Origin of the sequence: Pseudomonas sp. G5001, assembly GCF_013385475.1 — a bacterium.
GTDB lineage: Bacteria > Pseudomonadota > Gammaproteobacteria > Pseudomonadales > Pseudomonadaceae > Aquipseudomonas.
Genome location: NZ_JACAPZ010000022.1, coordinates 27,824 through 115,114, shown reverse-complemented (window position 1 = coordinate 115,114; position 87,291 = coordinate 27,824). Strand labels below are relative to the sequence as shown.

At 62.0% G+C, this 87,291-nt stretch carries 81 protein-coding genes, 1 pseudogene and 1 riboswitch; of the genes and pseudogenes, 34 read left to right on the top strand and 48 right to left on the bottom strand.

What is annotated here, in order from left to right:
* Window positions 1-38: 38 nt before the first annotated feature.
* From HX805_RS19310 to HX805_RS19285, 6 genes are all read right to left on the bottom strand, one after another.
* Entirely contained in the window at window positions 39-1,157 is a 1,119-nt protein-coding gene (locus HX805_RS19310; protein WP_177117202.1) for a succinylglutamate desuccinylase/aspartoacylase family protein, read from the bottom strand.
* A gap of 145 nt (window positions 1,158-1,302) precedes the next feature.
* A complete protein-coding gene (locus HX805_RS19305) occupies window positions 1,303-2,556 on the bottom strand; it encodes an OprD family porin (protein ID WP_008437109.1) in 1,254 nt (417 codons plus the stop codon).
* Window positions 2,557-2,668: 112 nt separating this feature from the next.
* Window positions 2,669-4,312 carry an ABC transporter ATP-binding protein gene (locus HX805_RS19300; protein ID WP_102369308.1) on the bottom strand — a complete coding sequence of 548 codons (1,644 nt, stop codon included), beginning with the start codon at window positions 4,310-4,312 and terminating at the stop codon, window positions 2,669-2,671.
* Window positions 4,309-5,187 (bottom strand): ABC transporter permease, encoded by an 879-nt coding sequence (locus tag HX805_RS19295; protein ID WP_168197512.1) that lies wholly within the window; start codon window positions 5,185-5,187, stop codon window positions 4,309-4,311. The genes HX805_RS19300 and HX805_RS19295 overlap by 4 nt, the downstream gene beginning before the upstream one ends.
* Window positions 5,184-6,125, bottom strand: a complete 942-nt coding sequence (locus HX805_RS19290) for an ABC transporter permease (protein WP_003208135.1) — start codon at window positions 6,123-6,125, stop codon at window positions 5,184-5,186. The genes HX805_RS19295 and HX805_RS19290 overlap by 4 nt, the downstream gene beginning before the upstream one ends.
* A gap of 2 nt (window positions 6,126-6,127) precedes the next feature.
* The gene (locus HX805_RS19285; RefSeq protein ID WP_177117201.1) at window positions 6,128-7,687 is read right to left on the bottom strand and encodes an ABC transporter substrate-binding protein; all 1,560 of its coding nucleotides are present in this window, start codon (window positions 7,685-7,687) and stop codon (window positions 6,128-6,130) included.
* Window positions 7,688-8,076: 389 nt separating this feature from the next.
* Between HX805_RS19285 and HX805_RS19280 the strand changes: the two genes are divergently transcribed.
* Window positions 8,077-8,991 (top strand): LysR substrate-binding domain-containing protein, encoded by a 915-nt coding sequence (locus HX805_RS19280; protein WP_003208132.1) that lies wholly within the window; start codon window positions 8,077-8,079, stop codon window positions 8,989-8,991.
* A 25-nt stretch (window positions 8,992-9,016) separates the two neighbouring features.
* On the top strand, window positions 9,017-10,447 hold the full coding sequence (locus HX805_RS19275) for a serine hydrolase (RefSeq protein ID WP_177117200.1): 1,431 nt from the start codon (window positions 9,017-9,019) through the stop codon (window positions 10,445-10,447).
* Here HX805_RS19275 and nadE read toward each other — a convergent pair.
* From nadE to HX805_RS19260, 3 genes are read right to left on the bottom strand one after another with little or no spacing between them, the layout of a single operon-like run.
* Window positions 10,427-11,242, bottom strand: a complete 816-nt coding sequence (gene nadE / locus HX805_RS19270; protein ID WP_177117199.1) for an ammonia-dependent NAD(+) synthetase — start codon at window positions 11,240-11,242, stop codon at window positions 10,427-10,429. The genes HX805_RS19275 and nadE overlap by 21 nt on opposite strands.
* A gap of 1 nt (window position 11,243) precedes the next feature.
* Window positions 11,244-12,470 (bottom strand): nicotinate phosphoribosyltransferase, encoded by a 1,227-nt coding sequence (gene pncB, locus HX805_RS19265; RefSeq protein ID WP_003208126.1) that lies wholly within the window; start codon window positions 12,468-12,470, stop codon window positions 11,244-11,246.
* Window positions 12,471-12,480: 10 nt separating this feature from the next.
* On the bottom strand, window positions 12,481-13,128 hold the full coding sequence (locus HX805_RS19260) for a nicotinamidase (RefSeq protein WP_177041680.1): 648 nt from the start codon (window positions 13,126-13,128) through the stop codon (window positions 12,481-12,483).
* A gap of 147 nt (window positions 13,129-13,275) precedes the next feature.
* Here HX805_RS19260 and HX805_RS19255 point away from each other — a divergent pair, with 147 nt between their 5' ends.
* Complete coding sequence (locus HX805_RS19255; RefSeq protein ID WP_177117198.1) at window positions 13,276-13,983, top strand: NUDIX hydrolase; 708 nt, start codon at window positions 13,276-13,278, stop codon at window positions 13,981-13,983.
* Between the two features lie 163 nt (window positions 13,984-14,146).
* Here the strand turns inward: HX805_RS19255 and HX805_RS19250 are convergent, their stop codons facing one another.
* Both HX805_RS19250 and HX805_RS19245 read right to left on the bottom strand, forming a co-directional pair.
* On the bottom strand, window positions 14,147-14,920 hold the full coding sequence (locus HX805_RS19250) for an L-iditol 2-dehydrogenase (RefSeq protein WP_177117197.1): 774 nt from the start codon (window positions 14,918-14,920) through the stop codon (window positions 14,147-14,149).
* Window positions 14,921-14,942: 22 nt separating this feature from the next.
* Window positions 14,943-16,253, bottom strand: a complete 1,311-nt coding sequence (locus tag HX805_RS19245) for a sugar ABC transporter substrate-binding protein (protein WP_177117196.1) — start codon at window positions 16,251-16,253, stop codon at window positions 14,943-14,945.
* A 214-nt stretch (window positions 16,254-16,467) separates the two neighbouring features.
* Here HX805_RS19245 and HX805_RS19240 point away from each other — a divergent pair, with 214 nt between their 5' ends.
* Window positions 16,468-17,415 (top strand): AraC family transcriptional regulator, encoded by a 948-nt coding sequence (locus tag HX805_RS19240; RefSeq protein ID WP_177117195.1) that lies wholly within the window; start codon window positions 16,468-16,470, stop codon window positions 17,413-17,415.
* Here HX805_RS19240 and HX805_RS19235 read toward each other — a convergent pair.
* A complete protein-coding gene (locus HX805_RS19235) occupies window positions 17,385-18,194 on the bottom strand; it encodes an aminoglycoside phosphotransferase family protein (protein ID WP_177117194.1) in 810 nt (269 codons plus the stop codon). The two genes, HX805_RS19240 and HX805_RS19235, sit on opposite strands and share 31 nt — an antisense overlap.
* 224 nt (window positions 18,195-18,418) lie before the next feature.
* On the opposite strand from HX805_RS19235, the gene HX805_RS19230 reads away from it, so the two are divergent.
* Together HX805_RS19230 and HX805_RS19225 are read left to right on the top strand one after the other, a co-directional pair.
* Entirely contained in the window at window positions 18,419-19,375 is a 957-nt protein-coding gene (locus tag HX805_RS19230; RefSeq protein WP_032899590.1) for a nucleoside-specific channel-forming protein Tsx, read from the top strand.
* A gap of 20 nt (window positions 19,376-19,395) precedes the next feature.
* A complete protein-coding gene (locus HX805_RS19225; protein WP_177117193.1) occupies window positions 19,396-20,433 on the top strand; it encodes a purine nucleoside permease in 1,038 nt (345 codons plus the stop codon).
* Between the two features lie 142 nt (window positions 20,434-20,575).
* Here HX805_RS19225 and HX805_RS19220 read toward each other — a convergent pair whose 3' ends face one another.
* From HX805_RS19220 to HX805_RS19210, 3 genes are all read right to left on the bottom strand, one after another.
* Window positions 20,576-21,535, bottom strand: coding sequence for a zinc-binding alcohol dehydrogenase family protein (locus tag HX805_RS19220; RefSeq protein ID WP_102369314.1), 960 nt, complete (start codon window positions 21,533-21,535; stop codon window positions 20,576-20,578).
* Between the two features lie 30 nt (window positions 21,536-21,565).
* The gene (locus HX805_RS19215) at window positions 21,566-21,739 is read right to left on the bottom strand and encodes a DUF1427 family protein (RefSeq protein ID WP_003208108.1); all 174 of its coding nucleotides are present in this window, start codon (window positions 21,737-21,739) and stop codon (window positions 21,566-21,568) included.
* A gap of 89 nt (window positions 21,740-21,828) precedes the next feature.
* Window positions 21,829-22,593 (bottom strand): helix-turn-helix domain-containing protein, encoded by a 765-nt coding sequence (locus HX805_RS19210; protein WP_102369315.1) that lies wholly within the window; start codon window positions 22,591-22,593, stop codon window positions 21,829-21,831.
* A 116-nt stretch (window positions 22,594-22,709) separates the two neighbouring features.
* Here HX805_RS19210 and HX805_RS19205 point away from each other — a divergent pair, with 116 nt between their 5' ends.
* Window positions 22,710-22,952, top strand: coding sequence for a DUF6555 family protein (locus HX805_RS19205; protein WP_017479865.1), 243 nt, complete (start codon window positions 22,710-22,712; stop codon window positions 22,950-22,952).
* 118 nt (window positions 22,953-23,070) lie between these two features.
* Here the strand turns inward: HX805_RS19205 and HX805_RS19200 are convergent, their stop codons facing one another.
* From HX805_RS19200 to HX805_RS19190, 3 genes are all read right to left on the bottom strand, one after another.
* Window positions 23,071-23,241: a metallothionein gene (locus tag HX805_RS19200; RefSeq protein WP_008437063.1), complete on the bottom strand. Its 171-nt coding sequence runs from the start codon at window positions 23,239-23,241 to the stop codon at window positions 23,071-23,073.
* Window positions 23,242-23,333: 92 nt separating this feature from the next.
* Entirely contained in the window at window positions 23,334-23,789 is a 456-nt protein-coding gene (locus tag HX805_RS19195) for a DMT family transporter (protein WP_003208100.1), read from the bottom strand.
* Between the two features lie 4 nt (window positions 23,790-23,793).
* On the bottom strand, window positions 23,794-24,279 hold the full coding sequence (locus HX805_RS19190) for a DMT family transporter (protein ID WP_008437061.1): 486 nt from the start codon (window positions 24,277-24,279) through the stop codon (window positions 23,794-23,796).
* Window positions 24,280-24,397: 118 nt separating this feature from the next.
* Between HX805_RS19190 and HX805_RS19185 the strand changes: the two genes are divergently transcribed.
* The 3 genes from HX805_RS19185 (at window position 24,398) to HX805_RS19175 (ending at window position 26,214) form a co-directional block, all read left to right on the top strand.
* On the top strand, window positions 24,398-25,330 hold the full coding sequence (locus tag HX805_RS19185) for a LysR family transcriptional regulator (RefSeq protein ID WP_102604793.1): 933 nt from the start codon (window positions 24,398-24,400) through the stop codon (window positions 25,328-25,330).
* A 138-nt stretch (window positions 25,331-25,468) separates the two neighbouring features.
* A complete protein-coding gene (locus tag HX805_RS32415; protein WP_256348210.1) occupies window positions 25,469-25,840 on the top strand; it encodes a type II toxin-antitoxin system Phd/YefM family antitoxin in 372 nt (123 codons plus the stop codon).
* On the top strand, window positions 25,837-26,214 hold the full coding sequence (locus tag HX805_RS19175) for a type II toxin-antitoxin system VapC family toxin (protein WP_003208092.1): 378 nt from the start codon (window positions 25,837-25,839) through the stop codon (window positions 26,212-26,214). The genes HX805_RS32415 and HX805_RS19175 overlap by 4 nt, the downstream gene beginning before the upstream one ends.
* A 10-nt stretch (window positions 26,215-26,224) precedes the next feature.
* Here HX805_RS19175 and HX805_RS19170 read toward each other — a convergent pair whose 3' ends face one another.
* Window positions 26,225-27,544, bottom strand: coding sequence for an Nramp family divalent metal transporter (locus HX805_RS19170; protein WP_087694160.1), 1,320 nt, complete (start codon window positions 27,542-27,544; stop codon window positions 26,225-26,227).
* Between the two features lie 41 nt (window positions 27,545-27,585).
* Window positions 27,586-29,139, bottom strand: a complete 1,554-nt coding sequence (locus HX805_RS19165) for a DUF726 domain-containing protein (RefSeq protein ID WP_177117192.1) — start codon at window positions 29,137-29,139, stop codon at window positions 27,586-27,588.
* Window positions 29,140-29,320: 181 nt separating this feature from the next.
* Here HX805_RS19165 and HX805_RS19160 point away from each other — a divergent pair, with 181 nt between their 5' ends.
* The gene (locus HX805_RS19160; protein WP_003208087.1) at window positions 29,321-29,722 is read left to right on the top strand and encodes a RidA family protein; all 402 of its coding nucleotides are present in this window, start codon (window positions 29,321-29,323) and stop codon (window positions 29,720-29,722) included.
* Here HX805_RS19160 and HX805_RS19155 read toward each other — a convergent pair.
* The 3 genes from HX805_RS19155 to HX805_RS19145 form a co-directional block, all read right to left on the bottom strand.
* Window positions 29,712-30,608, bottom strand: coding sequence for a LysR family transcriptional regulator (locus HX805_RS19155; RefSeq protein WP_256579493.1), 897 nt, complete (start codon window positions 30,606-30,608; stop codon window positions 29,712-29,714). The two genes, HX805_RS19160 and HX805_RS19155, sit on opposite strands and share 11 nt — an antisense overlap.
* A gap of 115 nt (window positions 30,609-30,723) precedes the next feature.
* Window positions 30,724-31,029: an XRE family transcriptional regulator gene (locus HX805_RS19150; RefSeq protein ID WP_003208085.1), complete on the bottom strand. Its 306-nt coding sequence runs from the start codon at window positions 31,027-31,029 to the stop codon at window positions 30,724-30,726.
* Window positions 31,022-31,387: a type II toxin-antitoxin system RelE/ParE family toxin gene (locus tag HX805_RS19145; protein ID WP_003208083.1), complete on the bottom strand. Its 366-nt coding sequence runs from the start codon at window positions 31,385-31,387 to the stop codon at window positions 31,022-31,024. Before HX805_RS19145 ends, HX805_RS19150 begins: the two co-directional genes overlap by 8 nt.
* A gap of 359 nt (window positions 31,388-31,746) precedes the next feature.
* Between HX805_RS19145 and HX805_RS19140 the strand changes: the two genes are divergently transcribed.
* Together HX805_RS19140 and HX805_RS19135 are read left to right on the top strand one after the other, a co-directional pair.
* On the top strand, window positions 31,747-33,555 hold the full coding sequence (locus HX805_RS19140) for a monovalent cation:proton antiporter-2 (CPA2) family protein (protein WP_102604789.1): 1,809 nt from the start codon (window positions 31,747-31,749) through the stop codon (window positions 33,553-33,555).
* A gap of 72 nt (window positions 33,556-33,627) precedes the next feature.
* On the top strand, window positions 33,628-34,206 hold the full coding sequence (locus tag HX805_RS19135) for a hypothetical protein (RefSeq protein WP_003208079.1): 579 nt from the start codon (window positions 33,628-33,630) through the stop codon (window positions 34,204-34,206).
* 145 nt (window positions 34,207-34,351) lie between these two features.
* Here the strand turns inward: HX805_RS19135 and HX805_RS19130 are convergent, their stop codons facing one another.
* Genes HX805_RS19130 through HX805_RS19120 form a run of 3 tightly spaced genes read right to left on the bottom strand, consistent with a single transcriptional unit; the run spans window position 34,352 to window position 36,461 of the window.
* Window positions 34,352-35,071 carry an alpha/beta hydrolase gene (locus HX805_RS19130; protein WP_087694209.1) on the bottom strand — a complete coding sequence of 240 codons (720 nt, stop codon included), beginning with the start codon at window positions 35,069-35,071 and terminating at the stop codon, window positions 34,352-34,354.
* Between the two features lie 12 nt (window positions 35,072-35,083).
* Complete coding sequence (gene cobF, locus HX805_RS19125) at window positions 35,084-35,839, bottom strand: precorrin-6A synthase (deacetylating) (protein ID WP_003208076.1); 756 nt, start codon at window positions 35,837-35,839, stop codon at window positions 35,084-35,086.
* Window positions 35,840-35,897: 58 nt separating this feature from the next.
* Window positions 35,898-36,461, bottom strand: coding sequence for a histidine phosphatase family protein (locus HX805_RS19120; protein WP_003208075.1), 564 nt, complete (start codon window positions 36,459-36,461; stop codon window positions 35,898-35,900).
* 27 nt (window positions 36,462-36,488) lie between these two features.
* A riboswitch (cobalamin riboswitch) is annotated at window positions 36,489-36,628 on the top strand.
* Window positions 36,629-36,659: 31 nt separating this feature from the next.
* On the opposite strand from HX805_RS19120, the gene HX805_RS19115 reads away from it, so the two are divergent.
* Window positions 36,660-36,872: a CbtB domain-containing protein gene (locus HX805_RS19115; protein WP_003208073.1), complete on the top strand. Its 213-nt coding sequence runs from the start codon at window positions 36,660-36,662 to the stop codon at window positions 36,870-36,872.
* Window positions 36,873-36,887: 15 nt separating this feature from the next.
* Window positions 36,888-37,616 carry a CbtA family protein gene (locus tag HX805_RS19110; RefSeq protein ID WP_032899583.1) on the top strand — a complete coding sequence of 243 codons (729 nt, stop codon included), beginning with the start codon at window positions 36,888-36,890 and terminating at the stop codon, window positions 37,614-37,616.
* 40 nt (window positions 37,617-37,656) lie between these two features.
* Here the strand turns inward: HX805_RS19110 and HX805_RS19105 are convergent, their stop codons facing one another.
* A complete protein-coding gene (locus HX805_RS19105; protein WP_177117218.1) occupies window positions 37,657-38,211 on the bottom strand; it encodes a DUF4865 family protein in 555 nt (184 codons plus the stop codon).
* Between the two features lie 92 nt (window positions 38,212-38,303).
* On the opposite strand from HX805_RS19105, the gene HX805_RS19100 reads away from it, so the two are divergent.
* Entirely contained in the window at window positions 38,304-39,170 is an 867-nt protein-coding gene (locus HX805_RS19100) for a LysR family transcriptional regulator (protein ID WP_087694167.1), read from the top strand.
* Here the strand turns inward: HX805_RS19100 and HX805_RS19095 are convergent.
* Window positions 39,148-41,241, bottom strand: a complete 2,094-nt coding sequence (locus HX805_RS19095) for an EAL domain-containing protein (RefSeq protein ID WP_177117191.1) — start codon at window positions 41,239-41,241, stop codon at window positions 39,148-39,150. The genes HX805_RS19100 and HX805_RS19095 overlap by 23 nt on opposite strands.
* A gap of 254 nt (window positions 41,242-41,495) precedes the next feature.
* Between HX805_RS19095 and HX805_RS19090 the strand changes: the two genes are divergently transcribed.
* Together HX805_RS19090 and HX805_RS19085 are read left to right on the top strand one after the other, a co-directional pair.
* Entirely contained in the window at window positions 41,496-42,791 is a 1,296-nt protein-coding gene (locus HX805_RS19090; RefSeq protein ID WP_371317081.1) for a serine hydrolase domain-containing protein, read from the top strand.
* 27 nt (window positions 42,792-42,818) lie between these two features.
* On the top strand, window positions 42,819-43,148 hold the full coding sequence (locus HX805_RS19085; RefSeq protein ID WP_177117189.1) for a DUF6388 family protein: 330 nt from the start codon (window positions 42,819-42,821) through the stop codon (window positions 43,146-43,148).
* On the opposite strand, the gene HX805_RS19080 is transcribed toward HX805_RS19085, so the two are convergent.
* From HX805_RS19080 to tssA, 16 genes are read right to left on the bottom strand one after another with little or no spacing between them, the layout of a single operon-like run.
* Window positions 43,145-44,023, bottom strand: a complete 879-nt coding sequence (locus HX805_RS19080; RefSeq protein ID WP_177117188.1) for a serine/threonine-protein kinase — start codon at window positions 44,021-44,023, stop codon at window positions 43,145-43,147. The genes HX805_RS19085 and HX805_RS19080 overlap by 4 nt on opposite strands.
* On the bottom strand, window positions 44,011-44,748 hold the full coding sequence (locus HX805_RS19075) for a PP2C family serine/threonine-protein phosphatase (RefSeq protein WP_087694172.1): 738 nt from the start codon (window positions 44,746-44,748) through the stop codon (window positions 44,011-44,013). Before HX805_RS19075 ends, HX805_RS19080 begins: the two co-directional genes overlap by 13 nt.
* Complete coding sequence (gene tssM, locus HX805_RS19070) at window positions 44,745-48,131, bottom strand: type VI secretion system membrane subunit TssM (protein ID WP_177117187.1); 3,387 nt, start codon at window positions 48,129-48,131, stop codon at window positions 44,745-44,747. Before tssM ends, HX805_RS19075 begins: the two co-directional genes overlap by 4 nt.
* A 15-nt stretch (window positions 48,132-48,146) precedes the next feature.
* Window positions 48,147-49,007: a type IVB secretion system protein IcmH/DotU gene (gene icmH / locus HX805_RS19065; protein WP_177117186.1), complete on the bottom strand. Its 861-nt coding sequence runs from the start codon at window positions 49,005-49,007 to the stop codon at window positions 48,147-48,149.
* 4 nt (window positions 49,008-49,011) lie between these two features.
* A complete protein-coding gene (gene tssK / locus HX805_RS19060; protein ID WP_177117185.1) occupies window positions 49,012-50,340 on the bottom strand; it encodes a type VI secretion system baseplate subunit TssK in 1,329 nt (442 codons plus the stop codon).
* A 1-nt stretch (window position 50,341) separates the two neighbouring features.
* Window positions 50,342-50,824 (bottom strand): type VI secretion system lipoprotein TssJ, encoded by a 483-nt coding sequence (gene tssJ, locus HX805_RS19055; RefSeq protein WP_023658927.1) that lies wholly within the window; start codon window positions 50,822-50,824, stop codon window positions 50,342-50,344.
* 5 nt (window positions 50,825-50,829) lie between these two features.
* Window positions 50,830-52,011 carry a type VI secretion system-associated FHA domain protein TagH gene (gene tagH / locus HX805_RS19050; RefSeq protein WP_177036008.1) on the bottom strand — a complete coding sequence of 394 codons (1,182 nt, stop codon included), beginning with the start codon at window positions 52,009-52,011 and terminating at the stop codon, window positions 50,830-50,832.
* Window positions 52,012-52,029: 18 nt separating this feature from the next.
* Window positions 52,030-52,161 carry a hypothetical protein gene (locus HX805_RS19045; RefSeq protein WP_003208049.1) on the bottom strand — a complete coding sequence of 44 codons (132 nt, stop codon included), beginning with the start codon at window positions 52,159-52,161 and terminating at the stop codon, window positions 52,030-52,032.
* 33 nt (window positions 52,162-52,194) lie between these two features.
* A complete protein-coding gene (locus tag HX805_RS19040) occupies window positions 52,195-53,727 on the bottom strand; it encodes a sigma-54-dependent Fis family transcriptional regulator (protein ID WP_087694178.1) in 1,533 nt (510 codons plus the stop codon).
* Window positions 53,727-56,291, bottom strand: a complete 2,565-nt coding sequence (gene tssH / locus HX805_RS19035) for a type VI secretion system ATPase TssH (RefSeq protein ID WP_177117184.1) — start codon at window positions 56,289-56,291, stop codon at window positions 53,727-53,729. Before tssH ends, HX805_RS19040 begins: the two co-directional genes overlap by 1 nt.
* 12 nt (window positions 56,292-56,303) lie before the next feature.
* The gene (gene tssG / locus HX805_RS19030) at window positions 56,304-57,311 is read right to left on the bottom strand and encodes a type VI secretion system baseplate subunit TssG (RefSeq protein ID WP_177036011.1); all 1,008 of its coding nucleotides are present in this window, start codon (window positions 57,309-57,311) and stop codon (window positions 56,304-56,306) included.
* Window positions 57,275-59,050, bottom strand: a complete 1,776-nt coding sequence (tssF, locus tag HX805_RS19025) for a type VI secretion system baseplate subunit TssF (RefSeq protein WP_177117183.1) — start codon at window positions 59,048-59,050, stop codon at window positions 57,275-57,277. The genes tssG and tssF overlap by 37 nt, the downstream gene beginning before the upstream one ends.
* Window positions 59,040-59,465: a type VI secretion system baseplate subunit TssE gene (gene tssE, locus HX805_RS19020; protein ID WP_177117182.1), complete on the bottom strand. Its 426-nt coding sequence runs from the start codon at window positions 59,463-59,465 to the stop codon at window positions 59,040-59,042. Before tssE ends, tssF begins: the two co-directional genes overlap by 11 nt.
* On the bottom strand, window positions 59,462-60,937 hold the full coding sequence (gene tssC, locus HX805_RS19015) for a type VI secretion system contractile sheath large subunit (protein ID WP_003208039.1): 1,476 nt from the start codon (window positions 60,935-60,937) through the stop codon (window positions 59,462-59,464). Before tssC ends, tssE begins: the two co-directional genes overlap by 4 nt.
* A gap of 28 nt (window positions 60,938-60,965) precedes the next feature.
* Window positions 60,966-61,463, bottom strand: coding sequence for a type VI secretion system contractile sheath small subunit (tssB, locus tag HX805_RS19010; protein WP_003208038.1), 498 nt, complete (start codon window positions 61,461-61,463; stop codon window positions 60,966-60,968).
* A 32-nt stretch (window positions 61,464-61,495) separates the two neighbouring features.
* Entirely contained in the window at window positions 61,496-63,049 is a 1,554-nt protein-coding gene (gene tssA, locus HX805_RS19005; protein WP_102369332.1) for a type VI secretion system protein TssA, read from the bottom strand.
* Between the two features lie 476 nt (window positions 63,050-63,525).
* Here tssA and HX805_RS19000 point away from each other — a divergent pair, with 476 nt between their 5' ends.
* The gene (locus HX805_RS19000) at window positions 63,526-64,041 is read left to right on the top strand and encodes an Hcp family type VI secretion system effector (RefSeq protein ID WP_003208034.1); all 516 of its coding nucleotides are present in this window, start codon (window positions 63,526-63,528) and stop codon (window positions 64,039-64,041) included.
* Window positions 64,042-64,096: 55 nt separating this feature from the next.
* Here the strand turns inward: HX805_RS19000 and HX805_RS18995 are convergent, their stop codons facing one another.
* Window positions 64,097-64,918: an aldo/keto reductase gene (locus HX805_RS18995; RefSeq protein ID WP_003208032.1), complete on the bottom strand. Its 822-nt coding sequence runs from the start codon at window positions 64,916-64,918 to the stop codon at window positions 64,097-64,099.
* A 108-nt stretch (window positions 64,919-65,026) separates the two neighbouring features.
* On the opposite strand from HX805_RS18995, the gene HX805_RS18990 reads away from it, so the two are divergent.
* The 15 genes and pseudogenes from HX805_RS18990 to HX805_RS18920 form a co-directional block, all read left to right on the top strand.
* Window positions 65,027-65,521 (top strand): DUF1543 domain-containing protein, encoded by a 495-nt coding sequence (locus HX805_RS18990; protein WP_008437003.1) that lies wholly within the window; start codon window positions 65,027-65,029, stop codon window positions 65,519-65,521.
* Between the two features lie 104 nt (window positions 65,522-65,625).
* A complete protein-coding gene (locus HX805_RS18985; protein ID WP_177036016.1) occupies window positions 65,626-66,726 on the top strand; it encodes a polyamine ABC transporter substrate-binding protein in 1,101 nt (366 codons plus the stop codon).
* Between the two features lie 25 nt (window positions 66,727-66,751).
* Window positions 66,752-68,170 carry an aminotransferase gene (locus HX805_RS18980; RefSeq protein ID WP_102369334.1) on the top strand — a complete coding sequence of 473 codons (1,419 nt, stop codon included), beginning with the start codon at window positions 66,752-66,754 and terminating at the stop codon, window positions 68,168-68,170.
* Between the two features lie 56 nt (window positions 68,171-68,226).
* Window positions 68,227-69,084, top strand: coding sequence for a response regulator transcription factor (locus tag HX805_RS18975; protein ID WP_177117181.1), 858 nt, complete (start codon window positions 68,227-68,229; stop codon window positions 69,082-69,084).
* A gap of 87 nt (window positions 69,085-69,171) precedes the next feature.
* A complete protein-coding gene (locus HX805_RS18970; RefSeq protein ID WP_003208024.1) occupies window positions 69,172-69,453 on the top strand; it encodes a peptidylprolyl isomerase in 282 nt (93 codons plus the stop codon).
* Between the two features lie 140 nt (window positions 69,454-69,593).
* Window positions 69,594-71,453, top strand: a complete 1,860-nt coding sequence (locus tag HX805_RS18965) for an extracellular solute-binding protein (protein ID WP_177117180.1) — start codon at window positions 69,594-69,596, stop codon at window positions 71,451-71,453.
* Window positions 71,453-72,514, top strand: a complete 1,062-nt coding sequence (locus tag HX805_RS18960) for a microcin C ABC transporter permease YejB (protein ID WP_003208021.1) — start codon at window positions 71,453-71,455, stop codon at window positions 72,512-72,514. Before HX805_RS18965 ends, HX805_RS18960 begins: the two co-directional genes overlap by 1 nt.
* Window positions 72,514-73,536 (top strand): ABC transporter permease, encoded by a 1,023-nt coding sequence (locus HX805_RS18955; protein ID WP_003208019.1) that lies wholly within the window; start codon window positions 72,514-72,516, stop codon window positions 73,534-73,536. The genes HX805_RS18960 and HX805_RS18955 overlap by 1 nt, the downstream gene beginning before the upstream one ends.
* A gap of 11 nt (window positions 73,537-73,547) precedes the next feature.
* The gene (locus HX805_RS18950) at window positions 73,548-75,119 is read left to right on the top strand and encodes an ABC transporter ATP-binding protein (RefSeq protein WP_008436992.1); all 1,572 of its coding nucleotides are present in this window, start codon (window positions 73,548-73,550) and stop codon (window positions 75,117-75,119) included.
* Window positions 75,116-76,513 carry a sigma-54-dependent Fis family transcriptional regulator gene (locus HX805_RS18945; RefSeq protein WP_177117179.1) on the top strand — a complete coding sequence of 466 codons (1,398 nt, stop codon included), beginning with the start codon at window positions 75,116-75,118 and terminating at the stop codon, window positions 76,511-76,513. Before HX805_RS18950 ends, HX805_RS18945 begins: the two co-directional genes overlap by 4 nt.
* Window positions 76,514-76,809: 296 nt before the next feature.
* Window positions 76,810-78,201: a GntP family permease gene (locus tag HX805_RS18940; protein ID WP_177036017.1), complete on the top strand. Its 1,392-nt coding sequence runs from the start codon at window positions 76,810-76,812 to the stop codon at window positions 78,199-78,201.
* A 7-nt stretch (window positions 78,202-78,208) separates the two neighbouring features.
* Window positions 78,209-78,982, top strand: a complete 774-nt coding sequence (locus HX805_RS18935; protein ID WP_008436986.1) for a 3-hydroxybutyrate dehydrogenase — start codon at window positions 78,209-78,211, stop codon at window positions 78,980-78,982.
* Window positions 78,983-79,151: 169 nt separating this feature from the next.
* Complete coding sequence (locus tag HX805_RS18930; RefSeq protein WP_177117178.1) at window positions 79,152-81,110, top strand: acetoacetate--CoA ligase; 1,959 nt, start codon at window positions 79,152-79,154, stop codon at window positions 81,108-81,110.
* 135 nt (window positions 81,111-81,245) lie between these two features.
* Window positions 81,246-83,783 (top strand): PAS domain-containing protein, encoded by a 2,538-nt coding sequence (locus HX805_RS18925; protein ID WP_023658930.1) that lies wholly within the window; start codon window positions 81,246-81,248, stop codon window positions 83,781-83,783.
* A gap of 27 nt (window positions 83,784-83,810) precedes the next feature.
* A pseudogene (locus HX805_RS18920) lies at window positions 83,811-84,101 on the top strand (peptidylprolyl isomerase); the annotation flags it as partial.
* A 116-nt stretch (window positions 84,102-84,217) separates the two neighbouring features.
* On the opposite strand, the gene HX805_RS18915 reads toward HX805_RS18920, so the two are convergent.
* The 3 genes from HX805_RS18915 to HX805_RS18905 form a co-directional block, all read right to left on the bottom strand.
* A complete protein-coding gene (locus HX805_RS18915) occupies window positions 84,218-85,126 on the bottom strand; it encodes a sugar kinase (RefSeq protein ID WP_177080231.1) in 909 nt (302 codons plus the stop codon).
* 129 nt (window positions 85,127-85,255) lie between these two features.
* Window positions 85,256-86,464, bottom strand: coding sequence for an amino acid deaminase (locus tag HX805_RS18910; RefSeq protein ID WP_003208003.1), 1,209 nt, complete (start codon window positions 86,462-86,464; stop codon window positions 85,256-85,258).
* A 9-nt stretch (window positions 86,465-86,473) separates the two neighbouring features.
* Complete coding sequence (locus HX805_RS18905) at window positions 86,474-87,238, bottom strand: IclR family transcriptional regulator (protein ID WP_003208002.1); 765 nt, start codon at window positions 87,236-87,238, stop codon at window positions 86,474-86,476.
* Window positions 87,239-87,291 lie beyond the last annotated feature (53 nt).

Genomic DNA, 87,291 nt, shown 5'->3' with positions numbered 1-87,291 from the left:
CCGCTCCCACATTTTGACCGTATTCCATAGCTGGCAAATCAGGCGCTGAGTAGCTTGCCGCTGCGAATCGGCGTGGCACCGGACACCCGGCCCAGCGGATCCCCCGGCTTCACAAAGCGCACGTCACGGCGCATGTACAACACGCCGGTGTTGTGGCTGCAAACCGTGGTGGCCTGCCCACTGTGGGGATCAACGATATCGAACAACGCCTGCCCGGCCTCGATGCGACTGCCCACCGCCGCCCGGTGTACCAGCACCCCGGCGCACGGCGCATAAAACTGTTCGCTGCCGGCCAACGGCGTCGCCGGGTTACGCAGGGCTGGCAAAGGCCGTGGCGCGCCTTCAACCGCGCCCAGGTGGGTCAGGTAATCAATGATCGCCGTGGCGTCATGTTCTGCCAGTTCATAGGACACATCCCGCTGGCCACGATGCTCGACGGTCACCGCCACGCTGCTGTCCGGAATCGGAAACCGATCGCCAAACCGCTCACGCAGGTTGACCCACAGCAGGTACAGCGCCTCATCGAACGAGTTGGCCTGGGAATCGGTGGCCAGCAACGAGGCTTCAGAGCCGATGTAGCGCGCCAGCGGCTCCACGGTCGCCCACACTGCCTCGCCGGTGTACACATGCATCGCCGCTTCGCGGGAGCAGTGCAGGTCCAGCACGATGTCGGCATCGTGGGCCAGCAGCATCAGGGTGCGTTGCAGCGACTGGAATTCGTCCAGCGGCGCCGCGTCCAGCAGACATTCGCCCCAGGCCTGGCGGATCAGTTGGCGGTTGGCGTCGATGTCCTGGCCCAGCAGGTGCTCGATCTTGTCGGCGATTGCCTGGTACGGCACCGGAAAGCCCCGGTTGTAATTACGCCCGCTGCCCAGTTCGAAACGCCCGCTGGGCGCGCCCATGATGTATTGGCTCAGTCCGGTGGGGTTGGCCACGGCCACCAGCACGATTTGCGCATTCAGCCGGTTGGCATTTTCCAGTTCTACCAGTTGCCGGCGCAGGTGCGCGGCCACCAGCAGCGCCGGGGTTTCGTCGGCATGCAGCGCCGCCTGGATATAGATTTTTCGACTTGCACCCATTGCACCGTAATGCTCACTGTCCACGTGCCTGTGGGTGCCTTGTGTCGCTTGCAGCAAGGGGTGTGATTTAAGTTTCATAAACCGGAAATCTCGATATTCGAGTGATGAACGCTGAAGAAATATTAACGAGCCGGCGTGATCGTCTGTAAGGGCGGCCCACACTATCTTGATCTGGTAATCCGATCAGTGTGGGAGCGGGCAACCCCGCTCCCACAGTGGGTGGTTACCAGAGCGCCAGGGTGTAACCCAGCATCACGCGGTTCTCGTTAACGTCGTTGAAGTAGTTGCCTTTGCTCAGCGCATTGCGCCAGCGCATCGACACGCCCTTGAAGGGCCCGTTCTGCACCACGTAGCCCAGGTCCAGGTCACGCTCCCACTCGCGGCCTTCGCGGTTGAAACCGAGCACTTCAGCCGAATCACCCTTGGCGTACTTGATCCCAAACAACAGGCCGGGCAAGCCGAGATCGGCGAAGTTGTAGTCATAGCGGGCGTGCCAGGCTCGCTCCCTGGTTTGGGTGAAGTTGCTGAACTGGTACTCGGTGAACAGGTAGGTGATGGAGCCGTCCAGGTAGGTAAACGGCGTGGTGCCGTATTGCTGCTGGAAGCCGCCGCCGATGCTGTGCCCGCCGTACTGGTAGGTCAGGCGGCTGCTCAAGGCGCTGTTGTCGACCTTGCCCGCCAGGCCCGCGCCGTCCTTGTCCGACTTGAAGTAGCGCACGTCGGTTTTCAGCGTGCCCGGCCCCAGGCCGAAGTTGTTCTTGAAGCCCACATATTGCTGCTGGTAGATGCTGTCCAGCGCCGCGAAGTGGTAGCTGAGCAAGGTGTTTGGGGTCAGCGAGTAGTCGCCACCGGCAAAGCGAAACTGGTCGCTCAGGGCGGTGCTCTTGTAGACCTTGCTCACCGTAGTCAGCTTCATGTCTTCGTAGTTGGTGGAGTCACGGTCCTTGGCCTGGTCGATCTGCCCGAGGGTGATTTTCAGGTTGCTGATATCGTTGGACACCAGCTGGGTGCCGCTGAAGGACTGCGGAAACAGACGGCTGGTGTTGGGTTGCAGGATCGGAAGGTCCGGCACCAGGTAGCCCACACGCAGCTCGCTTTTGGCGAAGCGGGCCTTGGCGGTCACCCCAAGCTTGGAGTACTCGTCGGAGACATTCTTGTCGCTGTCACGCTGCAGCAAACCGGTACCGGACAGCCCCGGGCTGGAGTCGAGTTTCACCCCCAGCATGCCGGTCAGGTCCAGGCCGAAGCCCACGGTGCCTTCGGTGAAACCGGACTTGATACCGAGGATAAAACCTTGGGCCCACTCGGCGCGCATCGACTGGGAAGCGGCCTCGCGGTAGTCACGGTTGAAGTAGTAGTTCTTCAAGTCCAGCGTACCGCTGCTGTCCTTGATGAAGTCTGCATGGGCCAGTGACGGGACCAGCCCGCTGCTGACAACGCCGACGCCGGTGATGAGTTGAGTCAGGGATTTTTTCATTTTTTTAGCTCCTGGCAGTGGGGTGGGGGTTGGTGTTTTTATTGTTCTTCGGGCATGGCTTCGCCGTTCGCGCAAATCGGCGATTTGCGCGGCGGGTGACGTCAGTCCTGGGTTACAGCGCTAGCGGTACGGGGCCCTGGCGGATGCGGTAGCCACCGTTTTCAAGTTTCTCCAAGGGGCTGGCGGCGGCCAGCAGCTTGCGGGTATAGGGGTGCTGCGGGCGGTCGAAGATCTCGTCGCGGGCACCCATTTCCACCACCCTGCCCTCGCTCATCACCGCCACCCGGTGGGCGATGCGTTCCACCGCCGCCAGGTCGTGGGAGATGAACAGGCAGGCAAAACCGTACTGCGCCTGCAGGCGTTCGAACAGCTCGAGGATCTGCTTCTGGATGGTCATGTCCAACGCCGAGATCGGCTCATCGGCAATCACCAGTCGCGGGTGCCGCACCAGCGCCCGGCCAATGGCCACGCGTTGACGCTGGCCACCGGACAACTGGTGCGGGAAGCGGTCGACAAACTGTTCCGCCAGGCCGATGTCCACCAGGGTTTTCGCCACCCGCTCACGACGCTGCGCGGGCGTCATGCCGGGCACATGGCGCAGGGGTTCGGCGAGGATGTCGCCAATCTTCATGCGCGGGTCGAGGGACGAATACGGGTCCTGGAAAATCATCTGGCATTGCAGGCGATGGTCACGGTTGCCAGCCTTGAGAATGTCCACGCCCTCAAACTCGATGGCACCGGAACACGGGCTGTTCAGGCCGACAATCGCCCGGCCGAGGGTGGTCTTGCCCGAGCCGCTGCCGCCCACCAGCGCCAGGGTTTCCCCCGGGGCGATGGACAGGTTGGCCGCATGCACCACCCGCTTGAACTGGCTGCGGCCCCACAGGCTGCGCGGCCCCGGGTGCTCGATGCACACGTCCTTGACCGTCAGCAACGGCCGGTCCGCCTTGGGCAAGGCTGCCAGGGTGCCGCGCCGCGGCAGGGCCTCGAGCAGTTGCCGGGTGTACTCGGCCTTGGGCGCCAGCAGGATCTGCTCGATGGTGCCCTGCTCCACCGCGCGGCCTTCGCGCATCACCACCACTTTGTCGGCGTAGCGCGCCACCAGCGACAGGTCGTGGCTGATAAACAGGATCGCCGTGCCCTGCTCGCGCGTAAGGTCGAGCATCAGTTTCAACACGTCCAGTTGCGCCAGGCAATCCAGGGCCGTGGTGGGCTCGTCGGCAATCAGCAAGGCCGGGCGCAGCAGCATCACCGAGGCGAGCATGATGCGCTGGCGCATGCCGCCGGAGAACTCGTGGGGAAACGCCGCCAGGCAACGCTCGGCGTCCTTGATGCCGATATGCCCGAGCATCTCCAGGCTGCGCTCGCGGATCTGCGCATCGCTCAGCCTGGTGTGCAGGCGCAGGCCCTCGGCCATTTGCTCGCCGATGCTCATGGACGGGTTGAGGGACACCATGGGTTCTTGGAACACCATGCCGATCTTCGCCCCACGCAACTGGCGCAGTTGCTCAGGCGCAAGGCTGCCCAGGTCATGGCCCTGGAAACGCACCTGGCCGCTGCATTGTGCAAGCGGCGGTGGCAACAGGCCGATGGCGGCGCGGGCGGCCATGGTCTTGCCGCTGCCGGACTCGCCCACCAGCGCCACGATTTCGCCGGGGGCGATGGTGAAGCTCAGGTCGTTGACCGCCAGCGGGCCGTTGGCCCCCACGCGGATTTTCAGCTGGTCGACTGCCAGAAGGATGTCAGTCATGGTCATTTACTCATCCGCGGGTCGAGACGATCGCGCAAGGCATCGCCGCACAGGTTGAACGCCAGCAACGCCATGGCGATGCAGACACCGGGAAACAGCCCCAGCCAGCTGGCCGTGGCGATATACGGCCGGCTGGCGGCGAGCATGTTGCCCCAGGTGGCGGCCGGCGGCGGGACGCCCAGGCCGAGGAAGCTCAGGGAGCTTTCCGCCAGGATCGCCCAGCCGAACATGCTGGTGGCCAGCACGCACACCGGCGCCACGCAGTTCGGCGCGATGTGCCGCAGCATGGTGTACAGCTCGGAGTTACCGATCACCCGCGAGGCTTCGACAAACTCTTTCTCGCGCAACGACAACACCGTGCCGCGCACCACCCGCACCACCGACGGTGTGTAGGCCAGGCTCAAGGCGAACACGATGCCGTACAGGCTCGGGCCGATGATCGCCATCAAGCCCAGGGCCAGCAGGATCCCGGGAAACGCCAGCAACGCATCGTTGACCATCATCAAGCCCCGGTCGACCCAGCCCCGCAGGAACCCGGCCAGCAGGCCCAGTACCGTGCCGGCGGTGATCGCCAGCGTCACCGTCAACACACTCACCCACAGGCTGGTGTGCGCGCCGATCATCAGCCGGCTCAGCACGTCGCGACCGTACTCGTCAGTGCCCAGCCAGTGCGCGGCGGTGGGCGCCTGCAAGCGCGCCAGCAGGTTCAAGGCCAACGGGTCATGGGGCGTCCAGACCAGGCCCAGCAAGGCCATGATCAACAACAAGGCCAGCAGCAGCGCACCGATCAGCGCGTTCAGCGGCGGCACACGCCAGGCCCTGGGGGCACGCGCCGGTGCCGGCAACAGCACCTCGGGTGCGACAGGTAGAGGCTTATTCATAACTTAACCCTGGGGTCGAAGAGCGGGTACAGCAGGTCCACCAACAGGTTGACCAGCACATAAACAAAGGTCACCAGCAGCAGGCAGCCTTGCAGCACGGGGTAGTCCCGGGCGTAGATGGCGTCGACCATCAGCCGGCCGATACCTGGCAGGGTGAACACGGTTTCGAGCACCGCGATGCCGCTGAGCAGGTTGCCGAGGATCAGGCCGATCAGGGTCAGGGTCGGTGCAAACGAGTTGCGCAGCGCATGGCGCCACAACACCGCCCGCTCCGACAAACCCTTGGCGCGGGCATGGGTGATGTATTCCAGGCGCAGCACTTCAATTGCACTGGCCCGGGCCATGCGGGTGATCGCGCCGAGTTCCACCAACGTCAGCGTGACAATCGGCAGCACGATAAAACTCAAGGCCTGCCACGGCGATTGGCCGAATGACACATAACCCACCACCGGCAGCCAGCCGAGCTTGATGCCGAACGCGTAGAGCAACAGCAGGCCCAGCCAGAAACTCGGGATCGACAGCAACAGGGTCGCGGTGGAGACCACGCCAAAGTCCAGGGAACTGTTCTGTTTCCACGCCGAGAGCAAGCCCGCCGGTACCGCAATCAACGCCGCGAGCAACACCGAGACCAGCACGATCCCGGCACTCACCTGGAAGCGGTCAAGGATCAGCGGCAACACCGCTTCATTGGTGGTGATGGAATGCCCGAGGTCGCCGCTGAGCACCGCCTTGAGCCAGATCACAAACTGCAGCGGCAGCGGCTGGTCCAGGCCCAGGGACGCACGGGCGACCTCCAGGCTGTGGGCATCGGCCATGTCGCCGAGCATCAGCAGCGCCGGATCACCGGGCACCAGGCGGATGATCGCGAACACCATCAGCGAGATCAGCAGCAAGGTCGGGATCGACATCGCCAGCCGTTGAAAGATGAAACGCAACATCCTCAGTTACTCCCGGTCGCAGGCACGCTGACGGTCCACAGGCGCGGCTTGGACACCGGCCAGGTGCGCAGGCCTTTGACGTAATCACGGCTGGCGGCGATGGCGTTGCCGTTGTACATCGGGATCATCGGCACGTCCTTGAGCATCTGCTGATGCAGTTGGTCGAACAGCGCCTGGCGCTTGCTGATATCGCCTTCGCGCTGGGCTTCACGCAGCCATTCCTGGGCCTGGGGGTTGTCCCAGACCTTGCGCGCTTCCTTGCCCTTGTCGCCGGTCATCGAGTCGAAACTCAGGGCCGGGTCAAGGCGTTCGGAATACGGGAACGCCATCATCTGGTAGTTGCCGGTCTGGTAGCGCTCCAGCTGGGTGCCCCACTCCAGGGTTTCCAGTTCCAGGTTGATGCCGCTGGCCTTGGCCATGGCTTGCACGAACACGCCCATGTCGAAGATCGCGGCGTAGCGCTTATTGACGATCAGTTTGATTGGTTGGCCTTTATAGCCGGCTTCCCGCAGCAGTTGGGCGGTCTTGGCCGGGTCGAAATCGAAGCCCTGGTTCTCGATTGCCTGGTGGTAGTGGCTGCCACTGGCGACCATCGAATTGTTGGCCTGGGAACGGCCACCGGTCAGGGCGGCGACGATTTGTGCGGAGTCCAGCGAATGGGCGATGGCCTGGCGCAGGCGCACATCTTTGAGCAAGGGGTCGCGGGTCTGGAACAGCAACGCGTTGACCGACATGGTGCCGCTGGAGGTGACCTTGATGCCGGGGTTGGCAGCCAGTTCGGTGGCGTCCAGCGGCGTGACGTCAATCAGCAGGTCGACGTTCTTCGACAGCAAGGCCGCCTTGGCCGCCGCCGGGTCCGGGATCACCAGCAGGCGCACGCGGTCGAGGGTCGTGGTTTTATTGCCGGTGTAGCCATCCGGCTCTTTCTCGTCCCGCGGGGTGTAGTTGGCGTTGCGCAGCAGATCGATGTATTGGCCGGGCTTCCACTCGCCCAGGCGGAACGGGCCGGTGCCGATGGGGGCTTTCCACTGGCCGTCGACCACCGAGTCGGGGTGCAGGATGCCGCTGCCACCGCACTCCGGCAGCGCGGTGCTGGTGAGGAACAGGCCGTTGGGCTTGTCCAGGGTAAACACCACGGTGAGTGGGTCCGGGGCGCTCATGTCGACGATTTTCGCGCCGCCATGGCCGTCGAATTCAGGGGCGCAGCGCCATTGGGTTTTCGGGTCGAGGTAGTGTTTCCAGGTCCACAGCACATCGGCGGAGGTCAGTGGCGCACCGTTCTGGAACTTGACCCCGTTGCGCAGGTGGAAGGTGTAGCGCAGGCCGTCGTCGGACACCTGCACGTCCTTGGCCAGCAGCGGGCCGACGGTGGCATCTTCACGGAAGGCCACCAGTCCTTCGGTAATGTGCAAGATGACGGCGTCGGAATTGGTGTCACGGTTGACGCCTGGCTCGGTGCTGCGAATGTCGGCGTTCAACGCGACTTTCAATAGATTCTCGGCGTGGGCAGTGCCCACCAGCGCGGCGGACAAGGCGCCAGCCAGGAATAAAGTCTTGTTCATGATAAATGCACCTTGAATGATCCTTACGCTTGGGTTCGGACGCTGGCAGGACCCAAAAAGAGGCACGGCCGAACACCTGAATAGTTGTTGTTGTTTTAGTCGCTGATTACGGTTTGCGAATGTTCCTGGACCGATCTTATTCGCCCCCCAATCAACTTGAGAAGAACGCTCCGAGTGATCGGGCTCGGTTTATCCGATCATCAACCGTCCGTGGGTTGCCCTGGCGTTACCGTACCGAGAAATCAGGGCCTTGAGCTGGAAAAGATGGGGTTTTCCTGATCAGAAATAATGATCGCGATCATCCAGACCGATCTGTGCTCACCTATAGTCATCAGATAAGCTGGCTGGCATTCAATGGTTTAAATGCAGCACTGAGCGAGCCCACCGTCATGACCCTCACCCATCTTCGCGCGTTCTGCTCCGTGGTTGAAAAAGGCAGCTTCCGCTCGGCCGCACGCCAGTTGGATGTGGCCCAAAGCACATTGACCCAGTCAATCCAGACCCTCGAAAAGGAACTCGGGGTGGTGCTGCTGCAACGCTCCAACCAAGGCATCAACCTGACCCCGGCCGGCGAGGTGTTCCTGGCCCGTGCCCGTTCCATCACTCTCGACTGCGAACGCGCCCTGCTCGACCTGCAACCCTGGAAAGGCGAGCCCGAAGGCCATATCGCCCTGGGCGTCACCTCCGAACCCTTGGCCGAATTGCTGCTGCCGGTACTAAGCAACTTCACCCAGCGCTTCCCGCGCATGCAGGTGCACGTGGCCAGCGGCACCACCAAGGGCCTGGTGGAAAAAGTCCGCGATGGCCGCCTGGATTTCGTCTTGTGCCCGCTGGCGCCCAACGTGGCCGATATCGACCTGGCCATCGACCGCCTCTACAGCTCAAACGCCGGCATCATTGCGCGCAAGGGCCACCCGCAGGCCCACGCAAAATCCGTGCAAGCCCTCACCGACTGCCAGTGGATCAGCGTACGCCCGGCCGGCGTAGTGGGCGGCGCGGAGAACCGCTTGATCGAGCTGTTCCGTACCCAGGGCCTGGCGCCGCCAAAGATTGCGATCACCACTGATTCGTTGCTGGAAACCCTGCACATCGTTTCGGAAACCGATTACCTGACCATCGAACCGCGCATGCTGCCGGGGATGAAGCTGTTCTCCAGCGCCCTGACCACCATCGCCATCGAAGAACCGCTGGCGACCCGCGATGTATGCCTGATCAGCCGCCGTTCGTCGCCGCTCACCAGCGTCAGCCAGGAACTGACCAGCATGCTGATTTCCTATTCGCGGCTGGTGCACCGCAGCCGTTGATTTCCCTCCCCCTACGAGCCTGTTTATGCCCATGTCCTACGATGGTTTGTCCCGCGCCAGCGCCAGCAGCGTCGGCGTTGATCCCGAGCACCTGATTGCCTTTCTCGATGAAGTGAAAGCGGCCGGCCTCGACCTGCAAGGCCTGATGCTGCACCGCCACGGCCACGTGGTCGCCGAAGGCTGGAGCTGGCCGGTGGACCCCAACGAGCCGCGGGTATTGCACTCGGTGGCCAAGAGCTTCACCGCCTGCGCCATTGGCCTGGCCGTGGATGAAGGCTTGCTGAAACTGGATGACCGGCTGGTGGCGTTCTTTGCGGAGTGTGTGCCGGTGGATGCCGACCCGCGCCTGGCGGACATGACCGTAGAACACCTACTGACCATGCGCACCGGCCACGCCACCAATACCTCGGGGTCAGTGTGGCGGGGGATCGAGACCAGCTGGATTGCCGAGTTCTTCAAGATCCCGCTGGCCTATGCACCGGGCACCACCTACGTCTATACGAGTGCGGCCAGCTACATGCTCTCGGCGCTGATCAACAAGGTCACCGGGCAAACCTTGCACGCGTACCTCAAGCCCCGGCTGTTTGTACCGCTGGAGATCCATAATGAAAGCTGGGACATCGGCCCCGATGGCGTGAATCCCGGCGGCAATGGCTTGAAGGCGCCGACCTCGGCCATGCTCAAGCTGGGTGTGCTGCATGCACAAGGCGGCGTGTGGGATGGCAAGCAGGTTCTACCGGCGGCCTGGGTTGCAGCGGCCACCCGACCACAAGGCGGGCCGGACAGCCGCTACGGTTATCACTGGATGATGAAACCGGCACACGCCTTCAGCGCTGTCGGGGTGTTTGTGCAGATGGCGATGGTGTTCCGCGAGTACGGTGCAACGCTGGTGGTGATCGGCGGGATGAAGAATTCGGCGGAGCTGATTCCGTTTGTCGAGCGGCATTTTCCGGCGGCGTTTGGCGATGATTGCACGGTCAAAGCCGAAGCGGATGCACGGTTGCAGCAACGTCTGGCGAGCATGGCACAGCGGCCTGAGTTGCTTTCAGCGTGTGCAGGGCCGAGAGATTTCACGGGCGTGTATCAGGTAGAGCCCAACGGCCTGGATGTGCAGCAATTGGCGTTCGCCGTCGAAGGCAATGTACTGCGCTTCCAACTGACCGACAGCAAGGCGACTCATGCCCTAGAGGTGGGGATTGATCACTGGATCGCCGGCACCACCAACATGCCGGGCCGGGCGTTGCACCACGGTTATGAATTCAAGGATGCGCAGATCGTTGCCGGCGCGCGCTGGGTGGATACCAGGACGCTGGAGATGACCTGGATCTACCCGCAAACCGCGTTTCGCGATCGGGTGGTATGCGGGTTTGACGGTGACCGCGTGAGCGTGGCGCGTACGGTCAACGTCAACAGTGCCGGGAAGGAGCAGGAAACCCTAGTCGGGAACAGCCGGTAATGCTCGCTTGTGGGCGGTCTTGAGGTAGGCGCTCTCGACAATCGTCCTCACCCGCTCACTCACTGCCTCGCCCATCAGGTAGCGGTCGATCTCGTCATAGCTGCAGCCATACGCCAACTCATCCGGCTTGCCCGGTGCCAGTTCTTCCAGGTCGGCAGTCGGTGCCTTGGCCACCAACTGCCGTGGCCCGCCAAGGGCGCTGGCCAGCAGGCGCACCTGGGTCTTGGTCAGCCCTGAGAGCGGCGCCAGGTCGCAGGCGCCGTCACCGAACTTGGTGAAAAACCCCATCAGCGCCTCCGCGCCATGGTCGGTGCCCACCACCAGGCCGTTGTGCAGGTTCGCCACGGCGTACTGCGCCATCATCCGCGCCCGGGCCTTGACGTTGCCCTTGATAAAGTCGATGCGTTCGGCGCTGGCTTGCGCGGCAGACAGACTGCCCATCAGCCCGTCGACGCAGGCGGCGATGTTCAGCGTCTCGATCCGGTCCGGTGCGATAAAGTCCAGGGAAGCCTGGGCGTCGCGCTCGTCCGCCTGGGTTTTATAGGGCAGGCGCATGGCAATAAACCGCGCCTCGTAGCCTTCGTTGCGCAGTTGTTCCACTGCCAGTTGGCACAGGCGCCCGGCGGTCAGTGAGTCGACACCGCCGCTGATGCCCAGCACCAGCGCATGGCAGCCGGACTGGCGCAAGGTGCCCTTGATGAAGTCGATGCGCCGTTGCAGCTCAGCGCCCTCGCCCCCCTTGCCGAGCAGCCGGTTGATCTTCAGTTCTTGTGCGATACGTGCCTGAGTGTCCATGTCACACCCCCAGTTGCGGATTGACGTTGCCGACGTTAAACACCTGCGCCGCATACTGCAGGAACGAGGCGTCTTCGCAGACGTTCTTGATCGGGTCATCGGAGAATTTCACCACCGGCTCACCGTGCACCCGCACCAGTTTCATCACGATGCTCAGCGGCTCCACTCCGTCGACATCACAGGCCAGGCTGGTGCCCATGCCAAAGCCGAACTTGGCCTTGCCCCGCACGTGCCGCAGGATCGGCAGGCATTTCTCGAAATTCAGGCCATCGGAGAACATCAGGTCCTTGGTCATCGGGTCGATGCCCAGCTCCTTGTAGCGGGCCAACACCTTGTCGGCCCAGACGATCGGGTCACCGGAGTCCTGGCGCAAACCGTCGTACAGCTTGGCAAAGTACAGGTCGAAATCCTTGAGGAAAAAGTCGGTGCTGATGCAGTCGGTCAGGGCGATACCCAAGCGCCCACGGTATTCGCGCACCCAGTTTTCCAGCGCCGCATTCTGGCTTTCCCGCAGCCGCCCCAGTTGCTGGTGCACCATCAGCCACTGGTGGGCCATGGTGCCGATCAGCGGCAGGTCGAATTCGTAGGCCAGGTGCGCGTTGCTGGTGCCGATGAACTGGCCGGGAAAGTCGCGGCGCATGATGTCGACCACTTCACGCTGGGCCTTGAACGACAACCGCCGGCGGGTGGAGAAGTCCGAGACACGCAGGTCGGCCAGTTCGTCGCGGGTGAGGTTTTTCTCCAGCCAGTCGAATTTCTGGTAGAGCTTGCGGGTGACGTCTTCGAGGCTGACGTCGGGGTATTTGTCGCGGTTGCGCAGCTCGCTGACCAGGGCCAATACCGGCTGTTCGAACATGATGCAGTGCAGCATCGGGCCGACCACGCGGACGTTCAGTTGGCCGTCGATTTCACTGACGTGGATATAGCGCAGGTTGAAGCGGAACAGCCCCAGGAAGCGCTCGAAATCCGGGGTCAAGTACTCACGGCGCTGGTTGAACAGAAAGCGCAGCTCGCCTTCGCGCATGCTGAGGCCGGCGAGTTTTTCCAGCTCCACCCGCAGCTCGGGAATCAGGTGCCCCAGTTTCTCTCTGGAGCGGACGATGAACTGGTATTCCACATCGACATTCGGGTGCTGGTGCAACACGGCCTGCATCATGGTGAAGGTGTAGTAGTCGGTGTCCAGCAGGCCCTGGATCACAGCGTTTTCGTAGTCGTATGCACTTTCCATGAGGTACTCCTTAACGCGCGGCCATCGCGGCCAGTTCTTCCCGATTGCGGGTAATTACAACGCCTGCTTGTTGCAAATGGCTGACCGCCTGCACACCGCCCTCCTCGCTGATGCCACGGCATGCCGGCAGGTGCAGGATCACCTCGAAACCGGCCTTGAGCAGTTGCAAGGCGGTGGTCTTGACGCAGTAGTCCAGGGCCAGGCCGCCGACAATCACACGCTGGATGCCTTGGGCATTGAGGTATTCGATAACGCCGGTGGAGAGTTTGTCGTGGAGGTCGTGGTAGCAGGCACCGTAGGGATGCAGGTCGGGTTCGACGCCCTTCCAGATGAAGTAGTCGTAGTCATAGGGCGTGGGCAATTCGTCCAACAGGGTGAAACCTTCGGTGCCGGGCACACAGTGGGCGACCCAGGTGACATCGGCATGTATCAGCCCGGTGGGTTGCAGCATCTCGCTGTGCTGTTGCACCACCCAGGGCGCGTGCGGGGTATGGGCGTCCTTGCTGCCGACACGGCGCGCGGCGAGGCTGGCCATGTAATTGAGCTCGGCGCCGATCTGGTCACCGCCAGCGACCGGCAATTCGTTGGGGCACAGCGGTGTGAAGCTCTTCTGGGCGTCAACGTCGAATGAGGCGATAGCGTTCTTAGAGACGGTCATGGTCGTGTTCTCCTGTGGCCTGAACATAAAAGTACACGTCATGTACTTTCATGGCAAGGAACATTTTGTTATCTATCCTGGATCAAGTACACGACGTACCCGTTTGATCCGTTAGACTGTGCCCCACCGCTGCCCACAGGACCCGACATGCCAGACCACGCCCCAACCCTTAGCGCCTACCTGCACACCGTGGACTTGTGCGTGCTGTTCTATTGCCGTGCATCCGGGGAACTGAAGATATTGCTCAACCAGCGCGACGCCGAGCCCTTCGCCGGGCACTGGGCCTTGCCCGGTGTAGTGGTGAATGGCGGCGTGCAAGATCTGAGCCTGCAGGATGCCGTGGAGCGGTTGCGGGCCAGTGACAAGGTTGGGTTGCCGCTGGCCTGGTATGAGCAAGTGGGGACGGTGGGCGATGCGTTTCGCGATCCGCGCTGCTGGTCGTCGTCGACCTATTACCTGGCGATCGTGGCTGATGAGGTGGAGCTGGGGGGGCATCAAAAGTGGTGCTCTGTTGATGCCGTGGCGACTGGCGGGGTCAAGCTGCCCTTCGATCACAACGCGATTGTGGCAGCGGTACAGGAAAGGCTGTTTTCCAAGTCGCTGTACAGCAGCTTGCCATTGATGTTTTTGGGCAATGAGTTCAGTGCGCCGGAGGCGACTACGATCTTTTCGCTGGTATTGGCGCGGCCGGTGCTGAAGACCAGTATTCGCCAGCGGTTGCTGAAGTTGACCGAGACCGGTTTTTTGCGGGAGACGGGGCGCAAGAAGCATGGCGAGGGCGGACGGCCGCAGGCGACAGTGGAGAATCTGAAGCCTGGGGCGGTGTACTTCTTTGATCGCAGCTTTGCCGAATAAGACCAAGCCCCCTTTTCAGGACAATGAAGATCAACTGTGGGAGCGGGCTTGCTCGCGAATGCGGAGTGTCAGTCGCCGGATAGATTGACTGATACACCGCTTTCGCGAGCAAGCCCGCTCCCACCTTTTTTGATCTGCGATGGTTCGAGGAGCTGCGTCCCGCTCAATTCATCCAGTTGCCGCCGTCGACGTTGTAGGTCTGGGCAACCACGTAGTCGGCTTCTTTGGACGCGAGGAAAACCGCCATTCCGGTCAAATCCTCGGCAGTCCCCATCCGCCCAAACGGTACCTCTGCTCCTACGCGCTTTTTCTTCTCGCCCAGCGGTAGCCCTTCGTGCTTGGCAAACATCGCGTCCACCCCGTCCCAATGCTCGCCGTCCACCACTCCCGGCGCGATGGCGTTCACGTTGATGCCCTGCTTGATCAGATTCAGTCCCGCCGATTGCGTGAGGCTGATCACCGCCGCCTTGGTCGCGCAGTACACCGCCACCAGAGGCTCACCCCGGCGCCCGGCCTGGCTGGCCATGTTGATGATCTTGCCGCCATGCCCCTGCTTGATCATCTGCCGGGCCGCCGCCTGCAAGGTGAACAACGTACCGGCGACGTTGATCGAGAACAGCCGGTCGAAGCTCTCGCGGGTGATGTCGGTGATGGGCGCCAGGTCGAACAAGGCGGCGTTGTTGATCAGGATGTCGAGCTTGCCGGCCTGCGCCACCACGGCGGCAATCGCGGCATCGATGGACGCCTGGTCGGTGACATCCATCGCCACCGCGTAGGCTTTCGGGCCCAGCTCCGTGGCGGTGGCCTGCGCCCGCTCCAGGTTGATGTCGGCGATGGCGACGGTCGCGCCTTCGTTGATGTAGGCCTGGGCAAACGCCCGGCCAATGCCCCGCGCGCTGCCGGTGACCAGCGCACTTTTACCTTCCAGTCGTTTCATCAATGCAGTGTCCCTGAGGTGATTATTTCGGGTAGCCGGCGCGTTTCATTTCACGCTCGGTGGTGGACTGCGCCTCGGCCAGTGCCTTGTCGACCGTCATGCCGCCGGTGAGCGCTGCCGAAAACAGCTTGCCCACCGAGGTGCCGATGGCCTGGAACTCGGGGATCGTCACGTATTGGATGCCCACGTACGGCACGGGTTTGGCCGACGGGTGCGCGGGGTCGGCGTGTTGCATCATCTGCAAGATCACCTTGGCGAACGGCGCTGCGGCCAGGTACGCCGCGTTGTAGGTGGACTGGCGCGTGCCCGGCGGTACGTTGGTGATGCCGTCCTTATCCGCTACCAGCTGGATGTATTCCTTGGAGGTGGCCCAGGTGATGAAGGCCTTGGCGGCATCCTTGTGTTTGGAGGTGGCCGGGATTGCCAGGGACCAGGCGTACAGCCACGACGAACCCTTGTCGGTGACCTCGGTCGGTGCGGCGGCAAAACCCACGCTGTCGGCGACTTTGCTTTGGGTTTTGTCGGTGGTGAACGAGCCGGCAACGCTGGCGTCGACCCAGATCGCGCATTTGCCGCTGTTGAACAGCGCCAGGGTTTCATTGAAACCGTTGCTGGAGACGCCCGGCGGGCCATAGTTTTTCAGGGTGTTGACGTAGAAGTTCGCCGCCGCCGTCCACTCGGGACTGGTCAGCTCGGGTTTCCATTGTTCGTCGAACCAGCGCGCACCAAAGGCGTTGGCCATGGTGCTCAGCAACGCGATGTTTTCACCCCAGCCGGCCTTGCCCCGCAGGCACATGCCGTATTGGTCCTTGGCGGGCTGGTTGAGCTTGGCGGCGAACTCGCCCAGCTGGGTCCAGGTCGGATGCTCGGGCATCGCCAGGCCGGCCTGCTTGAACAGGTCGGTGCGGTAATAAGTGACGGTGCTTTCGCCATAGAACGGCAAGGCGTAGAGGGTGTTGTTCACCGACAGGCTCTGGCGTACCGCGGGGAAGATGTCTTCCACGTCGTAGTCGGCGGGCAGCGGCGTGATCGGTTCCAGCCAGTGCTTGGCGCCCCACAACGGGGTTTCGTAGGTGCCGATGGTCAGTACGTCGAATTGGCCGCCCTGGGTCGCGATGTCGGTGGTGAGGCGTTGGCGCAGGACGTTTTCTTCGAGCACCACCCAATTGAGTTTCACCTCGGGGTGCTGCTCTTCGAACACCTTGGACAGGCGCTGCATGCGGATCATGTCGCTGTTGTTGACCGTGGCGATGGTCACGGTTTCGGCAGCATGGGCGGCCATCGCGAGCGTGAGGCCGGAGAGCAGGAACAGCGCTTTCGGAATCTTGAGCATGGCGGTTTCCACTTATTGTTTTTGTTGTTGACGGCCCGATTACAGCAGCTTGCCCAACGCCGGACAAACGACTGGCGGATGCCCGGCTGATACTTTTTTAACCGCATCGCCAAGATCAAAAAAGTATCAGTGGCGGGCAAAACCCGGGGTAGCGGCTACTTGGACAAAGGGCGTATTTTGGTGCCATTCCAAAAAGCCCAGAAGGGCCAAGCCCATGCCTGCAAGCCGATCCGCCCTTTTCGAGCAGCGCCCCGCCGAGCTGGAAGTGATTCTGGCCGAGCCCGAGCATGGCTTTCGCTGGTACGAACATGACTATCCGTTCGAGCTGGCCCGCTGGAACCATCACCCCGAATTTGAAATCCACCTGATCCGCCAGGGCAGCGGCAAGCTCGTGGCGGGCGACTATATCGGTGCGTTTGGCGCCGGCCATGTCGCACTGATCGGCCCCGACCTGCCCCACGACTGGATCGGCGACCTGACCCCCGGCGAGTACCTGACGGGGCGCGATGTGGTGTTGCAGTTCGACGGCGCCGCATTGCTGGCCCTGCGCACCACGCTGCCTGAGCTGGGCGACCTGCAAGGCCTGTTTGACCGGGCCCGGCGCGGCCTGGAATTCACCGGTGAAACCGCCCTGAAGGCTGCGCACCTGCTGGAGGCCATCGGCCCCGCCGAGGGCCTGGCGCGCCTGATTCTGTTCATCCAGTTACTGCATACCTTGGGGCAGGCACCCTCCGGGGAAGCCCATTGCCTGGCCAGTGCCTGCTACACGCCAAGCCTGGATGCGCGCAGCTCGGAGCGTATCCACAAGGCCTTCGAATACCTGATGACGGAATTGACCGGCGACCTGCGGCTGTCGGTGATCGCCCAACGGCTGGACATGAGCGAACCGGGCTTCTCGCGTTTTTTCAAGCGCGTCACCGGTCACGGCTTTATCGACCTGATGCGCAAGTTCCGGGTGCAGCGCGCCTGCCGCCTGTTGCTGCAAAGCGAGATGTCAGTGGCCGATATCTGCTTTGAAGTGGGCTACGCCAACCTCTCCAACTTCAACCGGCACTTTCGCATCGAGATGAACCAGACGCCCAGCGAATATCGCCGGGAAACCGCGATGTACCTGTTTAACCGCAATGGTGATCAGGCGCTGCCGTTTACCAAGGCGCATTGAGCCAGGCGTGCCACTTCCAGCTCCCCATCGGCGCGGTGTCGCTGGTCATCCTCCAGAAACCACGCCGCCGACAAACCGGCGTGCGCCACCACCCATTGCAACAGGCGCTGGCGCTCCAGGCCCGCAGCCCCGGCGATGGTCTCGACCTGGCGTGTAAATCGCGCCGGATCGGTGCAAGTGGGCAAATCCGGATTGCAGATCAAATTCGCGTAGTCATAGCCACGCTCGCCGGCCACCCGCTTGGGATCAATCGCCAGCCAGCCCCGGGGGCCGAAATCGAGGATGTTGTCGTGGTGCACATCACCGTGCAGCACCACCGGTTCCTGAGGTGACGCCAGCAGGCTGCGCGCCGTGGCGGCACACTCGCGTATCCGCCCGCCTTTACCCTCAGCGGCGAGCCACAGGGAGCGGAACCAGAGCTCCAATGAGTGCAAGCCCGCCGGTGGCGACGGGCGCGGCGCATGCAACAACGCCACGGTGGCGCAGGCAATGCGGCTGGCTTCATCGTCCTGGCCGTTGAGGGCCATGTGCATCAGCGAACCCGGGCCGGTTGCGCGCTCCATCACCACGGCATCGCCGTCATGGAAAAACACGCGGGCGGCGCCCTTGCCGGCCCACCAAGTCATCAATTCGCCGCCGAGCTTTTCCTCGGGCTCGCGGGCGATCTTGAGCATCGCCGGCTGCCCGTCCCAGCGCACCGGCAGCAGGTCGCTGCCGGGGGTGATGATGGCGTCACCCTCGGGTGTCAGGTTCCAGCGTTTCAAATAGTGATCGAACATCGGGCGACTCCCAGTGCGAGGTCCTGCAGGATGCCACACACGCCTTTACCCGGTCCGTTACGTTTCTGACCAAAAGGCCGACTATTTCCCACTTTTCTCAATTCCTTCATGCAATTGACACAAATTGGTACAACCTGTGCAAACGTTTGCGGAACGAACTTGGCAACCAGGTTCACCTCAACCCGAAGAATCGGGCCCCAACCGCGTACGAACAGGGATTTTCAATGCAACCCACTTCCAGACGATCCGCGTCGGCTACCCCTTTTGCTGTTTCCCTGCTACTGGCTGCCGTTACGGGAGTACTCAGCGGACCCATTTTGGCGCAGGAAAAACCCACCGATGACTCAGCACAGGGCGAAGCCCTGGCCCCGGAAGCCAGCCCGTCGAAAAAAGGCGTGTACCTGTCGGACTGGTTCAACCAGGACCTGACGGTGATCGGCAGCAAAGACATCAGCTTCGGCCCCAAACCCGCCGATGACGTGTACCTGGAGTACGAATACTTCGGCCGCAAGGGCCCGTTCGAACTGTATGGCTACGTCGACATCCCGAAGATCTTCGGGATCGGCAACAGCAATGACAAAGGCGCGTGGGACCACGGCTCGCCGGTGTTCATGGAGCACGAACCGCGCATCTCCATCGACTACCTGGCCGGTCGCAGCCTGGCCATCGGCCCGTTCAAGGAATGGTATGTGGCGTTCGACTGGATCTACGACCACGGCAGCAACAAGGACAACCGTGCCAACACCTTGTACAGCGGCCTGGGCACCGACATCGAGACCCACTCGCGGGTCAACCTGTCGGCCAACTTCTATGGCCGTTACCAGTGGGAAAACTACGGCGCCAGCAACGAATACTCATGGGACGGCTACCGTGCGCAGATGAAATACATCGTGCCCATCGGCAGCTTCGACAATGGTGCGTCGCTGACCTATATCGGCTTCACCAACTACGATTTCGGCTCGGATCTGCACAAAGACAACCCCGCGCGCACCGCCAACTCCCTGGTTGCAACAAACGTGCTGTTGTATTCGTTCACTCACCTGCGTTTCACCCTGGTAGGCCGTTACTTCCACAACGGCGGCAACTGGGAAGACGGCAGCGAGCTGAACTTTGGCGACGGCAATTTCCGCGCTCGCTCCAACGGCTGGGGTTACTACGCCGGTGTTGGCTATCAATTCTGAGTGTGAACAAGGAGCAGTAGATGAAGACCTTTACCCGCCTTTCAATCGCCATCGGCCTGGCCGCCGGGGCGCTGTTGCCGCAGGTCGTGCTGGCCGATGCACCGGCCCCGATCAAGCCCAAGGTGATGCTGATCACCATGTTCGCCCCCGAGGCGCAGAACTGGATCGACCGCCTGGAGCTCAAGCAGGAAGTACGCGTGCCGGGCTTGTCGGCCGAGTATCCGGTGATTCGCTGCAACACTCAGGACGTGTGCCTGCTGGTCACCGGCATGGGCCAGACCAACGCCGCCGCCTCGACCCTGGCACTGGCGTTGTCGCCCAAGTTCGACCTGCGCCAGAGCTACTTCCTGATCGCCGGGATTGCCGGGATCAACCCACACCACGGCACCATCGGCACCGCCGCGTGGGCGCATTACCTGGTGGAATTCGGTACCCAGTGGGAACTGGATTCACGGGACGCGCCGAAGGACTGGCCGACCGGCTATATCGGCATCAATACCAAGGGGCCGAACGAGAAGCCGCCGCTGGACTACAAGACCGAAGTGTTCGAGCTCAATCCCAAGCTGCAAGCCAAGGCGTTTGCGCTGTCGCAAAAAGTCGAGCTCAGTGAAAGCAAGGAGTCCACGGCCTGGCGCAAACACTATCCGTACGCGCCGGCCAATCAGCCGCCGCAGGTCACCCGGTGCGACACCCTGGCGGGCAATACCTGGTTCTCCGGGACGCGCCTGAGTGAGCGCGCCGAGGTCTGGACCAAATTGCTGACGGACAATAAAGGCGTGTACTGCACCACCCAGCAGGAAGACAACTCCACCTATGAAGCGTTGCTGCGGGCCAGCCGTGAAGGGTTGGTGGATATCAATCGCCTGGCGGTGGTGCGGGCCGGTTCCGACTTTGATCGGCCGTACCCGGGCTACAGCGAAGTGGACAACCTGCTGAAGTATGCGGACCAGGGCGGATTTGTGCCGGCGCTGGAGAACCTGTATCGCACCGGTAATCCGCTGGTGCAGGCAATTCTGAAGAACTGGTCGGCGTGGGAAAAAGGCGTTCCCGAAGCCTGAACAAAGATCAAATGTGGGAGCGGGCTTACTCGCGAAAGCGGTGGATCAGTGCCGAATGTATTGGCTGACACACCGTATTCGCGAGCAAGCCCGCTCCCACACAAGCCCGTTCCCACACAAGCCCGCGCCCACAATAAGCGGGTCAGGGCAGGAAGATAATCTTGTCGGCACTGCCCTGGTTCACTTGCTCAAAGCACTTCACACCGTCGGCCAGCGACACTTCCCGCAAACCGGTCGGCAGCGGCAACAAGTCCTCATCGAAGAACCGCCCGAACTGCTCCAGCATCACGGCGCATTGCTCGCAGTTGTAGAGCAGCGAATTGATCCCCACCACCGAACCACCCTTGCGATACAACGCCAGGGCCGGCAGTTGCACGTGCCCGTCCACCGGCGCGGCGATGATCGCGATACGGCCAAAAGGCGCCAGCGCCGCCACCGCTGCCGGCAACCAGAAGCCGGTGGTGTCAAAGATCACATCGGCGCCCGTACCGAACAGCGCATTGACCTGCCCTCCCAGCGCTTCCGGCTGGCCCAGTAACAGCCCCTCGAAACCCTGCTCGCGCAAGGCCTCGACCTGTTCCGGCCGACGCACGGCCCCGAGCACCTGGGCCCCACGAATCTTCGCCAGGGCCAACGCCGCGCTGCCTACAGCCCCATTGGCACCAATCACCAATAAGCGAGTGCCTTTGCCGACACCGCTGCGCTCAAGGGCATCCCACGCCGTGGTGTACGGTACGCCGAGGCTGGCGGCCTGGGCAAAGCTCAGATGGCTGGGCTTGTGCGCCACGCCCTTGGCCGACACGGTGAGGTACTGGGCGTGGGAACCGTCAGCGAAAAAACCCAGGTCGCGACCGGTGCCCCAGACCTCCTGGCCAACGAGTTCCTGCGGACCTTCCACCACCACCCCGGCAAAATCACGGCCGGGAATGCGTGGCAACGTGGTGTAGGGGAAACGCCCGAGCACGTTCTTCACGTCGCTGGGGTTCAGCCCGGCAGCCTTGATCTGCACCAGGACTTCACCGGCCGCCGGCACCGGCGTGGCGACGTCGACGTAAGCAAGGGCAGCGAGATCGCCGGTGGCGGAAAATTGCAGTGCTTTCATGACCAATATCCATCCAGGTTAAAAAGGGTTTCAGGAGAACCAGGCGCTGACCATTTGCCGGCCCATGGGCCAGAGCTTCTCGCCCATCAGCATGCCCATCAGCCCGATCAGGGCGATGGCAGGAGGCGCAGGCGAGCGAAAGTCCAGGGCACCGTAAATCACGCCGACCAACAGGCCGATGGCCAAGGAAATCAGGTAATTCATGGAACACTCCGCAGCAAGGGTTGAGGCGGTCAGTGTAGAGGGCCTGAAACCGAAGCATCGGCCAAGTGCTTCAGGATTTCGGCCAAGCCTCAGACGGGATACTGCGACGGCGCCATCCCCAGTTCACGGCGAAACATGTCGCTGAAACTGCTCGGCGAATAACCCAGGGAACGGGCGATCGCGCTGACCGACTGGCCCTGGATCAACTCGGCCACGGCGGTGGCCAACTGCACCTGGCGGCGCCACTCGGCAAAGCCCATGCCCAGGCTGTTCTGGAACAGCCGGGCCAGGGTGCGTACGCTGGCGCCGGCGGCTTCGGCGTGCTGTTCAAAGGGAATGTCCAGGGACGGTGACGCCATCACCGCCTGGCAGGCGCTGGTCAGGCGTCGGTCGGCGCCCACGGGCAAGGCGATGCGGATCGGCGAGCGCCGGGCCCGTTGCAATTCCAGCAGGGCCAGGCCGACCACGGCTTCGTAATAGGCCTGGTCCCCCTTGTCGCCCTGCTCCACCAGCGCCACGATCAGTTCGCGCAGCAGCCCGCCGACCTCGATCACTTGCACCTGGCTGTCCAGGGTCGCTGCCAGCGCCGGGCGCAGGTAAATGTTGCGCATCTGCAAGTCCGACACCACGCGAATCCCATGCTCGACACCCGGCGGCAGCCACACCGCGCGCTGGGGCGGCACCACCAGCGCTTCCCGGGGTGTCTCGACCCACATCACGCCGCTCATGGCATACAGCAACTGGCCCCAATCGTGTTGATGGGGCTCGACATACAACCCACGCGGATAGGTGCGCGCCAAGGGTTGCACGGGGACGGCGTGATCACTGAGGTCGGGAGGCGCGGCAAGGGCCATGGAAGACACATCGTTCAAGGATGGAACGCCATGATAAGACGTGAACCGGACAATCCGAGTGAATTTTTACTGCCTGCGCAGGGTCACTTAAAGACACAAGGAGGGTTTACGGATCCATGACTAACGCAAAACTTTTCGTGATCGACTACACGCTGCATGGCCAGCCCAAGTCATTCATCATCCGCCTGGAAAAACTCGACAACGCCGAAGCCTGGCATTGGGCGAGCTGCGACGCCGGCGTAGGCCGCATCGGGCGCTTTGCCCGTGAGCAGGTGAAGAAGACGAGCCAGCCCCAGGCCGAGAAATTCGGCATCGAAAACGTGCAATGGCGCCGCTCGGATGCGCGCCCCACTGCCTGAAACCTGCAGGAGCGAGCTTGCTCGCGAAGGTCGTTAACGATGACACGGGGCACCTGGTGCCCCGCGTCGCTCTCGGGTGTTTCGCGAGCAAGCTCGCTCCTACAGGAGGCAGCCGGCGTTAGCCGTGCGCCGACTTGGCACACTCGCACCCGGTCGCCGAAGCACAAGGCTCGCCATGGGCATGATGCTCGGCGCAGCCTTGGCAGCAATAGCCCTTGCCATCCTTCATCACCGCGTTTTTCCCCAACTGGCAGTTGCAGTGGGGGCAGGCACATGTTTTCTCTTGCATGGTCAGACTCCTTTTTCGTGGTCGTCCAGGTGCGGCGAACGCCGACACCTCAAGCAATGACTATAGGCAACGATTCAAGGTTCAAAGGCCCGTCAGTCAGCCCGACGAGCGTTGCTGCGGTACATGAACACCAGGGCCAGCGCAAGGCACAGCATCGCCACGATGCGGCTCCCGGACAGTTCGATCGCCGGGTTGCCGAGCCAGCCGAAGTTATCGATCAGCATGCCCATGCCCAGCTGCCCGACAATCACCGCCACCGTCGCCACTGCCGTGCCGACAATCGGGACCGCGCCGACCATCACCATCATGTACACCACCCCGAACAACGCCCCGGTCAGTTGCCACTTCGGCACGTCCAGCAGGCTGACCGCGTGGGCGGGCTCAAAGAACAGAATCAGCAACCCGGTACTGATCGCGCCCACGACAAAGGTCAGCAGGCTGCTGCGCAATACGCCCACCGCCTGCCCGAGGCGGCCATTGATGGCGGCCTGCACACTCAATACCGCACCGGCGGCCACTACCAATACCAACAACAGAATCAGGTTCATCGCCTTAACCTCGCGCAATCAGAACAAGTGCAACCACGATCAACGCCAATGCAATCCAGCGCTCCACGTTGACCCGCTTGCGGGCAGTGCCAAACCAGCCGAAGTGGTCGATCAGCACGCTCTTGCCCACCTGGCCCGACAAGATCGCAATCATGGTCATCGCGATCCCGATATGCGGTGTCGCCAGGGTCAGCACCACCACGTACATCGGCCCCAGGAAGCCACCGATCAATTGCCAGCGCGGCAGGTCGGTCAACGCCGGGCCCTTTTGCGGGCCGCTGAACAGCAACAGCAAAAACAGGATCGCCGAGCCGACGCCGAAGATACTCAAGGTCGCCCACAAGTGGCCGACCTGCACACCCAGCGGGCCCAGCAAGCCGGCCTCCACCGACAAGCCCATGCCGGCGAAGATCACCAGCGGCAATAGCAACAACCGAAGAAACGTCTTGGGCTTGGCCTGAGCCACACCCGCCACTGAAGAAGCCTGCATACATCACCTGCGCGTTAGAGAGAGGAACAATGGCGCGTATTATCCGGTGGCACTGCTGTGCGATAAATGGGAGCATGCCGACAACACCTTTGCGCAATACGCACAACATGGAGTGATGATGCAGGGTTTGAACGAACTGAGCTTCAAGGCGCTTCGCCTGTTTGTCGCGGTACTGGACTACGGCAGCTTTTCCGAAGTCGCACGCCGTGAAGGCCTGGCGCCCTCCTCCATTTCCCGGCAGATCCAGTTGATGGAGCAGGCCCTGGGCCAACAGTTGCTGTACCGCCATACCCGTGCGGTCAGCCCTACCGAAGCCGGTCGCCTGCTGGGCCGGCATGCGCGATTGATGCTGGAGCAACTGGAAGCCGCCGGCCAGGCGTTGCAGGAACAGGAAAGCGAACCCAGCGGCCTGGTGCGCATCAATGCGCCGATGGTGTTTGGCCAACGCCACCTCTCGCCGTGGCTTGGGGAGCTGTGTCGGCGTTACCCAAAGCTGCAACTGGATATCCAGCAAACCGACACCTACGTCGACCCGTTGCAAGACGGCACAGACCTGCTGTTTCGCATCGGCGTGCTGAACGATTCCGGCATGCAGGCGCGAATCTTCGCCCCCCAGCGCTTTCGTCTCGCTGCCAGCCCCGGCTATCTGGAGCGTTTCGGTACGCCCCGGCATCCGGACGAACTGGTGAACCACCAGTGCCTGGCCTACAAGGGCGTCACCGGCCAGCAGCGCTGGTTCTTCCGCCGCGACCAGGGCGACTGGACGTCCTACAGCGTCAAGGGCCCGATCACCGGCAACCACGCCGACACCCTGACCCACGCTGCCGAACAAGGCCTGGGGCTGGTGGTGTTCCCGTCATGGTTGATCGGTGAAGGCCTGCGCGCCGGCACGCTGCAGGCGGTGCTCAGCGACTATGAAGTGGCGACGACCCTGGAGCCGCAACAGATTGCTGCGCTGTGGCCGGGTAGCCGGCGGCTGTCGTTGAAGGTGCGGACCGTGATTGATTACTTCGTCGAGTGTTTTGGGGCAGTGCCTTACTGGGACCGTTGAGCAACTGTGGGAAACTATTCGGCCCGCACTGTCGGGAAAAATCCCCCATCAAGTAAGTCCGATCTGATTTTCCACAACACGGGTCAAAAACCGCTTGCACTCGGGCAGACTTCGAGGAATTCCTTCAGGAGAGACGTCATGGATGCCAGTCATTACCCGCTCGGAAACCTGCAATCGTCCCCGCAAAAATCACCTTCCGCCAGCAGTCGGTTGATCTTTGCCTGCTTACGAAATTTTGGCTATATTTGGCCAAAACCTCGAGAAGACCAAATGATTACCGTACCGTTGGGTGAAGCAAAAAATAATTTATCAAAACTGGTCGATGATGCCGCCGCCGGCCAAATCATCACCATAGCCAAGCATGGGCGCGCGATGGCTCGCCTTGTTCCTGTCGGGAAACCGACAGGCCGGCGAATCGGCGCGATGAAGGGCAAACTGGTGGTGCCGGATGACTTCGATGCGCCATTGCCAGACGACATGCTGGATGCGTTTGAGGGAAACCACCCATGAGAATACTGCTGGATACCCACATCCTGCTTTGGGCCCTGAGCGATGATCCAAAACTGCCAGCGAAGGCCAGAAAACTGATCGAGAACGCGGCTGAAATTTACGTCAGTGCCGCCACATTCTGGGAGCTGGCGATAAAGGTCGGGCTCGGGAAGCTCAACGTAAACCTGGACGAAATTCGCGAATACTGCCTGGAAAGCGGCTACGTGGAACTGCCCATCACCTCGGAGCACGCCATCGCGGTCAAGGACCTTGAACACCATCACAGGGACCCGTTTGATCGGCTCATCATTGCAACGGCTATCATTGAGCCGATGAAGTTAGTGACAGCCGACCCGATGGTGGCGAAATACACATCATTGGCCGTTTTGACTTAATTCACTTCGCTCAAAACAACCACTGCCCGATCAGCCAGGCATTCGCCCCGCTGATCACCACAAACAAGCTCCAGGCCAGCAGCCGCGTAGGCAAGCTGTTGACGAACGGCCCCATCAGGCGCTTGTCACCCGTCATGCGGATCAGCGGAAACAACGCAAACGGCAACTGCAGGCTCAACACCACCTGGCTGAGGATCAGCAGCTTGCCGATGGCATCATCCCCCATCAGCCACACCCCGAGGAACGCCGGGATCAGCGCCAGGCCACGGGTGATCAGGCGTCGCTGCCAGCAGGGAATGCGCAGGTTGAGGTAGCCTTCCATGATCACTTGCCCGGCAATGGTGCCGGTGAACGTGGAGCTCTGGCCCGAAGCCAACAGCGCAACACCGAACAGCACGCTGGCGAACGCGCCACCCACCAGCGGGTCGAGCAAGTGATAGGCGTCCTGGATTTCCACCACATCAGTGTGGCCGGTCTGGTGAAACGCGGCGGCGGCCAGTATCAGGATTGCCGCGTTGACCAGCAGTGCCAGGGACAGGGAACCGATGGTATCGATACGCGCCAGTTTCACCGCGTCCTGGCGGCTGGCCAGGTCCTTGCCGACCAGCCGGGTTTGCACAATGGAGCTGTGCAGGTAGAGGTTATGGGGCATCACCGTGGCCCCCAGTATGCCAATGGCCAGGTACAACGGTGCGGCATCACTGATGGCGGACAACGACGGGGTGAAACCACGAAACACGTCGGGCCAGTAAGGCTTGATCAGCACCAGCTCGATGAAGAAACACACGCCGATGGTCGCCACCAGTGCCAGCATGATCGCTTCCAGCCGGCGGAAGCCTCGATTTTGCAGGGCCAGGATCAGCAAGGTATCGAAGGCAGTGATGACAATCCCGGTGGTCAGCGACACGCCCAGCAACAGGTGAAACGCCAGGGCGCAGCCGAGGACTTCGGCGAGGTCGGTGGCGATGATCGAGATTTCCGCGAGGATCCACTGCACGAACGACGAGCGCCGGCTGTAGCGCTCGCGGCTCAGTTGCGCCAGGTCCTTGCCGGTGGCGATGCCCAGCCGTGAGCACAGGCACTGCACCGCCATCCCCGCCAGGCTCGCCAGCAGCACCACGAACAACAGGTTGTAGCCGTAGCGCGATCCGGCCTCGATGGCGGTGGCCCAGTTGCCCGGGTCCATGTAGCCGATGGAGATCAGCAAGCCGGGGCCGGCAAACATCAGCGCACGTTTGAAAAACGAGGCACGGGGATCAACGACGATGGAGCCGGCGACTTCCGGCGGGCAGAACGGGGCGGTAGCGATTTTGGGCAGGCTGAATTTCACGCGGGGTACCAGGCTTTCACACAAGACGTGAACGCAGCTTATCAGTCAGACGCAACGGTACGCATCACCGTCTCCCGGGGCAGATCAAATGCCTCTACCACCTGGACCACCAGATCCATCTCCTGGTTCAGCGCTTCACGCTCCAGGCGTTCGCGAATCACCCCGATCACCAGCACCGCCAGGGTGGTGATGGAATACGCGGGCCCGGAAAACGCCCGCACGCCGGTCACCAGCAGCATCGCCGCCGCGAGCGCCTGCCCCACCACCGGAATGGCCGTGGCCGCGCCCCGGCGCAGGATAAACCCGGTCAACCCGGCCAGCGCGGTCCCGCTGAGGGCAGTGGTGGCTGAGCGCCCGACATCGAAACGATTGAAAAAACCCTGTTCCTTTTGTGCCGCAGCCTTCAACTCTGCCTCGAACACTTGGCGATCAGCCTGGCTGAGCTTGTCCTTGTATTGCTCGATCAGCCGTTCGGCAACCTGCAGTTCCAGATCAGCAAGGGCCACTTTCTCGATCGGTTGATCAAACTTGATACCCACCCGCTGCGCCACGTCCTGGGCGATTTCGCGATAGCTCACGCCATGACCACGGGCCAGGTTCATAAAGGTGTCGCCGCCCATGCGCTGCAACTCGATGGCCAGCTTCAAGGGCTCGCGCACGGTGGCGTCGATAGAGGCACTGCGCTTTTGCGCCATCAGCTCGGCGAAAAACTGCAACTCCTCCGGCCGCGCCTGCACCAGCAGCGGGAACAGCTCGACATCCTCTTCGGCAAAGCGCACTTCGCTGCTGCGTTGATCGGCGCGGATCATGCCCCGGCGTTCCTGCAGCAGGTCGGTGTACTGCACCACCGTCTTCAGTTGCGGCCAATACGCGGCGTGGTCGAACGTGGCCAGGTGCACGTTGGCGACCTTGGCCTTGAGCGCCGGTGTCAGCGGGATCGCATAACGACCGATGCAGCGCTCGGTGTCCGGCTTGAGCGCCAGCGCCCAATCCTTGCTCGAGTGGCAGTTGATCACCCGACCGCTGAGCGGCGCCGAGACCAGGTCCCAGGGGCTGGAGGTACAAATCGCACCGCCCATCAGCAGCAGGTTGTTCAGCGGCAACTCACGGGCCACCTCAGGGCTGGCCAGCAGGCTCTTGACCAGGATCCGCGCGCCCAGGGAGTGGCCGATCAGGTTGATCTGCCGCACCTTGATCGACTCGCCATGGAGGTAGTTGGCCAATTCGGGCAGCAGGTTTTTGGCGACCTCATCCACCCGCGCCTCGACGCTTTTGTAGTGGTCGAGGAAATAGGCAATCGCCTTGCCCACCCCGATGGTTGCGGCACCCAGGCTACCGCCACCCAACATCGAGGTAATCACATCCTTGAACGGCGCAAACAGGTTTTCCAGGAAATGCCCTGCCGGCCAGAACAGCATCAGGTTGGTGGAGCCTTCGATGGTTGCCAGTTGCCGGGAGAAACTACCCAGTTGTTGCTGGTTGAAGAACGCCGAATAACCATGCACGTAGAGATTGAGCACATCCCCCTGGGGCTCGCCACACAACACAAACGTGGGCTTGCGGGTGCGGTGCATTTCATCCCACTGGTGTTGCATGTGACGGTGACTCCTGGCGACGACGGAGGGCGATAGTAACAAAGGGCGGGCTACGGGAACGTGAAAAACTGATACTCGGACTATCCACATCCCTGCACAGTGATGACAAGAAACGCGGATTTTGTTCGCAGATTCAGTCCATTAACCTTTGTCGGGTCAACCACTGAAACCGAGGAACACCATGAGCAAGCCCGAGTTTTTCATCACACCCGGTTACGGCGACATTGCACGCGAGACCCTGCATTACACCCAGGCGGTCAAAATCGGCAACCGCGTCGAAACCTCGGGCCAGGGCGGCTGGGATGACGAGTTCCAGATTCCCGAATCCCTCACCGACGAGATCGCCCTGGCCTTTCAAAACCTCGAACGCACCCTGGCGGCAGCCGGCGCCGGCTGGGAGCATGTGGTACACGTCAATTCCTACCACGTGGGAGGTTTCCCGCCGGAGGTGAACGAGCAGATGGTCAAGTGGTACCGCCATTACATGCCCAATCACGCCCCCATCTGGACTGAGCTGGGAGTAGAAGCCCTGGGGCTGCCGGCAATGCGCATTGAAATCCGCGTGACAGCGATTATTGCCTGACGCCGAACCGCTCGATCACCCAGTCGATAAACACCTTCAGCCGGGCGTTCTGATGGCGATTGGGTGGATAGATGACGTGCAACGGCGTGGCGGGCCGGGTCCAGTCTTCGAGTACCGGGACTAACTGGCCTGCCTCGACGTAGTAGTCAACGATGGTCTTGAAATGCTGCCCGACGCCCAGGCCGGCGAGCAGCATTTCCTTGAGGCCGTTGCCTTCGTTGGTGGAAAACGCGCAGTTGCCTACCTCATACCGAGTCGCGCCCTTCTCGAAAATCAACGGCTCCGGCTTACCCGACCCGGCAAAGAAATACCCCGCCTTGAGGTGGTTCTTCTCGAGGTCCTCGGGAGACACGGGAGTACCCATGCGCTCCAGGTAGCCGGGGGCCGCGCAAGTGACGTACTCGAGGTCGACAACCTTGCGGGCGATCATTGCCATGTCATCGAGCTTGCCAGCGCGCAGCACGCAATCCACCCCCTCCCCCACGATATTCACGGCACGGTCGCTGATGCCCAGGGCGATAGTGATCTCAGGGTACTCACGATGAAAATCCACCAGCGCCGGAATCAGCAGGCAATTGGCAAAGGACGCCGGCGCATCCACTTTCAGGTGGCCGCCGGGCTTGAGCTTCTGCCCGCGCAGGGCATTGTCCAGTTCATCGAGTTCCGCCACCAGGCACAGCGCGTGGCTGTAGTACTCCAACCCCTCCGGCGTCGCCGCCAGCGCACGGGTGGTGCGATGCATCAACTTGACGCCAAGGTGCTTCTCCAGGTCCGTGATGAGTTTACTGACGGTGGAACGCGGCAGTGCCAACTGGTCGGACGCGCGGCTGAAGGAGCCGGTTTCGACGACACGGACGAAGGCACGCATGGCGAGGAGTTGGTTCACGTTGATGTCCGATGGGCGAGAATGGCGAGTATTGTCCATTAAGCTGCACAATGACGACAGGCATTCAGCGAACAGAAAACCCGGCGCATGGCCGGGCTTTGACGGAGCGGATGACTCAGTGGGCAAAGTTCTCGATCTTTACCTGGCCATCAGGAAACGTAGCGACAATCTCCAGTTCTCCTCCCATGGCGCGGATATAGTTACGCAGCGTGCTGATATACATGTCGGTACGCCGCTCCATTTTGGACACTGCCGCCTGATTGATATTCAGCGCCTTGGCCAGCGTATCCTGGCTCATCTGTTGCGCCTTGCGCAGTTCATGCAGGGGCATTTCTTTCAGGTGTTGCTGGAAGATGCGCTCTGCATCGGCCCGGGCTTGCGGTGTCATGCGAGCCTGCAGCTCACTGAATTTTTTAGCCATGGTGACGGCCCTCTTTAAGCAGTGTTTCCAAATGTTCGTCATACAACTTCTCAGCCAGCGGGACGTATTCGTCATACCAACGGCCTCGACCGGTTTTATCCCCGCCAATCAGCAACAAGGCACACCGGCGCGGATCAAATGCATACAGAACGCGGTAAGGCCGCCCGGCATGTTGCACCCGCAACTCTCGCAGGCAGCCATGCCTGGAGCCCTTGATGTCACTGCTGTGGGGGAAGCCAAGGCCTGGCCCCAGAAGGCCCAGTAAATCCACACTGGCCGATACTGAGGATTGCTCCTTTGCATCCAGACCGCCCCACCAGATTCCAAACTCGTCCGTGTATTCAACGTCCCAACTCATGCAAATATGCCATCCATGGAATATAAACTCAAGGGCATAACTGTAGGAGTTCCTGGCTTGTACAGGCTTCCGTCTGTCCCGGAAAAGTGTTTGTAGATTATTCCCGCACAATGCTCAGCCCATAAAAAACCACCCTTTCGCGCGGCTGAAGACACGACCATAGCGCCGGCACCACGGATGATCCCGACCGCCACGTGCATAAAACTCATTGAAATAAATGGTATTAATAGTTTGGAGAGTGCCGCGAAAGAACCGGACGACATCCAATGAACCCGGAGGCGAAGGCCTTGGGACCTGCAAAGCAAGCTCGCTCCTACAGTAAAACCTGTTGATTCAGCAAAACGATCCCGGAGTCCCCAATGCCCCATGAAGGCAACCTGTTACAAGCGGCCGTTGTATTCCTGCTCGCTGCCGTCCTGACCGTGCCCCTGGCCAAGCGCCTGCAACTGGGTGCCGTGCTGGGTTACTTGCTGGCCGGAGTGATCATCGGCCCATCGGTGCTGGGCCTGGTGGGCAACCCGCAAAGCGTCAGCCAGTTTTCCGAACTTGGGGTGGTATTGCTGCTGTTCATCATTGGCCTGGAGTTGTCACCGAAGCGTCTGTGGGTGATGCGCAAGGCAGTGTTCGGTGTAGGCCTGGCACAGGTGTTGCTGACGGGCACCGTGATCGGCGTGGTCGCGCTGTTCGTGTTTGGCCAATCATGGAACAGCGCGATTGTGCTGGGCCTTGGCCTGGCGCTTTCCTCCACCGCGTTTGGCCTGCAAAGCCTCGCCGAGCGCAAGGAACTCAACCAGCCCCACGGGCGACTGGCCTTTGCGATTCTGTTGTTCCAGGACATCGCCGCCATCCCGTTGATCGCCATGGTGCCGCTGCTCGCGGGCAGCGATCATCCCGCCACCACCTCCCAGGGCCTGCGACACGGCCTGGAAGTACTGGGCAGCATCGCCGTGGTGATCATCGGCGGGCGCTATCTGTTGCGGCCGGTGTTTCGCATTGTCGCCAAGACCGGCCTGCGGGAGGTCTCCACCGCCACCGCGTTGCTGGTGGTGATCGGCACCGCATGGCTGATGGAATTGGTGGGCGTGTCCATGGCCCTCGGCGCCTTCCTCGCCGGGTTGCTGCTGGCAGACTCCGAATACCGGCATGAGCTGGAATCGCAGATCGAACCGTTCAAGGGCCTGCTGCTGGGTCTGTTTTTTATCAGCGTGGGCATGGGCGCCAATATCAGCCTGCTGTTCAGCGCGCCGGTGATCGTGCTGGGGCTGACCCTGCTGCTGATCGCCATCAAGTTGCCGCTGCTGTTTTGCGTGGGTCGCCTGGCAGGCGGCCTGAACCCTGAAAGCGCGCTGCGCCTGGGCGTGGTGCTGGCAGCCGGTGGTGAGTTCGCATTCGTGGTGTTCAAGATCGGCCGCGACCAGGGCCTGTTCGAGCCGCACCTCTACGACATCCTGGTGCTGACCATCACCCTGTCCATGGCCGTGACGCCATTGCTGCTGTTGCTCTGCCCGAAGCTCTTCAAGCCCAAGGCCAAGCCGGTGGAAGTGCCCGAGGAATACCGTGCCATCGAAAGCGATGCGCCACGGGTGGTGATCGCCGGGATGGGCCGCATGGGGCAGATCGTGGCGCGGATCCTGCGGGCACAGAACATCTCGTTCATTGCCCTCGACACCTCGGTGGAAACCATCGAACTGACCCGCAGCTTCGGCGGCATGCCGGTGTTCTACGGCGACCCGCAGCGCCCGGAAATCCTTCACGCAGCGAAAGTCGACCAGGCCGAGTTTTTCGTGATCGCCATGGACGACCCCGAGATCAACATCAAGACCGCCGCGCTGGTGCGCAGCCTCTACCCGCACATGAAGATCATCGCCCGCGCCCGTAACCGCCAGCATGTGCACCGCCTGGTGGACCTCGACGCGTCACCGGTGCGCGAGACGTTTTACTCCAGCCTGGAAATGAGCCGCCGCACCCTGGTGGGCCTTGGCTTGACCCAGGCCCAGGCCGACGCGCGCATCAGCCGCTTCAAAAACCATGACCTGCAATTGCTGGCGGCCCAACACGCCGTGTATGACGACGCGGCCAAGGTGATGCAGTCTGCCCAGGAAGCCCGGACGGAACTGGCACGGCTGTTTGAGATGGACCGGATCGAGGAAGAGTCCGACAAGGTGTAGGGATGGAGATGAACGATCTTGCGAATTTTCTGACAGAATACGGCGCAATTTCGTTCATCCCTGGAGAGCTTCATGGCCACCCTCAGCAAGACCGCAGCCCTCTTGGCCCTCGCGCTGGCCGCCGGGTTCGGCGCCAGCCAAGTCCTCGCCGCCAGCAAGCCAGCGGCGCAGAAGACCGCCACCCAGACCATCTCCACCCTGGATGGCAAGTTCAGCTTCAACCTGCCCAAGTCCTACCTGGCCGACCCACTGCCGGCCGGTGATGCCGAGCACGGCACCGCAGGCGCCAGCGGCACGATGTACAGTGACCAGGCCACCAAAAGCGTGATCTTCGTCGTCGAAAAACCGAGTGTCGCCGGCCTGATCAAGGACAACGACCCGCAGTTCCTCGACGGTGCCGTGGCGGATTTCGTCAAGGAACAAAGCGCCGCCCTGCCGGACTTCAAGAAAGGCGCCGAGAAGAAACTCACCGTGAAAGGCCTGGCCCTGCGCCAGGTCGACAGCACCGCGACCATGGGCGGTGGCAAGACACTGAGCTCCACCTTCCTGACGGGTTCCGGCAGCCACCAATTGGTGGTGCAGGCCATTTCCCGGGCGGATGATGAAGCCGGTCATGCACTGTTGGTGAAGCAGATTATCGGCGGTAAATAACCGGTTTTATCTGGCAGTGAAAATCCAATGTGGGAGCGGGCTTGCTCGCGAATGCGGTGGGTCAGTTAATACATGTGCTGACTGCAACACCGTCTTCGCGAGCAAGCCCGCTCCCACATTTTTGATCGCGTTCACATCGCAGGATTCAACGCAGGCTCTTTTCCAGCCACTGCTTCAAGTCCAGCAACTCCGCCTCACCGACGGTATGAATCATCCCCGGGTAGCCGTGGAATTCCGGCGTGAGACCAATCCCCTGCAATACCTCGTTGGCCCGCGTTGCCGAGTAGTACGGCAGCGCTTGGTCCAGCGTCCCGTGACCGATGAAAATCGCCAGCTTGCCCAGTCGCGCATCCGGCTTGAGTTCGGCCTTGAGTACCGGCAGCAGGCTGCCGCTCAACGCCGCAATCCCGCGCAGGGTTTCGGGATGTCTTAACCCGACTTCATACGACATGATCGCACCCTGGCTGAACCCCACCAGAAACACCCGCTCAGGTTGGGTGTGGTACTTGGTGGTGGCCTGGGCGACGAAGGCTTCGATCAGCTTGGCGCTGCTCTGCAGGTCGGCGGTCTCGCCATCAAAATCGCCATCGCCCGGCTTCTTGCGAAACCAGCGATAACCACCGCCCTCCACCGGCATCGGTGCCCGTGCAGACAGGTAGGTCCAGGTCGACGGCAAGCGGTCCTTGAGCCCGAACAGGTCGGCCTCGTCACTGCCATAACCGTGCAGGAAGATCACCAGCGGCTCGTTGCGGGCATCACTTTGAGTCTGTTCCAGATAAGGCAGCGGCAGGTCGGTGTGCAATACGTCTTCGGCCTGTGCGGCGCCGGTAAACAGCGCTACCGTCAGGGCAATCAGTTTGAGCATGAGCATCAACCTCTAGGGTTTGCGCAACAAATAGGTATCCATGATCCAGCCATTGGCCTGGCGCGCCGCCTTGCGCACACGTTCAATCTCTTCGGCAACCTCGGCCACTTTGCCGCTGATCAGGATTTCATCCGGTGTGCCCAGGTAGGCGCCCCAGTAGATATCCAGGTCCTGATCGGCCACGGTGCGGTAGGAATCTTCGGCATCGAGCATGACAACCAGGGTGTCGGCATCACTCGCCTGCCCCGCCGCCAACCGGCGCCCGGTGGTGATTTCGATGGAGCGACCGATGCGGTTCAGCGGCACTTTGTGCTGCGCCGCCAACGCCTGGACGCTGGTGATCCCGGGGATCACTTCAAATTCGAATTCGCAGCTGCCGCTGGCGAGGATCGCCTGCAGGATACGAATGGTGCTGTCGTACAGTGCGGGATCGCCCCAGGCCAGGAATGCGCCCACTTCGCCGTCGGCCATTTCTTCATTGATCATCCGTTCGAAGGTCTGCTGCTTGTCGCGGTTCAGGTCCTTCACGGCGGTGGTGTAGTCGATATCGCCACGCACCCGCTCGGGGCAATCGGCCTCGACAAAGCGGTAGGCGTGATCGGTGATGTAGGTCTCGCAGATTTCCCGGCGCAGGTCGATCAGCTTGTCCTTGCTCTGGCCCTTGTCCATCAGGAAAAACACGTCGGTGCGGTTGAGCGCCTTGACCGCCTGCATCGTGATGTAGTCAGGGTTGCCGGCGCCAATGCCGATGATCAGGATGCGTTTCATGGGAAAGTCTTCATGGGTGGTCTCGGTGCGGGGAACGGATTTTGCCATGTTCGGGACGTCAGGCGTGAGTTTCCAGGCGCAGGCGCCAACGCCCATTGAAGCGCAACTCGGTGGATGACAGCGGTTCCACGTCGATCAGGTTGAACATGGCGGGTGGGCATTGCATGACATGCAGCAGCGCTGCGCGGATCACAAATGGATGCGTCACCGCCACGACATGCCCCGGGGATTGCTCGAGGGACTGCAACCACTGCCCTATCCGCTCACACAGTTGCACTACCGACTCGCCGCCGTGGGGCGCCGAGGTGCTGTCGGTCAACCAGGCCTGAAGCGCTTCGGGTTCGGCCTGCTGAACCTCCTCGATCGCCAACCCTTGCCAGCGGCCAAAATCACAATCGCGCAGGGCTGTTTCAACCAAAGCATCGTCGGCAAACAGCGCCGCCGTCTGCCGGGTCCGCGCCTCCGGGCCGCACAGCACCCGGGGTGCACGCTTGAAGCGTTGCCCCTGGGAAAGCGCCGCCTGCTGCCAGTCCATCTCCACCGACTCATCCAGCGCAAAGCGTGCCTGTTTCTGGGCACGGGTGCTGGCGTGGGCAACAAGGGTCAAACGGGTGGCCTGCATGACAAATCGCTCTGGTTTTAAGGTGCAGTCAGCGTAGACTTGCGAAGTTGTTTCAACATGTTTCAACTATTCTGCAACAGGAAGCCGGTTCAATGCCGGCGCGGTCGCGCCACTGTATTCGGCCTTTTAGCCGTAAGCCAGACCCTGTTTCAGCCAACTCGCTATCCATTTCGGGACGCGTCATCCCTGGAGGTTCTCATGGCTTATACCGCTGCAACTGGCTCCGACGTTTCAATACCGTCCATTCCCCTGGGCGAAATCCTGCCCTGGGCGATCTTCGGCGGCCTGCTGCTATTGCTCGCGATTTACTTCGTCGGCGCCGAGCAAGGCGCGACGGCCGTGTTCAAAGGCATGTACGTGCATGAGTTTGTGCATGACGGTCGCCACCTGCTGGGTTTCCCCTGCCATTGATTGGAGCGTGACGACATGACAGGGCATTTACTCGTTCGCGGGATGCTGGTGGGCCTGCTCGCGGGCATCCTGGCCTTCGGCTTCGCCAAGACTTTTGGTGAGCCGCAGATCGACAAGGCCATCGCCTTCGAAGATCAGATGGCACAGATGCACGGCGACGCGCCGGAAGAAGAACTGGTGAGCCGCGAAGTACAAAGTACCTTCGGCCTGTTCACCGGCGTGGTGGTGTACAGCGTCTCCCTGGGTGGCATTTTCGCCTTGGTGTTCGCCTACTCCCTGGGCCGCATCGGCAAGGTCGGCCCCCGTGGCTTGGCAGCGCTGCTGGCATTGGCGGCGTTTGTGACGATCATCGTGGTGCCGGGGCTGAAGTATCCGGCCAACCCGCCATCGGTGGGCGACCCGGCCACCATCGCGCAACGCACCAAGCTGTTCTTCCTGATGCTGCTGGTGTCGGTGGCGGCTGCGGTGATTGCGATCAACGCGGCGCGCAAGCTGATTGCCAGCCGTGGCCTATGGGCAGGCGCGATTCTCGGTGTGGCGCTGTATATCGTGATCGTGTCGGTGGCCGGCAGCTTGTTCCCGACCATCAACGAAGTGCCGGAACAGTTCTCGGCAGTGTTGCTGTGGAAATTCCGCGTGGCCTCCCTGGGGATTCAACTGGTGCTGTGGACCACCCTGGGCCTGGTGTTCGGCGCCGTGGCCGAGCGCAAGCTGAGCCAGCCTCAGGCGCGTCTCAATTCCTGACCGTACAGGTAGCCGCCGACGAATCGGCGGCTACCTGCATTCACACCCCGGGCCGCGCCAGGTAAAACACCTCGTAGCCATTGCCCGGATGGTTCACATCCAGCGCCTTGCCCGACAAGGTAATTCGCACCAGCTTCCACGCCTGCACATCCAGCGCCAGAAACACCGCGAAGTTATCGCTGCTGTCCGCGAGCTGCTGGTTGCGGGCCTTTTCTGCGGCGAGGATTTGCCCGCGGTCCGCCCCCGGCGCCAGCGCCCACTCCTCCCGATACAGGCTCAAGGCGTCTTGCGCCGGACCTCGCTGCACGTCCAGCGGTAACCAGGACTCAATGTGCGGCTGGCCAAAACTGTCGAGGACCTTCTGGAAGCGCTCGCCGAGCAAGAAATCCGCAGTCTGCAAAGGATCCGACCACAGATAAACCGACGAATACAGGTTACCCACCCCCGGCCCCTGCCCTCGCTCCTGGGCGATAAACGCCTTGAACAGCAAACCCTCGGCATGATCCCACAACGGCCCCAGGCGAGCGGCCCGCTCACGGATGACACCCATGTCGTAATCGGCTGGCAAGCGGTGTGAATACTGTTTGGCAAACATCATGGCGCTCCTGTTCAGATGAGTGCCCAGCTTGCGCAGCGCCCATGATTTCAGCAAGATATCACTGGATATAGGTGTGATAAGGAACTGAAATGACCGACGCACTCAAGCCGCTGGATATCGACACCGTGCACGCCTTTGTCCTGGTCGCCGATTTCGCCAGCTTCACCCGCGCGGCCCAGGCACTGGACACCTCGCAGGCAGCCATCAGCCTCAAGCTCAAGCGCCTGGAAGAACGCCTCGGTTATCGCCTGCTGGTTCGTACACCGCGGCATGTGCGGCTGTCGCCCCAGGGCGAGCAGTTCATCGTCGCCGCCCGCGCATTGCTCAATGCCCACGAACGGGCGTTGGGTGACATGGGCAATGGCGCCCCGCGACGGTTGGTGATCGGCATCAGCGACCACGTGGCCGGGCCGGACCTGCCACTGTGGCTCAGCCGCCTGGCCGCCTATGACCCGCTGGTGATCCTGGAGGTGCGGATTGCTTCCTCCCGCGACCTGGTGGCGGCGTTCGACCGCAACGAACTGGACGCGGTGATCGTGCGCAACGAAGGCGATCGCCAGGACGGTGAGGTATTGGTGGTGGAGCGCTTTGGCTGGTTCGCCGCGCCTACCTGGCAGCACACGCCCGGCACGCCCCTGCGCATGGCAACCATGGCCTCGCCCTGCGGCGTGCGACACCTGGCGGTGCGCGCGCTGGATGAGGCGCGGATTGACTGGACCGAAGTGTTTGTCGGCGGCGGCGTAATGGCGGTGGGTGCGGCAGTCAGCGCCGGCCTGGGTGTGGCGGCGCTGGCCCGGCGAGTGGCGCCGGCGGGCGCCGTGGACGTCAGCGAACAGTACGGATTACCGGCATTGCCCGTCAGTGAAATCGTGCTGCACAGCCGCATCAGCGACGGCCGCTCCCGCGAGACATTGCGGGCGTTGAGCGCAACCTTCAGAGGGGTTCTGGAGCGTTAGATTGCATCTGGGTATACCGCCCGCGCACGAACCGCTCCAGTTCATCGCCCGGCAGCGCCTTGCTGAAATACCAGCCCTGGATGATCAGCTCCGAGCCCGACTGCAAAAACGCCAGTTGCTCGGCGGTTTCCACGCCCTCCACCACCACCCCGAGGTTCAACGCCTCACAGAACCGCAGCATCCCGGTCAACACCTGGGCGCCCTTTGGATCATGCTGGGCGACCACGAAACTGCGATCGATCTTGATGAAATCCACGGGGAACTGGTGCAGGTAACTCAGCGCTGAAAATCCGGTGCCGAAGTCGTCGATATACACCTTGGCACCAATCGCCTGGAGCTTCTCGATCATCTGCCGCGTGCCCTGGATATCGCCCACCAGCGCATCCTCGGTGATCTCCACCGAAACCTGCCCGTGGGCCTGGGCCAGTATCTCCACCAGCCGATCACCATACGCCGGGGCAGTCAGCGTGGCGCTGGAGATATTGATCGTCATCGGCAACGTAAACCCGACCTTCTGCCACTTCTGGTACTGGCGCACAGCCTGGGATGCCACCCACACATCCACGTCGGGCATCAACCTGGCATGGGCCAGCCATTGCAGGAACTCCCAGGGTGAATGCACCGTACCTTCGGCGTCCCGGGCCCGCATCAACGCTTCGCAACCGGTGCATAGCCCGGTCCGGGTGGAAATCTGCGGCTGGAATTCGAGGTAGAACTCGTAGTCGCTGATCTGCTGGATATGGCTCAACTCGCTGACCTGGCGCGCCTGGGCCTTGTGGGACGCCATCACCGGGTCCAGCTCCAGCAAGCGGCCTTTTTCTTCCAGGCCGCGAAAGGTCATGTCCAGCGACTTCAAATACACCGTGCCGCCCTCCGTGGCCTGGCGGTTGATCGCGCGCACATAGGGCGCATAGATCAGCATGCCAACCCCCAGCAACACCACCTGCAGCAACACTGCCGCAAGATCGCCGTGGGTGCTCAGGTAGGCGTTGAGCAACACCGGCGCGGTAAATGGCACGCTCACCACCGCAGGCGACACCCAGCCAATCTGCACCACCATCAACGCCAGTATCACGTTGAACGCCGGGACCACCAGAAAGGGAATGAACAGCCGCGGGTTAAGAATGATCGGCAAGCCAAACAACAGCACTTCACTGACATTGAACAATGACAACGGCAGGCTCGCCATCGCCACCAATCGCATGGACCGGCTTTTGGAAAACAGCAGGATCGCCAGCAGCAGGCACAGGGCACCACCCGAACCGCCGATAAACGCGAAACTGCCCAGCAAGCCGCCATTCAGTAGATATTTGACCGGCTCGCCCGCGGCCACCGCCGCATTATTGAGCCCGACCGCCTGGTCCAGCACATCAAAAAACGGCTGCATGGCGTAGACCCCATGGATCCCGAAAAACCACAGCAGCGAATTCATCAGGGTCACAAACAGGCCGCTGCCATAGGGCGTCTCCAATGCATCGAGTACCTGCGGCCCCTGAAGCTGTGCCACCTGCGGAATCTGCAACAGCAACGACAGCACGAGCACCAGCCCGAGCGCCGTGATCGCCCCCGGCACCACCATATTGAGGGTGCCCTTGAGGTTGTGCCCCACCAGGTCTTCGTTGATCAACCGCGTCCAGCGACGCCGATGCAGCCAGGCGATGGCGGGCACATTGATCAGCGGTGAGGCGATGGCGATGAACAACACGAAGGTCGCCGAGGCTCGGGGAAAATCCCGCAGCACAAACGTGGCGATCACTACATGGGCCAGGCACAGGAACGCTACCGGGAGTTGCGGCAGGCGGTGCTGGATCGCGAGCATGTAACCGATGGAGGCTGCCACCAGCAGCGGGATCACCGAGCTGATCTGGTTGTGCAACCCCGCCAGGAAGGCCACCACCTGAGGGTCGAAACCCAGCACTCGGGCGCATTCGGACAGGATCAGGAAACCGGCCGATACCAGCAGGCACGGCAGGATCCACAACAGCCCCTCGCGTATGGCCCGCAACGACTCGGTACTGGCGAGGGCCGCCAGCCGCTGGGTGAAGAAAAGCTTGAACAGCGTTTGCGCCATCACCTGTCCCTCGGTCCCTGATGCCAGGGTCGCAAAATAACACCTGGCTGTCGCCTTATCACGGGGTAACGCTACACGCCCTGACACCGCAAGCGAAAGGCTTTTGCCGCCCCTGGCGCATTTATTCAGAATCACCGCAGGGGCTTGCTGCTTGTCGATTGGCTCGGGTTGGCCCATCCTTTGGCGCACTGGTTGTCGTAAAAAACGACGCCCCCCTCGAACGGACTCGACTGATGCTGCGATTCACTCCCCTCATGGCCTGTGCGCTGCTTGGGCTGACCAGCCCGTTGGCCGGCGCCGCCACCCCGACCTTCGCCGATGCCCAGGCCAGCGACCCGGCAAGGCTGCAATGGATGGTCGGCGCACCGCCGCCGGCCGACCGCACCGTACGCTTTGAAGACGGCAGCTATTTCCGCTTCCCGGCGATGCGCTGGAGTGTCGCCAACTTTCGCCAATTGATGCCCACGGTTAACGTCTCCCGCGGGCTCGGCGCACCGCTGGCATTGCCACGCAAACTCGACCCGGCACTCGATGCAATCCCCGTGCAGCCAGTGGGTGCAGCCCAGCCGCTGACCTGGCGCCAGGCCCTGGACGCCACCTACACCGATGGCATCGTGGTGATGCATCGAGGCACGGTGGTTTATGAGCGTTATTTCGGGGTGCTCAAGGAGGATGGGCAACACGCGGCCATGTCGGTCACCAAATCAGTGATCGGTACCCTGGGCGCGATGCTGGTGGCCGATGGCACCCTGGACCCACAGAAAAAGATCGTCGACTATGTACCCGAACTCGGCCGCTCGGCCTTTGGCAGCGCCACCTTGCGCCAGGTGCTGGACATGACCACCGCCCTGGACTACAGCGAAGATTATGCCGACCCCAACGCCGAAGTCTGGGCCCACGCCCAGGCCGGCAACCCGCTGCCCAAACCCAAGGACTACACCGGGCCGCGCAGCTACTACGAGTTCCTGCAAACGGTTAAGCAGCGTGGCGAACACGGGCGTGCCTTCGGCTACAAGACCGTCAATACCGACGTACTCGGCTGGGTGATTGCCCGCGCGACCGGGCACAATGTCGCGCAACTGCTCAGCGAACGCATCTGGAGTCGGCTTGGCGCCGAACAGGACGCCTACTTCACCGTCGACTCCATCGGCACACCCTTCGCCGGTGGCGGCCTGAACACCGGGCTGCGGGACCTGGCCCGGTTTGCCGAGATGCTGCGCAACGGCGGGCGCTTCAATGGCCAGCAGATCGTGCCCGAAAGCGTGGTGACGGATATTCGCCAGGGCGGCGACAAGCAGGCGTTCGCCCAGGCCGGCTACGCTCAATTGAAGGGCTGGAGCTATCGCAACATGTGGTGGGTAACCCACAATCCCGACGGGGCGTTCATGGCGCGTGGGGTGCATGGCCAGAGCATCTACATCGACCCCAAGGCTGAAATGGTGATTGTTCGCTATGCCTCCCACCCGGTGGCCGGCAACGCCGCCAATGATGGGGTGACCTTGCCCGCCTATGCAGCCATGGCGGCTTTTTTAATGTCCAAGCCACACTGACCGTCTCTCTTACCGTGGAGTAAACCTTTGTCCCAACCCGGCGAAAACCACCAGCTAGCCCTGGACCGATTCTTGAGTGAACACCCGGCCCTGGCCGCGGAACTGAATACATTGAACCCCCTGGCGGCCCAGGCCAAAGGGGAAACCATGGAGCAGTACCGCGCCGAGCGCCTGCATGAAGCCTTCGAGGCAGAAGCGGAGCAACAGGGCTTGTTCGCCTGGGAACTGACGCTGAAATTGACGGCGCATTCCCCGGCGGAGTTCGAGGCGCAACGCCTTGAGGTGCACAAGGAGGTGGCGCAAATGGCAGACCTGAGTTGGTTCGAGTATTGCCAGCTGCACGACTTGCCCGTCTAGAACCAGCGGCCCAGGCCCTTCCTGCGATCAGCGAGCACCGCGCGTAATTCATCAAGGGTAATGGCCCTGCGTTCAGGGTCAGCCGTCAACGCCGTACGCAATACAGGCCAGCAATGGCGAGGCAGTTGCCGGGGCCGGGCCGGCCTGTCACTGGCGTGGCGCCGGCCTTGTGCCAACTCGTACAATACACAGGCCACTGCATACAGGTCGGCGCTGGCCGACAGTGCTCCGCCAGCCAGCAACTCCGGCGCGGCGTACGCGGGCGTCCAGGCATTGAAGCGGCTGCGACTCAAGCCTGGAGAACCCGCCGGGGCCTGTCCGCAAGCCTCGCCCAGACCGAAATCGAACAAGCGCAACCCGTCGTCTCCCACCATGACATTGGCGGGTTTCACATCCCCGTGCAGCACACCCTGCTGATGGCTATGGCGCAACGCGTCGAGCAATTGCACGGCGATGCCTTGCAGCGCTTGCCAGGGTAAACCGCCGGGGCACTCCAGCAGCAACCGGTCCAGGGTCATGCCCTGGAGCAGTTCCATGGTAAAGAATGCGATCTGGCCGGGAGCATCCACTTCAAATGAATACACACGCACCACCTGCTCATGCCGCAGGCTGCGGGTCAGGGCAAACTCGTTGTACAGCAACACGTGTGCATCCGCAGATTCGCGAATGGCTTCGCCCAACACCTTGATCGCGACACTGGAACAGGGCTCGCCAAACTGTTCGTGCAGCAGGTCCCGCGCACGATAGACCACGCCCATGCCGCCTGCGCCCAACACGCGCTCGATCAGGTATCGCCCGGCCAGCAACTCGGGGGCTCCGTCGCGCGGTGGGTTTACCGGGGCCTTGGCAAAGGCAAAGTGGGTCAGGTCGCGCATGACTGCACCACCACAGCGGTCAGGTTGTCGCCGGCCGTACCGCGCAAGACACCTGCAAACAGCTGGTCCAGGACACGTTGCGGATTTCCCTGGCTCAAGGCCTGGCCCAACTCAGAGTGGCTAAGCGCCTGGTACAGGCCGTCGCTGCACAACAGAAACACATCCCCTGCCAAGGTACCGAGTTCCAGGACCTGCGGGCTCAGTGGTGCCCGCGAGCCGATGGCCCGGGTCAAGGCCCGTGCGTCTGGATGGGCCCTGGCCTGTTCCGGGCTCACCTGCTGGTCAATCAATTGCTCACACAGCGAATGGTCTCGCGACAGCTGGTACAGCGTCTGCCCGCGCCACAGATAGCAACGACTGTCACCGGCCCAGACACACGCAGCGCGATCGCCCTGAAGCAACAACGCCACGACCGTGCTTCCCATGATGGCCTCGGCGCCATGGGAGGCCAGCGTCAATTCATCGCCCAGCCGCCGGTTGAGCCATTGCAGGCAACGACGGGTCGCCTCGACGCGTTCATCCAGGCTGCCCTGGCCGGGCAATGACGCCAGGCCATCGACCACCAACTGGCTGGCGATATCCCCCGCCTGATGCCCGCCCATCCCGTCCGCCACGGCCCAGCAGCCCGTCCCGGGGCAATCGAGAAAGGCATCCTCGTTGCGTAAACGGACCTTTCCACGGTCTGTGCGACCGGCGCTGTGCCAGCGGTCGCGAGGTTGGCTCACAACTGCTCCGGCAGGCGAAAAGTTCGCCACTGCGCCATCTGGAATGGATTGGGGGTGCGTCGGCTGGTCAGCAGGTAGTTGGCGCGCAAGCCTGCCAGGTCAGCCTTGAGGATCAGCTCATCCTGCCCGCTGGAGGGTTCGCTCTGCATCAAGTCGAACAAGCGAAACAGGGACCAGGCCCCGGTATTTTTTTCGAGCCCCAGCGCCCGCTCGCTGCCACGCTCCAGTACCAGGCTGCTGCGACCATTCTCAGCCTCGGCTGGCCATTGCATCGCCATGGAGACAATCGGCCCGTGCCGGTACTCCATCTGCTGGCCACCCAAACGCAAGACCGCGCGACTCACCGACGGGTCCAGGCTATAGGGTGCGAGCGTGAAACGAACCTGCAAGTCCCCCGGCTCATCCGCAAAAAAACCGCGCCTGATCACCTGCACCTTCGCCTGCTGGTCGAGCAACGCCCGAGACATCGGCAAGCTGCGCCCATCCAGGCTACGCAGCCTGTAGCGCCCGGAATCACCGCTGACAAAAGGCTTCAGATAGCTGTCAAAGAATCGCGCCATGATCCCCTCAGGCTTGAAAAACTCCTGGAAGTCGTTGAGGGAAACGTCGCTGCTGGCGTGGGCATTGAACGGGAAACGCAGCTTGATCGCCCTGCTGTAGAAACCATATACCTCGCTCTGATAACGCTGGTTCACATGCCGATAGGCCTGGTCGAGCATGAGGCGCCAATGCTCGTCGGCCAGGCTTTCGAACCAGCCCGCCAGCGGCAGTGGCAAACGCGCGGCCACGTTGCGCAGGTTACTCAGCGCATCCTGTTGCCCCTGGATCCGCCGCTTGACCATCTCGAACGCGACCGGCTCCGGCGCGCCTTCGCGATTCAAGCTCGCCAACTGCAGGTGCAAGTCGTTGAGCGCCTGTAACACGCCGGTCAACTCGGCCCCCGGGTTCTCCTGGCTGTCCAGCAACTGGTGCAAGGGCTCGAAGCGGCGCTGCATGGCTCGCCGTGCGCTGTCGGGCAAGGCATTGACCAGCCCGGCGGCGGTCGGCAACCGCTCTGCCGCAGGTCCAGGCAGCTTGGCAGCCAGCTCGTCGAGGCGCTCACTGGCCGACGGCAGGCGCGTGTGGTCACGAACCTGCTGCAACAACTGCAACAACGGCGACTGGGCCGACGTCAAGCTGGCGAGCTGTTCGGCGCCTTGCCTGGAGTTTTCAGTTTCACGCAGGCCAACCTGCCCAAGCGCCTCGCTCCAGGCATCGGCATACTCGCTGAAGTAGCGTTGTTCAAGCTCCACCATCAACCGTTGCAAATCCATGGCGCTCAGGTCGGCGCCCTCTCCCAGCACCCAGTTGTCCTGGACGATAGTGTTCACCAGCCGCGCGCCCTGCGCTTCAAAATGCCGCTGGTACGTGCGGGTATAAAACCCCGGAATGGAACGCTCGCCCCCCTCAAACACCCGCCCGTGTGCAAGGCGCAACGGTTCAAGGCCGCGAGCTTGTTCGCGCAGCACCCGGTACACCACGTCAACCAGCGATTCGCCGCGCAACACGTGGCGCGCGCGGGCCACCAGCTCGTCATCGAGCGGCTGCACGAACGGCTGCTCAAGCAAGCGCGCGAAATGTTCATTCAACCGGTTTTGCACGGAGGGCTCACCGGCAAACCGTACAGACCAATGCCCCGCCACCCGCTCACGCAGCCAGCCGACATCCCGCCGCTCCCGCAGGTTGAGCATCAGGTACGCCCGGAGGTTATCCAGCAGCCGCTCACGATCTTCCAGGCTGCCGCGAACTTGTTCCTGCAGCATCTCGCTGACCTGGGACAGCAACAGCCGCCCCAAGGCACGCTCGTAGGCCTGCTCCAGCACCGGACGGCTGATACTGCCCTGATACAACCCCATCCGCTCAACCAGCCGGGCTTCACCCGGCAAGGGGAAAATCCGCGTGGCCGCCAGGCGGCTGTCCAGCAGCGGCAGGAGTGCCTGGGTAGCGTCTGACCCAGGCTGCACGGGTGCGGGCTGTCGTGCCAGCGCCTGCAGTTGCTCCAGACGTTGATGATTGGAGGAGTAACTGTGGGTCCACAGCAAGCCCGCCGCCACGACGACCACTAGCGCGCCCAGGGCCAGCCCCCCCTGGTGCCGGCGGATTCGACGGCGCTCCTGGCTATCGAGGTCCGCCAGGTCGGCTTGCGCCAGAATCACCCGGCTGAACAAGCCCTGGATAAAGTACGCACGTGGTTCAAGTGCCTGTGGGCCACCGTCGGCGCTGGTCAAGTAGAAACCACGAAAGCCGTTGGTGTGCTGATAACGCGGGCCGCAAAAAGCAACGTCGATATAGAGGCTCAGGCGCTCGCCAATCCGGGCCGCCTGATGGGGGAAGTCGAGCATCCGTCCGCGCAGATCACTGTTGCGTTCCTGGTGCAGGCGCTGCACAAGCTCACCGCTCAAGCGCTGCAGCAGTGCTTCAAACGCCTGTCGTACCTGGGCAATGCCAATACCCGCTTTGCCTGGGACGATAGATTCGCCCAACACCGCATCACTGCCTTCGCCCAACGGCCGCTCGAAGAACTCCGCAAACCCCGGCAGGTGGTCGGCCTGGGTCACCACCAGGTAGACCGGCACCTCCACATGCAACGTCCGGCGGATCTCCAGCAACCGACTCTGGACTGCCCGCGCCTCATTCTCCAACTGACGCTCGCTGCCATGGAGCAATGTGTCCGTGGACAGCGCCACCACCACACCGTTGAGCGGGCGTGTCCGGCGCCGCACCTTGAGCATCTCCAGCAGCGTCGACCAACCCGCGCCATCCACCTGGCTGTCAGGCTGGGTAAGGTAGCGGCCGGCGACGTCGAGCAACACGCCGTCCTCGGCGAAATGCCAGTCACAGTCCCGCGTGGCACCGCCCTGCGTCGCTACCGACGCGCCCTGATCCTGGAGCAACTGCAAGCCACTGGCGGCCAACATCCGGGACTTGCCACTGCCTTCCTTGCCGATCAGCAAATACCAGGGCAATGCATTACGCCAACGCGGGCTGCGTTCACCATAAATCCGGGAGTGTTTCAGGGTGTACAAAGCGTCCTTGAAGCGACCGCGCAGGTGCCGCTGCTCGTTTTCAACCTGGCCTTTGCGCGGGCGTGGCTCGCCGTCACCGACGGTTGATTGCCGGGCCATACTGCGCCAATTGGCATACACCATCGCCAGGCCCCACAACAAAAACAGCCCGCTGATTGTCAGCAAGCGCGATGCCGCCGCTTGCCAGAATCGATAGTCGTCGACAGCCAGCAGTGGCCCGAAGAACCACACGGTCATTGCGACCGCGAGCACCAGCAGCAGGCTCCAGACCCAAACCCTGCCCAGCACGGCGCCCGCGCTCCTGAAGAATGCGTTCATGCGTTGCTCCCTGCGTTAGAGCGGCGCCCGGAAAATATCCGGCGCCACGAGTTGATACGGTTGCAACACCGCTTCACGCTGCTGGCCCAGCACCCAGGCAAATCCTGCATACAGGCTCAACAGGCTGGCGGCGACAAACACTGCAATCCAGGTGAGCGACACGACCCTCAGCCGTTTCCGGCGCGGCTGTTCCGGCCTGGGCGACGGCGCGCACGCCGCAGGCGTATCACCCCGCACATGCCGGATCTGCCGATACAGCGCGTCCCGAACCTGTTCAAGCTGCAACAACCTACGCTCCATGACCCGGTACTTGCCCTCAAACCCGAGGGACAGGCACAGGTACATCAACTCCAGCATCGCCAGGTGCTTGAAGGGGTCCCTCGACATGCGCTCAAGCAACTGGAAAAACTTCTCGCCGCCGAAGGTTTCGTTGTGAAAACTGCTCAGCAGGCTCATCTTCGACCAATCGCTCTGGCTGCCCCATGAGGTGGTGACCACTGCCTCGTCGATCACGCTGCACAGCACATACCGCGCCGCCATGACCTCGCTGGCCTGGGCCCCGTCATGCCGGGCCCGCGTCTCGAACAGCGTGACTGCAGCCGAGAGTCGTTCATTCAGGGCGCGCAGGCTTTCCTCGGCGGTACTGCGCTTGAGGCGGACCACCTCGGACAACAGCTCCCAGGCAGGCGCCACCAAACTGTTCAGGCCAATGTCGAAATGCTCCGCGCCCTGCAAGCGGGCCGCGTAGATCATCCGGTCTTCCAGTTGTTCGAAACGCGGCGGCGATGCGAAGTCGGTCATCGGTCCCTGCGCCGGTCCGCGTCCCTGTCGATCAAGCAGGACGGTTTTCTCGTCCTGCGGGTATTCCCTGTCCATGGTCTCAGTTCCTGATGGCCCAGAATTTCAGTTCCAGTTCGGCAAATTCACCGCTGACGTGGAAGGCAAATCCTCCCGACTGCTTCAACTGCTCAATGTCCCGGGCACCGAGTTCAAGCATGAAATAGGTGTTGGCGGCATGAAACGGTATCTGCCGGGGAGCCACCGGCAGCGGCTTGACCTTGATGCCCGCCAACTGCAGGTTGACCAACTCGCGAATCCGCTCCACGGGGCCGACCTTGAGGTGCGCCGGAAGCCGGTGTCGAAGCTCCTCGGCGTCACAATGGGCGCTGGCGGCCAGAATGAAGGTCGCCGAACCCAGCAGGTTGAGATCGCTCACCGGGCACACCAGCACCCCGTACTGGCGAGGCTGCAGCGCCAGCTCAATGGCATGCTGCTCAAGCACCATCGACAGCAGGCTGCGAATCGGCTCCATCAATCCACGAAAGCTGGCGCCCTGGTCGCTGTGCCGGTAATGCCCCTCGAAGTGCGCACGCTTGCTGTCGCTGGCAAACGTCGCGAGTTCACCCAGGATCGACAGCAATGTTCGATACAGCGTTTCAGGGCTGACCTGGCTCAGGCCCAGGTAGTGACGCAAGACCAGTTCGGTGCGATTGATCAATTGCAACATCAGGAAGTCGCCAACCTCCGCGCCGGCGGCGGTACCGTTGGCGCGAATCCGCTCGGCGATGGCATCCCCCCGGTAAGCGAGCAGGCTGATCACTTCCTTGAGGCAAGACAGCAGGTAGCCGGAACCATGCAGGTGAATGAAGCTCGGGATAAAATCGGGGTCCAGGCTGACGCCCTCCTCGGTGCAACTGAGCACCTGGGCAACCTTGAGCTTCACGTAATGCGGGTCGCTGTGTTGCTCCCCCAGCAACAGGCGAAAATCCAGCTGCCCGCAATTGACCTGACGACGAGCTTCTTCCCCGGCGTTGGAGTCGCTGACGTCTACCGCAAGAGTCTTGTAGCGCGCCAACACATCAATCTGCTCGGGTCGACGGGCTTCAACACAGTTACCTGTGGCCAGCGGCAAGGCCAGGTAGATCGACTGCTTCCCGGTATTTACCGGAACCTCCAGCACCAGCGACTCCATCGCGCCGCCCAGCTCGAACAGGCTGCCATCCGGCAATATGCCGCTGGCCTGGCTGATAACGACCTTGCCTATATTGAGGTATTGCACATCGATTTCCAGGGCCAGGAAGCCCCAGGCGTGACGGCACAACAGCTGGGTGCGGCGCGTGAGTTGCTGATCGTGGTACCGATCGTTTTGCTGGAAATGCTGAGGGCGCAGCAACATGCCTTCCTGCCAGATGACTTTTTGGCTGTACATGTCAGTCGCCCGCCTTCGCGGGTTGCGGGTTGACCAACCGAATGCCGGCCTGATCAAGGATCAGTTCAGCGCCGGTCAATCGCTGCGCGGTCACCGGCAACACATAGCGCCATTGCGAGTGAGGCAAATCACGGTACGCCGCCAGCACGCCGACATAACGACTGCCGGGCTCAAGACTGAGTTTGAGCGTGGAGTGATCGCCGGGGCGCAACTCCAGCTCTTCGAGGTTCACCAGGTCCTTGGGCAACGTGTGCTCGGCATGAGCATAAAGGCTGAAAAAGTCCGCATTTTCAAAAGCCACGGGGTGTCGAAGCTCCATCAGGTGCACCACGATCGGCGACGGGCGACCATGGAGATCAGGGTTGACCCGTTCGCTGGCGGTCAGTGTCAGGTCCAGCTTGGTCAACTTCGAAAAGGGCGACAGGGAGCAACCACCCAGCAAACCCATTACAGCGCACAACAATGCAACGGTGACTCGGGACATGAAGATCATCCTGGATAACGGTGAAGGGTTGAGATCAGACGAATCTGTTCCTCGTACGCCTTGGCGAAGTCGCTGCCCAGCAGGCGCTCGCTCAAGTGCTCGTCCTCGATCAGTGCCTGGTAATGGCGCTGGTACGCGCGCCAGCGGGCGCCACACCGGGGAATCAGCGGCGGCCTTGCCTGGCGTTCGAAGCACAGCAGCAAATGGCCGGGCGCAAAGGCTGCCAGAGCGCCGCGTACTGCCGCGCGGCAGGCCGCCAGCAAGGCCACCTCGTGAGCCTGCATGTCGCGGTACGCCCGCATGACAAGCATCTCGGCGGAAACCTGCCCCAGCTGCCCGACACCCAGCAGCGACCCCAAGGCCGCACTGGCGTCTGCGCTGTCTCTAAGTGGGTTGGGGCTTTGGAGCGGCGTCTGGGTGAGTGCCAGTTTCAGCTCTTGCCTGAGCTCGTTACGGGTGCCCAGGCTCTGTTGCAACCCTTCAGTCATTTGCCGGAGCAAGCTCGCGGCCTTGATCGCCAGGACTTCTCTTGCCGACTCATCGAGGTCGCCCAGATCAATACCGAGTGCCTGCGCAAACCCCAACCAGAATGGCCCTGAGCCGTGACCTGGAACGGGCGATTGCGGACTTGGGGCAACCTGGCGCGCAGGCTTCACAAGCTCGGGAACCGTCAGGTGATCCCGGTCCGCCGCCGCGTGGTCCGTCCAGCGCAATGTCTCGTAGGTGGTCATGTTCAGGGCCGCCAGCTCTTGCGACCCGTCCTCGCGCTGCAGTTCGCTGGCCAGTGCCCGCAGTGGGTCCAGCTCAAGGAATGCATCATCGGGAATCAGCCTGTGTAATCCGTCCTGGCCCTGTCCCAGCGGTGGGCTGACCAGTCGTGCGCGAATACTCAGCGGCCCCAGCTGAAATACCGCGCCGTCATCTATCGGTTGCTGCTGCCCCTCATGCAGACGCTCACTGCTGCCTGCCAGGCGGGTTCCATTGCTGCTGATATCCGTCAGGAAATACCGGCCGTCACGATAACTGATCACCGCGTGACGACCGGAAACCTGGCGACTGGTGTCAGGCAGGGTCCAGTCGCAACCGGCCCCCCGGCCGATGACGCCCCCCACTCCGTCAAAGACTTTGCGCAGCGCCGGCGCGGACTCTGCTGGCTCCGCAGGGCACACCTCAAACACTAGCTGCATGGCAGGACTCCTCCGCGCTCACAGGCCACGACCGGTGGACCGCGGATCACCCAGCGGACGGTAGTCATCGTCGTCAAAGACATGATTGGTGTTACAGCCACTCAGCAAAAACAACACAAGCACCAGGGCTTGCCACTGACTAACAGGCATCAGGTATCTCCCGGAATTGAAAGGGTGTGCCATTCAGCACTCTCCCTGGACTTCGCCAAACGGAATGTCCAGGCGTGCAAGGCGGTACAACAACGTGCGCCGGGCGAGGCCCAGTTCACGGGCGGTGCGGGTTCGATTGCCACGGTTCTTGCGCAGGCAGTCGATCAGCACTACCCGCTCGACTCGCTCCATGCGCTGGCGCAGCGTTGCGTCGACAGCGGGCGCGGACAGGGTTGATGGCAGCGATAAATGCGCAGGCAGGATCACCTCGTCGTCGCACAGCAGCACCGCCCGCTCCACCATGCATTTGAGCTCACGAACGTTGCCGGGAAAGTGGTGGCTGGACAGTTGATCCAGGGCCGCACTCGACCAGCCCACCGTGGCTCGCCCCAACAGTGCACAGGCCTTGTCGGCGAAATGCCGGGCCAGTTGCAGCACGTCCCCGTCCCGCTGGCGCAGCGCCGGCAACTCGATAGGAAACTGCGCCAGCCGGTAATAAAGGTCCTCGCGAAAGCTTCCTTCAGCCACCATGCTGGTGAGGTCCCGGTGGGTCGCCGCGACGATTCGCACGTCGACCTTGTGGGACGTGTTGGCACCCAACGGCCGAATCTCGCCCTCCTGCAGGACCCGCAACAACTTGGCCTGCAGTGACAGCGGCATATCACCGATTTCGTCGAGCAGCAGCGTGCCGCCGTGGGCGGTGTCAAACAGGCCGGCGTGGTCTCTTTCGGCCCCGGTGAACGCGCCTTTGCGGTAACCGAACAACTCACTTTCGAGCAAGCCTTCGGGAAACGCTGCGCAGTTTTGCACCACAAATGCCTTGCTGCTGCGCGGGCCGGCAGCATGAATGGCCCGGGCGACCACCTCTTTACCGGTGCCGGTCTCGCCCCGGAGCAGCACGGTGTAGGGGCTATGCACCACCTTGCCGATCAGGCGGCACGTCTCGTCCATGGCCGTGCTGTTTCCGATCAAGCCGTAGGCGCTGGTGCTGCGGGTGCTGCGAACCACCTTCAACGCACCGGGAGCCCGGCGCATTCGCCGCAACAGGGCCAACTGGCTCAAGACAAAACTGCCCAATTGGCCCAGGGACGCACCGTAGCCAGCCAGCTCCGTCGCTCGCAGGCTGGCACACAACACCATCCCGGATACCTGCTTGCTCGGCCCCGGTAACGGCACGCACAGGAGTGATTGCCAGGACGCCGCGCCCGCTGGCAGAAACCCCGTGTCATACACACTGCTGCCTGCCTCGGTGAGGTTAAACACCCGGTTCTGTTGCAGCACGTACTGCAACAGTTGCTCGTTCCGAAAATCCGCGCCCGAGCTCACAACCGCCCCTGGCGGCGACAGGCCCGGCAAATACTGGGCAGCCAGTTCGAGGCGGCCGGTGGCCTGGTCGAGCAAGTACAACTGGCCAAGCTCGCAGCCGCTCAATTGCGCGGCGCCTGCCGCAAAGTCATCGGCCAATGTCGATTCGTCACTATTGATGCCCAACCGGGTAAACCATCCCAACAAGGCAGCGGCGTAGTCCAGCGGGCTTGGCAACTGGGTAAACGGATTGTCCGCCATCAGCTGAACTCACAGATTACGGTGCCGTTGGCATCCAGCCTGGCATGGACGAACTGCAGGGACTTGCCAACGGCCATCGCATCCAGCAGGCGATCCACCACCTGCGGCAACAGGTTTTCCTCGATCCATTGGTCGACAAACCGCGCGCCACTCCCACTGTGGCTACAGTGCTCGGCCATGTGTGCGACAAGATCCCCTGCGTGACTGAATGCGAGCTTGCGCTGAAGCAGACGCTGGCCCAGGCGCTGAAGTTTGTGTTCAATCAGTTGGTGCAGCACCGCGCCTGCCACCGGGTAATACGGCACGACTCGCATACGGGCCAGCAGCGCCGGCTTGAAATGAGCTGTCAGTACCGGCCGGATTGCGGCGTGCAGTACTTCGACAGCCGGTCGTTGACTGTCGGCGCACAGCCCGGTGACAAGATCGCTGCCCAGGTTGGAAGTCATCAGGATCAGGGTATTGCGAAAGTCGATTTCACGCCCTTCTCCATCATTGGCTACCCCTTTGTCGAACACCTGGTAAAACAGGTTCAGGACATCCGGATCGGCCTTTTCCACCTCATCGAGCAGCACCACTGAATAGGGCTTTTGCCGCACCGCCTCAGTCAGCACCCCGCCCTCCCCGTAACCGACATAACCCGGTGGTGCGCCGATCAGCCGGGACAGTGAGTGTTTCTCCTGGTATTCAGACATGTTGATCGTGGTGACAAAGCGCTCGCCGCCATACAACAGGTCGGCCAGGGCGTGGGCTGTTTCAGTTTTGCCGACACCACTGGGGCCCACCAACAGAAATACCCCCACGGGGGCATCAGGCTTGTTCACGCCGGCCGCGACAGCCCGCAGGCAACGGTCCAGGACCTGCACGGCACCTTCCTGGCCGAGGATGCGACCACGCAGATCATCCGCAAAGTTCAGGACCTTCGCGCTGTGTTCGCGGGCAAGCTGCTCCAGGGGAATACCCGTCCAGGCGCTGATAACCTGTGCCACCAACCGTGGGCATACTTCGAAGCTGAGCAATCGCTGTTCGTGCTGTATGGCCTGCAACGCCTGATGGTTCTGGGCCAGGAGCGGAGCGAGAGCCTCAGTGCTTTCGCCAAGGTTACCGGCGTCGGCCAGTTGCTGGCGCAGCGAGAGCACCTTCTCGGCCAGTTCGCGCTGGTGGGTCCAGCGTTGTTCAAGCTGTAACTGTGCGACTTCTACTTCTTCCAGTCTCCGGGTGAGGTGCTGCAGCACCTGTTCATCGATGGCCAACCCCGCGTCGGCATCCCTGCGCACGGCACGTTGCTGGCGCGTGCCCTCGGCCAGTTCGGCGCGCAACTGCTGCAGTTCGTCCGGCGCCGTGACCAGGCTGATCCGCACCCGGGCACAAGCGGTGTCCAGCACGTCCACAGCCTTGTCCGGCAACTGGCGGCCGGCCAGGTAGCGGGCACTCAACTGCGCGGCGGCGACCACGGCGTCATCGCGCACGTAGACTCCGTGGCTGGCCTCATACACCGGGACCAACCCACGCAAAATCGTCACGGCATCGTCAACCGTCGGCTCGTGCACCTGCACCGGCTGAAAACGCCGCGCCAACGCCGGGTCTTTCTCGAAGTACTTCTTGTACTCCGACCAGGTCGTCGCGGCGATGGTACGCAACTCACCTCGTGCCAGCGCTGGCTTGAGCAGGTTGGCGGCATCGGAGCTGCCGGCCGAGCCGCCTGCGCCGACCAGGGTATGGGCCTCATCGATGAACAGGATGACCGGTTGCGGCGAGGCGTTGACCTCATCGATCAAGCCTTTGAGGCGGCGCTCGAACTCACCCTTGATGCTGGCACCGGCTTGCAGCAGGCCCATATCCAGGGTCAGCAGGCGCACCTTCCTGAGCACCTCTGGCACTTGCGCGCTGACGATCCGCAGGGCCAGGCCCTCGACTATCGCGGTTTTCCCGACACCCGCCTCGCCCACCAGAATGGGGTTGTTCTTGCGCCGCCGCGCGAGCGTATCGATCATTTGCCGGACTTCGTTATCGCGACAGAGCACGGGGTCGAGTTTCCCGTCCCGGGCCTGGCGAGTCAGGTCATGGGTAAAGCGCTCCAGCAAGGAACTCCCCGCCTCAGCGGGAGCCGCCTGCGCGTTTTCACTCAAGAGAAATCCGAGCACACGCGGTGCATCAAGCGTGCTCATCACCGCCTGGTAACGGCTGCCAGCGTGCTGCATCGGGTTGCGCAACAAGGCGAGCAGCAAGGCGCCATGGTCCACTTCCCGTCGGCCCAGCTCCAGATGGGCAACCAGCAACGCCTGCTGCAGCCATTGCACCAGGGCGGGCGAAAACACCGGATTGCGGGACGCGCTCTGGTCGACCCGAGGTTGCAGCACGGCCTGCAATTCCCCGGCATCCACGCCCGCGTCCTGCAGCGCTCGCATAAGAACACCCTCGGGAGGCTCCAGGAGCGTCAGCAGCAAGTCTTCCACCAGGACCTCGCCGCCGCCCCGGGTGACACAACGCTCGGCGCTGCGTTCCAGGTCGCGCCGTGTGGGCGCCGTCAATGCCTGGATAAGTTGTTGCAGATCCACATTCATCATATCCATCAATCCCTAATGATTTTTACTGGCCAGGATGACCACGCCGTCTGCCCGCTCATGCCCCAGCCAACTGGTCCAGCCCAGGCGGCAGACGTTGTGCTCGCCAAGGTGCAACGGCCGGACCTCGCCCGCCGCCAACACCAGTCGCACGTCGTATTCCAAGGGGTCCCGGGCGGCAAAACGCACCAGCGCACACAGCGGCTCGTAACCCGCCCCGGTGGGCAAAAACTCGTGAAAACGCTGCCAATCGAGTGCCAATACATGAACCCTGAACATGCCACTGCGGTCGATAAGGCACTCCCCCAGCACCAGGTCCGAACCCAACGAGCTATAGGCGCGACCAAGATCATTGCGCTGCTCCTGGTCGATCACTACCCTGCGCTCGACCCACTGCTCGATGACCAGCCGGTTGTGCTTGAAGTAATAACGCAGCACGGTCTCGATCAGCGCGGCGGAGTGCACGCGCAGGCTCAGCAGCCCCAGGTAGGGCAACAGGCGTTTCCAGTTCAGCTGAGCCGCGCTGCGAATCGCGCTGCCACCCAGGCCCACCCATGCAAACATCTGCTCGGAAAAGGGATCGCGGGCGCCCGTTTGAAAACTCGCCTGATAACGATATTTTCGCCAGATCGGCACTATCAGCCGGTGCAGGCGATGGTGAAAAAGATCAAGAAATTCCCGCGTCGGATTACCGCCCGCTACCTCGGCAAAGGCTTGCTCGCCATAGAACGCCGGCAGCGGTGACCCTGTACCAAACAGGCCCAGCACATTGAGGCGAAGCCGTGCCCGCAAATGGCCGTGCTCGACAAAAAACTCCACACGATCAATGTCGTTGCCGGGAAAGCCAAAGCCTGGGTTGGCCTGGAACTCCAATTGATCGTAAAGCGCCTCATCGTCCAGCGAGGGATGCGCCTCGCGCAGGCGCTCGATAATCTGCGCAACCGCCTGAAACACCGAGTACTCGCGAATCACTCGGGACAGTGCGGTTAAAGCAGGGGTTGCTGACCCATCCGGGGTGGCCATAGGTACACGTCTCCTTGTGTGCTGATGACTCGCAGTTCGTGGTACGAGTTGAGGCTGGCGTAAAGCGCGAAGAACTCGTTGAGCACCGAGGCAAAGACGAACACGTCGCCCTCCCCCAGGTAGCCTTCAGGATCGATGGTGAGGTCAACCCGCAAGCCGCGAAATGGCAGGCCTCGGTGCAGCCGGTCTACGGGCTGGTGACTGATCGAACGGAGGGCGCCCAGCCTTCGCCTGCTGACCTTTTCCACCTGGCGGTCGTGATAACGCGGCAGGTCGTAGGTTTCGAGGATCACCCTCAAGGCGTTTATATCGGTCAATGACAGATAGTTGAGCGACATATTGCTGATCAGTCGCCACAGGAAGTCGCTGTCCAGGGGTGGCGCAAAGCTGGGGGTTGCCGCGGTGATGTTGCGAAACGAGAGAAACTCGGGCGTCTGTTCGCACGCCTGATTGATATCGCCCACCTGCAGCAGGCATGGCAGGTTGTGGTTGGTGCAGGTCAGTTCAATCGACAGGGTTTCCTGTTCATGCACTGGACACCGGTCGAAACTCAGCCAGGTATCCAGGCCGGCATGTTGCAGGGATGGCCGCTGGCGAACGCCATAGCTGGGCGCGGCGCTGCCAAAATCGTGCTCAAACGATTCGAACGGAACATATTCCTGGTACCCGAGGCCTCCCGGCCGCCATCCCGTGACCTTGTCGACGGAAAATACACCGCAGTTCCCCCTGGCGTATTCGCCAGGCAACAACAGGTATTCGTCCTGCTTGCCGTCCAGGCGAATCGGTACGCCGTCGTGCTTGAACAGATTGACGATGGGCGTGCAGTACAGCTTCACGTTGTCCAGGGTAGGCGCCATTCGCTCAATACCGCGACCACGCATGTCGAAGCGTAACGTCACGCCATGTACCTGCTTGAGTACGTCAATAGGCAACCTGCTCAGCGCGCCAAGGCCACTCACATCGACAAACAGGTATTTGTCGGGAAAGGCGAAGTACTCCTGCAAATGGCGATAGCCACGAAAGGTATTCAACGGATAAGGGATCAGTGCCTCATCCTCGGAAAAGCCCACAGGACTGATATCGTTGCTGGACAGACGCAATGAAACAGGCTCGCCGTCGGCGCCGATGACCGGCAGCCCGTCGCGCCCGAAAGGCTGCAACTCGAACCCGTCCAGGTGACGCAAAAGCCCCAGGTAAAGCGCCTGGCTGACGGGCTGCTCCCCCGCGAGATGCAAACGCAGGCAGTTCAGTTCCAGCTCACTGAAGTTGGCCTCGGCCGTCATCTCCAGACGCAGGCAGAGCAAAGCGCCCTCGCCCTGTACCGAGTACTCCATGGCGGCCAGTTGCAGCGGCAAGACCTGCGTCGGGTAACAGGTACGAAAACGGCAGCGTTCACCGTCGATCGCAATGCTTTCCACCGGTGTATCCCGCTCGACCCTGATGGCCGGCCCTGTGCGCTTGAGCGGATCAAACTGCAGCATGCTGAACGACGGCAGCGGCCGCATATAGTTGGGCCACAGCAGATGCATCAACGAGTGACTCAACTCCGGCAATTGATCATCAAGCTTCTGCCGCAGGCGACCGGTGAGGAATGCAAAACCCTCAAGCAACCGTTCTACGTCCGGATCCTGGCCAGCGTCCCCAAGAAACGGCGCGAGTGCCGGGTTGCGCTCGCAGAACCGTCGCCCCAACTGTCGCAGTGCGCTCAGCTCGCCCTGGTAGTAGCGGTTAAACGACATCCGGTTTGACCTCGACCCGTGCGCCGTGAGCCAGGCTGGCGCAAAAGGCGACCGCTTGCGTCATGCCATTGACTTCCATGGCCCCCTCGATGGAAAAAGCCAGCACCATCGGGTCACGGTCCTGAGGCAATACCTTGACACGGACATCCTTCAGACGGGGTTCGTAGGCCTGGATAAAGCGCTCAATCAGGAACCGAGCCTGGCTCAACGCGTCATGCAGGCTGAGGCGCATGTCATTCAGATCAGGTAACCCGTAATCAGGTAGCGTCTGGACACTGCCCGCACGGGTGCTGAGCATTTTCGCCAGATGACCCGCCACGGATTCCACGACGCAACCTTGCGGGCTGCGCCCCACGCCGGACTCCAGGCGCTCGAAAAGGCTGCGGTTTTGGGTAATCACGTGGCGGCGGCTCATTCTTTATCGAGCTTGCCGACGAGCGACAGAGTGAAGTCTGCCCCCATGTACTTGAAGTGCGGGCGAACGCTCAGGTTGACGCGATACCAGCCGGGCTCCCCGTCGACATCACTGACAACAATGCGCGCAGCCCGAAGCGGGCGCCGTCCACGCACTTCGGTGCTGGGGTTGTCCTGGTCGGCTACGTATTGGCGAATCCATTTGTTGAGTTCCAGCTCAAGGTCGGTGCGCTCCTTCCACGACCCCAGCTGTTCACGCTGCAGCACCTTGAGATAGTGGGCCAGGCGATTGACGATCATCATGTACGGCAATTGGGTACCGAGCCGGTAATTCAGCTCGGCAGCCTTGCCTTCGGCACTGATTCCAAAAGACTTGGGTTTTTGCACCGAACTGGCGGAAAAGAACGCTGCATTGTCACTGCCCTTGCGCATGGTCAGGGCAATGAAGCCCTCTTGCGCCAGCTCGTATTCGCGTCGGTCGGATACCAGCACCTCGGTAGGAATCTTGGTTTCGATCTCGCCCATGCTGTGAAAGTGATGCAGCGGCAAGTCCTCCACTGCACCACCACTCTGCGGGCCAATAATGTTCGGGCACCAGCGATACCGGGCGAAACTGTCCGTCAAGCGGGTAGCAAAGGCATAGGCCGTATTACCCCACAGATAGTGTTCGTGGCTGCTGGCCACATGTTCCTGGTAGGCGAACGTCTTGACCGGGCAATCAACGGGATCGTACGGCGTACGCAATAGAAAGCGCGGTACGGTGAGGCCGATGTAGCGGGCATCTTCGCTCTGGCGAAAACTCTGCCATTTGGCAAACTGCGGCCCTTCAAAATGGTCCTTCAGGTCCTTGAGGTCAGGCAGGCCGGTAAAGCTCTCCAGGCCGAAGAAGCCAGGACCCGCCGCCGCAATGAACGGTGCATGAGCCATGCAGGCCACGCTGGAAACGTACTGCATCAGCCTGACGTCGGGAGCACTGGGGGAAAGGAAATAATTGGCGATGATTGCCCCTACGGGCTGGCCGCCGAACTGACCGTATTCGGCACTGTAGATGTGCTTGTAGAGTCCAGACTGAGTCACCTCCGGTGAGTCCTCGAAGTCATCCAGCAGGTCCTGGCGGGAGACGCTGAGCAGTTCGATCTTGATGTTTTCACGAAAATTGGTGCGATCAACCAGCAACTGCAGGCCACGCCAGGAAGACTCCAGTGCCTGGAAGTCGGGATGGTGCAGGATTTCATCCATTTGCTGGCTGAGCCTTGCGTCAATCTCGGCAATCATCCGGTCAACCAGGCGCTTCTTGACCGGCTCGCCCTTGTTTTGCGGCTTGATCAGCTCCTCGATAAATGCCGAGACTCCACGCTTTGCAATGCTGTAGGCCTCGTCGTCGGCGCTGAGGCGGGTCTGGGCAATGATGTTGTCGAGAATGCTGTACTCGTCCGTGATGGGCGCATGCGACGGGCTTTGGCTGGTAGTCATGGTGTCAGTGTCCTTTTAACTGAGAGAGTCATACGGCGGAGCTGTCCAGCCCCAATTCAGCCAATACCCGCTTGCGCGAATCGTCATCGGCGAGGGCATTTTCAATGGCCTTTCGAAAGCTCGGCGTGTTGCCCAGCGGCCCCTTGAGCGCCACAAGTGCATCGCGCAGGTCCATGAGCTTTTTCAGCTCGGGTATCTGCTCAACCAGCTGTGCAGGATTGAAGTCCTTCATCGAATTGATCCTGACCCGGATCGCCAACTCGTCAGGTTCGGCTGAATCCTGCAGCCGGTTGGGGACGCTCAAGGCCAGGCCCAAGGCCTGCTTGGCCAGCACCTCGTCGAGGCTGTTCTTGTCGATGCCGACGGGCTTGCGGTCTTCGAGCTTGCGCAGGTCTTCACGCTGGGTGAAGTCACCAAGCACCAGCAATTTCAACGGCAGCTCGACCTCTTCCTGCGCAGTGCCGACGGCGGGTTTGAACGTGATATTGATGCGTTCCCTGGGGGCTACCGAACCTTCTTTCGCCATGGTGTTTCTCCTTTTTCGGGGGGCTCGAAAGCCTATTCAAGTACCGCTTCGAGATCGAAGTGGCACAGCCTGCGATGGACATCTTCCTTGCGCTCACGCACGGAATGGCTCTGGGGCAATACGTCACAGCAGCCATGCAAGAGCTGCAGCACTTCAACCGCCAACTCGGGCTCCCAGCGCTGCAGGCCTGATTGCTGCAGCTCGTGGTCCAGGTGATCGAGCTGGACTTTGGCCAGGTCATGCTTGCCTGCCAGCAAACACAACCTGGCCAGGCCAAGCCGCCAATGAAACCGGGCACGATCACCTGTCGCGGTTTGCATGCCCTGCTTGAGGGACCGCACAGCCACCTTGAACCCGTCCTTGCGCAGCACGGGCATGACGTCGTGCAACGCTTTGTCCCAAGGCGCAGCCGGGGCATCAGGTGCCGACCTGAGTGGGACCGGGGCTTGCAAATGGCGGGCAACCTGGGTGTTGATCCAGCCACGGGTGACGTCGTCGGCGAAGGGTGTTCCGTCGTGGAAGCGCAGCTGTGCAAGCCCCGGCAAGCGCTGGAGCAACAGCGCGAAGTGCACTTCCAGCTCGGTCATGGCCAGGTCGGCCTGGAGTGCCTGCAGGCACTCCCACACCCGGTACAAGCCGTCGAACCAGAAAGGTGCTCCGGCCAGGCTGCCCTCAAGCTCCAGCAGCAGGTCGGTATGCTGCCCTTGGGCAAAGCGCTCCTGGTACCGCTTGAGCTTGTCGGGCGCCGGCCCGCGCAAAGGCGTTACCTGTTCGCTGTCACAGTCCGGAAGACTGGTGATCGTCAGCCAGGTCAACGTTCGGTTCAGACGCAGTGCGCGCAGGTCAGTGGCATTCTGACGCTGCCACCAGGCCGACAAGGGCCGGGCATGTTCCTGCAGCGTGCGCAGCAGCTTGTGGGCGTCCTTTTCGTTTTCCACAATGGGCTCGGGCGCCATCAACTGAGTCGCGACCTGCCTGATATGGGCGATCACCCCTGTGCTACCGCCTGCTGGAGGTTCGCTTTCGGTGGACTGTTGCAATCGGTCCGACAGCTGCCTGCGAACCGGCAGTAACAGTGGCGCATCTTCGAGAAGGTGTTCGGTCCACAACTCGTCCAGCCGCGCCAGGTGTTCGAGCATGCAGTGGAACAAGGGCCGCTGATCCTTGAGCGAAACAGGTTGTGCAAGCACCTGCTCGAGGCGCGGGACCAGCCAGCCAAAGGCGGCACTGCGGGTACGCAGCTTGCCCGGATAAACGACCGCCCAATGATGCTCACAGAGGTAGCGCAGCAATCCGAGGCCTGCGAGTAGCCCGGGGAAGGACTCGCGCTGATGCAAGGCCCAGGTCAACCAGACAGCGACCCGCAAGTCCTTGGACTGGTGGCGCAACAGCGCCTCGCTTTTTTCCACGACCCATTGCCAGTCAGGCTGACTGTTTCCGTGAATGGAGTGCGCCTTGCCCAGTTCAGTTTCAAGCGCCTCATACTCGGTCGAAAAACGCATATCGGCCCCCGCATAACTCGTTTTCGAGTTGGGTGCCTGCGCAAGTTCTAGGTAATAATCGGAAAGCCTGTCTGAGTAAACCATTATGGGCCGCACTTTACTTTCCTGAACATGTTCAGTGAACTAATGGCCATTCAAGCGCACATCAGGACATTGATTAAAGTTTGCCTTCCCTACGAGAAGAGCACGAACCTTATCCATGCAAAAAGCATTGTTCAAGCCACCAAATAGCAGTTAAGGAGTTTCCTACAAGAATAGAAAAATCGCCGACGCGCAAGAATTTGCGCAGCCAAGGCGCCAGGCATCATCATGAATGACGTGAACTCTGCGAATAACACCGCCCATCAACATGAGCAACTAACTGCACACTCCTGCGCAAACAAATACAACTCAATCGAATTAAAACCTTTAATGCCGCTCAAAATAAAAACCGATAAAACCTTAACCCCCTGCTTTCATTGACGCTCGAACTTTCCGGCACGCTTCTTGATATCGAGCATTACCCGGCCGGCAAGTCCGTCGGCCGGGACGACCTCATTTATCAGGCAAGGAAAACCGTCATGCCAACACCCGCGTATCTATCCATCACCGGCACCAAGCAAGGCTTGATCACGGCAGGCACGTTCACCCAGGACTCGGTCGGCAACATTTACCAGGAAGGCCATGAAGACCAGATCCTGGTGGAGGCATTCCAGCATCAGGTGATCATTCCCCGTGACCCGCAATCCGGCCAGCCCACCGGCCAGCGTGTGCACAAGCCCCTGATGATCAGCAAGGTATTCGATAAATCGTCGCCATTGCTGTTCAGCGCATTGACCTCCGGGGAAATGGTCAAGTGCCGCCTTGAGTGGTACCGAACCTCTTCAGCCGGCACCCAGGAACACTATTTCACCATCGAGTTGGAAGACGCGATCCTGGTGGACATCCAGTCACGGATGCCCAATTGCCAGGACCCGAACAACGCACACTTCACGCACCTGGAGGATGTGTATTTCACTTACCGGAAAATCGTCTGGACCCATGAGGTCTCCGGTACCTCTGGCTCTGATGACTGGCGCAGCCCGGTAGCCGGCTAAGCAGCCACCGAAACAGAAACGGCATCGCCATGGACGGCACCGTTTCTGTCGGCCACTAGACCATCGCCAGCGGATGCTTGCGCTTCGGCGCCCCAAAAACCCGGTCAATCGCGTCCAGGTCGTGCTCATCCAGCACCAGCTTCGCCGCTGCGGCATTGAGCCGGACATGCTCTGGCGTAACCGCCTTGGGAATCGCGATCACACCGTCCTGGCGCAAGACCCAGGCCAGGGAAACCTGGGCGGGTGTGACCTCGTGGCGACGGGCAATTTGCTTGAGGGTCGGGCTGGCCAACAGCTCGCCACCCTGGGCGATGGGACAGTAGGCCATCAAGGGTAAATTGTGTTGCTGCCACCATGGCAGCAGGTCGAACTCGATGCCGCGCTCCTCGATGTTGTAGAGCACCTGATTGGTGGCACAGGCCGGGGAAGCCAGCTCCTGCAGGTCTGCCACATCAAAGTTGGACACACCCCAACGACCGATCTTGCCTGCCTCACGCAAGCGCTCGAAGGCTTCTACCGTTTCTTCAAGGGGGTATTGCCCACGCCAATGCAACAGATACAGATCAATGTAGTCGGTGCCCAGGCGCTGGAGGCTGGCCTCACATGCACGTGGAATGCCCTTGTGGCTGGCATTGTGCGGGTACACCTTGCTGACCAGGAACACCTGGTCGCGCTTGCCGCGAATCGCCTCGCCGACGACTTCTTCGGCACCGCCTTCGCCATACATTTCAGCGGTATCGATCAGGGTCATGCCCTCATCGATACCCAGTTGCAACGCGGCCACTTCGGCGCTGCGCTTGCCGGGATCCTCGCCCATGCGCCAGGTCCCCTGGCCGATGACAGGGACGGGTACGCCGGCCAGATCAATGGTGCGCATGACAACCTCCTGATGAATTTGCGAATTAACAGTGTGGCACCGACTGGACAAAAGGGTTCAATCGAAGGAAGGTGGCCCTTTCCATCCCAGCCATAGAAAGGGCATGCAATGCTGTTTGTGGTCATGTTGGGGGGTAAGCACCCCCGGGCGAAAATCGAAGTGCATGATGTGGTGTTCGCCGTCGCCGACACCCTGGAAGCCGCCTACCCGCAACTGCGCGAGGGCTGGTTTGGCAGCCAGAAAGGTGTGCATATCGACTCCTGGATGACGGTGGATGGCGTTGACGGCTGGAAAGTCCAGCTCAGCCACCTGGCGCCGAACGCCGGGGCGCCGCGCCTGTATTTCATCAACCTGGGCGGGTATGAATCGAACGTCTTTGGCGAGGCACACCACTACCTGCTGGTGGTTGCGCGTACGGCCAGGGAGGCGGCAGCCCAAGGCAAACAGCAGATGCTCACGCACTGGACGCAATCCCACACCGACGGCGTACTGGATATCGACGACTGCCTGCCCATCGACCTGGTAGACGGGCGCTACATCCACCTGGAACCCGGCGTACACCGCCCGGTCGTCACGCGAAACGACTACATCGTACTGCCCTGACCGCCTCCTACCCGAACGGGGTATGGCGCCCCACCCGCCACCTGCCTGAAAGTGCAATCAGTCCCTCGGCCTGACAACAAGCACAACATCAAGGTGGGTTCGCCATGCATAAAGCCGTTATCGCCCTGTTCAGCGCTGTCTTGCTTGCATCAACGTCCGTCAGCCAGGCCGCTGACGACCCGGGCAACACCTTGCGCATCTACAACTGGGCCGATTACATCGGGGAACACACCCTCGCCGACTTCGAGAAAGCCACCGGCATCAAGGTGATCTACGACACCTACGATTCCTACGAGACCGTGCAGGGCAAGCTGCTGTCCGGGCGCTCGGGTTATGACCTGGTGGTGCTCAACGCGTCCCTGGTGCCGCTGCTGATCAAGGCCAAGGCCTTCCGGCCCCTCAACAAAGCGCTGCTGCCGGACTGGAACAACCTCGACCCGCAAGTGCTGAAAAGCCTGGAAACCCATGATCCGGGCGTGACCTATTCCGCGCCTTACACCTGGGGCAGCAATGGCGTGACCTACAACATCGACAAGATCAAGGAACGCATGCCGGATGCGCCCATCGGCTCACTGGCGATGATCTTCGATCCCAAGATCGTTTCGCGCTTCGCCGACTGTGGCATCACCTTCATGGACTCCCCTACCGACATGATCCCGCTGGCCCTGACCTACCTCGGCCTGGACCCCAACAGCGTGGCGCCCAAAGACCTCAAGGCCGCTCAGGACGTGCTGATGGCCGTGCGCCCGTACATCCGCAAATTCGACTCCAGCGGTTTTATCAACGGCCTGGCCAATGGCGAGTTGTGCATGGCCACCACCTGGTCCGGCGACTACGCCACGTCCCAGGCCCGGGCGGCGGAAGCCGGGGCCAAGGTCAACCTGGGTTACTTCATCCCAAGGGAAGGCTCGCTGATCTGGTTCGATAACTTCTACATCCCGGCCGACGCACCCCATGTGGCGAATGCCCACAAGTTCATCGAGTTCCTCCTGCAACCGCAAGTGATCGCCGGCGTAAGCAACACCATTCACTACGCCAACAGCAACCTGGCCTCCAAGCCCTTTGTAAATGCCGATATACGCGACAACCCGGCCATCTACCCGGACCCGGCGACGATGCAGCGCTTGTTCACCCAGAAAAGCCAGTCCCAAGCTGCCGTGCGCCTGATCACCCGTACCTGGAATGCCGTGAAGACCGGCAAGTGAAACCCAGCCATTGAAGGTAAACGCCATGACCCTGCCAAATCCTGACTTTTTCGCCCAGTTCGACCACGACCAACTGGACGCCGCCGACAAGGCCCATTACATGCACGGTTTTCATATGTTCGACGAACACCGTGAACAAGGCTCACTGAATATCGCGGCGGGTGACGGCGCCTACATCTACGACACCGCCGGCAACCGCTACCTGGATGCGGTCGGCGGCATGTGGTGTACGAATATCGGCCTGGGCCGCGAGGAAATGGCAGACGCCATCGCCAACCAGGTTCGCCAGCTGGCGTACTCCAACCCGTTCTGCGACATGGCCAACGTCACCGCTATCGAACTGTGCGCCAAGCTTGCCAGCCTGGCTCCCGGCGATCTTGATCATGTGTTCCTGACCACCGGCGGTTCCACGGCTGTCGATACCGCCTATCGTCTGGTGCAGTTCTATCAGAACAGTCGCGGCAAGCATGAGAAGAAACACATCATCTCGCGCTTCAGTGCGTATCACGGCTCGACGTTCCTCACGATGTCCATCGGCAACAAGGCCGCCGACCGCGCGCCGGAATTCGATTTCATGAGCGACTTGTTCCACCACATTTCATGCCCCAACTACTACCGGGCGCCGCAGGGCATGAGCGAGGCGCAGTTCCTCGATTTCCTGGTGGATGAGTTCGAAGACAAGATCCTGACCATCGGCGCCGACAAAGTGGCCGCGTTCTTTGCCGAACCGATCATGGGCTCGGGCGGCGTGATCATTCCGCCCAAGGGTTACCACCGGCGCATGTGGGAAGTCTGCCAACGTTATGACCTGCTCTACGTGGCGGATGAAGTGGTGACGTCCTTCGGCCGGCTGGGAAAATTCTTCGCCTCCCAGGAAGTGTTCGACATGCAACCGGACATCATCACCACCGCCAAGGGCCTGACGTCCGGCTACCTGCCGTTGGGCGCGTGTATTTTCTCGGACCGCATCTGGCAAGTGATCGGCGAGCCGGGCAAGGGCCGCTGCTTTACCCACGGCTTCACCTACAGCGGCCACCCGGTGAGTTGCGTGGCGGCGCTGAAGAACATTGAGATCATCGAGCGGGAAAACCTGCTGGCCCATGTCGAAGACGTCGGCGTGTACCTCGAACAGCGCCTGCAAACCCTGGCCAATCTGCCGCTGGTGGGCGACGTGCGCTGCCAGCGGCTGATGGCCTGCATTGAGTTCGTCGCCGACAAGCACACCAAGGCGCTGCTGCCGGACGCGGTGAACATCGGCGAGAAGATCCACCTGCGGGCCCAGGCCAAAGGCTTGCTGGTACGGCCCATTGGCCACCTGAATGTGATGTCGCCGCCGCTGATCATCACCCATGCCCAGGTGGATCAAGTGGTGGAAATCCTGCGCCAGTGCATCCTCGACACCGCCGAAGAGCTGCGCCAGAGCGGCGAGTATCAAGGCCGATGAGCCTGGGCGCCCCGGTGCTTTTGCCGGGGCCCTGGCCGGCGGGTAGACTGGCCGGCATGAACCAGCATGCCGATCACTGCCATGCCCCGTCCTTCCAGGTGCTTGACGCCTGGAATGGTGCGTTGGCCCACGCCTTCGCCAGCGTCGACGAAGCGTCATTCCTTGAACACCTGGCCTGCGCCCTCAGTGCGCTGACCCCTATCGAATCGATGATGATCAGCCTGGAGCGCCAGGGCCAGGCGCCACACTTGCTCTACCAGCAAGGCATCCCCCGGCCGCACTACGAAGAGATCATCAACCGTTACTTCTCCCGGGGCTACCTGCTGGACCCGTTCTGCCTCGCGGTAGACAAGGGCCTGGCCGAAGGTTTCTACCACCTGGCGCAGATCGCCCCGGACGATTTCTTCAACAGCGAGTACTACAAAACCTACTACCTGCGCAGCGGCGGCGCCCAGGAGAGCTACTACATCGTCGACCTGTGCCCCAACAGCAAGATTTCGTTGTGCATGTTCCAGGGGCTGAGTGCCGGCCAGTTCAGCGACGAACAACTGGCACTGCAACGAACCGCCCAACCCATCGTGCGCGAACTGCTACGCCGCTTCGGCACCACGGGCGGGCTGTGCAAGGTGATCAGCGACGAGGCCTTCACCCAGACCCAGGTGCATCAGCAGATTGAAGCGGCGTTCATGCATTTTGGCAGCGGCGTATTGACCGTGCGCGAACGGGAAATCGCCCATCTGATATTGCGTGGGCACTCGGTGAAATCCACCGCGCAGGTGCTGGGCATTTCCCCGGAAACCGTGCGCATGCACCGCAAGCATTTGTATACCAAGCTTGAAATCAACTCCCAGGCGGAGCTGTTTGCGCTGTTTATCGATTGGCTGACCCACAGCGGCGTAATGGCCCGATCCTGACCGTCCAGGCAACCCAGGGGAACTTTGCCAGGAAATAACCACCTGAATCCGGTACGCTCAGCATTTTTACCCAAGGAGATACCCCTCATGGCCAAAGCCACCGCCCGTCACATCCTCGTTGCCACCGAAGACAAGTGCAACGAACTGAAAGCGCAAATCGAAGGCGGCGCCGACTTCGCCGAAGTTGCCAAAGCCAACTCGTCCTGCCCGTCCAGCCGTCAAGGCGGCGACCTCGGTTCGTTCGGCCCGGGCCAAATGGTCAAGGAATTCGACACCGTCGTATTCAGCGCCCCGGTCAACACCGTGCAAGGCCCAGTGAAAACCCAGTTCGGTTATCACCTGCTGGAAGTAACCAGCCGTCAGGACTGATCCAGTCCGCGCTAATGTTTAAAACAACGGCCCACCCTTTGGTGGGCCGTTGTGCATCTGTGACAGTGTGATGACTGGCGAGGCGTACGCGCATAGCGTACAAATCCCTTTACCTCTTCACCCGGCGCCCAAGGCTGATAATGCGAGTCGCTTTTTCTACCCTGTTTTGCTCCACCCTGGCCCTGTTGCTGGCCAGCACCGCCGTGATCGCCGCGCCGCAATCGGCATTGACCGTGTACGGCGAGCCGGCCAAATACCAACCCGGCTTCACCCATTTCGACTACGCCAACCCCAATGCCCCCAAGGGCGGCAGCCTGCGGCGTTCGGCGATCGAAATCGGGCGCTACGACCATGTACTGCCTTATGGCGACAAAGGCATCGGGGTCAGCCAGGTCGATGGCTGGCTGTATTCGCCCCTGGCCCTGCGTTCGCTGGACGAGCCCTACACGGTCTACGGCCTGGTGGCGGAAAAGATGGAGCGGTCAGACGACGGTCTGTCCCTGCGTTTCTACCTGAACCCCAAGGCGCGTTTCGCCGATGGCCAACCGATCACCGCCGAAGACGTGCGTTACTCCTTTGACCTGCTGATGACCCAGGGCAGCCTGCGCTACCGCACGCTGTTCGCCGACGTCAAACACGTCGAAGTCGAAGGCCTGCGCCAGGTGCGCTTCGATTTCTCCAGCAACGAAAACCGCACCCTGCCCCTGGATGTCGCGACCCTGCCGGTGTTCCCCGAGCATTGGTGGAAGACCCGCAACTTCGCCGACGGCGGCGGCTACGAGATTCCCCTCGGCAGCGGCCCCTACACCATCAGCAAGGTGGATGCCGGCAACACCATCACGTTCAAGCGTGACCCGAACTGGTGGGGCAAGGACCTGCCCATCAGCCGCGGCCTGTACAACTTCGATCACCTGAGCCTGGAATACTTCGGCGACACCGAAGTCGCGCGCCAGGTCCTGCGGGGCGGTGCCTACGACTTCAACCGCGAATTCTCCGCCACCGGCTACTCCATCGGCTACAACGGCCCGGCCCTCGATGATGGCCGCCTACAACGCGCGCACCTGGCCAAGGAGGCACCGCAGCCGGCCCAGGGCTACGTATTCAACGTGCAAAAACCGATGTTCAAGGACCGCCGCGTGCGCCAGGCCCTGGCCATGCTGTGGGACTTCGAGTGGGCCAACCGGCAGATGATGCGCAACATGTACATCCGCCAGCAGAGCTTCTTCTCCAACAGCCCGCTGGCGGCGACCCAACTGCCGGACGCCCAGGAACTGGCGATCCTGGAACCTTTGCGCGGGCAGATTCCCGACGAAGTCTTCACCCAGGTGTTCAAGGCCCCCACCACCGACGGTACCGGGATGATCCGCGACAAGCAGCTGCAAGCCCTGGCCCTGCTGGAACAGGCCGGCTGGAAGCCCGACGGTGACAAGCTGGTGAATGCCGAGGGCGAGCCGCTGGAGTTCACCTTCCTCAACGCCCAGAACGGCCTTGAGCGCCTGTTGTTGCCGTACAAGCGCAACCTGGCGCAGATCGGCATCACCCTCAACATCCGCCGCATTGACTCCTCGCAATACGTCAACCGCCTGATGGCCCGGGACTACGACATGATCGTCACCGGCTTCCCGGTTACCACTTCGCCGGGGATGGAGCTGTACAACTACTTCGGTTCGGCCGCCGCGTTTGATACCGGCGCCAACAACTACATGGTGCTGAAAGACCCGGCCGTCGACAGCCTGATCAACGGCCTGGTCAAGGCTGATACCCAGTCGCTGATGCTCAGTTACGCCCACGCCCTGGACCGCGTGCTGCAATGGAATTACCTGTGGATCCCCAACTACTACCCGCCGGGCACCTCCGCCGCGTGGTGGAACCGCTTCGGCCGCCCGGCCGTGGAAGCCAAGACCGATGAGGCCCTGGAAACCTGGTGGGAAATCAGCCCCACACCGCTCACTAACGAGCAGATGAAAGCCGAACTGACCAAACGCCCGGGAGCCCGCTGATGTTTGCCTATATCGTGCGGCGCTTGCTGCTGATCATTCCCACCCTGGTGATTATCCTGCTGGTGAATTTCGTTATCGTGCAGGCCGCGCCCGGCGGGCCGGTGGAACAGGCCATCGCCCACCTGCAAGGTATCGGCGGCGGTGGCGTCGGCGGCTCGTCTGCCGAAAGCCTCAGCAGCGGCTCCCGGGCCAGCCGTGGCCTGGACCCGAAACTGATCAAGGACATCGAAAAACAATACGGCTTCGACAAGCCCGCGCCGGAACGCCTGTGGCTGATGCTCAAGAGCTACGCCCAGCTGGACTTCGGCAACAGTTTCTTCCGTGGCAAAAGCGTGACCGACCTGATCCTCGAAAAGATGCCGGTGACCATTTCCCTCGGCCTGTGGGCCACCTTGATCACCTACCTGGTGTCGATCCCGCTGGGGATTCGCAAGGCGGTGCGCCATGGCAGCAGTTTTGATGTGTGGAGCAGCACCGCGATCGTGATTGGCTATGCGATGCCGGCGTTCCTGTTTGCGATGTTCCTGATCGTGGTGTTCGCCGGCGGCACTTCGTTGAACTGGTTTCCGGTGCGCGGGCTGGTCTCGGAAAACTTCGACCAGTTGAGCACCGTCGGCAAGATCGCCGATTACTTCTGGCACCTGGTACTGCCGGTCAGCGCCCTGGTGATCGGCGGCTTCGCCACCTTGACCATCCTCACGAAAAACTCGTTCCTCAATGAAATCACCCGCCAGTACGTGGTCACCGCCCGGGCCAAAGGCTTGAGTGAACGCCGGGTGCTTTACGGGCATGTGTTTCGCAATGCCATGCTGCTGGTGATCTCGGGGATTCCCCAGGCATTTATCGCGGTGTTCTTTGCCGGCTCGCTGCTGATCGAGGTGATCTTCTCCCTCGACGGCCTCGGTCGCATGAGCTACGAAGCTGCAGTTTCACGGGATTATCCGGTGGTGTTCGGTTCGTTGTTTATCTTCACGCTGTTTGGCCTTTTGATAAAACTCATCGGTGACCTCTGCTACACCCTGGTGGACCCGCGTATCGACTTCGCCGCGAGGAACGCCTGATGCTCAAGCTCTCTCCCGTGGCCCGTCGGCGCTTTGAACGCTTCAAGAAAAACCGCCGCGGCTGGTGGTCGCTGTGGCTGTTTATCGGCCTGTTTATCCTGACCCTCGGCGGCGAGTTGATCGCCAATGACAAACCCCTGGTGCTCAGCTACCAGAATGAGCTGTATTTCCCGGTGTTCAAGCGCTACACCGAGCAGGAGTTCGGCGGGCAACTGCCGTTCCAGGCGGATTACCGCAGTGAATACGTGCAGAACCTGATCAAGAAGGACGGCGGCTGGATGCTGTTCCCGCCAATCCCGTTCAGCGACGACACCCCCAACTATGAGCTGACCCGCCCTGCCCCCAGCCCGCCCTCCAGCGTGAACTGGCTGGGCACCGATGACCAATCCCGCGACGTGCTGGCGCGGGTGATCTTCGGCGCCCGGGTGTCGATCCTGTTTGCCCTGGCTCTCACCGCCATCAGCGCCGCCATCGGCATCGCGGCCGGTGCGTTGCAGGGATATTACGGCGGCTGGGTCGACTTGCTCGGGCAACGAATATTGGAAGTGTGGTCCGGGCTGCCGGTGCTGTATCTGTTGATCATCCTGTCAGGGTTTGTCGAACCGAATTTCTGGTGGCTGCTGGGGATCATGGCGCTGTTTTCCTGGCTGGCCCTGGTGGACGTGGTGCGCGCCGAGTTCCTGCGGGGGCGCAACCTGGAGTACGTCAAGGCCGCGCGGGCGTTGGGCCTGGGGGACGGCAAGATCATCCGCCGGCATATCCTGCCGAACGCGATGACCGCTACCCTGAGCTACCTGCCGTTCATTTTGACCGGGGCGATTTCTACCCTGAGCGCCCTGGATTTCCTCGGTTTCGGCATGCCCGCCGGCAGCGCGTCATTGGGTGAGCTGATCGCCCAGGGCAAGCAGAACCTGCAAGCACCATGGCTGGGGCTGACCGCGTTTTTCACCCTGGCGCTGATCCTGTCGTTGCTGGTGTTTATCGGCGAGGCGTTGCGTGACGCCTTCGACCCACGCTCATGAAGGCCGTTGAGATGACTGAAAACCTGATCGAGATTCGCGACCTGAGTGTCGCCTTCAACGGCCAGACCGTGGTGCGCAAGCTGTGCCTGGACGTGCGCCCCGGCGAGTGCCTGGCGCTGGTGGGCGAGTCGGGTTCGGGCAAATCGGTGACCGCCCATTCGATCCTGCAACTGCTGCCCGAAGCCGGCACCGAAACCACCGGCTCGGTGCGCTATCGCGGCCAGGAACTGCTCGGCGCCTCGCCCGCCACCCTGCAAAAACTGCGGGGCAACCGGATTGCGATGATCTTCCAGGAGCCGATGACGTCCCTGAATCCGCTGCACAGCATCGAGAAGCAGATCGGCGAAACCCTGCTGTTGCACAAGGGCCTGGGCGGCAAACAGGCCCAGGCGCGGATCCTTGAATTGCTCGAACTGGTGGGCATCCAGAAGCCCCGGGAACGCCTCAAGGCCTACCCCCACCAACTCTCCGGCGGCCAGCGCCAGCGGGTGATGATCGCCATGGCCCTGGCCTGTGAACCGGAACTGCTGATTGCCGATGAGCCGACGACTGCACTGGATGTGACGGTGCAGCGCAAGATCCTGCTGCTGCTCAAGTCCCTGCAACAACGCCTGGGCATGTCGCTGCTGCTGATCAGCCACGACCTCAACCTGGTGCGCAGCATTGCCCAGCGGGTGTGCGTGATGAAGGCCGGGGAAATTGTCGAACAGGCGGATTGCGAAACCCTGTTCTGCGCCCCGCAGCACCCTTACAGCCGCCTGCTGCTGGATGCTGAACCGGCAGGCATCGTCTTGAATCACGAGGCGCGGGAGACGGTGTTGCAGGTGGATAACCTGAGTGTGCAGTTCCCGCTGGGCGGCGGACTGTTCCGGCGCAAGCAATACCTGCAAGCGGTGGATGGCATCAGCCTGGAGGTACAGCGCGGCAAGACACTGGGGATTGTCGGCGAGTCCGGCTCGGGCAAATCCACCCTGGGCCAGGCGATTCTGCGGCTGCTGGATTCCAGCGGCGCGATTCGCTTCCAGGGCGAGGCCCTCGACGGCCTGACGCAAAAGCAGATGCAACCGTGGCGCAAGCAGATGCAGGTGGTGTTCCAGGACCCGTTCGGCAGCCTCAGCCCGCGGATGTCGGTGGCGCAGATCATCAGCGAAGGCCTGGAAGTGCATGCGCCGTGCAGCCTCAAGGACCGCGAAGCCCAAGTGATCCGCGTGCTGGAAGACGTGGGCCTGGACCCTGCCAGCCGCCATCGCTACCCCCATGAATTCTCCGGCGGCCAGCGCCAGCGCATCGCCATCGCCCGTGCGCTGGTGCTCAAGCCGGCGCTGATCCTGCTGGACGAACCCACTTCTGCACTGGACCGTACCGTGCAGAAACAGGTGGTCGCCCTGTTGCTTGAGTTGCAGGAAAAGTACGGCCTGACGTACCTGTTTATCAGCCATGACCTGGCAGTGGTGCGGGCCCTGGCCCACGACATGATCGTGATCAAGGACGGTAAGGTGGTGGAACGCGGGCCCAGCGATGAAGTGTTTGCCGCGCCTCAACACCCTTACACCCGGGAACTCCTCGCGGCGGCGCACCCATGAGCACCACTGGCAGCCTCAAGGATTACCAATACGTTCGCGGCCTGGCGATCCAGTCGCTGTTCGAGATCATCGAGCAGTCCAGCGAAGGCACGGTGATTGTCGACGGTGACGCGAACATCGTCTGGATGAACGAGCGCTACGCGAAGCGCTTCGGCCTGAAAAGCGCCGACGAAGCCATCGGGCAACCCTGCGAGCAGGTGATTTCCAACAGCCTGTTGCGCCAGGTGGTGCGTAACGACCAGCCGATATTGCTGGATATCCAGGACACGCCCAAAGTCCCGCTGGTGGTGATGCGCCTGCCGATCCATGACGACGCCGGTAAGGTGATCGGTGCGATCGGGTTTGCGCTGTTTGATGAGCTGCGCAACCTGTCGCCGCTGATCGAGCGCTACCTGAGCATGCAGCAGGAACTGGCTTCCACTCGGTCGCTGCTGAGGTCGCGGCAGAGTAAATACAACTTCGCGCACTTTATCGGCACCAGCGCGGCCAGCCTGGAAGTCAAACGTCGGGCGCGGCGCAGTGCGAGTGCGGAGTCGCCTGTGTTGCTGCTGGGGGAAACCGGGACCGGCAAGGAGCTGCTGGCCCAGGCGATTCATGGTGCATCGCCTCGGGCGCACAAAGCCTTTGTGAGCATCAACAGCGCGGCGATTCCCCATGATTTGCTGGAAGCCGAATTCTTCGGCACGGCACCGGGCGCGTTTACCGGCGCCGACCGCAAGGGCCGCCCCGGCAAGTTGCAGATTGCCCAGGGCGGCACGCTGTTTCTCGATGAGATCGGCGACATGCCGCTACCACTGCAAAGCAAATTGCTGCGGGTGTTGCAGGAGAAAGAGTTCGAGCCGGTGGGCTCCAACGAGATGATCCACAGTGATGTGCGGGTGATTGCGGCCACGTCCATGGACCTGGAAGCGGCAATCAAGCGCGGCGAGTTTCGGGCGGACCTGTATTACCGGCTGAATGTGCTGCCGATCCAGGTGCCGCCGTTGCGCGAGCGGCTGGATGATTTGCCGGCGTTGAGCGAGGCGATTCTGGAGGAGTTGCGCAGCCAGCATGAGCTGGACCGCGAGGCCTTGGCGCTATTGGCGCAGCATGCGTGGCCGGGGAATATCCGCGAGCTGCGCAATGTGCTGGAGCGGGCGGCGCTGTTGAGTGATGACCTGGTGCTGGATGCCAGTGAAATTCGCGCAGCAATTGGTACATTCAGCCCGGTTGAGCAGAGTTCGGTAGAGACCGTTGAGGGCGAGAGTTTCAGCGCGGCCCGGGAGCGGTTTGATCGGCAGGTGATTGGGGCGGCGTTGAAGCACTGTGAGGGGAATGTGGTGGAGGCGGCGAAGCGGCTGGGGCTGGGTCGGTCGACCTTGTACAAGAAAATGGTTGCCCTGGGCATCGCCTAGTCTCCAAAAAGAGACACAATTCCAAATACAGAGAAAATCCAATGTGGGAGCGGGCTTGCTCGCGAATGCGGTGTGTCAGTGCCTGAATTACTGCCTGATACACCGCATTCGCGAGCAAGCCCGCTCCCACATTTGATCTCCAACAGTCTCAAATTCGGGACAAAACTTGAGAGTACTCTCACAGATCAATAATTTCTCTATATATTTCAATAGGTTAATAACTTGGCACACATCTCGCTAAAGACCCTCCCCACCGCCTCACCCCCACAAAAATAACAATCAGATGGAGACACACCATGAGTGTGATCATTGCCCTCGCAGCCCTGGCGCTGCTGATGCTGGCCGCCTACCGTGGCTACAGTGTCATCCTGTTCGCCCCCATCGCCGCCCTCGGCGCCGTGCTGCTCACCGACCCTTCCGCCGTCGCTCCCGCGTTCACCGGGGTGTTCATGGAGAAAATGGTCGGCTTCCTCAAGCTGTATTTTCCGGTGTTCCTGCTCGGCGCGGTGTTCGGCAAGCTGATTGAAATCTCCGGTTTCTCGCGCTCCATCGTCGCCGCTGCGATCCAGGTGCTCGGCACCCGCCAGGCGATGCTGGTGATCGTGCTGGTGTGCGCCCTGCTGACCTACGGCGGCGTGTCGCTGTTCGTGGTGGTGTTCGCGGTGTACCCGTTTGCCGCCGAGATGTTCCGCCAGAGCAATATCCCCAAGCGCCTGCTGCCGGCGACCATCGCCCTAGGCGCGTTCTCGTTCACCATGGACGCCCTGCCCGGCACGCCGCAGATCCAGAACATCATCCCCAGCACCTTCTTCAACACCACCGCCTGGGCCGCGCCGTGGCTGGGGCTGATCGGCACGATCTTCGTGTTCTGCGCCGGCATGCTGTACCTGGCCCGCCAGCGCAACAAGGCCCAGCGCGCCGGTGAAGGCTATGGGACCGAGCTGCGCAACGAGCCGGAAACCGCCGAAGACATCAAGCTGCCCAACCCATGGATCGCCCTGTCGCCGCTGCTGCTGGTGGGCATCATGAACCTGCTGTTCACCCACTGGATTCCGCTGTGGTACGGCAAGACCCACACCCTCAGCCTGCCGGGCATGAGCGTGCCGGTGCAGACCGAAGTCGCCAAGCTCACGGCAATCTGGGCGGTGCAGGCGGCGTTGCTGGTGGGGATTATCGTGGTGCTGGTGTTCGGCTTCTCGGCGATTCGCAGCAAGCTCGCCGAGGGCAGCAAGAGCGCGGTCAGCGGCGCGCTGCTGGCGGCGATGAACACCGCTTCGGAATACGGTTTTGGTGCGGTGATCGCCTCGCTGCCGGGCTTCCTGGTGCTGGCGGACTGGCTCAAGGGCATTCCCAACCCACTGGTCAACGAAGCGATTACCGTGACCCTGCTGGCCGGCATCACCGGTTCCGCCTCGGGCGGCATGAGCATCGCGCTGGCGGCCATGTCGGAGAGCTTTATTTCAGCGGCCCATGCGGCCAATATCCCCCTTGAAGTACTGCACCGGGTCGCGGCCATGGCCAGCGGCGGCATGGACACCCTGCCCCACAACGGCGCCGTGATCACGCTGCTGGCGGTCACCGGGCTGACCCACCGCGAAGCCTATAAAGATATTTTCGGCATCACGATCATCAAGACCCTCGCGGTGTTCGTGGTGATTGGTACTTTCTACGCCACCGGCATTGTGTGAGGTTGATATGACGACATTGAACGGCAAGACCGCCCTGGTCACCGGTTCCACCAGCGGCATCGGCCTGGGCATTGCCCTGAGCCTGGCCAAGGCCGGCGCCAACCTGATCCTCAACGGCTTCGGCGATGCCAGCGCGGTGATCGCCCAGGTGCAGGCCTTCGGCGGCAAGGTCGGGCATCATCCGGCTGACGTCAGCGACCCGGCGCAGATCGCCGAGATGATCGCCTACGCCGAGCGCGAGTTTGGCGGCATCGACATTCTGGTGAACAACGCCGGGATCCAGCATGTGGCGCCGGTGGATGAATTCCCGGTGGAGCGCTGGGATTCGATCATTGCGATCAACCTGTCGTCGGTGTTCCACAGCACGCGTTTGAGCCTGCCGGGCATGAAAGCCAAGGGTTGGGGGCGGATCGTCAATATCGCCTCGGTGCATGGGCTGGTGGGTTCGGTGGGCAAGGCGGCTTACGTCGCTGCCAAGCACGGGGTGATCGGGCTAACCAAGGTGGTGGGCCTGGAAACAGCCCAGAGTAATGTCACCTGCAATGCCATCTGCCCGGGCTGGGTGCTGACGCCGCTGGTGCAGAAGCAGATTGATGACCGCATTGCCAGCGGGGTTGACCCGCAGCAGGCGCAGCAGGATTTGCTGGCGGAGAAGCAGCCGTCGCTCGAGTTCGTGACACCGCCGCAATTGGGGGAGCTGGTGCTGTTCCTGTGCAGCGAAGCCGGCAGCCAGGTGCGGGGCGCGGCGTGGAATATCGACGGTGGCTGGCTGGCCCAGTAAACGACGATTCCCAAGACACCGCAGCTCAAATGTGGGAGCGGGCTTGCTCGCGAATGCGGTGTATCAGTTAACACATCTGGAACTGACCCACCGCATTCGCGAGCAAGCCCGCTCCCACATTTTGATCGGTGTCGTTAGATAGATCAGATAATAAAAAAGAGATTTCCTTATGTCCGAAATACTCTGGCAACCCTCCCCCGAACGCATCCACAACACCCGGATGGACCAGTTCCGGCGCTTCATCAATGATCGCCATGCCTTGCAGATCAGCGACTACCCGGCCCTGCACCAGTGGAGCATCGACCAGCGCCCGGACTTCTGGCAGTCGATTGTCGAGTTTTTTGAGGTGCAGTTCCGCACGCCGCCCAGCGCGGTACTGATCGAAGACGCCGAGATGCCCAGCGCCCAGTGGTTTCCCGGCGCTACCCTGAACTTTGCCGAACACCTGCTGCGCCGCCGCGACGATCACCCCGCCGTGGTCGCGATCAGCGAAGACGGCCAGCGCGAGCAACTGACCTACGCCGAACTGGCCCGCCATGTCGCCGGCCTGCAACGCAGCCTGCGGGCGGCCGGCGTGGGCGTAGGGGACCGGGTGGCCGCGTGCATGCCCAACACCTGGCAAACCCTGGTGGGCATGCTCGCCACCACCAGCCTCGGCGCCATCTGGTCGTGCTCCTCGCCGGACTTCGGCACCCAGGGCGTGATCGACCGCTTCGGCCAGATCGAACCCAAGGTGCTGATCACCTGCGCCGGTTACCGCTACGCCGGCAAGGTCATCGACCAAAGCAGCAAGCTCAATGAAATCCTCGAACGGCTGCCGTCCCTGCAACAGCTGATCATCGTGCCCTATGCCCGCCCGCAGGCGCGTCCCGAGGAGTATCAGACCCGGGCCCACGTCGCGCTCTGGGACGACTTCTACAGCCCCGGCGGCGAGCCCGATTTCGTCGCCGTGCCCTTCGATCAGCCCCTGTACATCCTCTATTCCAGCGGCACCACCGGCGTGCCCAAGTGCATCATCCACGGCACCGGCGGCGTGCTGCTCACCCACCTCAAGGAACACGGCCTGCACGCCGACCTGTCGCGGGACGACTGCCTGTTCTACTACACCACCTGCGGCTGGATGATGTGGAACTGGCTGGTGTCGGTACTGGCCATCGGCGCCACGGCGGTGCTGTATGACGGCTCGCCGTTTCACCCCGGGCCGGAACGCCTGATGGACCTGATCGACCAGGAAAAAATCAGCGTGTTCGGCACCAGCCCCAAGTTCCTTGCCACCCTGGAGAAGGCCGGGCTGCAACCGCGGCTGAGCCATGACCTGGGCAGCCTCAAGGGCCTGATTTCTACCGGCTCGCCGCTGTCGCCCCAGAGCTACGACTACGTGTACCGCGAGATCAAGCCCGAGCTGTGCCTGTCGTCGATGTCGGGCGGCACCGACATCGTGTCCTGCTTCGTGATCGGCAACCCGGTGCTGCCGGTGCGCCGTGGCGAGATGCAGTGCAAGAGCCTGGCAATGGCTATCGAAGTGTGGGACGACCAGGGCCACCCGCTGGTGGGCGAAAAAGGCGAACTGGTGTGCACCCGGCACTTCCCGGCAATGCCCATCGGCCTGTGGAATGACCCGCACCAGGAAAAACTGCGGGCCTCGTATTTCAGCCAGTTCCCGGGCGTGTGGGCCCAGGGTGACTACGCCGAACAGCGGCCCAACGGCAGCCTGCTGATCCATGGCCGCTCGGATGCGGTGCTCAACCCCGCAGGCGTGCGCATCGGCACCGCGGAAATCTATCGCCAGGTGGAAAAAGTGCCTCAGGTCCTGGAAAGCCTGGCCATCGGCCAACGCTGGCAGGATGACGTGCGGGTGGTGCTGTTTGTGCGCCTCAACGATGGCATCGAACTGGACGACGGCCTGGAGCAGCAGATCCGCCAGGTGATCCGCGCCAACACCACGCCGCGCCACGTGCCGGCGAAGATCCTCGCGGTGACGGATATCCCGCGCACCATCAGCGGCAAGATCGTCGAGCTGGCGGTGCGCAACGTGGTGCATGGCGAGGCGGTCAAGAACACCGACGCACTGGCCAACCCCGAGGCGCTGGAGCAATTTCGTGATCGCCCGGAGCTGGCAGAAAGATGAAACGTTTTAGCCTTTAAGCACTCATTTGAAGACAAACCCCTCAAGCATGCTATTTTTCGAGGGTGGAAAGCCGGCCCCGGGTCGCGGGATAATCGGCTTTTGTCATTCTTCAAGCGTTACGCGCAGGGCATTTACATGAACGTATCACCCACCGGCAGCGAGGCCGCAGCACTGATTGCGCGGCTGGACTGGGCACGAAGCCCCCTCGGTGACGCCATTGATTGGCCGCAAAGTCTCCGTACCGCCGTCGACATCGTGATCCATTCACCGATGCCGATGCTGTTGCTGTGGGGCGCCGAACTCACCCAGATCTACAACGATGGCTTCGCGATGCTGGCGGGCAACAAGCATCCGGCAGCCTTCGGCCAACCGGCTGACCTGATCTGGCCTGAGCTCAAGCCGTTTACCGACCCGATCTACAGCGCCGTCCTCATGGGCCAGGTGCGCACCTTCACCGAGCAGCGTTTCGTCCTGCAGCGCAACGACCGCGACACCGAGATCTGGCTCGACCTGACCTACAGCCCGATCCGCGACGAGCGTGGCGAGGTCGCCGGGATCCTGATTACCGCCATCGAAACCAACGAGCGCCGGCGCATCGCCCTGGAACTGCAGCAGCGCACCGAGAACAGCCTCAAGGCCCAGCGCAACACCGAGCAACGCCTGCAGCTGGCCCTGGCCGCCACCGATGCCGTGGGCACCTGGGACTGGGATATCGGCGAAGACCGCTTTATCGCCGACGCCCATTTCGCCCAACTGCACGGTGTTGACCCGTGCGACGCCGACCTGCTGCCCATCAGCGACTACCTGCAAGGCGTGCACCCCGAAGACCGTGGCATGGTGGCCCGCAGCATCAAGCACTGCATCACCCACGGCACCGAGTACGCCGAGGAATACCGCCTGCAGCGCGCCGACGGCGAAGTGCGCTGGGTGTTTGCCCGGGGCCGCTGCTACAAGGACCACCATGGCCGACCGGCGCGTTTTCTCGGCGCCGCCCTCGACCTGACCGAGCGCAAGCACACCGAACAGGCCCTGCGCCAAAGCCAGACCGAGCTGCAACTGATCATCAACGCCATGCCGGTGTTGATCGGTTATGTCGACCACGAGCAGCGTTTTCGCCTGAACAACAGTGCCTATCTGGAATGGTACGGCATGACCCCGCAGGAGTTGTACGGCAAGAGCATCCGCGAAGTCGTGGGCGACGAAATCTATGCCGGGCGCGTCGACAAGATCGAGGCGGCGCTCAAGGGCAAGGCCTGCAGTTTCGTTACCGTCACCCCGCACCATGACGGGCGGCCACGCCACGCGCTGATGAAGTACCTGCCGCGTTTCAGCGCTGACGGTTCAGTCAACGGTTTCTATATTTTTGTAATCGACGAGACCGAGCGCAAACTCACCGAGGAAGCCCTGCGCCACCTCAACGAAAACCTCGAAGAGCGCGTCAGCCAGCGCACCCAGGCCCTGGCCGAAGCCAACCAGCGCCTGCAAAACGAGATGTTCGAGCGCGAGCGTGCCGAAGACGCCCTGCGCCATGCCCAGAAGATGGAAGCGGTCGGCCAGCTCACCGGCGGCATCGCCCATGACTTCAACAACATGCTCACCGGGATCATCGGCAGCCTGGACCTGATGCAACGCTATATCGCCGCCGGGCGCAGCGACGAGATCGGCCGTTTCACCGACGCCGCCGTATCCTCGGCTCATCGCGCCGCTGCGCTGACCCATCGCCTGCTGGCCTTCTCCCGCCGCCAATCCCTGGACCGCAAGCCGGTCGACCCGAATCAATTGGTGGCGTCCCTGGAAGACCTGTTCCGCCGCACCAAGGGCGCGCACATCGAACTCAAGGTGCAACTGGGCACCGACGTGTGGCCGGTGAACACCGACGCCAGCCAGCTGGAAAACGCCCTGCTCAACCTGGTGATCAACGCCCGCGATGCGATGCCCGACGGTGGGCAATTGTGCATCGAAACCGCCAACAGCTACCTCGACGGCACCGACATCACCACCCTGGAACCGGTCAAGGCCGGCGACTATGTGATGCTCGGCGTGAGCGACAACGGCGCCGGCATGACCGCGAAAATCCTCGCCAAGGCCTTCGACCCGTTCTTCACCACCAAGCCCATCGGCCAGGGTACCGGGCTTGGGCTGTCGATGATCTATGGGTTTGCACAGCAATCCGGCGGCCACGTGACCATCCAAAGCGAACCGGGCCAGGGCACCTGCGTGCGCCTGTACCTGCCGCGCCTGCATGGCACGGCACTGGAGCGGACCACGCCCGCTACCCAGGGCGAAGCCCCGGTAGCGCTGGAAGGCGAAGCCGTGGTGGTGGTCGAGGACGACCCGGCAGTGCGGATGCTGGTGGTGAATGTGCTGGATGAACTGGGCTACACCGCACACCAGGCGGCGGATGCACGGGCGGCGCTGCCGTTGCTGGAGTCCGACTTGCGCGTGGATTTGCTGGTGACTGATGTGGGCTTGCCGGGGATGAACGGCAGGCAACTGGCGGAAATCGCCCGGCAACACCGGCCGGACCTGAAGGTGCTGTTCATGACCGGTTACGCCGAGAAAGCCGCCGAGCGCCAGGGGTTCCTGGAGGAAGGCATGGACATGGTGGCCAAGCCGTTTTCGATTGACCTGCTGGCCAACAAAATCCGCAGCATGATCAGCTCAGAGGCCTGACTTCAGGCATAATCGCGCGCCGTTTCACATCAGGACCGATCAATGAAAGCCCAAGCCCGTCACATTCTGGTGAAAACCAGTGAGGAAGCCGAACAGCTCAAGCAGCGTATTGCCAAGGGCGAAGCGTTTGATGTGTTGGCCAAGAAGTACTCCACCTGCCCTTCCGCCAAGCGCGGCGGTGATTTGGGTGAAGTGCGGCCGGGGCAGATGGTGGGGGTGATTGATGCGGTGATCTTCAAGAAGCCCGTGAAGGTGGTTCATGGGCCGATCAAGAGCAAGTTCGGGTATCACCTGGTGCAAGTGTTTTACCGCGATTGATGGCTGATCGTTCCCACGCTCCGCGTGGGAATGCCTCACCTGACGCTCTGCGTCCGCTCTTGGGACGCAGAGCGTCCCTGGCTGCATTCCCACGCGGAGCGTGGGAACGATCAGCGTCAGTCTCGGGGAATGAGTGCACCTGGCACCTGAATCACCCGGCTCGCCAGCCGATGCCCGGCCAGTGCTGCATCCTGCGGCGAGCCGCCCTTGAGCCGACTGGCCAGGTACGCCGCACTGAACGAATCCCCCGCCGCCGTGGTGTCGACCACCTTCTCCACCACCAGCGCCGGCACCTCGAACCGCTCCCCCTCACAGCGAATCAAACACGCATCCGCCCCGCGCTTGAGCGCCACCTCGGCAATCGTCGGGTACGCCGCAAACACCTGCTCGCTGTCTTCATAGCCGAACAACGCCCGTTCGTCATCCTCGGTCAGCAAGGCGATATCCACCTCGGCCAACACCGCGTGATACGCCGCGCGTGCGGCGTCCACGCTGGCCCACAGGCGTGGCCGGTAGTTGTTATCGAACACCACCTTGCCGCCGCGCTTGCGGGTTTCGACCAGGGTTTCCAGCAGGCGCGCACGGCCCACTTCGCCCAGCACAGCCAGGGTGATGCCGCTGAAATACACCACGTCGTACGTCGGCAACGCTGCCAGGATCGGCTCGGCCGCCGGAGTGGTGAAGCAGTCGCGCACGGCCGCTTCATTGCGCCAGTAGAGGAATTTGCGTTCGCCGTTGGCATCGGTCTGGATGCAGTACAAACCCGGCAGGCGCCCGGGCAGGCGCTGGACCATGCCCAGGCCCAGGCCTTCTTCGGCCCAGTGCTTGCACATGGCATCGCTGAAGCTGTCATCGCCCAGGGCGGTGACGTAGTCGACGGTGCTCGGTTCACCCAGTTCGCGGCGCAGGTAGACGGCGGCGTTCAGGGTGTCGCCGCCGAAGCTTTGTTGCAGGCTGCCGTCGGCGCGGTGTTGCAGTTCGATCATGCATTCGCCGATGAGGGCGATGCGGGGTTTTGTGTTCATGCCTGGGGTCTCTCGATGTACTGGAGGGCCTCTTCGCGAGCAAGCCCGTTCCCACATTTGAATGCATTTCAACTGAAGGAACTCGGTCGAATGTGGGAGCGGGCTTGCTCGCGAAAGGCGCGACTCGGTCTAGAAGCAGGTATGCAGGCTTTCGATCACCTGCAACTGCTCATCCACCAGATTACCCACTTGCCACTTGTCGAAGGTCAGGCACGGGTGGGATGTGCCGAAGGAGATGATGTCGCCAATGCGCAACTCAACCCCCGGTGCGACGACCATGAACGCATGCTGGTCCATCACGGCGGTGACCTTGCACGCGGTCACGTCATCACCCTCGGCTGGCAGCACGCCAGCCTTGTAGCGCTTGAGCGGCACCGGCAGGCCGGCGTCGTAGGCGACGTCGCGCTTGCCCAGGGCGATCACCGCGAAGCCCGGCTCCGGCAGCGACTGCACATGGGCCCAGACTTCCAGCGCCGGGCGCAGGCCTTCGTTGAGGTCGCTGCGACGGTCGAGTACGCAGCACTGCGCGTCTTTGTAGATGCCGTGGTCGTGAGCCACGTAGCTGCCCGGGCGCAATACGCTGAGGAAACGGCCAGCGGCGTTCTGGGCTTCGAAGGATTCGGCAATCAGGTCGTACCAGGCCGAACCCGAGGCGGTAATGATGGGCTTGGCCAGGTCGAAGGCGCCGCTGTTTTGCAGGTCGACGGCCAGGCGTACCAGGGAGGCGGCGAATTCGCGGATGCCACTGATGGCGTGCTCGCCGTGGATCACCCCTTCGTAGCCTTCGATGCCGGTGAGGGCCAGCGCAGGCTGGGCCTTGATCGCCTTGGCCAGGTCGAGCACCTGTTGTTCGGTGCGGCAACCGCAACGCCCGCCGACCACGCCGTATTCGATCATCACGTTCAAGCGCAGGCCACGGGCGGCGAAGAACAGGCCCAGGTCGGCGACGTTGTCCGGGTGGTCGACCATGCAGTGGAAGTCGAATTCGGGGTCGGCCAGCAGGTCGGCGATCAGCGCCATGTTCGGCGCGCCCACCAGTTGGTTGGCCATCAACACCCGGCGAACCCCACCGGCGTACGCAGCGCGGGTCTGCACGGCGTTGGCCAGGGTGATGCCCCAGGCGCCCTGCTCGATCTGCCGCTGGAACAGCGCGGGCATCATGCTGGTCTTGCCGTGAGGCGCCAATTGCGCACCGCTGTTGCTGACGAAATCCTGCATCCAGCGGATGTTGTGTTCCAGGGCGTCACGGTGCAACACCAGGGCTGGCAGGCTGACGTCACGGACCAGATGTGCACCGATGGCGGCGGCGCCTTTTTCAACGGCATTGAAGGCAGACATAAGGGTTTCCTATTCGTTGATGCGACGGGCCAGGTTGTTCGCACTGTCGATCAGCACCCGGCGGTAGTCGTTGTAGTTTTTGATCGCATCGGCCCGTGGGGCGACGATGCACAGGGTCGCAATGCTGATGCCTTGGGCGTCCCGAACCGGGGCGGCAAAGCAGTGGGTAAAGGTGTCGGCGACACTGTCGAAGGAGAAGAATCCGTCGAGGGTGGCCTGACGGATTTGCCCGAGGAAGGTTTCCAGAGGCAGGCGCTGACCGTCCGGGAGGATGAAGTCGTCGTAGTCGATCAGGTCGATGATTTGCTGGTCGCTCAGGTGGCCCAGCAGCAGGCGGCCGGAGGCGGTCCAGGGGATCGGCGCGTTCTCGCCGATGTCTGAGGAAATGCGGAAATGCCGCTCGCCTTCGCGCATCAGGGCCACGGTGTATTTGCGGCCATTGAGCAGGCACATCTGGGCGGTTTCGTGGGTTTGGCTGACGATTTCCTGCAGGGCGTGGTCGGCTTCGCGGGTCAGGTCGAAATGGCGCAGGTGGGCCTGGCCGAGGAAGTACAGCTGACGGCCGAGGTAGACGTGACCGTCCTTGCCGACGGTTTCGAGGATGCGCCGTTCCAGCAGCGAGGCCACCAGTTCGTAGACCGTGGATTTGGGGCTGCCGATGCCGCTGGCGATGTCATTCGGGCGCAGGGGCTGGCCGATTTCCTTGAGGAAATCGAGGATATCGAACGCCCGGTCGAGGCCTTTGGCGCGGCGTTTGATGGTGTCTTCGGTCATGGCAGTCGTCGGTCCCGTTTGAAGATGTAGCTATCAACACAGCCCCCCTGTGG

What these genes read in the sequence shown, in the direction of transcription:
- HX805_RS19260 (WP_177041680.1), bottom strand. Translation starts at nt 13,128, where the DNA reads ATGACCGTCTCTAAGAACGCTATCGCCTCATTCGACGTTGACGCCCAG.
- HX805_RS19150 (WP_003208085.1), bottom strand. Translation starts at nt 31,029, where the DNA reads ATGGCTAAAAAATTCAGTGAGCTGCAGGCTCGCATGACACCGCAAGCC.
- HX805_RS19290 (WP_003208135.1), bottom strand. Translation starts at nt 6,125, where the DNA reads ATGTTGCGTTTCATCTTTCAACGGCTGGCGATGTCGATCCCGACCTTG.
- HX805_RS18925 (WP_023658930.1), top strand. Translation starts at nt 81,246, where the DNA reads ATGAACGTATCACCCACCGGCAGCGAGGCCGCAGCACTGATTGCGCGG.
- HX805_RS19190 (WP_008437061.1), bottom strand. Translation starts at nt 24,279, where the DNA reads ATGCAGGCTTCTTCAGTGGCGGGTGTGGCTCAGGCCAAGCCCAAGACG.
- HX805_RS19140 (WP_102604789.1), top strand. Translation starts at nt 31,747, where the DNA reads ATGCCCCATGAAGGCAACCTGTTACAAGCGGCCGTTGTATTCCTGCTC.
- HX805_RS19120 (WP_003208075.1), bottom strand. Translation starts at nt 36,461, where the DNA reads ATGCAGGCCACCCGTTTGACCCTTGTTGCCCACGCCAGCACCCGTGCC.
- HX805_RS19160 (WP_003208087.1), top strand. Translation starts at nt 29,321, where the DNA reads ATGAGCAAGCCCGAGTTTTTCATCACACCCGGTTACGGCGACATTGCA.
- HX805_RS19205 (WP_017479865.1), top strand. Translation starts at nt 22,710, where the DNA reads ATGACTAACGCAAAACTTTTCGTGATCGACTACACGCTGCATGGCCAG.
- tssA (WP_102369332.1), bottom strand. Translation starts at nt 63,049, where the DNA reads ATGGTTTACTCAGACAGGCTTTCCGATTATTACCTAGAACTTGCGCAG.
- icmH (WP_177117186.1), bottom strand. Translation starts at nt 49,007, where the DNA reads ATGGACAGGGAATACCCGCAGGACGAGAAAACCGTCCTGCTTGATCGA.
- HX805_RS18985 (WP_177036016.1), top strand. Translation starts at nt 65,626, where the DNA reads ATGCATAAAGCCGTTATCGCCCTGTTCAGCGCTGTCTTGCTTGCATCA.
- tssH (WP_177117184.1), bottom strand. Translation starts at nt 56,291, where the DNA reads ATGATGAATGTGGATCTGCAACAACTTATCCAGGCATTGACGGCGCCC.
- nadE (WP_177117199.1), bottom strand. Translation starts at nt 11,242, where the DNA reads ATGGACACTCAGGCACGTATCGCACAAGAACTGAAGATCAACCGGCTG.
- HX805_RS19245 (WP_177117196.1), bottom strand. Translation starts at nt 16,253, where the DNA reads ATGCTCAAGATTCCGAAAGCGCTGTTCCTGCTCTCCGGCCTCACGCTC.
- HX805_RS32415 (WP_256348210.1), top strand. Translation starts at nt 25,469, where the DNA reads ATGGATGCCAGTCATTACCCGCTCGGAAACCTGCAATCGTCCCCGCAA.
- HX805_RS18965 (WP_177117180.1), top strand. Translation starts at nt 69,594, where the DNA reads ATGCGAGTCGCTTTTTCTACCCTGTTTTGCTCCACCCTGGCCCTGTTG.
- HX805_RS19115 (WP_003208073.1), top strand. Translation starts at nt 36,660, where the DNA reads ATGGCTTATACCGCTGCAACTGGCTCCGACGTTTCAATACCGTCCATT.
- HX805_RS19175 (WP_003208092.1), top strand. Translation starts at nt 25,837, where the DNA reads ATGAGAATACTGCTGGATACCCACATCCTGCTTTGGGCCCTGAGCGAT.
- HX805_RS19295 (WP_168197512.1), bottom strand. Translation starts at nt 5,187, where the DNA reads ATGAATAAGCCTCTACCTGTCGCACCCGAGGTGCTGTTGCCGGCACCG.
- HX805_RS19080 (WP_177117188.1), bottom strand. Translation starts at nt 44,023, where the DNA reads ATGCGCGACCTGACCCACTTTGCCTTTGCCAAGGCCCCGGTAAACCCA.
- HX805_RS18945 (WP_177117179.1), top strand. Translation starts at nt 75,116, where the DNA reads ATGAGCACCACTGGCAGCCTCAAGGATTACCAATACGTTCGCGGCCTG.
- HX805_RS19225 (WP_177117193.1), top strand. Translation starts at nt 19,396, where the DNA reads ATGAAGACCTTTACCCGCCTTTCAATCGCCATCGGCCTGGCCGCCGGG.
- HX805_RS19130 (WP_087694209.1), bottom strand. Translation starts at nt 35,071, where the DNA reads ATGCTCAAACTGATTGCCCTGACGGTAGCGCTGTTTACCGGCGCCGCA.
- HX805_RS19310 (WP_177117202.1), bottom strand. Translation starts at nt 1,157, where the DNA reads ATGAAACTTAAATCACACCCCTTGCTGCAAGCGACACAAGGCACCCAC.
- HX805_RS18980 (WP_102369334.1), top strand. Translation starts at nt 66,752, where the DNA reads ATGACCCTGCCAAATCCTGACTTTTTCGCCCAGTTCGACCACGACCAA.
- HX805_RS19045 (WP_003208049.1), bottom strand. Translation starts at nt 52,161, where the DNA reads ATGCCTGTTAGTCAGTGGCAAGCCCTGGTGCTTGTGTTGTTTTTGCTG.
- tssE (WP_177117182.1), bottom strand. Translation starts at nt 59,465, where the DNA reads ATGAGCCGCCGCCACGTGATTACCCAAAACCGCAGCCTTTTCGAGCGC.
- HX805_RS18960 (WP_003208021.1), top strand. Translation starts at nt 71,453, where the DNA reads ATGTTTGCCTATATCGTGCGGCGCTTGCTGCTGATCATTCCCACCCTG.
- HX805_RS19200 (WP_008437063.1), bottom strand. Translation starts at nt 23,241, where the DNA reads ATGCAAGAGAAAACATGTGCCTGCCCCCACTGCAACTGCCAGTTGGGG.
- HX805_RS19210 (WP_102369315.1), bottom strand. Translation starts at nt 22,593, where the DNA reads ATGGCCCTTGCCGCGCCTCCCGACCTCAGTGATCACGCCGTCCCCGTG.
- HX805_RS18915 (WP_177080231.1), bottom strand. Translation starts at nt 85,126, where the DNA reads ATGAACACAAAACCCCGCATCGCCCTCATCGGCGAATGCATGATCGAA.
- HX805_RS19135 (WP_003208079.1), top strand. Translation starts at nt 33,628, where the DNA reads ATGGCCACCCTCAGCAAGACCGCAGCCCTCTTGGCCCTCGCGCTGGCC.
- HX805_RS18940 (WP_177036017.1), top strand. Translation starts at nt 76,810, where the DNA reads ATGAGTGTGATCATTGCCCTCGCAGCCCTGGCGCTGCTGATGCTGGCC.
- HX805_RS19000 (WP_003208034.1), top strand. Translation starts at nt 63,526, where the DNA reads ATGCCAACACCCGCGTATCTATCCATCACCGGCACCAAGCAAGGCTTG.
- HX805_RS19230 (WP_032899590.1), top strand. Translation starts at nt 18,419, where the DNA reads ATGCAACCCACTTCCAGACGATCCGCGTCGGCTACCCCTTTTGCTGTT.
- tssK (WP_177117185.1), bottom strand. Translation starts at nt 50,340, where the DNA reads ATGTACAGCCAAAAAGTCATCTGGCAGGAAGGCATGTTGCTGCGCCCT.
- tssF (WP_177117183.1), bottom strand. Translation starts at nt 59,050, where the DNA reads ATGTCGTTTAACCGCTACTACCAGGGCGAGCTGAGCGCACTGCGACAG.
- HX805_RS19240 (WP_177117195.1), top strand. Translation starts at nt 16,468, where the DNA reads ATGCCTGCAAGCCGATCCGCCCTTTTCGAGCAGCGCCCCGCCGAGCTG.
- tssM (WP_177117187.1), bottom strand. Translation starts at nt 48,131, where the DNA reads ATGAACGCATTCTTCAGGAGCGCGGGCGCCGTGCTGGGCAGGGTTTGG.
- HX805_RS18990 (WP_008437003.1), top strand. Translation starts at nt 65,027, where the DNA reads ATGCTGTTTGTGGTCATGTTGGGGGGTAAGCACCCCCGGGCGAAAATC.
- HX805_RS18970 (WP_003208024.1), top strand. Translation starts at nt 69,172, where the DNA reads ATGGCCAAAGCCACCGCCCGTCACATCCTCGTTGCCACCGAAGACAAG.
- HX805_RS19280 (WP_003208132.1), top strand. Translation starts at nt 8,077, where the DNA reads ATGACCCTCACCCATCTTCGCGCGTTCTGCTCCGTGGTTGAAAAAGGC.
- HX805_RS18995 (WP_003208032.1), bottom strand. Translation starts at nt 64,918, where the DNA reads ATGCGCACCATTGATCTGGCCGGCGTACCCGTCCCTGTCATCGGCCAG.
- HX805_RS18910 (WP_003208003.1), bottom strand. Translation starts at nt 86,464, where the DNA reads ATGTCTGCCTTCAATGCCGTTGAAAAAGGCGCCGCCGCCATCGGTGCA.
- cobF (WP_003208076.1), bottom strand. Translation starts at nt 35,839, where the DNA reads ATGAAACGCATCCTGATCATCGGCATTGGCGCCGGCAACCCTGACTAC.
- HX805_RS19305 (WP_008437109.1), bottom strand. Translation starts at nt 2,556, where the DNA reads ATGAAAAAATCCCTGACTCAACTCATCACCGGCGTCGGCGTTGTCAGC.
- HX805_RS18905 (WP_003208002.1), bottom strand. Translation starts at nt 87,238, where the DNA reads ATGACCGAAGACACCATCAAACGCCGCGCCAAAGGCCTCGACCGGGCG.
- HX805_RS19090 (WP_371317081.1), top strand. Translation starts at nt 41,496, where the DNA reads ATGGCCTGTGCGCTGCTTGGGCTGACCAGCCCGTTGGCCGGCGCCGCC.
- HX805_RS18950 (WP_008436992.1), top strand. Translation starts at nt 73,548, where the DNA reads ATGACTGAAAACCTGATCGAGATTCGCGACCTGAGTGTCGCCTTCAAC.
- HX805_RS19235 (WP_177117194.1), bottom strand. Translation starts at nt 18,194, where the DNA reads ATGTTCGATCACTATTTGAAACGCTGGAACCTGACACCCGAGGGTGAC.
- HX805_RS19220 (WP_102369314.1), bottom strand. Translation starts at nt 21,535, where the DNA reads ATGAAAGCACTGCAATTTTCCGCCACCGGCGATCTCGCTGCCCTTGCT.
- HX805_RS19110 (WP_032899583.1), top strand. Translation starts at nt 36,888, where the DNA reads ATGACAGGGCATTTACTCGTTCGCGGGATGCTGGTGGGCCTGCTCGCG.
- HX805_RS19165 (WP_177117192.1), bottom strand. Translation starts at nt 29,139, where the DNA reads ATGCAACACCAGTGGGATGAAATGCACCGCACCCGCAAGCCCACGTTT.
- HX805_RS18935 (WP_008436986.1), top strand. Translation starts at nt 78,209, where the DNA reads ATGACGACATTGAACGGCAAGACCGCCCTGGTCACCGGTTCCACCAGC.
- tagH (WP_177036008.1), bottom strand. Translation starts at nt 52,011, where the DNA reads ATGCAGCTAGTGTTTGAGGTGTGCCCTGCGGAGCCAGCAGAGTCCGCG.
- pncB (WP_003208126.1), bottom strand. Translation starts at nt 12,470, where the DNA reads ATGGAAAGTGCATACGACTACGAAAACGCTGTGATCCAGGGCCTGCTG.
- HX805_RS19040 (WP_087694178.1), bottom strand. Translation starts at nt 53,727, where the DNA reads ATGGCGGACAATCCGTTTACCCAGTTGCCAAGCCCGCTGGACTACGCC.
- HX805_RS19250 (WP_177117197.1), bottom strand. Translation starts at nt 14,920, where the DNA reads ATGAAACGACTGGAAGGTAAAAGTGCGCTGGTCACCGGCAGCGCGCGG.
- tssG (WP_177036011.1), bottom strand. Translation starts at nt 57,311, where the DNA reads ATGGCCACCCCGGATGGGTCAGCAACCCCTGCTTTAACCGCACTGTCC.
- HX805_RS19105 (WP_177117218.1), bottom strand. Translation starts at nt 38,211, where the DNA reads ATGTTTGCCAAACAGTATTCACACCGCTTGCCAGCCGATTACGACATG.
- HX805_RS19145 (WP_003208083.1), bottom strand. Translation starts at nt 31,387, where the DNA reads ATGAGTTGGGACGTTGAATACACGGACGAGTTTGGAATCTGGTGGGGC.
- HX805_RS19185 (WP_102604793.1), top strand. Translation starts at nt 24,398, where the DNA reads ATGCAGGGTTTGAACGAACTGAGCTTCAAGGCGCTTCGCCTGTTTGTC.
- HX805_RS19195 (WP_003208100.1), bottom strand. Translation starts at nt 23,789, where the DNA reads ATGAACCTGATTCTGTTGTTGGTATTGGTAGTGGCCGCCGGTGCGGTA.
- tssC (WP_003208039.1), bottom strand. Translation starts at nt 60,937, where the DNA reads ATGACTACCAGCCAAAGCCCGTCGCATGCGCCCATCACGGACGAGTAC.
- HX805_RS18930 (WP_177117178.1), top strand. Translation starts at nt 79,152, where the DNA reads ATGTCCGAAATACTCTGGCAACCCTCCCCCGAACGCATCCACAACACC.
- HX805_RS19255 (WP_177117198.1), top strand. Translation starts at nt 13,276, where the DNA reads ATGCCAGACCACGCCCCAACCCTTAGCGCCTACCTGCACACCGTGGAC.
- HX805_RS19095 (WP_177117191.1), bottom strand. Translation starts at nt 41,241, where the DNA reads ATGGCGCAAACGCTGTTCAAGCTTTTCTTCACCCAGCGGCTGGCGGCC.
- HX805_RS19285 (WP_177117201.1), bottom strand. Translation starts at nt 7,687, where the DNA reads ATGAACAAGACTTTATTCCTGGCTGGCGCCTTGTCCGCCGCGCTGGTG.
- tssB (WP_003208038.1), bottom strand. Translation starts at nt 61,463, where the DNA reads ATGGCGAAAGAAGGTTCGGTAGCCCCCAGGGAACGCATCAATATCACG.
- HX805_RS18975 (WP_177117181.1), top strand. Translation starts at nt 68,227, where the DNA reads ATGAACCAGCATGCCGATCACTGCCATGCCCCGTCCTTCCAGGTGCTT.
- HX805_RS19275 (WP_177117200.1), top strand. Translation starts at nt 9,017, where the DNA reads ATGCCCATGTCCTACGATGGTTTGTCCCGCGCCAGCGCCAGCAGCGTC.
- HX805_RS19215 (WP_003208108.1), bottom strand. Translation starts at nt 21,739, where the DNA reads ATGAATTACCTGATTTCCTTGGCCATCGGCCTGTTGGTCGGCGTGATT.
- HX805_RS18955 (WP_003208019.1), top strand. Translation starts at nt 72,514, where the DNA reads ATGCTCAAGCTCTCTCCCGTGGCCCGTCGGCGCTTTGAACGCTTCAAG.
- HX805_RS19100 (WP_087694167.1), top strand. Translation starts at nt 38,304, where the DNA reads ATGACCGACGCACTCAAGCCGCTGGATATCGACACCGTGCACGCCTTT.
- tssJ (WP_023658927.1), bottom strand. Translation starts at nt 50,824, where the DNA reads ATGTCCCGAGTCACCGTTGCATTGTTGTGCGCTGTAATGGGTTTGCTG.
- HX805_RS19300 (WP_102369308.1), bottom strand. Translation starts at nt 4,312, where the DNA reads ATGACCATGACTGACATCCTTCTGGCAGTCGACCAGCTGAAAATCCGC.